Source organism: Sphingobacterium spiritivorum, from assembly GCF_016725325.1.
Classification (GTDB): Bacteria; Bacteroidota; Bacteroidia; order Sphingobacteriales; family Sphingobacteriaceae; genus Sphingobacterium.
This window is the reverse complement of the sequence record NZ_CP068083.1, coordinates 115343-230685: the sequence shown is the minus strand read 5'-3', so window position 1 is coordinate 230685 and position 115343 is coordinate 115343. Positions and strand designations below refer to the sequence as shown.

Annotated in this window: 61 protein-coding genes (2 of these 61 running past the window's edge); 41 read left to right on the top strand and 20 right to left on the bottom strand. The window is 41.2% G+C overall.

Annotation, left to right across the window (positions count from 1 at the left end; all coding sequences use genetic code 11):
* The 4 genes in view from I6J02_RS00805 to I6J02_RS00790 are tightly spaced (at most 27 nt apart) and all read left to right on the top strand, a layout consistent with a single transcriptional unit that may run on beyond the window.
* A protein-coding gene (locus tag I6J02_RS00805) for a RagB/SusD family nutrient uptake outer membrane protein (RefSeq protein WP_201679961.1) crosses the window boundary here: on the top strand, positions 1–634 show its final stretch. 950 nt of this gene lie to the left of the window's left edge; the window shows 634 of its 1584 coding nt (coding positions 951–1584); its start codon lies beyond the left edge, outside the window; its stop codon occupies positions 632–634.
* Between the two features lie 12 nt (positions 635–646).
* The gene (locus I6J02_RS00800; protein WP_201679960.1) at positions 647–1702 is read left to right on the top strand and encodes a glycoside hydrolase family 18; all 1056 of its coding nucleotides are present in this window, start codon (positions 647–649) and stop codon (positions 1700–1702) included.
* Positions 1703–1709: 7 nt separating this feature from the next.
* Positions 1710–2861, top strand: a complete 1152-nt coding sequence (locus tag I6J02_RS00795; protein WP_201679959.1) for a DUF1735 and LamG domain-containing protein — start codon at positions 1710–1712, stop codon at positions 2859–2861.
* A 27-nt stretch (positions 2862–2888) separates the two neighbouring features.
* Complete coding sequence (locus tag I6J02_RS00790; RefSeq protein WP_201679958.1) at positions 2889–4298, top strand: BT_3987 domain-containing protein; 1410 nt, start codon at positions 2889–2891, stop codon at positions 4296–4298.
* A gap of 108 nt (positions 4299–4406) precedes the next feature.
* Here the strand turns inward: I6J02_RS00790 and I6J02_RS00785 are convergent, their stop codons facing one another.
* The 8 genes from I6J02_RS00785 to I6J02_RS00750 form a co-directional block, all read right to left on the bottom strand.
* Positions 4407–5219, bottom strand: a complete 813-nt coding sequence (locus tag I6J02_RS00785; RefSeq protein ID WP_201679957.1) for a hypothetical protein — start codon at positions 5217–5219, stop codon at positions 4407–4409.
* Positions 5220–5434: 215 nt separating this feature from the next.
* Positions 5435–6448 (bottom strand): DUF4302 domain-containing protein, encoded by a 1014-nt coding sequence (locus I6J02_RS00780; RefSeq protein ID WP_201679956.1) that lies wholly within the window; start codon positions 6446–6448, stop codon positions 5435–5437.
* Positions 6449–6458: 10 nt separating this feature from the next.
* Positions 6459–7328 (bottom strand): putative zinc-binding metallopeptidase, encoded by an 870-nt coding sequence (locus I6J02_RS00775; RefSeq protein WP_003010877.1) that lies wholly within the window; start codon positions 7326–7328, stop codon positions 6459–6461.
* Between the two features lie 2 nt (positions 7329–7330).
* Positions 7331–8779: a RagB/SusD family nutrient uptake outer membrane protein gene (locus I6J02_RS00770; RefSeq protein WP_201679955.1), complete on the bottom strand. Its 1449-nt coding sequence runs from the start codon at positions 8777–8779 to the stop codon at positions 7331–7333.
* Positions 8780–8790: 11 nt separating this feature from the next.
* Positions 8791–12345, bottom strand: coding sequence for a SusC/RagA family TonB-linked outer membrane protein (locus I6J02_RS00765; protein ID WP_236582240.1), 3555 nt, complete (start codon positions 12343–12345; stop codon positions 8791–8793).
* 276 nt (positions 12346–12621) lie between these two features.
* Positions 12622–13827 carry a FecR family protein gene (locus I6J02_RS00760; RefSeq protein ID WP_201679953.1) on the bottom strand — a complete coding sequence of 402 codons (1206 nt, stop codon included), beginning with the start codon at positions 13825–13827 and terminating at the stop codon, positions 12622–12624.
* 89 nt (positions 13828–13916) lie between these two features.
* Entirely contained in the window at positions 13917–14510 is a 594-nt protein-coding gene (locus I6J02_RS00755; protein WP_201679952.1) for an RNA polymerase sigma factor, read from the bottom strand.
* 346 nt (positions 14511–14856) lie between these two features.
* The gene (locus I6J02_RS00750; RefSeq protein ID WP_201679951.1) at positions 14857–15903 is read right to left on the bottom strand and encodes an NAD(P)-dependent alcohol dehydrogenase; all 1047 of its coding nucleotides are present in this window, start codon (positions 15901–15903) and stop codon (positions 14857–14859) included.
* A 231-nt stretch (positions 15904–16134) separates the two neighbouring features.
* On the opposite strand from I6J02_RS00750, the gene I6J02_RS00745 reads away from it, so the two are divergent.
* The 9 genes from I6J02_RS00745 (at position 16135) to I6J02_RS00705 (ending at position 28090) form a co-directional block, all read left to right on the top strand.
* A complete protein-coding gene (locus I6J02_RS00745; protein ID WP_201679950.1) occupies positions 16135–17628 on the top strand; it encodes a hypothetical protein in 1494 nt (497 codons plus the stop codon).
* Between the two features lie 258 nt (positions 17629–17886).
* Complete coding sequence (locus I6J02_RS00740) at positions 17887–18444, top strand: RNA polymerase sigma factor (RefSeq protein ID WP_201679949.1); 558 nt, start codon at positions 17887–17889, stop codon at positions 18442–18444.
* A 238-nt stretch (positions 18445–18682) separates the two neighbouring features.
* A complete protein-coding gene (locus I6J02_RS00735) occupies positions 18683–19711 on the top strand; it encodes a Fic family protein (protein ID WP_201679948.1) in 1029 nt (342 codons plus the stop codon).
* Positions 19712–19837: 126 nt separating this feature from the next.
* Complete coding sequence (locus I6J02_RS00730; protein ID WP_201679947.1) at positions 19838–20887, top strand: FecR family protein; 1050 nt, start codon at positions 19838–19840, stop codon at positions 20885–20887.
* Between the two features lie 74 nt (positions 20888–20961).
* A complete protein-coding gene (locus tag I6J02_RS00725) occupies positions 20962–24231 on the top strand; it encodes a TonB-dependent receptor (protein ID WP_201679946.1) in 3270 nt (1089 codons plus the stop codon).
* A gap of 14 nt (positions 24232–24245) precedes the next feature.
* A complete protein-coding gene (locus I6J02_RS00720; protein WP_201679945.1) occupies positions 24246–25838 on the top strand; it encodes a RagB/SusD family nutrient uptake outer membrane protein in 1593 nt (530 codons plus the stop codon).
* Between the two features lies 1 nt (position 25839).
* A complete protein-coding gene (locus I6J02_RS00715) occupies positions 25840–26709 on the top strand; it encodes an endonuclease/exonuclease/phosphatase family protein (protein ID WP_201679944.1) in 870 nt (289 codons plus the stop codon).
* 2 nt (positions 26710–26711) lie between these two features.
* Entirely contained in the window at positions 26712–27521 is an 810-nt protein-coding gene (locus I6J02_RS00710; RefSeq protein WP_201679943.1) for an endonuclease/exonuclease/phosphatase family protein, read from the top strand.
* A gap of 110 nt (positions 27522–27631) precedes the next feature.
* Positions 27632–28090, top strand: a complete 459-nt coding sequence (locus I6J02_RS00705; protein ID WP_201679942.1) for a hypothetical protein — start codon at positions 27632–27634, stop codon at positions 28088–28090.
* Between the two features lie 8 nt (positions 28091–28098).
* On the opposite strand, the gene I6J02_RS00700 is transcribed toward I6J02_RS00705, so the two are convergent.
* From I6J02_RS00700 to I6J02_RS00685, 4 genes are all read right to left on the bottom strand, one after another.
* Positions 28099–28644 (bottom strand): DinB family protein, encoded by a 546-nt coding sequence (locus tag I6J02_RS00700; protein WP_201679941.1) that lies wholly within the window; start codon positions 28642–28644, stop codon positions 28099–28101.
* A 48-nt stretch (positions 28645–28692) separates the two neighbouring features.
* Positions 28693–29226 carry a Crp/Fnr family transcriptional regulator gene (locus I6J02_RS00695; protein WP_201679940.1) on the bottom strand — a complete coding sequence of 178 codons (534 nt, stop codon included), beginning with the start codon at positions 29224–29226 and terminating at the stop codon, positions 28693–28695.
* A 772-nt stretch (positions 29227–29998) separates the two neighbouring features.
* Entirely contained in the window at positions 29999–31180 is a 1182-nt protein-coding gene (locus I6J02_RS00690) for a PepSY-associated TM helix domain-containing protein (RefSeq protein ID WP_201679939.1), read from the bottom strand.
* A gap of 2 nt (positions 31181–31182) precedes the next feature.
* Positions 31183–33531, bottom strand: coding sequence for a TonB-dependent receptor (locus I6J02_RS00685; protein WP_201679938.1), 2349 nt, complete (start codon positions 33529–33531; stop codon positions 31183–31185).
* Between the two features lie 678 nt (positions 33532–34209).
* Here I6J02_RS00685 and I6J02_RS00680 point away from each other — a divergent pair.
* Genes I6J02_RS00680 through I6J02_RS00650 form a run of 7 tightly spaced genes read left to right on the top strand, consistent with a single transcriptional unit; the run spans position 34210 to position 44822 of the window.
* The gene (locus I6J02_RS00680; protein WP_236582239.1) at positions 34210–37275 is read left to right on the top strand and encodes a SusC/RagA family TonB-linked outer membrane protein; all 3066 of its coding nucleotides are present in this window, start codon (positions 34210–34212) and stop codon (positions 37273–37275) included.
* Positions 37276–37316: 41 nt separating this feature from the next.
* Positions 37317–38681, top strand: coding sequence for a RagB/SusD family nutrient uptake outer membrane protein (locus I6J02_RS00675; protein WP_201679937.1), 1365 nt, complete (start codon positions 37317–37319; stop codon positions 38679–38681).
* A gap of 11 nt (positions 38682–38692) precedes the next feature.
* Positions 38693–40024, top strand: coding sequence for a beta-carotene 15,15'-monooxygenase (locus tag I6J02_RS00670; protein WP_201679936.1), 1332 nt, complete (start codon positions 38693–38695; stop codon positions 40022–40024).
* 5 nt (positions 40025–40029) lie between these two features.
* Positions 40030–41508 carry a hypothetical protein gene (locus I6J02_RS00665; RefSeq protein WP_201679935.1) on the top strand — a complete coding sequence of 493 codons (1479 nt, stop codon included), beginning with the start codon at positions 40030–40032 and terminating at the stop codon, positions 41506–41508.
* Positions 41489–41932: a rhodanese-like domain-containing protein gene (locus I6J02_RS00660; RefSeq protein WP_201679934.1), complete on the top strand. Its 444-nt coding sequence runs from the start codon at positions 41489–41491 to the stop codon at positions 41930–41932. The genes I6J02_RS00665 and I6J02_RS00660 overlap by 20 nt, the downstream gene beginning before the upstream one ends.
* Positions 41863–43371, top strand: a complete 1509-nt coding sequence (locus I6J02_RS00655; RefSeq protein WP_236582238.1) for an MBL fold metallo-hydrolase — start codon at positions 41863–41865, stop codon at positions 43369–43371. Before I6J02_RS00660 ends, I6J02_RS00655 begins: the two co-directional genes overlap by 70 nt.
* Positions 43372–43379: 8 nt before the next feature.
* A complete protein-coding gene (locus I6J02_RS00650; RefSeq protein ID WP_201679933.1) occupies positions 43380–44822 on the top strand; it encodes a phytoene desaturase family protein in 1443 nt (480 codons plus the stop codon).
* 76 nt (positions 44823–44898) lie between these two features.
* Here I6J02_RS00650 and I6J02_RS00645 read toward each other — a convergent pair whose 3' ends face one another.
* The 7 genes from I6J02_RS00645 to I6J02_RS00615 form a co-directional block, all read right to left on the bottom strand.
* Positions 44899–45852, bottom strand: a complete 954-nt coding sequence (locus tag I6J02_RS00645; protein ID WP_201679932.1) for a metallophosphoesterase family protein — start codon at positions 45850–45852, stop codon at positions 44899–44901.
* Positions 45853–45878: 26 nt separating this feature from the next.
* Positions 45879–47369: a SusD/RagB family nutrient-binding outer membrane lipoprotein gene (locus I6J02_RS00640; RefSeq protein ID WP_201679931.1), complete on the bottom strand. Its 1491-nt coding sequence runs from the start codon at positions 47367–47369 to the stop codon at positions 45879–45881.
* 28 nt (positions 47370–47397) lie between these two features.
* Positions 47398–50565 (bottom strand): SusC/RagA family TonB-linked outer membrane protein, encoded by a 3168-nt coding sequence (locus tag I6J02_RS00635; protein WP_201679930.1) that lies wholly within the window; start codon positions 50563–50565, stop codon positions 47398–47400.
* Between the two features lie 340 nt (positions 50566–50905).
* Entirely contained in the window at positions 50906–53191 is a 2286-nt protein-coding gene (locus I6J02_RS00630) for a family 20 glycosylhydrolase (RefSeq protein ID WP_201679929.1), read from the bottom strand.
* 220 nt (positions 53192–53411) lie between these two features.
* Positions 53412–54884: an efflux transporter outer membrane subunit gene (locus tag I6J02_RS00625; protein WP_201679928.1), complete on the bottom strand. Its 1473-nt coding sequence runs from the start codon at positions 54882–54884 to the stop codon at positions 53412–53414.
* Between the two features lies 1 nt (position 54885).
* Positions 54886–58038 (bottom strand): efflux RND transporter permease subunit, encoded by a 3153-nt coding sequence (locus I6J02_RS00620; RefSeq protein ID WP_201679927.1) that lies wholly within the window; start codon positions 58036–58038, stop codon positions 54886–54888.
* A 79-nt stretch (positions 58039–58117) separates the two neighbouring features.
* Entirely contained in the window at positions 58118–59293 is a 1176-nt protein-coding gene (locus I6J02_RS00615; protein ID WP_201679926.1) for an efflux RND transporter periplasmic adaptor subunit, read from the bottom strand.
* A 706-nt stretch (positions 59294–59999) separates the two neighbouring features.
* Between I6J02_RS00615 and I6J02_RS00610 the strand changes: the two genes are divergently transcribed.
* From I6J02_RS00610 to I6J02_RS00560, 11 genes are all read left to right on the top strand, one after another.
* A complete protein-coding gene (locus I6J02_RS00610; protein ID WP_201679925.1) occupies positions 60000–74486 on the top strand; it encodes an Ig-like domain-containing protein in 14487 nt (4828 codons plus the stop codon).
* A gap of 47 nt (positions 74487–74533) precedes the next feature.
* Positions 74534–75547, top strand: coding sequence for a type IX secretion system membrane protein PorP/SprF (locus I6J02_RS00605; protein ID WP_201679924.1), 1014 nt, complete (start codon positions 74534–74536; stop codon positions 75545–75547).
* Between the two features lie 13 nt (positions 75548–75560).
* Positions 75561–77513: an OmpA family protein gene (locus tag I6J02_RS00600; protein WP_201679923.1), complete on the top strand. Its 1953-nt coding sequence runs from the start codon at positions 75561–75563 to the stop codon at positions 77511–77513.
* A gap of 183 nt (positions 77514–77696) precedes the next feature.
* Positions 77697–78290 carry an NAD(P)H-dependent oxidoreductase gene (locus tag I6J02_RS00595; RefSeq protein WP_201679922.1) on the top strand — a complete coding sequence of 198 codons (594 nt, stop codon included), beginning with the start codon at positions 77697–77699 and terminating at the stop codon, positions 78288–78290.
* Entirely contained in the window at positions 78290–80173 is a 1884-nt protein-coding gene (locus I6J02_RS00590) for a monovalent cation:proton antiporter-2 (CPA2) family protein (protein ID WP_201679921.1), read from the top strand. The genes I6J02_RS00595 and I6J02_RS00590 overlap by 1 nt, the downstream gene beginning before the upstream one ends.
* Before the next feature lie 382 nt (positions 80174–80555).
* Complete coding sequence (locus tag I6J02_RS00585) at positions 80556–81542, top strand: helix-turn-helix domain-containing protein (RefSeq protein WP_201679920.1); 987 nt, start codon at positions 80556–80558, stop codon at positions 81540–81542.
* A complete protein-coding gene (locus tag I6J02_RS00580; RefSeq protein WP_201679919.1) occupies positions 81539–82615 on the top strand; it encodes a helix-turn-helix domain-containing protein in 1077 nt (358 codons plus the stop codon). Before I6J02_RS00585 ends, I6J02_RS00580 begins: the two co-directional genes overlap by 4 nt.
* A 59-nt stretch (positions 82616–82674) precedes the next feature.
* Positions 82675–84222: a helix-turn-helix domain-containing protein gene (locus I6J02_RS00575; protein ID WP_201679918.1), complete on the top strand. Its 1548-nt coding sequence runs from the start codon at positions 82675–82677 to the stop codon at positions 84220–84222.
* A gap of 593 nt (positions 84223–84815) precedes the next feature.
* The gene (locus I6J02_RS00570) at positions 84816–94652 is read left to right on the top strand and encodes a gliding motility-associated C-terminal domain-containing protein (RefSeq protein ID WP_201679917.1); all 9837 of its coding nucleotides are present in this window, start codon (positions 84816–84818) and stop codon (positions 94650–94652) included.
* Positions 94653–94681: 29 nt separating this feature from the next.
* The gene (locus I6J02_RS00565; protein ID WP_201679916.1) at positions 94682–95695 is read left to right on the top strand and encodes a type IX secretion system membrane protein PorP/SprF; all 1014 of its coding nucleotides are present in this window, start codon (positions 94682–94684) and stop codon (positions 95693–95695) included.
* Positions 95696–95722: 27 nt separating this feature from the next.
* The gene (locus tag I6J02_RS00560; protein ID WP_201679915.1) at positions 95723–97690 is read left to right on the top strand and encodes an OmpA family protein; all 1968 of its coding nucleotides are present in this window, start codon (positions 95723–95725) and stop codon (positions 97688–97690) included.
* Positions 97691–97952: 262 nt separating this feature from the next.
* Here I6J02_RS00560 and I6J02_RS00555 read toward each other — a convergent pair whose 3' ends face one another.
* Positions 97953–98576 (bottom strand): 7-carboxy-7-deazaguanine synthase QueE, encoded by a 624-nt coding sequence (locus I6J02_RS00555; protein WP_201679914.1) that lies wholly within the window; start codon positions 98574–98576, stop codon positions 97953–97955.
* A 208-nt stretch (positions 98577–98784) separates the two neighbouring features.
* Here I6J02_RS00555 and I6J02_RS00550 point away from each other — a divergent pair, with 208 nt between their 5' ends.
* The 10 genes from I6J02_RS00550 to I6J02_RS00505 all read left to right on the top strand — a co-directional run.
* Positions 98785–102405, top strand: coding sequence for an Ig-like domain-containing protein (locus tag I6J02_RS00550; protein WP_201679913.1), 3621 nt, complete (start codon positions 98785–98787; stop codon positions 102403–102405).
* A 381-nt stretch (positions 102406–102786) separates the two neighbouring features.
* Positions 102787–104535, top strand: coding sequence for a glycosyl hydrolase family 28-related protein (locus I6J02_RS00545; RefSeq protein WP_201679912.1), 1749 nt, complete (start codon positions 102787–102789; stop codon positions 104533–104535).
* A 703-nt stretch (positions 104536–105238) separates the two neighbouring features.
* Positions 105239–108400 carry a SusC/RagA family TonB-linked outer membrane protein gene (locus tag I6J02_RS00540; RefSeq protein WP_201679911.1) on the top strand — a complete coding sequence of 1054 codons (3162 nt, stop codon included), beginning with the start codon at positions 105239–105241 and terminating at the stop codon, positions 108398–108400.
* Positions 108401–108425: 25 nt separating this feature from the next.
* A complete protein-coding gene (locus I6J02_RS00535; RefSeq protein WP_201679910.1) occupies positions 108426–110132 on the top strand; it encodes a RagB/SusD family nutrient uptake outer membrane protein in 1707 nt (568 codons plus the stop codon).
* Positions 110133–110411: 279 nt separating this feature from the next.
* Positions 110412–112337 (top strand): threonine--tRNA ligase, encoded by a 1926-nt coding sequence (gene thrS / locus I6J02_RS00530; RefSeq protein ID WP_201679909.1) that lies wholly within the window; start codon positions 110412–110414, stop codon positions 112335–112337.
* A 47-nt stretch (positions 112338–112384) separates the two neighbouring features.
* Positions 112385–112918 (top strand): translation initiation factor IF-3, encoded by a 534-nt coding sequence (gene infC, locus I6J02_RS00525; protein WP_002993963.1) that lies wholly within the window; start codon positions 112385–112387, stop codon positions 112916–112918.
* A gap of 43 nt (positions 112919–112961) precedes the next feature.
* Positions 112962–113162, top strand: coding sequence for a 50S ribosomal protein L35 (gene rpmI / locus I6J02_RS00520; RefSeq protein ID WP_002993964.1), 201 nt, complete (start codon positions 112962–112964; stop codon positions 113160–113162).
* 99 nt (positions 113163–113261) lie between these two features.
* Positions 113262–113606 (top strand): 50S ribosomal protein L20, encoded by a 345-nt coding sequence (rplT, locus tag I6J02_RS00515; protein ID WP_002993965.1) that lies wholly within the window; start codon positions 113262–113264, stop codon positions 113604–113606.
* Between the two features lie 203 nt (positions 113607–113809).
* Entirely contained in the window at positions 113810–115048 is a 1239-nt protein-coding gene (locus tag I6J02_RS00510; RefSeq protein ID WP_201679908.1) for a hypothetical protein, read from the top strand.
* Between the two features lie 265 nt (positions 115049–115313).
* Positions 115314–115343: the beginning of a DUF3857 domain-containing protein gene (locus I6J02_RS00505; protein ID WP_236582237.1), read on the top strand. 2406 nt of this gene lie beyond the right edge of the window; the window shows 30 of its 2436 coding nt (coding positions 1–30); the start codon lies at positions 115314–115316; its stop codon lies beyond the right edge, outside the window.

The following is a 115343-nucleotide window of genomic DNA, read 5'->3' as shown; positions in this document are numbered from 1 at the left end:
TTCTGGAATTTCTATTCCCAGTGGTGAAAACGTGAAGAGATATACCAATATGAATGTAGGTAATACAGATAAGGTACTCTGGATGAATGCTGCAGAGGTAGCATTTTTAAGAGCTGAGGGAGCACTGCGAGGCTGGAACATGGGTACAGCAGCTATGACAGGATCTACTCCGGCAGAAGGGTTCTATAAAACGGGTATTAATCTGTCCTTTAATCAATGGGGTGCTGCGGGAGCAACTGCATATATAGATGACAGCAGAAGCGTTCCAGTATCTTATATAGATCCTTTAGGAGCATCTTCGAATACCGGTTCTACCAGTATGATTACCATTAAATGGAATTCAGCATCTGATATGGAACAGAATCTCGAACGTATTATTACCCAAAAATGGATTGCAAACTTCCCATTAGGTATTGAAGCATGGACGGAATACCGTCGTACGGGATATCCTAAACTGATGAGTGTCTTACAGAATAACAGTGGCGGACGCGTAAACTCTCAACGTATGGCACGCAGACTTCCTTATCCACAAGACGAATACACCGAAAATGCTGCTAATGTGCAAAATGCCGTGAGTTCGTATCTGAAAGGATTGGATGAAATGGGAACTGATTTATGGTGGGCAAAAAAGTAATATAAGAGGATTATGAAAAGAAAAATTAATTTGAAAAGACTGGTCTTCGCCACATGTTGTCTGTGGGCACTGACCCTTATATTGGTTTCCTGTGAAAAATGGACGGAAACAGAGACTGTCAAAATAGAAGATCCGGACATCAGGACGCAAAACCCTGAGCTCTATGCTGCTTATCTTGCTAATTTGAAAGCATACAAGAATTCAAAGCATAAGGTTATTTATGGTTGGTTTGATAATCATGTGAAAACACCGATTAACAGAGGGCAACATATTGAAAATGTACCGGATAGTGTAGATTTTGTGGTGTTGAAATCACCCGATAAACTGATAGATCGCGAATTGCAGCAGATGGATGCTCTTAGAAATGAAAAGGGTACAAAAGTGATCTTCGGATTCGATTATGACGGTACTAAACTGGCTTATGATCTCCGAATGGACGAACTCAAAAAGGCTGGTAAATTAACCGGTTCTGAAAAGGATTTTGAAACCTATCTATCGGATACTTTACAGTATACTCTGCAATTAATCGACAAGTATAAATATGACGGAATTATAGCAGGCTACAGAGGAAAAAGTACCGCACATATGACAGACAGTGATAAGGAGGTTTACAGTAAACGGGAAAAGATCTATATGGATCTTGTTAGCAAGTGGTATAATGCCAATAAAGGTAAAGTCCTTGTATTTGAAGGATATCCGCAGAATCTGACAGATAAAACTATTCTTGCTTCCTGCTTACATATAATACTTCCTGATCTGGATGTAAAGGGTAAGGATAGGTTGTCATATAATATCCTTATGACAAATGTGGAAGGTGTACCTACAGATCGTTTTATTGTTACAGCTTCTACTGTTTCTCTGGATAAAACGGATACCAAGACCGGAATATTTTCGGATGGTTCTCGTGCGCTGGGTGTAACTGCCGGTTGGGCTGCAGCGACACATAGCGGATATACGGTTTCGGGACTGGGTATATACAATATGAACAATGATTATTTTAATACCTATAAAGTATATCAGTACACCCGTGAGGCTATTTATACTCTAAATCCGTCTATAATTAAATGATTAAAATATGAAAAGTTTATATATATACATCCAGATAGCGCTTTTTTCAATCCTGACTTTCGCTGTCAGTTGTAAAAATGAAGAAATCTTCTCAAACAATGTATTTAATGCTGTTCCTAAGGTTGAAAATCTTCTTATCAAATCAACGTTGATTTCAGATGAGCGTAAATTGCAGGCATCTATAGCCAGACCGGAGACCAGAGATGTTAACATTGCCTATAATGTAGATGCATCATTGGTTGAGAAATATAATGCCGCCTACTACGATAAAGCGATCATGTTGCCAAAAGAGAATTACCGGTTACCTCAGGCATCTGCACAGATTCCAGCCGGAAGTGTAAAATCTAATGATGTGACCGTTTACTTTGATAAAATAAATATGTTGGATCGCGAACAGATCTATGTATTGCCTGTGACTATTTCCAATGCAGATATCGATATTTTACAAAGTGCCCGCACCACTTACTATGTGTTGAAAGGTGCTGCACTTATCAATGTGGTGGCAGATCTGGAAGAAAACTATCTGCATATTAACCAGTGGGCTAATCCCGGAGTGGTCAATAATCTGTCAGAGATTACAATAGAAACACTGGTCAGAGCCCGTAATTACGACAGGATGATCAGTTCTGTAATGGGTATTGAGGGTCGTTTTTTAATTCGTCTTGGAGATGCCGGTTTTCCATCTAATCAGATTCAGGTAGCTACCAGTTCAGGGAATTTTCCGGGAGGAGATTCCAATAAAGGATTGCCTTCAAATGAATGGGTACATATAGCAGTTACATACAGCCGGACGAGCAGAGCTATCAAAATATACGTAAATGGCAAAGTCCAGTCTGAAGGAACATTATCACTGGCACCTATCTCGCTGGGTGTGAATGGACAGGATGGATTCTATATAGGCCGGTCTTATGCTGATGACCGGTTCTTTGCAGGTGAATTTGCAGAATGCAGAATATGGAATGTTGTCCGCACTGAAGAGGAAATTGCCGGTAGTCCATATGAGGTAGATCCCAAAAGTAATGGTTTGGTAGCCTATTGGAAATGTAATGAAGGAGCCGGAAATACAGTACAGGATTATACAGGAAATGGTAATAACCTGACGTCAAAATTAGGTAAGGATATCAAATGGACTCCCGTATCCCTGCCGGCAAAAAAATAAAATTGTTAATCTAAAAATTATAAGGTAATGAAAAATCACAGCTATAATAAAATCTGTCTGTTTGTGATCTTATCTCTGATCACGATAGGAGGGATGACTTCCTGTAAACAGGAGCTGGTCAAAGTGGCAACAGTTGATGAAGCGGGCTTCCAGAGTAGTAAAGATGCGTTAGCATTTATTACTAATGGAGAAGGCAAAATAAATACAGGCAGTCTCGAATTCCGAAACAGCGGGACGACAACACTTCAACTCAATCTTTCCAAAGCTGCTTCTGATGCTGTCACCGCATCTATTGCATATAATGAAGCTGTATTGGATAACTATAATAAGCAAAATGGGACAACTCATGCCTTGTTTCCAAAAGAGTTACTGACATTGGGTAATAATGGAGTATTACAAATCGCAAAGGGTGAAAATAAGTCCACACAAATAGAAGTTCAGGTGAAAACCGGAGCTTCTCTAAGCAGTGATGAATCCTATGTTATTCCGGTAAGAACCACTATAAATAGCGGGAATGCATTACTGTCAGCACAGGAATCAGACTACCTTGTCTTCGTTAAGGATCTTTCGAAGATTCCAAGTGCAGCCAAATCTACAGGTATTGAAATTATCAGTTGTATGGAGGTAAATGATACTAATCCATTGAATAACTTGAGTTTTACATTAAAAGACAGTGGTAAGCCCTTGATTGATATGGTCATCCTTTTTTCTTCCAATATTAACTACAATGAGGAAACAGGTAAGGTGTATGTATATCACAACCCGAATGTGCAGCACCTGTTGGATAATCGTATGAAATACCTAAAACCACTGAAAGATCGTGGTATTAAAGTTGTGCTCAGCATATTGGGGAATCATGACCGTGCAGGTGTCGCTAATTTATCTGATGATACTGCGCGTGAATTCGCAAAAGAGCTTAAAGCAGTATGTGATGCTTATGATCTGGATGGTGTATTTTTTGATGATGAATATTCTAAAGAAATATATCCTCCACCTCCCGGTTTTGTGTATCCATCTTCTGATGCAGCAGCCAGACTTTTTTATGAAACAAAAAAGGTAATGCCGAATAAACTTACGCTGGCTTATGTATACAGTTCAACCCGTTCTTTTAATGCTGTGGACGGGGTACAGCCTGGACAGTTTGTAGATTATGGCCTTCATGATTACGGAGGATCATACGATCTTTCCGGAAATTATCCCGGAATGTCTAAAAAAGGAATGGCGCTGTATTCACAAGAATTTGCGAGAGGTTATTATACAACTGCAGCTAATCTGAAAAGATTGCGCGACGGAGGATATGGCGCACATATGATCTTTGCGATGGATCCGAATCGGAGTAATTTTCAAAGACAGCAAAGACAAATGAGTGATATTGCAAAAACATTGTTTGATGAAGAACTTGTCTTCGATGGTAAGATATATAAAAAGGATTGGTAAAGAATTATAAATTCTTTATTCCGGTCAGATTTAATTGCTTTCTTGGATATATTGTTTTATTGTTTAGTTAGTTAGGCTCAACCCGAAAGGGTTGGGCTTTTTTGATATTTACAGTTTTTCATACTGTTTACGTATCATGTTGTAATATTTACTATTCTTCGCATTTGCTGCAAGGTTATCAAAGCTTGACTTGTATGCTGGAAAATCTCTGTAAAGGTATAACTCATGGAAAACAAAGAATGTTGTTACAGGGCTTTCGTTATTTTGCTGTACCATCTGCTTCAGACTTTGCTCCATAATCGAACTGTTACTGCGGGATTGGCTCTTTTCCTGTATCTGTTTGTTGAGCTCTCCGGCATATGTATAGTCTGCATTATTTACAGCCTCAGACATTTTATTCTGCAAGGAATCTACGTGGTTTTTTCTAGCCTGCTTATCGTTTTCATACAGCTGCCAATACTTCTCTGACAAGACACAATCTTTACAATTATTAGGTAGGATCAGCATGGTTGGCTGTTGTGTCAGTTCTATCTTTTCTCTGTCGAGCGAAGGTTGAAGGCTTACTTTGTAAGTAGTCTCCTGCTCCGGATTCAGATATAGATTTTTAGTCAGTATAAATTGTTCATTCAGATCTTGTTTATTACGGCTCGATCTGTACATATGGTGAGGTATATACCTTCTTTGCCAGGAAATACTTAATACATACATATCCGTAGGTAACGAGTCGAGTACCCATTCGCCACTCAAATTGGTAAAAGAAGTGCTGTGCAGTTTTTCTCCGCTGATATAGTGATAGATGTCTACTGTGCAGGAATCTATGAGCGGGTTGTCAAATACTAAAGTTACTTTCTGACGATCCTGTTTACAACTCAGGAATATACATAACAACAGGATTATGCCGGTTAATGCTAATTTCTTCATGTTGGAGAGACGGTCTTTTTTCTACAAGTTTTTAAAAAAAAGAGGGTGTTTGAAAAACATGTACTGATCTGTCTGGTCTGAAAAAAGGAATTTGCAATCTTACTTGTACTACTTTTAGACTGGTTTAATTCTGTTTTTCAGATTTTCAGAGACCGTGACATATATCTTCAAGACACCCTCCCGGAGGTTAATAATCTGAGGTTACAATATTTTTATTACCGAAGTGTATATGTTGCGGTTACAGCTTCATTACCTTTCTGATCATATGCAACAAAATCAATGTCTACATTGTTTCCGTTTTTTCTGACTTCTTTGGCAATCAGATAATGCGTCTTGATTTTATCTTTGAAGGCTATAACATTCTGGTTTGTATTTGTATTATATGTGAACGGATAAAACGAAAATGCGTTTTGTCCAAACATACAGGTGAATCTCAGTAAAGTTGTATTCGTTGATCCCGGTATCTTCTCATAATAATCAACTAAAGGAGTATACATTGGTAAAAATCCTTTCGCTGAAATATTTGTTACAAAAGGATCCCTTGCCTGATACGCAACAACCTGCGCATCTGACCACACGCCTATACGGAATAAAAACGTTTTGCTTGGCGAGCCGTCTGCATATTTGACTACCAGATCACCATCTCTGTTGACCAATCCGGTACGGCCTGTGGCAGTTGTAAGATCAAAATAACGATCAGCATCCGCCCAGGTCCAGTTGTCAGGTCTTTTAAACATTTTGTAAATCACACCACCTTCTTTGGTATAGACACGGCCGCTGCGGTATCCCCGGATCTCCAGTGTATCGGCCGATACTTTCACGACATTGTATACATGATCCGTAATATCGGAAGCCATTGCTCCGATTCGGAAGAATGAAGTCATTACCGATCCGGTCGTAAACGTAATCTGCGGACTACCGATACCTGCAGAAATATTGAAGTATGAATCAGCAGGATCTGTATATCCGTATACCGTAGTGATATTCACTTTATTAGTTACCGTATCAAACTTGAGGACAACCGGTGAATAGACATTGTTACTCAGGCTTGACTTGACCATCATAACCCACCCGTTTTTGGAATTCTGGATGGACTGTTTAAATTCTTGTGTCAGTCTGGCTGTTCTTTCCGGATTATCATCAAAGTAGGAATTTGTAATCGTATCCTTCTCACAAGAGGAAAGCAACCCGATAACCGCCAGACCCATTATATATAATTTCTTAATCATAACGTACTTATTAATAGTTAACTTGATATACGAGTGAGTCTAATATAGGTTGCAGTTCATGCAGATCTATTCCCATATCCAGATACTTCTGATATACCATTTTATATTTGGTTTCCAGCTTAGGATTTTTACTTACAATAGTCTGAATCTCACTCTTAGGTTTCAGTGTAAGATTTTCTACAGTGGTTGCAAAATCTTCTTCCGGAGCATATCCGCCATATGGGGTGAAGAAACCATCCAGATTAGCTTGTGCTGTACTACGGCTTCCGTAAGTAAGTCCGTAATATTCTCCCTGAGAGATACGGTCATAGATGTAGCCGCGACCTACTTTGTGATCTATCTGGTGTGCATGCTCGTGAAATAAGGTCGATATATGTGATCTTAACCAGCTTTTATTCGTCTTGCTGAAATTGTTGACGCCACCCATACCTAATCTGTAAAACTGTCCGTTAAGTCCGGCTCCTGCAGCTGTACCTGTAGAGGTAATATCATTGAAGTGTACAAAACCTCCCACAATGATAAATTCTATCGGAGTCTCTCCGTTAAAGAACTTTGGAAAACGTTCTTTAAGTGTTTTGAGCCATATTTTGTTCAGCATCACTTTTGTGTATTCCAGTGCCAAATCATATCTGGCCGGCACAAAGAATGTACTTCCTGTGATGGTACGTGGTGAAAATTCATAAATAATTTCTACCCCATAGGCTTTTTGGATCGAATCTGCCAGATAATCCAGTTCATTCCAGGCAGATTTTGGTTTTTTCTCTTTTTTTGTGAAATAATCAGTCGTTTCGTCGATCTGATCTATTTTGGTACTGTCTTTAGCGCAACCTGCAAAGGTGAGCAATGCAAACAGTACCAGCAGTGTTATCGTATTTTTCATAATTATCTCGGATTTAATTGATTCTCTAATGAAGGATTACCTACACGGGCATTGATAGGAATCTGTATAGCTGTTCTTTTGTCATTACGTTCCAATACGACATCCGGTGCAGCCGATGTCCTGACCAGACGGTGTTCGATACGTAATCCAAGACGTTTGATATCGTACCATCTGAAACCCTGGCCGATTAGTTCCATGCGTCTTTCTTTCAATACGGTTGCTAAGGCATTCTCTGTAGTCGACGGAACAGGCAAAGCAGTATAAGGCGTGATTCTTTCCTTACGGATGGCCTCTATGTCCTGCATTGCTTTTGTAATATTAGGACTTGCAATCTTGAGATAAGCTTCAGCTCTGTTTAATAGTACTTCTTCCATCGTAAAGCAATCGTATCTGGAAGCTGCTGCATTCGGGTTATTAGGCTGATTGGCATATTTTACAACAAGAGCCACACTATCAATAACTGTACCTCCTGAACTGAAGGACTGAAATCGAAGATCTGAATTAGGCGTGCTGTAGAAGATTTCATGTGCAAGATAAAATCCGCACAGACGATATCCGATAGGACGACATAAAAACTGACTGCTCTGTGAGGTCAGCAACAAGCTGGGGTGAATGCTGGGATTCATTATCTCCTGTGCCCAGTACTGCTCGCTTGTAGTTCTTTTACGGTTTACGTCATCGCTCATTTTACGGACAATTACACCCTTTTCTGCAACAGCCAGGTCGCTGTATTTGATTACATCATCCCAGTTGCCTTTGTACAGACTGACTCTGGAAAAGAATGCATATATACTGGCCATGGAGAAACGATACGGCGTATTGGGCATAAATTCACGACCTTCTTTTAGTAAAGCGAGTCCCTCATTCATGTCATTTTCGATCTGATCGTATACCTGTTTGACTGTTGCACGATCAAACAAAGGGCGATTAGCTTTAGGCACTTCCAACACGAGTGGTACACCCAGATCTGTGGCTGAAGTCGTCGTATTGTAATGCATGCCAAAGAGATTCACAAGCGAGAAATATGCATATGACCGGATCATTAAAGCTTCTCCTTTTATAGCTTTCTTCTGTGTCTCGTCTCCGGATGCTTTAGCTACTTCTTCTATTACCGAGTTTGCATCGTATATCTTTTTATAATAATGTGCATATGCAGCTCCTGGTGATGCAATATTCGTTTCCTCATATTCATCCTTCCAGAGGTATAAGGGGATATAACGTGCGCCCATGTTTGCCTGCATAGTATTGGCATAGTGATGGTAATTGTCTGTTAATATTTCTGTGAACATATCCTGACGTTCGGGATATGCATTTACCAGTACATCTTCGAGGATATCGAGCCCTTGAGTCAGGTCGAGCCTGTTGTCGTAAGGCTCATCCAGGAATTTCGAACATGAAGTAGAAAATCCTGCGGAGATTACTGTTAGTAAAAGTATGATATAAGCTTTCATAGTTTGTTCAATTAAAAACCTACGGTTAATCTTAGTGAATATGATCTTGGGTTAGGCAAAGATGTACCGCCTGTCAATAATAATTCAGGATCTACACCTCTCAGCTTGTCACTGGCTTTGTAATACAGATTATTTCCTGAAAGAATGATACGTGCATTTTTTACAAAAGGATATTTCTTGTTGATCAGACGCCCTAATTCGTATGAAACCATTAATTCATTAAGACGGATTACGCTGGCATCTGCAACTCTGAAATTACTTCTGTTATAGGCCACCTCGTCAATATTGGAAACTGTACCAAGGTATGTCCGCTGTATGGTACTCAACAGTCCGGGTACATTGGTGTAGTTTTCATCTCCAATGGTCTGCCAGCGATAATTAAGATCGGCAGATTTGGATCCGCTGTCATCATAAGAACGTGCAGCAATAGGAGACATAAATACTTTGTGACCGTAAGCATAGGTAATGAATATGCGGAACTCAAAACCTTTGTACTGCACGGAGTTAGAAAGCGATCCTGTACCCAGCGGTTGTCTTGTACCCATATATTCAATCAGCGAACGATCTTTTTCACTGGCAATAATACCGGTTACACGCTGATCGCCTTTCCAGAATGTAGGACGTCCGTCTTCATTCAGCCCGGCAAAGCGGAAAGCATACAACCCTTCATAAGGCTTGCCGTTAAGCGGATAGCCATTCGAGCGGGTGATCTGTGTTAATAAGGAAGATTCCAGTTCTCCTCCGATTACATTATTCTTTACATAACCATATATAAAGTTGGCATCCCATTTCAGATGTTCTTTGTTCAGGATATTTTTGATCCCTATAGTCAAATCCACTCCGCGGTTAGTCATGCTGGCGAAGTTGACGGTTTTGGTCTCAAATCCTTCTTCCTGCGCCACATTGATTGTTGCAATCAGATCTTTATTTTTACGGTCATAGTATTCTCCCACAAAGGTCAGTTTATCAAATAAACCAAATTCTAAACCTACGTTTTTGATATAATCTTTCTCCCAGTTGAGGTTATACAATTCAGGAGAAGAGACATTTACACCGATATCACTGTTTTGAGCATCCAGTCTTGTTTTGTTGATAAATGCAGCACTTCTCAGTGGAGAGGATTGGTAAGCATTACCGCGCAATGCATAACTACCCCGTAATTTTAAATAATCCACAGTCTCGCTGATTGCTCCTTTTTTGAAGAAATCTTCACGATCAATATTCCATGAAACACCGACACTGTAGTTGGGTAAAAACTTAGAACGGGTCATACGGCCAAACATATTGCTGGCATCCATACGTCCTCCGGCTTCAATATTATATCTTTCCAGAAATGAATATTGTACATTGGCATAATAGCCCGTCCTGTTTTCGTTTTCGAAAGACTCGATGTAGACCCGGTCATCTGTATTTACAGAATGGATCATTGCTAATTTACTCGGGGATATAATTTTTCCTCCATAGTACAGATAGCCTATTCCTTTGGTATACTGGCGATCTATACGGTCACTGCTGATTTCCATACCTGCCAATGCGTCCACAGCGTGTTTGGACCATTTCTGATTGAAGTTCAACTGATTTCTGATATACAGATTTTTACCCCAGTTAGAGCGTGCATACAGAAAACCTCCACGTGGCAAAATAGTCTCTTTGTATCCGTTCGGATCTGCAGGATCCTGATACAGCAATGTGTTCTGACCACGTAATACATCATTATAATCTACACGGTAGGCATTAGCGACATTAGATCTTTCTGTAACCGTATGGTCATAGCTGTTGTTTGTTTTTCGCAATGATAGTGTAAGGTCATAGCGTAATGCTTTTGTGATTTGATAGGATGGTCTGATATTCAGTTTGATATCCTGAGATTTGACTTGTGTAAAGTTCTCTTTTAACTCTTCAATAATATTGAAGGGGGCCAGATTTTCAGTATAATATTTATATGAGCCATCCTCATTATATGGATACATGGTACGGCTGGTATTCATCGCATACAGGAACGGATTGATCTCAAATTGTCTGGAGATATCCGAATATGTGGTTGTACTATTATATGTTCCGGGTGTAAACTGATCGCGGTATGACCAGTTGAGATTGACATCCAGTTTCAGTTTGCTTGTGATGTTAAATACATTACGTGCATCTACCGTAAAGCGGTCCATATTATAGCCTATAGCCTGTCCGTCATCATGTGCATAACTACCGGACAGGTAATACGTATTCTTATCTGATCCTCCGTTAAATGAAAGAGAGTGTTCCTGAACAACATTGTTGCGGAATAATACATCAAACCAATCTGTATTGGCCATAGTTGATTTATTCAATTCCGCATAAGCCTGATCAAGGTTGATATTTCTAAGTGCAAGTTGTTTGTATGTCTCCGTATAAGCTCCTGTATAGGTAGGCCAGTTGGCATTGGACAGGTATCCCATATCATACATTTGCTTATACAATCCCATTTCTTCCTGTGAATTCATCAGGTTGAAATTTTTGATATTCGGTTTGATACCCAGCGATAAAGCGGTAGAAAAGTTGACATTCCGCTGATTGTACGCACCTGATTTGGTTGTGATAGAGATAACTCCGTTTGCTGCTCTTGTTCCGTACAGGGCTGTTGCAGCTCCGTCTTTCAGGATTACGATATCTTCTATATCCTGAGCATTCAGTCCTGCGATGGCTGATCCTAATACAGAAGCCGGATCTCCGGAATAGAGTTGACTTACAGCGACATTGGAAGGAGAGGTGATCGGAACTCCGTTGATGACGTAGAGTGGTTCCTGATTGGCACTGATGGAGGAGTTACCACGAATCCTGATTTTTGGAGTAGATCCGAAAGTTCCGGAAGTATTCTGTACGCTGACACCCGCTGCCGCCCCCTGCAGCATTCTGGAAACGTCAATTGCTCCTGAGCGATCAATCACATTTTTGTCAACCTGACTCACCGAGCCTGTAAACTTGCGTTTATCCAGTTTCTGGAAACCAGTAACAACGACTTCATCCATACCTATATCCGACGGTGCAAGAGAAACATTGAGCACATTGTCTGCAGCCTTACGGCGTACAGTTCCGAATCCCAATAGATTAAACTGAAGAGTAGCATTGTTATTTCTCAAGGTAAGCCTGTATGCACCATCGTTATTTGTTGCGGTAGAATTATTGGTCTCCAGTTCGGTTACAGTCACTCCGGAGAGAGGCTGTCCTTTCTGGTCTACAACTCTTCCTGTGACCACCTTTTGCTGAACCATTGCAGCCGATCCGGCAATTGCTACAGATTCTTTAGCCTTTACGGTTATGATTTTGTCTGTAATCACAAAATCAAAAGGTTGATTCTGAAAAATCAGTGCCAGGGCATCGTTGATGTTCTCATTGGCGACAGCCACCGATACGGGTTTGGAGATCTTGACGAAATGAGAGTTAAACAAGAAGTTATACCCACTTTGACGCTGGATCTCTTTCAGTACATTAATAAGTTGCTCATTCCTTACTTTTAGATTGATGTTTTGCCCGAAAGTATGAGCATTTACATGAAACATGAAGGCGAACAATAGCAATGGGATTAGTTTCATGGCTAGAATAACGCTTTTGGAAATTCTGCATTCATGTATCCGGTTTTTCACAACTATGCAAAACCTGGATATAAATGCATAGACTTTTTCTTTCATAAGATTTGGTTGCGTACAGATACAGCGCACTACAGCAGTTTTGGTCAACTCGCTGATTTACGTATATTTGTACAGGTTGGTTTAAAAAATAGTTTGTTACTTTCTTAGGCCAATTAGGTATATATGACCGCTTATGACTGGGGATGGTGCGAACATCTCCAGTTTTTTATTTCTTTAGGTCTAGTGTTTAACCATTATCCTCCTTTCGTCGATTTTAAATTTGTAACTTGTATTCATCTGTATAACATCCAGCAGATCGGATAACATAACATCTCTGGAAATAGAACCGGATAACGGTTCGTCTTTAAAATTCTTGTCTGTAAATATAAACTCTACATTGTACCAACGTTCTATTTCTGCAATTACCGACAGGAGAGAGGTGTTGTTAAACACAAATTTGCCTTCTTTCCAGGCAGTGATCTCTTCGACATTGACATGACGGACGGTAATCATGTCCTTTGCCAATGCCTGCTCACCCGGATGCAGGATCATACTGGTCTTGTTGGGTAGTGTAATACTTACTTTTCCTTCTACCAATGTTGTTTTAACTCCTTTTTTTGCATCGTATGTGTTGATGTTGAATGTCGTTCCCAACACTTCCACATCTTGTCCTTCTGTATGAACAATAAAAGGTTTGGCGGAATTCTTAACTACTTCAAAAAAACCTTCTCCGACTAAGGTTACTTCCCTTTTATCGCCCTGGAATGTCACCGGATAACGGATGGAAGACATCGCATTCAGGTGTACTTTGGATCCGTCGGGGAGAACTACCATGGTATAGGCAGCTTTAGGTGTTTCAATAATATTGGTTTTGGTTTCTATTTCATGTTTGTTATCATATTCATAGGAGATCAGTCCATCTTTGCTTTTTATAATCCGGAACCCCTTTTCTTCATAGATCACACCTGTTATGGCAGTGTCGAGATTTATTTTTCTGCCATTTTCAAAAGTCAGGGTAGCTGCAGATATGGCCGGATGTACATCGTCGGATTTGTGTGCAATAGCCGGATTGTTCTCTAAAGTTTCAGGCCTGTTAAATAAGAACAGTCCGCAAACAATAAGAATACTGGCCGCTGCAGCAATCCAGCCCCATGTACGAAATATCCCTGATGAGGGTTTATTGGAATAGGAGGAAATGCTGTAGGCTGATTTGCTGGCAATAGTAGAATTAATCTTTCCGTAAATACTGAGCAGTCTTTGATCGATCAGTTCATCGGCTAAGTCTGTGTCAGCATCAACCGAACCAAGCTCTTGCTGTACAATTTTTTTTAGTTCATCATCACTGAGCTCAGAAAGTTTAAGGAATAAGATGTCGTATTCATCTTTATCTATCTTTTTTGTAAGATATTTTTTTAGTAATAGGTTCAGCTCAGTTGTATTTTTCATGAATTGTCGGCTTTTGGACGCGGTTCTGATATGAATACGTTCAAAAACAAAAAACTCACTATTCAAAAAGGAGAAAAAAATAAAAAAAATTAAAAATCTTTGAAAATCATTAAAATAAGAGCTGATTTTAATGTGTTCTCGTGTTCTATGGCATATTTTTTAAGGAATTTCATAGCCATTACCAGTTGATTGCTGATTGTTGAATACGAAATGTTTAACTCTTCACTCACTTCTTTATATGATTTTCCTTCCATCTTACACAATCTGAAGATCAATTTTCGCTGCGGAGGCATTTGTTCGATAGCTTGTTCAAGTATATTCAGATTTTCTTTATAGATATAATCTTCATCTGGTGAAGTACTGTACTCTATAAAATTGTCCCAAATTTCCTTTTGTAACTTCTTGTCCCGTGTCAGTTTTCTGAATACATCTATTGCCATATGATCTGCCATACGTAGAATATAGGATGAAAAAGGCTTATCTGCATCAATAGTCTCGCGCATATCCCAGATTTTGATAAACAGACTCTGAAGAATTTCATCTGCCGTTTCAGGATCTTTGAGGAGGAAAAGAAGTCGCTTATAAATGATTTTCGAATATCGTTTATAGATATGTTCAAATGCTTGCGCACTTCCTCCTGAAAACTGAAGAATGATTTCTTTATTTAAATCTGTTGCAGTCATCTGACGAAAACAAGTATAGTGTTTTTAGTGTAAGGTTAGTTATCGGATGTAAGCCTTTTATAAGATTGCTATCATATAGTCATTCGTCATGATATCTGATATACAAGCATTGGTAAAAGTCATAACAGGCCAGTAAATTCTTGTTATAGTGTAAATATAAACCTTTTTGAGCATATCTGTATATTCCCGGGTTTAATGATGTATAAAAAATAAGTAAAGCAGCTGGTTTTCTGTAGCTAAATAGAAGAATATGAGTAAGTTTTGTTACTCAAAAACCGAAATTTATCTTTCGATAAGCAGTAAAACAGCTATCCGGGCGGATAGCTGTTTAAAATTTTACCAGAGATTATAATGTCGCCATGTCAATAACAAAACGATACCTTACATCTCCTTTGATCATCCGATCATAAGCCGTCTGAATATCTTTGATATCAATAAGTTCGATTTCCGAAACAATCTGATGTTCCGCACAGAAATCTAACATTTCCTGAGTCTCGGCAATGCCTCCGATTCCTGATCCTGCCACACTTTTGCGTCTGTCAATAAATGCGAAAGCCGGTATTTTATGCGCTTCAGGAGGTACACCTACAATGATATGTACACCATTTGTCCTCAAAAGAGACATATACATAGTCATATCATGCTCAGCACTAACGGTATCCAGGATAAAATCAAATGAATTTTTAGCTTTTGCTACTTGTTCCGGATCCGTAGTAACTACGAAATGATGTGCTCCTAATTTACGTGCATCAGCCTCTTTATTGGGTGAAGTACTGAGTACCGTTACTTCTGCACCGAATGCGACACCAAATTTAACGGCCATATGTCCCAGTCCACCCAGTCCCAATACCGCCAGTTTATGCCCTTTACCTACTTTCCAATGTCTCAACGGAGAATAAGTGGTAATGCCGGCACACAATAAAGGTGCTGTAGCAGCTAGAGAAAGAGAAGAAGGGACATGCAATACGAAATCTTCATTGACAACTATTGTATTGGAATATCCTCCATAAGTAGGGGCTCCGTCCGTATACTTGTTGATTCCGTTGTACGTCTGGATATTTCCATTATCGCAATATTGCTCCAGTCCTTCCTGGCAGTTGGGGCAGGTTCTGCAGGAATCCACCATACATCCTGTTCCAGCTAGGTCACCTACTTTGAAACGGGTTACGTGTTCACCTACTTTGATGACTTTACCTACAATTTCGTGTCCCGGAACCATTGGGAATATGCCCGGAAACCAATCGTTGCGTATCTGATGAAGATCTGAGTGACAGACACCACAGTACTGAATGTCAAATTGTACATCATGTGGACCTACTTCACGACGCTCAAATTCCCATTCGGCCAAATCCGAAGTTGGAGTTTGTGCTGCGTATCCTTTTGTTGTAATCATAGTATATTGTTTGTTTTTTTAAAGCTAACATGAATGTACAGCTTTTGTTTTATGCAGGAAGAGATGTTTGTGTTTATTTTTTGTAATAAAATTGTGCATCAGATCCGGAATGTTTTCTGATGTATTTCAAGCAATTGTAGGTATTAGGCTACGGTTTAAATTTTTGCCAGATAAACAGTTTGTTATTGTGTTTTCTGATTTATATTTTCGTTTAAAATATATTAATCTATAATGAATAGTAAAAGAATTTCAGTTTTATTTAGTTTAGGCTTTATGCTCTATGCAACTTTCGCTTTCGGACAGGACATTCCAAAAGAATATCAAAAGAAATATGAAGGAAAGAAAGTGCAGAATTTTCTTTTGCTTACTTCTAAAAAAGATAGTAAGGATAAGATTATACTAAATGCTGCAGGGGATAAAATTGCGTCTTTCAATGAGAAGAAACCTTTAATTTTTATAGCAGATAAAGGAGCGGCTTATGTTGCTAATAACGTGAAAGGAGCAAATGACGGAGGAGGATTTGTATCCGATGAATATCAGGATATTGATATACTGGATTTGAGTACGAATGCTATTAAAAAGGCAGATTTTACCATTCCTGCATTTCCTTATGAAGATAAAGAACTGGTTTTATTCAAAAAGGGGGGACGCTACGGTGCGATGAACAAATCTGAAGTTGTCGTTGTAGAACCTGTTCTTAAAAATATTATTCCTTTATCTTCTTTCGGAGCTTCTTATCTTATGGTAGCGGATAATGAGTACTATCTGGCAGACAATTACGGTAAGAATATTTTAGATAAAAATTTTGTGTACAGTACGCAGCATGTTAATACGGACTGGATTAAAGGGGATAAAATATTAGCCTCTGCAGACGGTCAGGGATTCGGGCTTTACGATTATGTTACTAAACAGCAGGTGGTACCCTATGCATATACTGCTGTGAATCATATGAAGGATAATCTGTATTTGGTAAAGAAAAATGAACTGGCGGGTGTATATGATACCGATGCGAAAGCTTTGGTTTTGCCTTTTGAAGCAGGTGTAAATTATGTACAGTCTGTCATAAAGGATCCAAAAAGCTCTTCTTTGTATTTTGTGGTGTCTGTGAATCGTAATGGTAAGAATCTGACGAATATCATACATAATGGAAAACTTCTGGTTGATGAAAAATATCAGCTGGAAAATATGAGCAGTAATCCCGAATTTCCATTTGTAGACGGAAAAAATACGAAAGGTGAACACTATATCTTTGACTTGAGTCAGCCTAAAATGTTGATGAATGGATTGCCGTCTATCAAGCGTATGACACGTATTGAATATCTGGATCAAAAACCTGGATTCGTTCGTGTGGCTTCAGCGGTCGATCCTAATGTATCCGGCGGCGATAACCGTGACTGGGTAATGCTGCTGGACGTAAATGGTAAAGTATTGTCCGGATACCGTCCGGCACAGGATCTTCGGCGCTTTGATCTCGACGGAGGCAAGCCGATTCTGATGGCTGCATACTCCAAAGCAAATGTATATATTGTCAATGTGATGTTTGGCGCTGATCAATCGATCCTGGAAGAGTTAAAGTTGAATATCATCAATGTCAAAGTCGTGGATAATAAAATAAGGATACAGCTGCCGGGAGATATCAGCAATGTATTGCCATCCGGTCAATCGGTACTCGGTGGTGCGATTCTGATAGATAGCTCCGGCAAGGTAGAATATGTCAGACCTTAGCCGTCTTCGCAACACAGCGGGTATACCTATCCGCTGACATTTGATTAGTCTCTTACTTTATTTACGGATTCATTTGGGATATTATAAGAGATAGTACTATCTTTAGTACAGCATTTTATAAACCTGGCTGATTTTGATCGAATACATTAGGCTTTATCCTTATTTTACACATATTTAAAATAAAAGATATACAGGCTTAACATCATTTGTTCAAATTAGCGACTTAATTCAACCCGTGAAAATCCCAACAGCGAAGTAATGTCCTGGTCTAATTTTATACATGGTGATGCAAAGGCATTTGAATCTATCTATCAGCAATATATAGAGGATCTGTTTGCTTTTGGTCTCAAGTTTCATGCAGACCGCGAGACTGTCCTTGACTGTATACATGATTTGTTTCTGGATCTCTATGATAATCCGCGTATTGCAAAGGATGTGGATGTTAAGTATTACCTGTTCTCGGCTTTGAGAAGAAGAATTCTGAAACGGAAGAAAGCAGATGTATATGAACCTCTGGAGAGTCTGCCGGAAAATGTATGGGCTATCGGTTCACATGAACTGGATCTTATTCTGAAGGAAAATCAGGATATCAATGTGCAGAAGGTCAAGCAGGAAATAGATAAGCTACCCAAGCGTCAGAAAGAAGTATTGTATCTTAAGTACTATATGGAATTTTCCTACGAAGAGATTGCCAGCATAATGAATGTCAGTGTGGAGTCCTGTCGAACCTTATCCTACCGGGCATTTCGTGTGCTCAAATCTCATATGGGGCCACTGGAATATATGTCAGCCCTGATTTATATTTTTTTAAAATAAATTTTTAGTTTGTTTTGTTTTTTATAATTCGATAATCAAATTATTTTGCTTCTCATTTTTTATATAATACTTATTTTTCTTCTCGAAAATAACAAAATATTATAGTCAAATATGATTGATTATTGTTTTATTATATTTGTAATAAACAAATGATATATGGACTTTAGATAATGCTGTAGCATATCATTACGATCAATTTCCACCGGATAATATCCAATATGAGTTTTTTATACAGGAATTGATCGGAGCAACAGAAACTTTGGCTCGTTATGATCAAATGATTAAAAATCTACATAATAGCGAGCTGCTATTGGCACCACTTCGAAATCAGGAGGCGGTTTTATCATCCAGAATTGAAGGGACTATAAGTACTATAGATGAAATATTGCAATATGAAGCAGACACTGATAGTGGACTTTCAGAATATGCACGTGCAGATGTGATAGAGACTATTTTATATCAAAGAGCGTTGAAAAATGCTCAGTTAGCCTTAGAAGAGGGTTATAATTTTTCGCTCAGTTTCATCAAACAAATACATCAGCAATTGCTGTCTTCAGGCAGAGGAGCCGCTAAATCTCCTGGAGAATTTAAAAAGGAGCAAAACTTTTTGGCTGATCGTGTAGCTAAAAAGGTTCAATTTATCCCTATAAGTCCTGAAAAATTAAATGATGGTCTAAACGAATTGATCAATTATATCGAAAATAATCCTGTTCCAGCATTGATAAAAACCGGTGTAGCGCACGTGGAGTTTGAAGCATTACACCCATTCCAAGATGGTAATGGTAGAATTGGAAGAATGATCATCACACTTTTGTTATGGAAATCCGGAGTTTTATCTCAGCCGCATTTTTATATCAGTGGCTATTTTGAAGAACACAAAGATGAATACATCGAAGCTATGAGAAATGTGTCTAAAAACAATGACTGGAATGGATGGATTAAATTTTTCCTCACCGCGGTACAGCATCAGGCTACTAAAAATTTGGAAATAGCAGAACGTATCCGAAATCTATATGAAGAAATGAAAACTGAGTTTGCTGATTTACTCTCCTCCAAATGGAGTTTAATTGCTCTTGATTTTATTTTTACCAACCCTGTTTTTAGAAACAATAGATTTGTGAGTAGTACGAAAATCCCAGTGCCAACAGGCGCTGTGATGATAAAAAAATTAGTAGAAAACGGCTATCTGGTTCAAAAAGAAGAAGCTGCTGGAAGAAGACCTGCACTTTATTCTTTTGAACCCTTAATGCGATTGGTAAGGGTGTAGAACACTGGAGTCTCGTTAAAAAGTATAAGAGAATTGATTGAAAAATTTATTCAGAAAAATTTAAAATAAAATGTCTATGCGGCTGTACTTTTTTGCTCTTTGTATATAAAGGGGGAAATACAGCATTTGGAAAAGCATAGAAATCAGTTAAAGAAAATATTTGATCTGCCGGAAAGCGAACAGCTGACAGATCCGGAAAGAGCAGAATTAATGGCATCTGTAATCCGTCGTGGACGGCAAAAGAGACATCGTTCGGTATACCTGATGCTCACTGCAGCCTGTGTCTTATTAATCGGATCACTTTTTATTTTCTATCCCCGGGCTGAGGACAGCTCGTTCGACCTCTCTAAGGTTGCAGAATTTAATCAGAAGCAATTTGAGTCTGCAGATCAGATTCAGATTGTCAAATCTAAAATTTTTATTTCACCCATTACCAATGATCCCGGTCTGCTGTCCGGAGATGTTTCCTATGCAGCGGATAGTATGCTGGATTTGTCTGATGAGTCAGCAGCTTCTTACACTACGATTTATGTTCCGAACGGACACCGGCAGGAAGTAACATTGACAGATGGTACCAGAGTCTGGCTGAATGCCGGGTCTTACCTCACAATGGATAAGAATATGAGCGGTAAAGAACGTCGGGTTTACCTTAACGGGGAAGCCTATTTTGATGTGACACATACAGGAAAACCATTTTTTGTGCAGATGAAAGGACATACGGTAGAAGTCGTCGGTACTTCATTTAACATCAATAGTTATGAGCGAGATCAGCAGACTACTGTGGAGCTGATCACCGGAAAGGTCTTGTTTCACAGTAATAACAAAGGTTTTGAAAAAATAGCTATGAGTCCGGGACAGCGGATTGCTGCATATGAAAATCCAAGCCGTGTGGTGATTGATAAGTCAGGTGTGGCGCAGGATATTCTTTGGACCAAAAAACAAATATCACTGAACAAGATCAGACTGCAGGATCTCTTCCGGAAAATAGAACGTCTGTATAATGTATCTATAGATGCTGATCCTGTACTGGACAATATAGATCTTTCATACTCCGGGCGTCTGGATTTACGGGAAGATGTGGTTGCTGTATTGAAGAATATTTACGAACTCAGAGATTATCAGATAATATTAAAAGAAAAGGAGGTGACTATAAGAAAACCTAAATCTACTAAATAAGAAGAATAAGGAGGAGCTGCTACTCCCCCTTATCACATTTATTGATCTTAAACAGTTAAAATCGTACTAAAATTATGAAAAAAAAGCAATCCTGGCAACAAATGGCCGGGTGGGGGCATTTTGATGTCAAATTCTACTATTATATGAAAGTTACCTCCCTCTTGACTACTTTACTTTTTATGACATTTGCTGCCAATGCCTATTCACAGCGGGTGTCTTTAAAACTGAGTAATGTTACCTTTAAAGTCTTTCTGCAATCTATTCAGGATCAGACTAATGTGGCTTTACTCTACAACGATCACCTTATCGAAAATAAGCGGATATCTGTACAGGCGAATCAGGTAGATCTGCGGGAGCTCCTGAAACGGGAACTACCCAAGTACGGCCTGGATTATACAATCAGTGGCAATCAGATTACACTGGTTCCGTCTGCTGTAAGCCGCACCGTAGCAACCGAAACCCGATCGCAGGAAATGATCCGCATCAAAGGCCGCGTATTTAACAGCGGAGAACCTCCGCAGGCACTGTCATCCGTCTCTGTCGCTGTACTGGGCGGAAGTCAAGGTGTGCATACCGATGAAGGTGGATACTACGAACTGGAAGTGCCTAAAGGTGCGACCTTAGTCTTCAGTATGGTGGGATACCATAGCAAACAGGTTCCTGTCAACAAGACTGAAAATAACCTGACCATTTCTCTATCGGAGAATGTCTCAGATCTGGAAGAAGTAGTGGTGGTGGGAATGACAGAAATGCAGCGCAAGCATATTGCAAGTTCTGTAGCCAGCCTGGATATCAAGTCCAGTATTGAAGGTAAGCCTATTACCAATCTTTCTCAGTCATTACAAGGTGGTGTGACAGGACTGCAGGTACAACAAGGATCCGGTCTTCCGGGAGGAGATGCAGCCAGTATAAAGATCAGAGGTATCTCTACTTTGAATAACTCCGATCCGCTGGTGCTGGTCGATGGGGTGCCTATGGATATGAATCATATCGATCCGGTAACTATTGAAAGTGTAACTATTCTGAAAGATGCTGCGGCAGCAGCTATATATGGCGCAAGAGCAGCCAACGGTGTTATTCTGGTAACGACCAAACGGGGTAAGGCTGGTCAGATCAATATTTTATATGACGGATACCTGGGGATGCAGACACCAACAGTATTGCCTGAATTTGTCGATGCTCCGACCTATATGCGCATGTATAACTACGCACAGGTGGCCTCTGGCGGACAGGTATTTTATTCTGACGATCAGATTGCCAAGACAGAAGCCGGAGATGATCCGGTCAATTATCCGAATACCAACTGGACAAAGGAGCTGATAGATGAATACTCACCGCTGACGTCACATTCACTGTCCGTGAGTGGGGGAAATGATGTAGCAAGATTTGCGGTGACAGGTAATTATATGAATCAGCAGGGGATGATCCCGCAGAATAAGATGGACCGTTTTAATATACGTGCGAATACGTCGGTATCCTTGTCCAAAAGATTTCTTATTAATCTGGATGTGTTGGGGATCCGTCGGAATACGATGTATCCTAACCGGCCCATTTCGAACGGGGGCAGCCGTTTGCTGGATGATCTGTACAGACTTCCGCCTACAGTCTTGCCTAAATATCCTCAGGAAGAAGGCTGGCCAACTATTTATGGACGCTATGCAGATATTGTCAATCCGATTGCTTATTCGGAAGTTGGGGGAAGTATAGGTTATCAGTATGATCAGGCTACGATCAACCTTCAGCCAAAATGGTCTATTACTAATGATCTGAATATCAGGGGACAATTCAGCTACCGGCTCAACAGTGATGTATATAAACAAAACAGGGATAATTATTATTTCTTTGATTACTATACCAAGCAACTTGTACAGACCTGGGCTGTTCAGCGTGATGCGTATTCTGAAGTACGGGACACCTATTATTACCTCAGTGGTGCTGTAGATTACAGTAAGAATTTTGGCAAACACAATCTTTTTGCGATGGGTGGTTTTTCTATGGAAAAATTCAACAACGGATACTGGAATTCTTCAGCTTTGGTATCTTCTTATGCTAAAGTCAACTATGCTTATGCAGATCGCTATCTGCTGGAAGCCTCTTTCCGTGCAGACGGCTCATCCAAATTCGGTCCTAAAAATAAATACGGTTATTTCCCTTCTGTTGCATTCGGCTGGAATGTGCATAATGAATCGTTCTTCAATGTAGAGGCGATCAGCAATTTTAAAATCCGAGCTTCTTATGGTCAGCTTGGGAACGAGAATATAGGACTGTACCGCTATCAGAATCTGATCAATACCAGCAACGGAACGGAAAGTGTATGGGGTAATCCGGATATTTCATGGGAGAAAGTAAATATTCTGGATATCGGTCTGGATATGGCTTTGTTTCAGAATAAACTAAGCCTGACTTTTGATTACTACGACAAGAAAACTTCAGATGTTATCCTGTATCCTTCCGTAGCACCTTCAGGAGCTATAGGCTCTGCTCCGCTGAATGCCGGTGAGGTAACGAATAAGGGGTTAGAACTTTCATTGAATTATAACGGTAAGCTAAGTCAGGATTTTGACTTTTCAGTCCGCCCCGGTATTACGTATAATAAAAATAAGATCACTGATCTGCTTGGAGGACCTTATATCAGCGGTATAGAGATCAATGAAAAAGGATCCAGTATCAAAAGTTATTACGGCTATGCTTCCAATGGAATTCTGCAGTATTCAGACTTTGAAGCAGACAAGACAACAGCCAAAGTGCCTGTTGTTGCCGGGCAGGGGCCTGGAGATATCAAGTATATTGATCTTAACGGTGATGGTATCATCGATGAGAATGATCAGCAGATTATAGGTGATCCGACACCGCGTATCAATTATTTTGCAAATTTTAATTTCCGGTATAAAAATCTGGATCTGGAATTTCTGCTACAGGGTACCGGTGATCATGATTATTCCGGCAATCTGGGAGGGAAGTCTGCCGGATATTTATGGCATCCTCTTAATATGAGTGCTTCCGGAGGGGTTCCTACAACGTACAGAGCAGCCAATACCTGGCGCGAAAATAATCAGGATGCCATCTTTCCGCGTTTGTTAGCCAATCCGGCTACGAATGTGTTACGCAGTGATTTCTGGTTATTCAATGCGCGGTATATGCGTGTCAAATTCATTCAGCTAGGTTACAGACTGAATCCTGCTTTTATGAATAAATATGGTATCAAATCGAGCCGTATCTATATGAACGTGCAGAACCCGTTTATTTTTACAGATGTAAAAATGGCGGATCCCGAATCTCAGGGAGGTTCTTATACCTATGCTATTATGAAAACATTTTCTCTGGGTCTAACTGTTAATTTTTAATCTGAAAACCTGAAATGAAAAATAATATTAAATATTTAGTTTACAGTATGTTGTCTCTGTCTTTGATGCAGACTTCATGCGAAAGTTTTCTGACCATTGATAGCCCTACGGGTGTGACGGATGAGCAATGGTGGAATACAGAAACCGATGCGTACAATGCTATAGCTTCCGTATATGTCGGTATTCCGGGAGGATCATCCGGGCGTAATATTATGTACTATGCCGGTCTGACGGATGAAGCCGTGCATCGGGGTGATTTTAAAGGAGATTACGACAGTTTTACCCGTGGACTGGCAACCAGCAGATGGGGAGTGGCCAATTCTATCTGGCAGGATGACTACATCTGTGTGAGAAGAGCAAACCGGTTTCTTGAAAATGTAGACCGTGTATATATGGACGCTACACTGAAAGATAGAATGAAACTGGAAGCAAGAGCGCTGAGAGCTTATTATCATATGGAACTGATGCTGCTTTTCGGAGATATTCCGTTACTGGAGCGTTCGCTTACTCCCGAAGAAAATACCCAACCCCGTACAGCAGAACAAAAGGTTTATGAATTTGTCGTCAGTGAATTGAAATACTGTGCCGAAAATTTGCCTTCCTCTTATGTCAATGCCGACCGCTGGCGTATGACAAGCGGTGTCTGCTGGTCTCTGCTCTCCCGATTGGGGTTGATCAAAAAGGATTTTGAACTGGCAAAGACAGCATCCAAAAAAGTAATTGAATCGGGCGTTTATAAGCTCTGGATTAATAACACAAACAGATCGGCAAGCTATAGTGAATTATTTAGCTATGCGGGTGAACTTAATGATGAACGTATATTCTTTAAGGAGAACGGATGCAGCAATGCATGGACTACATTTGCTCCTTTTGGTATAGGGGGTGAGACCTATCTTTCACCTACAAATAAAGTGATAGATAACTACGAAACCAGACAAGGAAAGACTATTCAGGAATTGGGTCGTGATTCTATGCTGGTCTATCAGAAGAATCCGAATTTTAATAACAACAGAGATCCGAGGTTGCGTGCTTCGGTATTTGTGCCGTATGAAAGTTTTCAGGGGCAGTATACGTTAGATCCGTTTTATAACCCGAGTGATAAGATAGGAGAGACCAAGTCTACGGCTACAGGATACTGGATTAAGAAATATGTGGACGCCCGCGACAGACAGTCTAAGAGTGGCAGTCTGGATTTTATGATCATTCGCTATGCTGAAATTTTATTGAATTATTCCGAAGCGCTTATTGAATCTGGCGAGTGGAATCATGCTGATGTTACCAAATACATCAATGAAGTGCGCTCCAGAGCAGCTATGCCTGCGATCAATACGGGACTTTATAATTCGCAGGCCAGAATGAGAGAGCTTATCCGAAGAGAGAGACAGTCGGAACTTGCATTTGAAGGGGGACGCTATTTTGATATACGAAGGTGGGATATTGATACAGAAGTATTGAATGGTGAGGTGTACGGAGCGACCAACCCTACAACCGGGGAGCTGGTAAAAGTACAGACCCGCAAGTATAACAGATCCCGTGAAGGACTGTGGCCGATCCCGGAAAATGAAATTATTGCTAATCCTAATATAGTTCAAAATCCAAATTATTAATATGAAAAGCAACACGATATTATATGGCTTACTTAGCCTTTTTATATTAGTTTCTCTTTCTTCCTGTCGTAAGTCCTACAGTGCAGGAGACTGGGATATTCTGCCGGAAAAAGAAACCCCTAATCCTATAGATTCGGGAAGTAATGCTCCGACAAAAACATTGAAAGTGATGTCTGTCAATATGCGTCTCAGTACGATTCCTGACTTTGCGAACATGATCACCTATATCAAAGAGTATAATCCGGACCTGTTGTTTCTGAGGCAGATAGATAGTGCGACAACACGGGTAGAGAAGGTCAACAGACCTCAGGTTATGGCAGATTCATTGGGTATGGAAGTGTTTTTTAAAAAGAACTTTGATTACCAGACCGGAGGGTTCGGGAATGCAGTTCTTTCCAAATTTCCGATCAAAGAAAAGGTTGCACAAATCCTGAGACGTGAAGATGGTAATACGGCGGAACTGCGTAGTGCGGTGATGATCCGTGTAGAAGTAGAGAAAGGTCATGATGTTTATTTTGCAGGCACAGAGCTGGATCCTTCTGTCGTGAACAACCGAAATCTGCAGGTAGTAGATCTCCTGAATATGACAGAAAAGATTACTGAACCTGTGATCCTGGTGGGTAATTTTAATGAGCAGGAGAGTGCGAACGGGCAAGTGCTTAGCTACTTAAAAGGCTCATTCACTTTTGCCTGTCTGGGTGCAGGCTGTCCGATGAATTCACCGAAAGCCAGTCCTACTGGTATATATGATTATATCACTTTCAAAGGTGCAGGCGGGAAACTGGCTTTGTCCAACTATCTGGCCTTTCCGAAATCTGCAAATACTTTCCTGCCGATGACCGCTTCTTTTAAACTAAAAATCGAACAATAATTATGAATAAACTTAAAATTTTGATGCTTACCTGCTTTGTCAGTATTGCATCACTGGCCTGTTCCAGCGATCAGAAGGAAATCCCAGAGCCGAAAACAGAAAAAAGTAAACTGACGGTTATCACGTATAACATCCATCACGGAGCACCGGAAAACTCGGAGGTTGTCAATCTGGAAAATATCGCAAACACCATCAAACAGAAAAATCCGGATCTCGTTGCTTTGCAGGAGGTGGATGTCAATGTGCCTCGTTCAGGTAAAGTAGATCAGGCAAAGAAATTAGCGGAGCTATTGAATATGAACTATTATTTTTCTAAATCATTAGATTATAACGGAGGTGAATATGGAGTTGCTATATTGAGTAAATTTCCGATCTCAAACACAAGGAGACTAGAACTTCCTATGCCAACTGCCGGAGAGAAAAGAACCGTGGCAATGGCAACAATAGATCTGGGAAATGGAAAAACGCTGGAGTTTGCGTCTACTCATCTGGATCTGAATGTTCCTAACCGTACAGCACAGGCAACTTTTCTCAATGAACTGAGTGTGCAGCTCAATAAACCGATTATGATTGGCGGAGATTATAACGCTGAAAGTAATTCGGTAGAATTGACCGAATTGCGTAAACAATATACCTTGTCCTGTGTCAATGGTTGTCCCAATTCTTTTCCTGTACGTAATCCGACAAAGGCAATAGATTTTGTTGCTTCTAATAAGCTTGCTGTTCAGCAGTATAGTTTGTTATCAGCAGTTGCACTTACAGGGAGTTATGCTTCAGATCACCTTCCTGTAGTGGCGATATATAATTACTAAGAAAAGGGTAAAGATTATTCTTTATTATATTAAAAAAGCAGAGTCTGTTGAAGAACAGACTCTGTTTTTTTATCTTTATTACAATAGGCAACTTATATATTTTAATAAAAATGAAGAAGGTACAATTAGGCAATGTTTACAGCTTAACCACGGATAAAGGAGTTGCGCTTTTTCAATTAGTGAATCTGCCGGAAGATAAACGAAATGATGTGGAGATGATAAAAGTTACTTATACCTTATTTGATAAGTTACCACCTTTGTCAAATGCTATTTATGAAGATGGATTTTTCTATATCCGGTTTCCGGTAAAGGCTGCACTCAGACGAAAAATTATCAATTTGATTGGATACATTTCACTTCCTTATTGTTTTGAATTACCTCTTTATGAAAGAGCTGGACATTATTTTAAAAAGAATTATTGGATTATTTCAAATAGGAAAGACAATAGTTTTATTGAAGTAAAAGACTTGGATGAAGAGCATGTGAAATTGTCCCCAAGCGGAGTTTGGAACGATACTTATTTAAAAGAACGACTGGAGGAAGGGTGGAGATTAGAAAACTGGAAATAGTTTGTTAATTACAATATCCCTATTCTTTTGATCTGTTGCATATGTCTTTCATTGTGGTAGATCAGTATCCTGAAGGTGTCTCCAAGTCTGATCTTAATCCATCGGGAAATGCTGATGCTTGTTTTTATTTTTTGAAGATCAGCTTGTCTTGCGGTGTTCAGAATCTGGATGAGACGCTGCTGTTGCAGGATAAATATACGGATCACATCTGCAGTAAGCTGACTTCCGATAGGATTCATTTTTTTAAAAGTCTTCATCTTATTGAGTTTACTTTTGGGCAGCATAGTATTTGCGAAATAATTACCAAGCAGGCCGCTTTGAAAAATTTTTCGGGAAGGGGCAGTGCTGGATTTTATGCGTAGTTCAATTTCCGGAAGATAAAAGTCTGCATACCTGTTGAGATGTTCAATGCATTCCAGCGTACTCCAGGATCCCTCATAGGGTCGTTTGTTGAGTTTCTCAGGAGAATTATGTTGCAGCTGTTGCGCCAATGCTATATGTTGAGTGGTCAACTCAATCAGATCATTAATCAATGTGGAGGATTCTATTTTCATATCTTGTTCAAAGCTCCTCTTTTCGGATTAAAAAAATCTTGACTGAAATCAAGATTTCTGAAGTCTGGATAATGTTTCCGGACTCATGCGCAGGTAGTTGGCAATGTACTTGTTCGGAATCTCCTGAAATAAACGGGGACTTCTTTTTAATATACGCTCGTATCGCTCCCGCGGAGAACTGATCAGAATATCCTTTTCCCGTTCTACCTGTTGTAATATCAAATCTTCCAATATCTGATTCCACAGGATGAAGTTATCCGGGGCAGATTGTATAAACTGTTGTAAAGATGATTTGTTTGCTATTCTGACTGTGGTTTTTCGGATGGCCTGAATATAGAAATCGGTCGGATTTCCCGATAAAAATGAATCTAATGAAACAATTAAATTATCGGAATATCCAAATCTGATATTTCGCTCTTCTTCGCCATCCATCATAAAAATACGCAGACCGCCACTGTCTATCCAGTATATATGCTGGTCAATAGCGTCTTTTAAGCAGAGAAATTCATGACGCCGGAGAATAACAGTCTTATCAAACAGATTAGCATTCTTTAGTTTATTTGCTATGTTATCTACTTTCATGTGTCAAAGTGCTGGAAATAGTAAGTATTTATAACGTAAAAGTATCCAATTAGATTAAAAAATGAGATTTTGATTTAGTTTTTGTTTTAAATGAATGTGTGTTGGATATATTCTATTTCTTTTTTTAGTGTTTTAGTGTTTTTTAAACTGGATATGCTATTTTATTTCGAAAATAAAAAGGTTTTCAAACGGGGGAGAATGAAAACCTTTTAATAACCAATTATAAATTGTAATATGAGGAGCTGTAAAGGTAGTAATTATATTTTAAATTGCAAATTTTACATCAAAAAAATAATGATATTTTGAATTTTTTATTGATTTTAATAAAAATTGATGTGTTTTTAAATTTAAAATCCTTTGTTTTTTATTTTTTGATGATTTTTTATTCTGTTTTTAATATATTTTTTGTGTTTATTGTGTAGTTTATAGTTTTTTTTGGTGTGTTTGTCTCTAAATTTTTGGATTTTTTCAATTTATGGTCAATAATTTGGGGAATGAGCAATTAAAAGTTGTGATATAGGTCACATGTTGATTTGAAAAGCTATTCGGAATTTTGTAGAAAGAATAACGATACGAGACTTTTTTTAAATCCGTTATTCTGTTTACAGTTCTCTTAACCACAGTAAACATTTGCTGCTGAAAAGTATGATCTCTTACTGTCTGAATATCCTAAATTATTCCAACGGGTCTCCAAAACATTATTTGCTTAGTACCTGGGTGTATCACGGGAAACATTGAGCCGGCTCAACCGCACGCGTACCTTAGCTAACTGTCAGGCAGGTAGTCTGTGTCTCGTTGTTTTGCGTTTGGATTTTTTGTTGGATTTGGAAGATTTCTGCCACCAAAGAATATATCCTGTAACAGGTAAAGTGGCGCAGAACAGAGAAATAAAGAAGGCCAGAATTTTAGTTGGTAAACCACCTATGCTTCCCACATGAAGATCATAATTCATGGAGCGCAGTTTCTCTCCTCCCGAGAGATTGTCATCACTCTTTATATTGACGATCTGTGCTGTCACAGCATCAAAATAATACCATTTGAACCTGCTTGTTTTATCTTTTTGTAATCGGATCTGTATGTCCACAGGTTTGTCTGCCTCATTACGAAGACGCAAAGACATTATATCCGCGGTTGGATATGTTTTGATTGCAAAGTGGAGTGCTTTATCCATTGCTGAGGCTTGTGGTCCGGACACAAGGGGATAAGTTGGCTTATTCTGTTTAATTTCATTCTTCCCCAGATGATTGAAAAAGTTTACATAGGATTTCTCAAACGCCGGAAATGCAAATACCAATCCTGTTATACCTATTATGAGTCCGATAAAAAGACTGTAAAACCCAAGTACATTATGGAGATCATAGTTCAGTCTTTTCCATTTGGCCTTCCGATCTATCCATATGCTGCGTTTTAATGTTTTTCCTTTCCATCTTTTCGGCCACCACAGGATGAGTCCGCTGATCAGCAACAGTACAAATACTGCGGTAGAATAGCCAACTATCGGATGTCCATATTTTTTTCCCAGTAAGAGATTCATGTGCATTTGGAGAACCAGCTGAAAGAATTCATTCTTCGAATCTTCTACTGCTGTGACTGCTCCGGTATAGGGATTCACAAATACACGGTCATAGTAACTGTAATAATTCCAGTGCCCAAATGCATTTTCATTTGTTTTGGATGCTCTGAATACCCAGGTACGGGACGGATCAGGATAGAGATCTGCACGCGTGATACGGTGTGACGGCGGTAATGCCGCCTGAGCATGGGCAATAAGCGTGCTCAGTGGCATAGGTGCATCATTATGTTTCTTTTCTAAGAAATATTTCTGTGGATAGAAAAGCAGTTTCAATTCTTCCTGAAAGACATAGAGGCATCCGGTAATACCCAAAGACAGTACCACTATGCCACTAAGAATTCCCATCCATTTATGTATCCACAGAACTGCTGAACGCAACATAATTAAAATTTGTAATGGACATTAATATTTGCCTGCATACCATTCCCTCTGGCATATTCGGCGTCTATGGCGCGATATTGGCTGACTGTCGGGTAATAAGTCGTGTTGAAAAGATTTTCTACACCCATACCCAAACTCCATTTGGTATTGATCGTGTATGCTGCGGACAGATTGAATAAGTCTACAGGTTTGATCGGGCCTTCACTGTTGTTATATTTTCCTTTGTCATTGAGAGGAAAGCGGTCTCTTGAACCAGTGTGTACCCAAAATAGTTGGAGATTCCATTGTGAAGCCGGTCTGTAATATACATAAGCTGTGGCTTTGGGAGGAGCTATACGAGATCCGTTGAGATATACTTTGCGTCCGTCGTCAAATTTGGCTTTCCCTTCTACAAAAGCATAGTTTGCTCCCAGTGTCCATTGCGGTGAAAGCCTTGCTTCTGCAGCAAGTTCATATCCTTTTACATTTTCAGGTTCACGTTGTGCCATCAGAAAACCACCCACATCTACCAGATTGACTCCAAGTTTGGATGTACTGATGTAGTAGGCCGCTGATAAATGAAGCCAGTTATACTGACTTGAAAATCCTACCTCATAGTTATTGGTAATAATAGGGTCTGTCTCCAGCTGATCTAATGTATTTGCTTTTGCACGACGGAGTATACGCCCGAGTTCATTGATAGCAAAACCCTGAGAGAAACTCACAAAAGGATTAAAAATGTCATATTTCGTATAGCGCAGGCCGGCATTAAACATAGTCGCTTTGTAGGGAATCTTTCCTCCTGATACAGCTATGCTTCCCTGACCATCAGGCCCGGTTGCAATAGTACTGAAATCTTTTATCTTGACAGTTGCATTTTCGTAGCGTACCCCACCTTTAAAAATCAGGTTTTCCAGTACATCCATTTTCAATTGCGCGTATGGTGCAAAGTTAACCATATTCATATCCGGAATATAAATTCTGCCATCTGTCAGGTTTTGATTTGTGACATCATTCAGTAAATCCAGTCCATATGTTACTTCTGTCGGGATATTTCCGATACGGAAAGGAGTGTTGAGATTAATTCGGACTCCTTTTTTCTCGGAGTTGATCTTTGTCTGTCCTGGTCCGTACCATGCTGTTCCCGAAGGTACATATCTGTTCATGGAGCTGAATGAATTGTAATATCCGCTGAGATCCAGTTGTGTGTGCCCGAAAATATTACGCTTTGTCAGGTTTACCATAATATTGTGGTTGTATGGAGTGCCGGCATTTTCACCGGGTTCTTCTCCACGCACACCGATGGCAGGAGATTCTCCGTATACACCAGCCTGATTGATATAGCGTGTATGTTGTGTACTGTTGTACAGATTGTAGAACGCACTTATGGAAGTATTACTGTCCAGGTCGTATCCCAGTTTGATAAAAGCATTGTACTGATAAGAATTAGACATACCATCCTGCTGTCCGATAGGAAGGCCTTTTCCATCCCGTTGCAGGCCTGTATAATCTGCAGATCCGCTTACCGTATAACTGAATTTGTTGCTCCTGCCTGAAAACATTTGTGCAAAGCGATAGCCCATCGTCTGACCCGGATGTACCGGATTGAAGGACGTTCCTGCGAATGTCTGTCCGGAGAAAGGTACATTATCAGTGTTCTTCTTGGTGATGTAATTAATGATACCTCCACCGGATCCGTTACCATATATAGAGGTTGCCCCCTTGATTACTTCAATACGCTCGATTACACTGGGATCTATGGTTCGGAGATCGCGACTGCCATTCATCAATGGAGTAGACTGAGGGATCCCGTCAATCAGCACCAATACTGCGCGTCCCCGCAGAGTCTGTCCCGAATTAGTTGATTTGTTGTTGGATGTTCCCAATCCCGGTATCGTATTGCCAAGTATAGAAGCTAAATTGGACGTGATATTGATCTGTGTCTCTATTTCCTTACGGGTCAGAATAGATACAGAAGATGGTATTTCATCTATGCTTTCTGCTTTTCTACCTGCAGTGACAACTACCTCATCGAGTGATCTGCTGTCTTTCAATACGACAATAAAAGGATTCGAAAGTGTATCTGTGCGTAAAATACCTGTATAAGTTTGATATCCGAGCGAAGAGATGGTCAGCTGAAGTGTATTGGAAGATTGTACAGGAATGTTAAATGAGCCGTCCCGGGCAGTAGATCCTGTGGCTTTTTTGTTGAGGTATACTGTGGCATGCGGAAGCGGACGATTACTTTCATCCCGGACAAGAAGTTGTATGGATTGTGCTTGAGCAAAAGTGTGATTTAGTTGAAAGATCACCAAGCAAAGCAGACTGTATCTGAAAAATCTGACTTGTAGTTTGGATAGGGGAAGGGACATTTTTAAATATGTTCTTATTTGGACTTAATTTAAATAAAGCTGTAAAAGTATGATATTAAGGAGTATGTTGCAACATTAATTTTGAAATAATTAGGAATGGAAAGTCAGCTATTTCTGTGAAAAGCTCTTTAACAGCGGATTTTTATCTGAAAGGAATATAGGTCGGATATAGCTTATTCCAAGAAAATTTCAAATCCCTAAAAGTCCTCAAAAGACCGCTGAAAACAGGGTTAATTAAAAATAATTAATAAAGTCTATTGATTTAGTAGATTTTATTGTATGTTTGTACTTGTATTATGACTATTTAAATATTGAACAGTGTTTCTGACCTCCTGTAGTTCAAGCCTGCAGTGTTCAGTAACATTTCAAGACACAGCAAAATGAATTAAAATTTACCTTTATCTAAGAACATGAAAACACAAACCTTTACCTCATTCTCTACGTTATTCCTTAACCCTGTATTGCGAATGTGCAGCCCGATGTGCATGTGTTAATGCACTAATTTTTTCCATCGTTTACTGGCATGATCTAAGGTGTCTTCAGAGGCATCATTGGATAGCTATATTCAAAAAAACAGGGAAGTATTGACTACCTCCCTGATGGTCTCCTATCAACAACAAGTGTTCAATTGGCGTTGTGGCTTGTTATTGAAATTTTATATTAAAACCAATCAAAAATATGAAAAATAATACTAGAAACCGTGTTTTTAGTACACTTCTTTGCATGGTTTTCCTTTGTGGAATCCATGTCACTGCATATGGTCAATCTACTCCATTGATCAATGCTTCGATCGCCGGCAAGGTGATTGATTCGCTGACACGCAATCCTATACCGGGAGCTACAGTACAGCTTGAGGCTGTAACGCATCAGGTACAGACGGATGAACTTGGAAATTTTAAACTGGTCACAGGTCAGAAACTTCCTGCAACTGTGATTGTCAGTGTAGTCGGATATACTAAGCGTACAGTAGTGATTCGGTCTTCACCCGCAGTTATTGTCTTATCTCAAAATCAGGATCAACTGGATGAGGTCGTTGTTGTCGGGTATGCGCAAAAGCGTCGTTCTTCCGAAACAGGTGCAATCACCGAGGTTAAAGGCAAGGCTCTGGAATTTCAGGGAGGCGTTAGTCTAAGTGAAAAGATACAGGGGCTTGCTCCGGGTTTGCAGATTGCTTCTGCTTCCGGTGTGGAGGGCGGTTCGGCATTAGTGAGGCTGCGCGGAGCAACTTCTATCAATGCAAATAATGATCCGCTGTACGTTATTGACGGTGTATTTATCAATAGCAGATCCCTGCAGAATGTAAATGCAGGAGGGCAGAATATCAATCCTCTGGCCGATATCAATCCTGCAGATATCGAATCTATTGAAGTATTCAAAGATGCGAATGCTACGGCTATGTATGGCTCCCGTGGTGCAAACGGAGTTATTATTGTCACTACAAAAAGAGGAAAACGCAATGCAGCTACCCGTATCAATCTTAACTCTGTAATCGGCAAGGCCACTACGCCTAAGGTGTGGAGCCTGGTAACAGGACCGGAGCATGCTTCCATTCTGAATCAGCAGTGGATCAATGATGGGAAGAGTTATGAAACACGCCCTTACCGCCCGCTGAGTGAAGGCGGAGCCGGTAATCCGGAGGATCAGGGTACTTTTGACAGGTTGAGTCTTATTTTTCGTGATCCGGTACAGACTACGCACAACCTATCTGTAGCTGGTGGAGGAGAGAAGACTTCTTTCTTTCTGAGCGGAGAATTTACTAAACAGCCATCTATCCTCAAGTTGCAGGATTTTAACCGTCTTTCCTTCCGTACCAACCTGGATCATCAGATCAGTTCGGCTCTTTCTATAGGAACAAGTATAGCCTACAGCAGTACTGAACGTGAGACTGTACCGACAGGGGATACCGGAGGTATTACTAACACCGGTTTGCATACACCCACTTTGACACCATTATTTAATGCTGACGGAACTTACAACAGAGGAGAACGATTCAATAATCCGTACGTATTGCTGGAAAATAGCAATAGTCATGCGTATGGCAAACACCTGATCGGTAATGTATTTGCAAAATGGAATATTCTTAAAAACCTGAGTTTTAAATCGTCTTTCAGTCTGGATGATAATTCTTACAATGAAGTCATCTATTACAATGCGAATCTTAATCAGGGGCTGGCTACTAACGGAAGCGGACGCGATGTGCTTTCGACTGAAACAACATGGGTAGCAGAACAGTTGCTGAATTATATTCCGTTATCCGATAAAGAACACTTTCTTTCTGTTTTCCTGGGAAATACATTACAACGTGGGTTTATAAGCCGTGCCTCGCTGACAGGAACCAATTATCCAAGTACGCAGTTTACAACTATATCTTCAGCAGCGGTGACTACGGCTTCTGCCACAGGAAGATTATATAACGGGCTGATCTCCTATTTTGGAGGTGTCAACTATACATTCAAAGATCGGTATAGCTTAGATGCGAATGTACGTACAGATGCATCTTCCAGATTCGGAGCTAATAATCGCTGGGCGACATTTCCTTCTGTGGGTGCAGCATGGAATATAGCGAAAGAGGATTTTTTACGTCAGAATCTTTCATTTGTCAATACGTTACAGTTGAAAGGTAGTATCGGATGGACCGGTAATCAGGGTATTCCGGACTTCTCCTCTCAGCTGCTCTGGACTGGCGGTAACAACTATCTGGATAAACCAGGAGTAGCGCCTACACAGCTTGGTAATGAAAATCTGAAATGGGAAACTACCCGGCAGTGGAATGTAGGACTGGAAACTTCTTTGTTTGACAGACGTGTAAGTCTGAATGTGGATCTTTATAATAAATATACCAAAGATCTGCTGCTGGAAGTGCCGACTCCGGCAAAGACAGGGTTCAGCTCTTCTTACCAGAATTTCGGAGAAATCAGTAATAAGGGATTTGAAATTGAACTGAAGACCCTGAATATTACCAATGATCATTTTCAATGGAATACTACATTCAATATCTCACACAACAAAAATAAGGTTGAGAAATTATCCAAATCTTTTACCCAATATAACAGAGACTGGGTACGGATAGAAGAGGGATATCCATTGTATTCATTCTGGCTGTATAAACAATTGTATGTAGATACACAGACTGGAAATGCGGTATACGATGACTCCCGTACCGGTGACGGAAAAATTACGGTAGATGACCGTCAGATCGTAGGGGACGCCTGGCCAGCCTTTTACGGAAGCCTGACCAATCAGCTGAGCTATAAGAATTTTTCATTTGCATTTAACTTCTACTTTTCTCAGGGAAATAAGGTGTTTAACATGAACCGTTATTTTCAGGAACACGCAGGGAGCAGAGGGACTTCCTGGTCCATGTTGTCAAGCATGCTTCGCAGTTGGCAGGAACCGGGTGATGTGACGGATATTCCGCGTATTACAACGTTGCAAAATCCAGACGGAAGTTACAATCATAATTATGAAAGCAGCCGCTTTCTGGAAGATGCTTCCTTTATCCGGTTGAAATATATCAATATAGGCTATACTTTTCCGACTGCTCTGCTTGGAAAGCAAACTGTTATCAAAAAGCTGGGATTATATTTCAATGCTACGAATCTCCTGACGTTTACAGGTTACAGCGGACCTGATCCGGAGGTAAATGTAGCACAAAGTCAGGCTGGAGCGACTGTACAAGGACTGGATTTCTCTATGCCTCCACATGCCCGTGTATATCAGTTTGGCGTCAATCTTACTTTATAATCAACGGATTTTTCTACGATTTGATCATAAATATTTTTAAAATGAAAACACAATATCAATATATAATATACCTGCTTCTGGGAACGACATTGTTATCCGGATTTAGTAGCTGCTCTGATTATTTTCTGAATGTTGATCCCACACAATCTATTTCCGGCAATGCTATTGTGGTCGATCAAAATACGGCAGAAACGGCTGTTTTGGGAGTTTACAGTGCCTTGCAATCGCGCCTGTATTATGGTGGTGACGGTTATGCAGCTATGGCCTATCTCTCCGGTGGTGATCATATCTGGGTAGGAACACTCAATTATTACAATGCTTTTCCGGTACACGAATACCGTCCAGATAATACCTTGATTAATAATGTATGGTACGATATATATAAGGTCGTGAATGGTGCCAATAATGTGATTGAGAAAGTAGCTGCCCTGAGTGGTGAATCTATTACTGCAGATGCAAGAAATAAATTTACAGGAGAGGCATATTTCCTGCGTGCGTTAGCCTTCTTTGATCTGGCAAAAGCATGGGGTAATATCCCGGTCGTATTGCAGGCGACCAAATCTCCGTCTGATTTCAGCGGTGTGAAACAAAGTGATCAAAAAACGGTATATGCACAGGTATTGAAAGATCTGGATCAGGCAGAAACTCTTTTGCCTGCCACTGTAGACCGGAATCGCGTCACTAAGAATACCGTCTATGCGCTGAAAGCAAAGGTGTATCTGTATCAGGAAAATTGGGATAAGGCAATTGAATATGCAACAAAAGTAATTGATAATACGAATTATGAACTGGTGCCCTGGCAGACTATTCTGAGCGGACTTAATACAAAGGAATCGGTCTTTGAACTGGCTTTTTCAGCGGCTGATCAAAGTGCACATTTCGGCTCCTGGTCGAGTCTCAGTTACCGCAACCAGTATGGTCCAGGACCTGAGGTGTATCAGTTTTTACAGCAGGCAAATGTAGGAGGAGACCGTAAAGCATTGATTACAGACAATTCTACGGCTACCATACGCAATTATTTTATTCAGAAGCTATACTGGCGCTCCTCGGGAGATAATCCGACTTATATACTTCGGTTAGCGGAACAATATCTGATACGGGCAGAAGCACGTGCAAAAAGTACAACTCCTAATCTGGAAGGCGCACTTTCAGATCTGAATGCTGTACGCCGGCGTGCGAATGTCAGTGTCAAAGTACTTTCAAACAAGGAAACGCTGCTGACTGATATTGAACAGGAGCGGAGAGCAGAGTTTGTACTCGAACCTCAGCGTTGGTTTGACCTGGTTCGGACAGGTCGTGCATCGACGGTATTAGGTGTTACGGATCAGCGGAAGTGGATATTTCCTATCCCATACAATGATGTGGAAGTCGATGCAGATCTTGTACAGAATCCCGGATATGAATAGTCGTTGTCAGGATGAGTAAATCACAACATGATTCATGGAGCAAAGGCCAGGTCTTTGCTCTGTTTGCAGCCTTTATATTTTTTGGCCTGTTGAGTATTCCCTTCAATCCGGTACTCTTTGCGGACATAAGCCGTAAGTTACTGAGCATTGAGAGTTTTTATCAACTCGCTACATATCATACTTCGTTCTTCTCGGAAGATCAGCATGTCGGACTTCAACTGGAGGGCTATCTTAACTGGATAATTGCGCTTGCGGTTGCGTTGGCTGGTGCGGTATTCGTGCAGATTCTGTATAAACGGGAAGTAGCTTCAGATCGCTTGTATTATATATTAAGGGTCTTGTTACGGTATCGGTTGGCCATAGCTTTATTGGCTACGGGTATTGTTAAGTTGTTTCCGGTTTTGCTGCCACTGCCCACTCTGAGTGATCTGCATACAGATTATGGTGACTTTTTACCCTGGAAAATATATTTTCTGAGTACATCTGTCAGCTCTGCGGGATATGTACCTGCACTGGGTCTGGTGGAAATTGTTGCGGCAGTTTTGTTATTGTTCAGAAAAACGACCGCTATAGGTGCTGCAATAGCGCTTTGTCTGTTGCTTAATATTGTATTGGCAAATTACGCATACGGAATAGGGGAGCAAGTCTATAGCTCTTTTTTACTGTTGTTGTCCTTTGCTATTTTATGGTACGATCTTCCCAGACTTTACACCTTGCTTTTTCAGGAAAAATATACAGTTGCAGATACTTTTGAACCCGTATACAGTGCCCGGGTTCAGAAGTATAGGAGCGGGTTGAAAATAGCTGTGCTTGTGTTTGCTCTGGTATTGACAGGAGGTATATACCGGATATGGTCTTATGAGCGCTATCCTTATCCCGAAGAGACAGGACTGGCAGATGCTGCAGGCTATTATAATGTCAGTCATTTTGTTCTGAACGGAGATACAATAGTCTATTCTTTAGATAATGATAAGCGATGGAGAAATGTGGTGTTTGAAAACTGGAATACGCTGAGTGTCCGCAACAATAATCCGGCAGTCATAGATAGTCTGCGTCCCAAAATTGTTTATCAGCCTGATAGTTTACGCAATTTCGAACACCTGGGTAACGGTGGACGTCATTTTTACCGATACGAAATCAGAGATGGGGGGCGTCGTATTGAATTACAGAATAAGATTGTGAAAGATGATCGGTATGTCTTTCAGGTGGAGCGACACGGAAAGGATCAGCTCATTCTGTCCGGTGTGTCTGCTTCTCAGGATTCTCTCCGAATTACCTTGCAACGCACTCCAAAAGAATATTTACTCTATAAGGGTCGTCGTCATCCTATAAAAATCTATTAACAGCTATGACACAAAGCGCTATTATCGAACAGGGATATGTGAAAACGTCCATAGACCGATGGGATTCGGGTAGAAATATTATCTTCCGATTCTTCTTTATATTTATTCTGCTCTTTATTATTCCTGTAAAATATGAATGGTATGCCCACTTGTTCAAAAGCAAATCTTTCTATGAGGTTCTGTCATCTGTAGCCGGATTTCGTCCGGGGCTGATCGAGATATCTGGAGAGAGCGGCAAATGGGGACTCCTCTCTTTTACTTCATGGGGACTTACGGCTTTGATTGCAATTGCGGGGGCTTACCTTTGGGCCTGGTTAACCCGTAAGTCTGCACCTTTTCCTATTTCGAAAGGATACTACTGGCTGCGCGTGCTGGCCCGTTACCGTATTGCAATCGGAATTATAGCTTTTGGATATCTGAAATTATATCCGATGCAGATGCCCTTTCCTTCGGAAGCCAATCTGCATACTGCATTTGGCGATTATGCTCCATTCAAATTATACTGGCAGGCAGTAGGACTTTCGCTGTGGTATCAGATATTTCTGGGCTTTCTGGAGATTGGAGCCGGAGTATTAATGTTTTTCAGAAGAACGACTGCATTGGGTGCCATTATTAATGCCGGTGTGCTGTATAATATAGCACACGCAAATCTGGCTTATGACGGAGCTGTGCATCTGTACAGCGGGTATTTTGTTGTTCTTTCGCTGTTTGTGTTGTTGCAATATATTCCGGGCATATGGCAGGTGTTTATCAAAAGGCAGGATTTTCAGCCCCATTATTATACGCCTCAATGGGATACTGCCGGACGCAGGTTATTTTATACAGGAAGTAAGTATCTGTTTATTCTGTTGTTTCTTTTTTACTACGGATATAAGCGTTATGAAATGCATTACAATGAGGGCAAACTAAAGGAACCGATAGTGCCGGGACTGGCAGATGCTGCAGGATATTATCACATTTCAAGTTTTGATCTTAATGGAAAAATACTGCCTTATGATCCGTTGGATTCTGTACGCTGGCATGATGCTGTTTTCGAGCGGTATTCTACTTTGGTCTATACGGTCAATAAGGCATATCCTATTAATCTGGATAACGGTACTCCTAAAGCTACAGATCTCTTTAAGGATTATGAATTTACCGGCAGGGCAGGAGGTAAGCGGTATCTCTATTATGAAATAGACAGCACGGCCAATTACTTGTATCTGGTAGACAAAAACCAAAAGTTCGCAAAAGAACTGGTGCGGGAACGCAGTGATATACGTATGGATTTGAAAGCAAAATATCAGACCGCATGGAGGGACAGTCTGCATATTCTACGCTGGCAGTATGACAGATTACCGGACGGAGGTATCAGATTAGCCGGTAAGATTAATGATAAAGATTCTCTACGTGTGGTTTTGACCAGACAAAAGGAACAGCATCCCATAGGAAAAGGATGGTATACGCATAATAATGTTTACAGCTATGGACAACATGATAATTAGACGGATATATGCTGCCGGGTTATTCTTTCTCTGGCTGCTTATCCCATATTCAGTACATGCACAGCAAAATGGAAACCGGGATGCGGAACATTTTAAAGCGGCATTACTTGCCGACAGTGCAATTCAGCTTATTGATGTACGCACTCCTGCTGAATATAAAGAAGGCGCTATTGCGGGATCAATTTTGTTAAACTGGAAAGATAGCACTGCTTTTGAACAAGGGATACAAAAGCTGGAGAAAGACCGGCCTGTATACCTGTACTGCAGAAGCGGAAACAGAAGCCGTCAGGCTGCGGACCGGTTGATCAGTCTGGGATTTAAGGAAGTCATCAATCTCAGCGGAGGAATAAAGGAATGGGAAGAAAAGGGATATCATCTGAAGAAGGATACACCGGAAAGTACGAAAGGGAAAGGAGATCACTGATGCATAGAAGACGTTTTGTAAAAGCAGGCATTCTTGGAGTTGGGCTGTTCTGCTTCCCGGCAAGAAGTATAGCTGCGGGAATACGTAAAGCAAATAAGAACTACCATGTGCATCAGTTTACGGATGAAGGACTGGCTCAATTTTCTTATGCCGTATATGACGATACATCTATTTTGCTGATAGATCCTGCGAGAGATATACAACCTTATGTGGATTTTGCAGAAGCAAATAACCTGCATATCATTGCTGTTATAGAAACACACCCGCATGCAGATTTCGTGAGTGGACATGCTGAGTTGCAGCGTCGCCTTCGGATTCCGGTATATGTAGGTGACGGATGTAAGGCACAGTTTGCGCATAAGCCTTTGCGGGAAGGTGATCGTATCGCTTTAAACAGCCAGGTATATCTGTGTGTGCTGGATACTCCCGGACATTCTCCTGAGAGTATCTCTTTGGTTCTGGTCGATCAAAAAAAAGATAGGGCGCTGTTCTCTGGTGACACGTTGCTTTTCGGAAATGTGGGGCGGCCGGATTTGCGGGATACAGACGGAGATCCGCACAGTGCCCGGGAGCAACTTGCACGGGATATGTATCATACGGTTCAAAACAAACTGATTCCTTTGGATGATCAGCTTGATCTGTATCCGGCACATGGAGCCGGATCGTTGTGCGCATCGGGCATCAGTGATGCTACATCCGGTACAATCGGTCATGAACGCCTCCACAATCCGGCTTTTAAAATTCGTAGCGAAGAAGAATTTGTCTCCTGGATATTGGCAGATCTTGGGTTTGTCCCTGCATACTTTACATTTGATGTGCATCTTAATCTGAAGGGGGCTTCGAATCTGGAGGAACGTTTGTCAGCTATAAAAATACTGTCTGCTAATGCTGCACTTCCGGAGGATACGTTGATTCTGGATACAAGGCCTCAGAAATATACGGCCTCATCTTATGTTAAAAATGCTATCCTGATACCGGGGGAAGGTAAGTTTGAAACCTGGCTGGGTACAGTTATACTACCTGGTGAACAGTTTTATCTGTTGGCTGAAAATGAAGATCGTTTGCAGCAAAGACTTCGGCAGATCGCCAAGATCGGGTATGAGGGACAGGTTTCAGGGGCATTGCGGTATGACCGTCAGCTGGAAGGTCCTCCATCCATCGTGGTAAACGATGTAACCGCACATCCGGAAAATTATTACATTATTGATGTCCGAAACGAAAATGAAGTCCGTAAAAACCGTATTTTTAAGCATGCGATCAATATCCCTTTGCCTGATTTGCGGAAGCGTATCGCTGAAATTCAAACGGATAAACCTATTGTAGTTCATTGTGCTTCCGGATACCGGTCTGCTATAGGTTCAAGTTTGTTGCGGAAAGCCTGGCAAAATACAGTTGTCTACGATTTTGGACCGGCTATTAAGAATACAAAACCTCAATAACTGTTGAAATGAAGAAAACCCAGTATGATGCTGTAATAGTAGGGGCTGGACCTAATGGTCTCGCAGCTGCCATTACGCTTCAGCAGCAAGGATTATCAGTATTATTGATAGAAGGTAAAGATACAGTAGGGGGTGGAATGCGTACACTGGAGCTAACATTGCCTGGATATGCGCATGATGTATGTTCTGCCATTCATCCTATGGCTTTGGGTTCTCCGTTTTTTGCGACTTTACCTTTGGCAGATTTCGGTCTGGAATTCATTCATGCTCCTTTAGCTGCAGCACATCCTTTTGATGATGGCAGTGCAGCCTTTTTATCCCGGTCACTGACCGATACAGCAGAAGCGCTGGGTCATGATGCTGAACGTTACCGTTCTCTGATCGGGCCTTTTGCCGATCATTGGGAAGCACTGGCCAGTGATAGTATGGGACCCTTGCGTTTTCCCAAGAATCCCTTGCTGATGGCCAAGTTCGGACGTTATGCATTACAACCGGCAGACCTTCTGGTCAGTAGATTTCAGAATCCCAAGACCAGAGCCTTGTGGGCCGGAATGGCAGCTCATGCCATCCAGCCTTTAAATAATTTGGCATCTTCTGCTGTTGGGTTAATGTTGTTAGCTGTCGGACACCGCAAAGGCTGGCCTATACCACGGGGAGGATCACAAGCTATAGCGGATGCACTGGCTGCCTGTTTTGTTGCGCTGGGTGGTGAAATCCAGACAGGTGTGTGGATAGAAGATCTGGATGATTTACCTCCTCATAAAGTGGCTCTGTTCGATGTTACTCCCCGTCAACTGGACAAGATAGCCGGAAACAGACTGAAAAAATCATACAGCAATCAATTGAAAAAATACCGGTATGGAATGGGAGTATTCAAAATGGACTGGGCTCTGGATGGTCCTGTTCCTTTTCGGTCTGCAGATGCCAGATCTGCGGGTACCGTACATCTGGGGAATACATTCGAAGAAATCGCAGAAGGAGAATGGAAAACATCCAAAGGGCAACATGTCGAAACTCCCTTTGTACTGCTTGCTCAGCAAAGCCGCTTTGATACAGGTCGGGTGCCGGAAGGTAAGCAGGCGGTATGGGCTTACTGCCATGTGCCAAATGGTTCGACACAGGATATGAGCCGACAAATGGAGAATCAGATCGAACGCTTTGCTCCCGGATTCAAAGACCGGATTTTAGCCAGAAATATCATGGATACACAAGCTATGGAAACATACAATCCTAATTATATAGGAGGGGACATCAACGGAGGTATTATTGATATCCGCCAGCTGTATACCCGTCCAGTATTAAGTCTTTCTCCTTACAGAACGTCTTTAAAACAGGTCTATATCTGTTCCTCTTCTACGCCTCCCGGCGGAGGTGTACACGGGATGTGCGGTTACCATGCCGCCAGACTGGCGTTGCGGGATATTTTTGGTATCCGGATTCCCAGGCTGTAATCGCCTGAAGAATGTCATTAAAAAAAACAGAACAGCTGTATAAATCCTTCTGGAAATCAGCTGTTCTGTTTTTTGATTAATAATAAATAGTTTCGTAGTGGCTGCTTCCGTCTTCATACAGATCAAGGATGGAATATGCCGGAGCAAAATCGTCCAGTACACCATTCCACCAGTTGCCCGAAACAGCACCGCCACAATAGTAATTTACACCAAGATAGGAGACCTGATCTACATAATGTACATGACCGCTTAATGCCACACGCACATTAGGATGTAGTTTCAGAATAGACTTTACATCTATTACATCTACATGCTGATCTCCTCCCGGAAAACCCATTTTGAGAACAGGTGTACGTTGTGCCGCATATAAGAGAGGTGTGACTGAAATGATCGGAACATGAGAGAATAGTAATACCGGTGTCTTTTCCGGAGTCCGGGCTAATTCTTCTTTAAGCCAATCCAATTGTTCCTGACCAAAAGTATATCCACCCTGTTCCGGATTATAATGTATGCTGTCCAGTGCGATAAATTTCCAGCCTTTCTGTTCAAAAGAATAATACGGTTGCGGTAATCCTAATTTAGTCATTGCCCATTTTTTACCATACAACGGGTCTTTTGAAGACTGTTCATATGCTGCATGATCCTTTGGTAAATGCCAGACATCGTGGTTACCCAGACAACTTTTTACGTTGAAAGAATGCGTAGCTGCAGCCTGATCCCAGGCTTTCCATAATATGTCTATCCGTTCTTTGGTCTGGTTATTCATGTCCATAAGGCTATCTCCTGTGTTGATAATAAAATCAGGTTTATCCTTCATGGACTGCAGCTGAGCAAAAACACCCGAAACAGCTTTATTAACTTCCGGTTTATCGAGTATATGAATATCCGTCAGGTGAGCAATACGTAAGGAGCGTTTAATGTTCCGCTTCTGCTTGTCATGAGCATAAGCGGTCAGATTTGAAAATGCGAGAACGGAGGATGCAGAAAGAATACCTGCTCCTTTTAAAAACTTTCTTCTTGGAATGTCCATTTTTTTTGTCTTTTAAAAGCTATTTATTATTTGATGATCCACATGATATCATTCTGTGTATCTGATCCTTTGAACTGTCGTTGTAATGATTCTTTGAGATTTGCTTCGTTTGTGCTGTATTCTGTGGTCGGGTAGGCCCAGCGTTTTGGGATTTCGTTATTATTTGCATTCGCAGGTCCTACACTGAATACCGGGATTCCTGTACGTCGCTGTTCGAAATAGGCTTGTTTTCCTGAATTCTCAAAGAAGGCAACGTATTTTTGTGTGAGGATCTGATCAAGTCCCGTAGTTGTATTTCCGGCATAGGGATATGCTTTTAAGAATGCTTCTGTTTTGTCGGAAGTAACCCCGTAAAAGGACATGGATGTGCGGATGCCGGCTTGAAAATGTGCTGCGGCATCGCCCGTAGCCCAACCTCTGTTGATCCCTTCTGCTAATGCAAAGTGTACTTCTGACGCACCTAATTGTACAGACGGAATACCCGAAGGCGAACTTAACCAGTAATCAAAATTTATCATCGAAAGTTTGCCGTCACCTGCCTGCCGGAGAAGCGTACTCTGCAGATCACCGGTTGATCCACCCTGATATACGTTGAAAGGATTTGCCGGATCAGCAGTGATGCCTGAGGCCGGAAGCGCCTGAATCATCAGTCTCGGATCTTTAGAATTCCGGAGGATATTGACATATGTCGCACCTAACGTATTCCGAATATCACGTTTTATAATAATACCATCTGCCGGCCATAGCGGATACGGATTGATACTGTTATAAAGCAACTGAAAATTATCTTCGTTTGTCAGGATCAACGGATATTTGGAAGGATTATTCAACAGTTCCGCAAAACGCTCTTTTACACGCAATGCAGGAGCATCATTAGCACGTTTACTGAGACTTACCAATACACGCAACTTGAAAGAATTTACCGTTTTTTGCCATTTATTCAGATTGCCATTAAAGAAAAAATCGCCTTCCAGACTGTTTCCGGCTAAAGTACTGTTCGCCAGTTCTGTATTGGCTTCGTCCAACCATGTCAGGATTTGGGCAAAGATTTCTTCCTGTGTATTATACTTCGGAGAGAAATTGTTGTTGCTTTCTCCCTGCATAGCCTCACTCATGGGGATTTCTCCAAACATAGATGTCGCACGGTAATAAAAGTATGCCTTGAAGAATTTGGCCATAGTCAGATATATTCCTCCCCGGTCCCCGTTCTGTACCGCCTCCTTTTCCATACGATAGACATCGCGAAGGATATTGTAGTGATTGTCATACGAGCCTGTTGTCCATCCATAGGTTTGGCCGGTGTAGTAAGCTTCGTTTTGGGTCATGTACTGATTGTGACGATGGTCTTCACTCCAGGGAGCATCATGAGCCCGCATCAGGATAGAAGTCATAATAAGTTTTGGAGCAGGTGTGTATACTGCTGCCGGATCTTTCTGCAAATCCTCAAATTTCTGACAGGAATTAAGTGATATGCATCCCATAAGAAGGAGAAATGTATATATGCTGTATGTTTTCATAACAAAAATCTTTTAATCTTTTATTCAGTTAAAATGTAGCATTGATGTTCAAACCAAAACTTTTGACAGAAGGTGTCTGATAATCCGAGCTTGCACTTGTGAATTGATCCAGATCCATATTCTTTGTGCCTTTACCTGTAAAATAAAGCAGGTTACGTCCTACAAGAGATACAGAGGCCGAACGGAAAAATTTACTTCTTTGAAGGAAGGATGCCGGCAGGTTGTAACTCAGGACGACCTCACGTAATTTGACAAAGGTTCTGTCCTTGGCTGCCACTGGTCCCGACTGGTAGTAGTTCGTTGCCCAGCTCTGCCACAATACCGGGATGTCATTAGGTGCAAATATGCGGCTGTCCGAAATCACGTTACCATCCTGATCGGTACTCAACTGGCCACTGACTATCTTTTGTCCGTTGGTCATGACGCTGCCTTTGTAGCTATCCACATCTCTGTTTTGCCAGTCTTTATAGCGGTATTCGTTTGCAGACTCCGGATGTGTGCCCGATCCCCATTGTTTTGCATCCTGTACGTTATTTATCAACCCTCCGAATCGTCCGTCTACCAGAAAACTTAGTCCAAAGGTTTTGTATCGGAAGCTGTTGTTGAGACTGAGCGCAAAGTTGTTGTCGCTGTAACCGATTTTACTCTGGTAGGGGTTGTAAGCCGGCAGACCATTGGTGCCGACAATCAGATTTCCCTGATTGTCTTTTTGAAAATCACGAACATAATAGCTGTCCCAGCGTTCTCCAACACGTATGTTGCCATAGCGGGTCTGTACACCATCTATATTATGTAGCCAGGCATGATTAGTCGATGCATTCAGGATGAGATCCCAGGAAAAATGTTCTTTTTTGACTGGTGTTCCGTTGATACTTACTTCCAGTCCTTTGCGAAGCAGGGTCAGACCATTGGTCTGACGGGCACGGACACCGCTGCTGATGGAAGTAGAAAGCTCAATAATACGCGGACCTTCCAGATTGCGGAATACAGCAGCATCCAGGCCAAGGCGGCCATTGAAAAAGCGGGCTTCCAGACCTAATTCAAATGTACGTACACGCTCTGCAACCAAATCAGGATTGGGAAGAACATCCGTATAGGTTACTCCTGTGTATGAATTAGCCCATCGTCCGTAGTTGCTGTAAAAGGGGAGTAGTTTATAGATATTATATTGATCAGTTTCATTGACAAAATCACTTGCCACATCAGCATAAGCACCTCTCACTTTCAAAGATGAAATAACAGCAGGAAGATCAACCATTTCTGATACTATAGCACTCAGAGATGCGGACGGATAAAAATAAGTATTGTTTTTAAGCGGCATAGTCGAAGACTTATCTACTCGCCCCGTCAGACTCAGATACAACATATTTCTGTAATCAATATCAGCAAATCCATATACACTGGCTACCTGTCTGGAGGCTCTGTCATTTTTTGCGATGGTAGGCATGACCGAGTTGTTCAGATCGTATACACCCGGCACAGTCAGACCTCTGTCTGTCCTTGCAAATAAGGATTTTACACCTACGGTACGCAGATTTCCGAATAAAGAGGCATTGAATCCTATATCTTCATGGAAGCGATCCTGATATTTTAGAGACACCTCCGTATTATTTTCCCAAAAGGTATCATATGTCTCGTGATATCCGCCAACGCGGCTACCTCCGATATCATACCCGTATAAGTTTGCTGAAATAGGAATTTTGATGGTTCGGTTGCGGTTCCATGTGCTGACACTTGTACGGGCACCGGCAGACAATTTATTGCTCAGTTTGTAGTTCATGGTCAGATGCCCGTATATGTCGTCTTTGTCGTAGGTACGCAGATTTTCATAAGCTGTCATCCATGGATTATCATAGATTGTATATTCCCGGTTGTACTGTTGTACCTGTTCTTTACCTGGCTGCCAGTAGTTTTTAAGATCATTGATGTCGTAATCGGCACCTCCCCAAAGTGTCAGGATATAGATAGGATTATGCGGGCCATAACTTAAATTTGGATAGTTTGGAGAGTACTGTTTGTTATAGTTGATACTGGCATCAAAACGTAATTTTTCACCAGCATTTATCCCTCCGGATACGCTGACATTTGTTCCGCCCAGTTTGGTATTTGGCGTGGTTCCTTTCTGATACATTTGAGAAATGGAAATCCGGATATCTCCATTTTCCCCTTTGGTAGAAAGGGCAAGATTATTTGTACTTAAAATACCGTTTTCAAGAAAATTTGTCAGATTATTTTTTCCTCTGGCTGTCCATGGAAGGGGAATCAGTTCCCCCGTTGCCGGATCTACCGGACTATTATACTGTGTGATAGGCTGTCCTTCAAAGCGCGGACCCCAGATATTGTAATCATTATCATTTACACCACCTCCGCGACCATCTTTAAAAGCGTATTCGTAATTACTTCCCGGGCCGTATTCTGTCTGAATTTTTGGAATAGCGTTATATCCGGTCTGTACCTGTGTACTGGAATTAAATTCCACCTGAAAACCTTTGTCATTTGATTTCGCTCTTTTGGTGGTAATGACAATTGCTCCGTTCTGACCTCTGCTGCCATAGAGTGCGGCTGCATTTGCGCCTTTTAGTACAGAATAGGACTCAATATCATCGGGACTCAGATTCCAGGAGTCTGTATTTACAGGCATACCATCTACTACGATAAGTACATTACTCCGGCCACGAAGTGTGATGCCCGGATCTCCAAACAGATTGGTGCTGGCTGTGATGGTCAATCCTGATACCCGGCCTGCAAGATTTGCGATAGCATTGGGTTCGCGGGCTTTGACCATATCCTGGCCTTTGACTTCCTGTACAGAATAACCGATAGCCTGCTTTTCCTTTTTTATTCCCAAAGCAGTCACGACTACTTCTCCCAGAGATTCCTGATTAGCAGATAGATTTACCAGAAGGTCTTCCTGGGATGAAGCTTCGACTTTTGTACTTAGGTACCCGATAAAAGCTATCTGAAGCGTATCTTTTCCAGTGGTTGGAATACTGAAACTCCCATTTGAACCGGATGATGTTATCCTGCCGTTACTGAGGTTGCGAATGCTTGCTCCTTCTATTGCTTCCTGTGTCCGGGAGTCTACAATTTTCCCTTTTGTTACTTTTGTCTGCCCGAAACTTTTTATAGAAATTATACACATGACACAAAGGAGCCAGAGTGATTTCTTTAAAGCGGAATTAGGTCTGAATTTCATAATACTTCGTTTAGTATGATTAAATATATTGACAGCAATATTAAACTTTGTATATTAATACTAAACAAACTTCATATTAAGTTTTTGTGAGCTAATTGCTTTTAAAAATGTTGTAGTTGGTTAATTATAAGTGTTTAATAAATTTTATTAGCCTGTTTAATTATTGAATCTGAATAATAAGATAGAGAAATGAATATTTTTGTTGTATAGCTGAAGTATACAACTGTGGAAAGGGGTACCCGGATTTTTTTATAAAACAGGCAGGGTATAAATACAAACAACCTCCCCTGAATTACAGGAGAGGTTGTTTTGTAAAGTTATACTATAAAAGAGTTACGTATTAATGGGAGAACCATTCATCAGGTACGGGTTTTACTTCTCCGCCATCTTCACTGTAATCCAGTTTTAATGTAAATCCGCCTCCGGCTTCAATAAAATCTATTGCAAAGGCATGATAACCTTCGTTTAAAGCTATCTGTCCACTTTTGACAACTGCCGAGTGCTGCCCGTCATTATCGATGACAAGCTGATTATCTATTTTTAATATTCCGCCATCGTCGCAAGTCAGATAGAAGTTATAAATAGCTTGTTTTGGTACGCGGATATATCCCCGGATTTTTGTTCCGAAAGAAGCCATTTTTACTGTATCACTGATATGTACATTTGCCAATACTTCAGTATGTACTATGTTACCTGTCATTTTCTGAGAATTAGGGAATGTACCGGCAAAGAAATCAGCCGATAAACCTTGTTTCAATGTTTCCGGTTTTACTTCGGCAGCTTGTTTCCAATCATCCTTTTTAAAATTCACAGTATAGATCTCACTTTTTGCTCCGTTAGAAGCTACTGTCGCAAACCTGACTTTCCCCGGAGTAGTGACCTTCAATTCATTATTCAAGACAGGGCTCTCTTTTGCAGGGACAGATCCATCCAGCGTATAATGAACCTGAGCTCCAGGTAACGGATTGTCTACACGCAAGACAGAGGTGCCGTCTACAATAACCTGTTCTTCTGAAAATCCTGTCAGATCAGGCAATCTGTAATTCAACTGCATACCGTTCCATATACCATAGTGATTGATCAGTCTTTTTTCATAACTCTCAAATAAGGTCGTGTCCGTCCATACCCGTTCGGCCAAAGCACTCAACCGTGGCAGGATCATAAATTCCAGACGTTCTTTAGATGGAATCATTTCTGTCCATATATTAGCCTGAGCACCTTGAATATAAGATCTTTTTTCAGCTGGAATATCTGCCGGAACCACATTTAGCTTGTAAACGCTTTCCAGAGAACTTTTATTAGGCAGATAATCAAAGTACAGGGGATTGGTCGGAGTCATGATGACGGGATGATTACGTTCAATTGCCTTTTGAGGAGCATCTTTGACCCATCCCCGCCAGTACATCACGGTCATGCTCGGATCCGATTTACCTTCCAGTATCTCATCCCAGCCTATTGCGACTTTGTTATTCTTCTGTATAAAGGTATTGATCCGGCCAACAAAATAACTTTGTAAATCTTCGAGGTGCGCTATACCTTCTTCTTTCATAAGTTGCTGACACAGCGGAGACTCTTTCCAACTGGTTTTTTCTACTTCATCAGCTCCGATATGGATGTATTTACTTGGGAATAAATCTATTACTTCCTGTAGTACATGTTGTGTAAACGTATACGCACTCTCTTTACAAGGGCATATGGGTACGGAGAACTGTGTCCCCCAACCTGAAGAAGCTCCATCAAGTAAGAGTTCGGGATAAGCTTTGGTCGCAATCATCATATGTCCGGGCATATCGATTTCAGGGACGATTTCTACACTGCGCATTGCAGCATATTTTATGATTTCCCGGATGTCGTCTTGTGTGTAGTATCCTCCGTATTCTTCTTTTCCGTCTTTGATACGTATATGTTCTTTGGGCAGATTAAAGTCCGGATTGTCTTTTGCTTTTACAAAACATGCAGAGTCTTGATTATTGTATGACCGCCAAGCGCCTTCCTGAGTCAGTTTGGGATAACGCTTGATCTCTATCCGCCAGCCCTGATCATCGGTTAAATGAAGATGTAACTTATTAAATTTATAAAGAGCCAGTAGGTCTATGAACTTAAACAGATATTCTTTAGAAAAAAAGTGACGTGCAACATCGAGTTCAACACCTCTCCATTGATACGTGGGCGCATCTTTGATTTTTACATAAGGAAATGACTTGTTAATGCTGCTCTCCGACAGTGCAGACATTTGTTTTAAGGTCTGCAAGGCATAAAATGCTCCTGCCTGTGTAGATGCTTTTATTTGAATTCCTTTCTCATCGATATTCAGATGATACCCTTCAGGAGCAATATTATTATCCCTGATCAGCTGTATGTTTGCATTTTTTTGAGCGGATTTGCTCCATTGGTTTCCGGTAAAAATATGTTGCTTTAAATACTGCTCAGCATCTCCGAAAAGTTTGCTGTCTGTGGTATAATACAACAGCTTCTGCGCATTAAAAGCAGAGGAGCTTTGCTGTACATCCATTTGTTTAGGATAGGGGATAAGGTTCAGCTGACCGGATGACGATTGCCCGATAGCAGTAGTGCCACTATATAAGAAAAATAGTAAACCTAATAAGGACGGAATAGCCTTTTTCATAATTCTTTAAATTGTTTTGCACAGCAAGATAAAGAACTTTTATGATAAATCAATTTAGCATCTCTTTTATAGGCGAATTTCAAACTTTTAAAAGATTATTTTTTTAGACGAGATATGTGCTATACTGTTCCGCCAGAGGAGATTCTGCTTAGCTATTTTGCCTGACTTTTTCGGTCAGGCAAAATAATGTATCCTATATTTTACATGCAGCATAAGAGGTCTATTCTTTCCATCCGCCACCTAAGGAGCGGTAGAGATCCACATATGATTCAAGATGTTTTTGTCTTAATTCGACAAGATCCAGTTCGCTTGTGAGCGCATTGCTTTGCGCTGTGATCACTTCGAGATAGGTCGCATATCCACTCCGGAATAAGAGTCCTGCATTTCGAACAGCCAGCTCAGAATTCGAAACTCTCTTTTTTGCAAAATCCAGTTGCTCCCGTTGTTTTTCTACTGTGATGATGGAGTTGGAAACTTCACTTACAGCTTCCACTACCGTTTGCTGTAGAGCCAGTTCTGCCTTTTCCCGTTCCAGTTTTGCCACTTCATAATTTGTCTTTAACGTCCTGTTCTTAAAGATCGGGGCTGTCAGATCTCCGCTTATACCGCCAAGCAAGGCACCCGGTATATTGAACCAGTTTTTTGGTAACATTGAATTTACACCCAGTGATCCGCCGATGGATAAGGCCGGATATCGCATGGCCTGTTGGACATTGGTATGTGCATTTGCAGAGATCAGTTGAAATTCTGCACTTCGTATATCCGGTCGGTTCCGGACAATTTCCAATGGTGATCCCAGGGATATTTCCTGATTTTCAGCAATCAGATGTTCAAAACTCTGACCTCTTTGAATCCGGTCAGGCATCTGCCCTGTAAGCGTGCGCAAGGCGTTTTCCTGAACAGCGATCTCTTTTTCCAGTTCAGGTACCAGTGATGCTGCCACCAGACGCTGGGATTCTGTCTGTTGTATCGCTAAAGCGGTGATTTCTCCGGCTTCGTATTGCAATCTGATCATACGTAGCGTACTGTCATTGAGCTGTACATTACGTTTGGCAACTCTGATCTTATCATCCAGCATCAACAGATTGAAATAGCCTTTGGCTATACTGGAAATCAGATTGGTCTGTATGGCATTTTTGGCTTCATAAGTGTCCAGATACTGAGCCAGCAGCTGATCTTGCTGACTGGATATTTTGCCCCAGATATCGAGTTCCCAGCTGAACCGTACTTCTGTTCCAAACTGAGATAAATAGACAAACATGTCATCCGGTGCATCCTTTTGTTTTCTGTCATACCATCGGGAGGAGGGGCCGCTTCCAAAATCAGAAGAACGCCATTGCCTGTTTGCATTTGCCAGCGTTGCCTCTACTGAGGGTAAATAATTTGCCTTGTTCTGAATCATCTGACGGTTGGCAATCCGGGTATTGATCAGTGCGGTTTTCATATCAAAATTATTGATCAGTGCGCTGTCAATCAGCGCCAGTAAAGTCGAATCATGAAAAAACTCCCGCCACGGAATGCGGCTTATGGTCGTCGTATCACCAAAATAATCTAAGGTATCACTGCGGTACTGCTCCGGCAGATTCAAGTCGGGCCGTGCGTATTTTTCTCCTATTTTACAGCTTTGTACAACAAATAAAGTTGTGAATAGCAACAGGATCAACGTAAGGCTATATCTGTTTTTATTTATCATATCAGTCTTGAGATTTTAATTTATTGCGGACTTTTTCATCCAGTGTCTTGAACACAATAAAGAGTACAGGTATTATAAAAATGCCAAGCAATACACCGAAAAGCATACCACCGGCAGCACTGAAACTAATGGAGTGATTACCTATGGCGGACGGGCCTACGGTCCACATCAGCGGAACAAGACCCGCTACAAAAGCAAGTGAAGTCATCAGAATAGGACGTAGTCTCATCTGTGCACCAGTCAGCGCTGCTTCGACAATGCTCAATCCGCGGTCACGCTGCTGAACCGCAAATTCGATAATCAGAATTGCATTTTTTGCCAGCAATCCGATCAGCATAATAAGTCCGACCTGCACATATATATTGTTTTCCAGCCCCACCATCAGAATCGTACCGTATACACCTACAAGTCCGACAGGGACAGACAAAAGTACAGCCCAAGGAAGGATATAACTTTCGTATTGCGCTGCAAGCAGAAAATAGACAAATAGTATACTCAGTGCAAAGATCAGTATGGTCTGCGAGCCGGATTGACTCTCTTCAAAACTCATACCCGTCCACTCAAATCCATAGTTGACCGGCAGTTTGTCATCAGCCAGTTTCTGTATTGCTTTCATCGCATCACCTGTACTGTATCCCTTTGCAGGAGTAGCATTCACTGCGATTGCATTATAGAGATTATATCGGGTAATGGTTTCCGGACCGACTACTTTTTCCAGGGTAAGGATGGTACTTACAGGTACCATCTCTCCGTTTTTATTGCGAACGAAAATGGAATTGAACGATTCCGGATCTTTACGATAGTCCATATCTGCCTGTACATATACCCGGTATTGTCTTCCGAACCGGCTGAAATCTCCAGCCTGTACTCGTGCAAAATAAGCCCGGATAGTCGTCATCAGTTCTTTGATATCCACACCCAAAGTCTTCGCTTTCACTGCATCAATATTCACTTCGTATTGAGGGAAATTGGCTTTGAAAGCGGTATAGGCATTTTCGATTTCCGGCAGTTCATTAATCTGATTGATAAAGGTATCTGCGATAGTATTGAAGTCGCGGATATCACCTCCCAGACGATCCTGAAGGACTAATTCTATTCCTGCAAAATCACCAAACCCCTGTACCGTTGGTCGTGGAAAGACGGTGAATTTCGCTTCATTGATCTGCGATAAATCCTTGCGTATGGTGTCCATGAAAGCTTCGATATTATGTATCTTTTTACGTTCGGCATGAGGTAACATATTGATATAACCGGCAGCGAATGCAGGGCTCGAACTTCCGTCCAGCACATTAAAACCCGAGACAGTGGTCATTCCTTTAATATCTTCTCTCTTTTTTAGAATGCTGTCGGCCTTACGCAATACTTCTGTCGTACGGGTGAGCGATGCTCCCGGAGGCATAGCCAGAGAGTAAGTAATGAAACTATCATCTTCTGTAGGAATAAAACTTTTAGGAGCACGAACCATCAAGAATATTCCGGCAGCAGTGAAGAGAATTAATCCTCCCCATGCCAGCGGCTTGTGTTTGATCAGTTTTTTTACTCCGGAAATATACCGTTCTGTCAAGCGGTCAAAAGAAGTGTTGAAGGCATGGAAAAACCGTTTTTTGTATTTTGTAAATTTGCTGTCTCCTTCTTTGATTCCTGTTTCTACAGCAGAATGTTTGAGCAGTAAAGCACATAGTGCCGGACTGAGGGTCAGGGCGTTGAGTGCGGAAATAAGAATGGCCGTCGCCAAGGTATAAGCAAACTGCCTGTAAAATATTCCGGCAGGTCCTTCCATAAAACCTACAGGCAGAAATACAGCGGCCATCACCATCGTAATAGATAAGATAGCGCCAGTGATTTCCGACATTGTTGATAGAGTCGCTTCTCTGGCTTTGAGCCCTGTCGCATGCATTTTCTGATGAATAGCTTCCACGACTACAATGGCATCATCGACCACAATACCGATTGCCAGTACCAGCGCAAACATGGTCAGTACATTGAGTGAAAAACCAAAAAGCTGCAGAAAGAAGAAAGTACCTACCAAGGATACCGGGATAGCAATAGCTGGAATCAAAGTAGATCTGAAATCCTGTAAGAAGATAAAAACGATCAGGAAAACCAGAATGAAGGCTTCAAATAAAGTATGTTTCACCTGATTAATCGATTCATCAATCTGGTCCCTTACCGCATAGGTAATTTCATATTTAATGCCTTCCGGAAAAGATTTGGCCATACCTTCCAGTGTCTTACGTACGGCTATATCAATGTCGTGTGCATTAGATCCACTGGTCTGTGTCAGATTAAGTGTCAGTCCCGGATGTCCGTTTACCTTATTGTCACTTCCGAGATTGGTTGCTCCAAACTCTATACGGGCTACATCTTTGAGGTAAAGGACTGATCCGTCTTTATTCGTTTTAATGACAATGTTTTCAAACTCTTCGGGTTGCGTAAGCCGTCCTTTATGACGGATCACTGTTTCGAAAGCCTCATCTGAAGTCTCTCCGAATTTGCCGGGAGCAATTTCAAAATTCTGATCCTTAATGGCATTCATTACATCCTGAGGTACAAGTGTATAGAGAGCTAGTTTTTCGGGATTGAGCCAGAGGCGCATAGAATAATCTCTAGCACCGACTCTGGATACCTGTGCCACACCATCCACCCGAAGCAATGGCCGCATCATGTTGATTTGTGCATAGGCCTGCAGAAAGGTTTCATCATATACACTATCCCGATGATCGGAATAGAGATTGATGGTCATAATGACACCGCTCTGTCTGGGCATAACCGTAATACCGGCTTCGTTAACTTCCGAAGGGATAGAACTGATGGCTTTGGAAATACGGGTCTGCACATTCACAGAAGCGACATCGGGATTAGTACCTGTTTTGAAAAATACCTGTACCGATCCGGATCCCGAATTAGAGGCGGAAGACTTGATGTAAGTCATATCTTCGACACCATTGATGGCTTCTTCAATGGGAAGCAATACACTCTTGGCGACTGTTTCTGAGTTGGCACCGGGATAACTCAGCGATACGACCACACTGGGGGGAGCAATTTCCGGAAAACGGGATACCGGTAATAGTTTTAATCCTACCAATCCCAGAATGACCAGCAAAATGGAAACCACAGTGGCGAGTACTGGTCTGTTGACAAATGTTTTCAGCATAAATGATAAGGGTATGGCAAATAATGTCCGTTCCCCTGATATTCACTATCGGGAGAAGCAGACATTTGATAAATAATATTTAGTTATGTTGCGCTATGGGCATAATAGCAGATCCATCGGTGATTTTGTCAAAACCACTTAAAATCACACGATCACCTTCTTCAAGACCATCGGATACGATGTAGTTGTCTTTACTTTTTCCGGCAATTTTGATGGTTTTTCTTTGCGCCTTATTTTGTTTGTCGATGACGTATACAAAAGTTTTGTCCTGTAATTCCTGAGTGGCTACCTGAGGTATCTGCAGTACATTTTTCTTTATTTCTGCTATTTTCAGTGTTCCGGTACTTCCGGTACGCAGGATGTTATCATGGTTGGAGAAGGTTGCACGCAGAGAAATAGCTCCTGTAGTACGATCTACCTGACCATTGACTGCATCTACTTTTCCTTTTTTGGGATAAGCCTCACCATCTGCAAGTACAAGTGTGACATCCGGAAAAGTAAGTCTGTTATTGTTGTTGTATTTGACTCCGGCAATACTATCTTCTCTGGCTTTGGCTTTAGAAAAATATAGAAAATCCGATTCGCTCATAGCAAAATAGACATACACTTCCTGTACATCTGATAGTACCGTCAGCGGATCGCTGTCTCCTTTTGAAACAAGGTTTCCTATACGTTTGGGGATACGTCCGATATAGCCACTTACCGGAGCTTCTATGATGGTGAAATTTTTACTGATTTCTGCGCTTCTTACCGCAGCAGACGCCTGATCCAAAGACGCTTTGGCAACATCATAGTCTGATTTGGCAGCATGTAACCGCACATCTGAAATAACATCATTCTGTACAAGGGGACGGAGGCGGTCAATTTCAAGTTGAGCATTTTCCAGTTTTGCCTTAGCTACATTGGCTGTGGCTATCATATTATTGAGCTGTTCCTGGTAAGTCGAGGCATCGATTTTGAAAAGTTTTTGTCCTTTCTGAACAAAAGATCCTTCATCTGCATAAATTTCCTGAAGCAGGCCTTCTACCTGCGGCCGGATTTCTACATTGACTTTTCCTTCAATGGTTCCCAGGTAATCTTTTACTGTGCTTGCATTGCTTCTTGTCACGTTATAGACGGGAAGAGCCGTAGGCTTGTTTTTGTTCTCTTTTTCTTCTGATTTACCTGATATACAGTGTGTTAAAATGGTGGCTAATGCGAGTAAACCTAAACTAAATGTGGTAAATTTTAAATTAAACTTTCTTGATTTCTTCATTAATACTTTCGCTCTTATTTACGTAACTTTTCTATTACAGCATTGCTTTATGAACGCTGGAATGGAGCTTTTGATTTGCATTTAACAAAAATTAACATTTTAACTAGTAACGGGTGCAGGAAAATAAAACGATAAAGTAGTTTATATATTGTGAAATAGTTAATAAAAAAGCAAAAAAGCCTTTTAGCGGCTGTTTAAATTCGCATATACGCGCCCTGAATGCCGAATTTGTCTCTCCAATGTGAAAAATATTTTTTTTGAGGAATAACCTTGCTTTTACGGCCTGTTTGGCCGAAGGAGATAAACAGACAAATTGTGTAATAAGTCTAAAAAATGCTTCTGTGATTTTGAGCGTTAGATTTTGATAAACTTAGTTGTACCTGCAACTTGAAAAGCAAGTGTTTTGTGCCTCTCGGGCTTAGTATGTATTTTACTAATCAAAAAGTATTATCCAAAAAGTTAAATTAACCACATGTATTCTAGATGTTATTTTTAAGTAACTAAAAGGTAAAATATTATTTTTTAAAAAATATTTAAGTTTAATTATTTTATTAGATAACTTTGTGAGGAACAAAAAATGATATTAGTCACTTTTTCTAGTTGAATAGTTTCAAATTTTGTTTAATTGCTGATATCTATTTAAAACATTTATTACCTAAGAGTTTACAGCTTTCGACTGCTGTTTTAAATGAAAAGGAAATTGCTTATGAAACCGCAAACTAATTCTTTAGCCTTGCCAAAGAGGATTTGGCACCTGTGTATTCTATTGGCTTTGATTCTGATGAACGTCCCCGGTACGGGACATGCACAGACCCGGCAATATGCTACTGTGGCTCCCTCTTCCGGGAAAAATCAGGCAACAATTCTGTTAGGTGCTATAAGTGGGGGGTACATACCAACGACTTCCGGTGCGGCTAGTGTAACAGGTCCGGGATTGGCAGCTGACGGAAACCCAGGTACTCATGCTGTCTTGACAGCATCGAATTTATCTGTTGCTATTATTGATGTTTCAGGAGAAGCCTGGCTGCAGATGAAATTTCCTTCAGCCTTGACAGCAGGTACAACCACCTATGTCAAAATAGATAAACCGACACCGGGGGGAGGGCTCAATCTGGATCTGGTAACAGGACTTGGAGGACTTCTCGGTCTTCTGCAGCAAAACGTAATTATTCCTGAGGTATATAGCGGAGCGTCAAGTTCCAGTGACGGCACTATGATCAATAGTGCTTCTGTGGTTTCATCAATAGTACAGGATGCCGCCGGAAATATTTACATAGCTGTAAAATCTTCTCAATCATACAATTCGGTTCGCATCAAATTAAGAAGTCAGAGTGCACTTTTAGGTCTTTCGTTGGGCGCTTCACTTACGCTGAATGTGTATGATGCGTTTGCGGTACCTTCGGCTACAGCCTGTGATCCTGCAACCTACACAGATGAGGGGAAGGTAACAGGAATAAGTGTTCAGTTAGCGAATACAGTAAAAAATCCAACATATGCAATCGATGCAAATACTTCTAACTACTCCGAAATCAGTCTGGGAACATTAGCGGTAGGGGGATCAGCTTCTCAGTCTATTTATTTTCCAACACTATCTGAGCCTAATTCCAAACTGAAAGTACGTATGCAGATAAATCCTACAGCACTGAATGTGAATCTGATAGGTGCATATGGAGTACGTGCATACAACGGAAATACGCAGGTATTTGAGCAAGTAATCGGAAGCGGTTTGATCGGGGGCCTCGATGTACTGGGTCTGCTGAACAGTGGCGGAATTGTAACGGTCCCTTTTGATATTGCAGCGCAATATGACAGGGTAGAACTGGTGCTGTTCTCAACGGTGAATCTGACCACCGGATCCGGAGTCAGATTGTATGGGGTATCCCGTACAAGTGCTGCATGTCCGGAGCCTCCTCCGACTGCAAGTCCTCTTTTCCAGCCTGTATGTGCTAACTCGACTATCGTGTCGATGTCAAATGTGGATGATGCACAAAATGCAGTGGACGCTAATTTTGACAGCTATGCAACTATTCGCTCTGATGCTGGTATTCTGGTCGGATTGGGGAGCAGACAGGGGCAGCTGGAAGTAAGTTTTCCTTCTGCGGTACCGGTGGGTAAAACGGCTTATGTCCGTATAGACTATGATCAGGATGTGTTGAAATCTTTACTTGCAGGCAGTATCGGAGAGCTGGTCGGTGGATTGGTAAACGGGCTGGTCTTAGGTAATCATTATTTTGAAGTACAAATCAACAATGGTGGCGGAGCTCCGTTGCTATCCGCTTCCAGTGCCAATAGTTTCAGTGCTGCTGCCGGAAAAATACGAATCGTACAAGACAAGGCCGGAAGATATTATATCGCTATAAAATCTGACGTACCTTACACCAATATTAAATTAATTGATCATACTGCGTCAGCATTAGGTGTTCTTGCTCCTAACAAATATCTGAATGTATACAGCGTATGCTATGATAACAGTTCCGCAATTTGTGACCCTGCATTTTCTACTTCTTACGAAGGAACAGGTATTACTTTGGGATTGTTGCAAATCGGAAATACCGGAGTTTTAGCTCCTGAATATGCTATCGATGATAATGTCAATACTTCTTCAAAAATTAACCTTGGGGCACTTGCGGTAGCAGGTTCTATGTCTCAGTATATTAATTTCAATTCATTAAGTGATCCTAACTCGGTATTCAAGATTAAACTGGCGATCAAGGCTAGTCAGACTTTGAATGTTGATCTGTTAGGAGCTTATGAGGTTATCGCTTACAATGGCAGTACGGAAGTATACCGCAGGTCATTAGGAGGCGGATTGCTGAACGGAACAAATGTATTGGGAATTCTGGGTGGCGGTCAGCCGGGGACGTTAACCTTTGCACCTGGTAAAGCGTTTGACCGGGTGGAAATCCGTGTCAACAGTGTGGTGAATGTAAGCGCATTCCAGTCTTCATTGGAAGTCTATGATGTAAAACGATTTGGCCCTCCGGGTTCTGCCTGTCCGGATCCAGACTTTACATTGCCTGCTGCAACGGCTACACCTTTTGAAACTCCGGCTTGTGATGCTGCTGTGGTAGCGTGGGAACATGCTGATTATCCGAATCTTGCTGCTGATGGAAATAACGAATCATTTGCAACACTGACTGCAAGTAACGGACAGTTGCTGGGAATAGGAGCCTACAACGGTTTCCTTGAATATGAATTCCCTACAGCTCTTCCTGCAAATAAGACGACATATGTCCGTATAGATATGGATGGTGATCTGCTGGGTCGTTTACTGAGTGGGACATTAGGAACACTTGTCAACAATGTAGGTGGACTGCTGCTTGGACAGCACTATTTTTCAGTGGATGCCAAAACAGCTCAAACCGGAGGTACAACAGTACTCACAGGTTCCAGTCAGGCGGGATTCACAGATGTAAACGGTGGAGATCTCCGCATTGTACAGGATAATGCCGGTCGTTACTACATCGCCATTACACCAAATGCAGCTTACAAAAATATCCGAATTACGGAACATTTCCCTGCATTAGCCGGATTGACACAAAATGTCGCTTCGATGAAAATCTTTGAAGCATGTCATGAAATCGGTGTAAATAACTGCCTTCCTGCTCAATTCACATCCTTTGACCAGTCCGGACTTTCCTTAGGATTGCTGAATGGTGCCGGAGTCAACAATGCAGACCATGCGATTAGTCCAAGTTCATCTGATTATTCTGAAATCTCAACCGGGACGGCTGCTGTAGCTGCACAGGTAGCACAGCGTATATATTTCAATAAATTATCTACTGCAGGTGATACGTTAAAAGTTCGTTTGCAGCTAGATCCTTCAAGTCTGGCATCCGTAGATTTACTGGGCAGATATCAGATCCGTACATATAACGGCAGTACCGTTGCAGAGACATTTACATTGCAACAGGGACTTATCAATAACCTGAACCTGTTAAATCTCTTCCGTTCAGGCGGTATACAGACACTTACATACAGAACGACACTACCTTACGACAGGGTAGATATCATCGTGGGATCTACTCTCAATGTAGCGTTGACACCTTCTGTACGCCTTTATGAAGTAAAACGTATCGGTCAGGGATGTCCGACAACGACTACTCCTTCACCATTTGAAAATCCGGTATGTATCTCTTCTGTAATCGATGCCGGCAATGCAGATGACATCAATAATTTATTTGATAACGATTTTGACAGTTATGCTACATTGAAATCTGGTGCAGGTCTGTTGTTAGGTCTGGGCAATAAATATGAAGGTTTTGTCGAATTAGGTTTCGGTCAAAAAATTGCAGCCAACAAGACAGCGTATATACGCATTGATTTTGATCAGGCTTTACTGAATAATTTACTGGGCGGAAGTATCGGCGGCACATTGGCCAGTGTGGTGAATAATCTGGTATTAGGAAACCACTATTTCTCTGTACAGGTGAAAGACGCTGGGTCGGTAATACTTCAGGGAGGAAGTAATAATAATTTCAATAATAACAACGACAGAATTCGGATTGTACAGGATAAATTAGGTCGCTACTATATCGCTGTCACACCATCTGCACAATACGATGCTATCCGTATCACGGATCATACCAACTCGGCATTAGGTCTGTTGGCACAACCGAATTCAATGAATGTATATGGTGCATGTGTCGATAATCCATTAACAGATTGTCAGCCTGTGTTTACCACATCCTATGATGCAAGAGGGCTGGCATTGACAGCTCTTGGTCTGGCCGGATCCGGTGTGACAAATCCTGACCATGCAATCAATATCAATACAACCGATTATTCAGAAGTAAGTCTGGGCAATGTTGCTGTAGGAACTTCTGTGAAACAATACTTTGATTTCCGTAAGCTGGCCTTACCAAGTGAAGTCATTAATCTGACTTTACAATATGGAAGCGGTGCATTAGATGCAAATCTTATAGGAGGTATAGAAATTATCGCTTACAATGGGGTAACTCCGGTTGCGACATTAGATGTACAGAGTCAACTTATCAACGGACTAAATGTACTGGGTATTTTAAATAACGGAGCTAAAGGGGTTATTCCTTTTGCACCTGGAGTAGCTTACGACAGGATTAGTGTCGGTCTGAGAGGAGTATTGAACGTAAGTGCACTGCCAGCTCTAAGAGTATACGCAGTAGAAAAGGACTGTAATACTCCAATGTTCAAAACTTGGAAATCATTTAAAGTCAGTAATGATCCGGCTATTACAACTGTAAAAGGCGGAGAGGAAGTGGAATATACTATCCATGTCCGCAATACAGGAAATGTAGCGCTCAATGATTATATCGTTACGGATGCTATCCCTGCAAATACCGTTTACGTTGCAGGGTCTGCTGATGCTTCCGGAGGTTCATTATCTTCAGGAGTAGTGACATTCAGCAATGTAGATATTGCTGCAGGCGCTACTGCTACGCTGAATTTCAAAGTAACCGTAAATCCAGATCTGACAGGTGTAGCAAACATTACTAACGTAGCATTAGTGAAGAAAGATGCTGCTGATCCGGGGAAAGAGACATTCCCGCCTGCAGTTGGTAATCCTAATGAGCCGGATGAAACATCCGGAACAGGAACAAAAATACCTGTTACACCAATAGCATCTGCTGTATCATGGAAAGCATACAAAGTCAATACAGATGCAAGTATCACGGCAGTCAAAGGCAGAGAGCAGGTAGAGTATGCTATCTATGTCCGAAATAACGGTAATCAGGTACTGAATAATGTTCAGATCAGTGATGTATTGCCTGCCGGAGTCACTTATGTATCGGGAGGTTCACAGGCAAGCGGTACCGTTTCGTTTGTGATTCCTACATTAGCAGTAGGAGCGACCAACGGGCCGTTGACATTTACTGTATCTGTAAATCAAAACCTGAGCGGTATCACTAAAATAACCAATATCGCTACAGTAAAAAGTAATGAAAATAATGTGCCGGCAGAGAGTTTCCCTCCGGTAAATAACGCTAATCCTACGGAGCCTAATACGGATGCCGGACCTGGAACTTCTCTGGATGTAACTCCTGTGAACAACCTTGTATCATGGAAAGCGTATAAAGTAAATAATGATGCAACGATCACCAGTGTAAAAGGTGGTGAAGATGTACAGTATACAATCTATGTACGCAATGACGGAAACCAGAATGCCACAGGTGTACTGGTTAGTGATGTATTGCCTGCAGGATTGACACATAAAAACGGGGGTACGCTTACAGGTGGTACTGTCAACTTCGCCCCATTGGATATTCCGGTAGGGCAGGTACGGTCTGTATCCTTTATAGCTACTGTCATTAAAGATCTGACTAACATTACACAGATTAACAATATTGCGTTAGCAAAACTCAACTCTGCTGACCCGGGTGTACAATCACATCCACCAATCAATAACAGTGATCCGTTGACCGGAGGTCCGGACATCACGCAGACAGGAACCGTGATTGCGGTGACTCCTGCACATGATGTTGATTTTGCATTGCTGGGCTTGAGTAATAACACGACCAGTACAAGTAAAGCTGTCGAAGGCGACGTAATTACTTATACATTAACGGTCAAAAATACAGGAAATGCAGCGCTCACAAATGTGACGATTACAGCGCCTATTCCTACGCATACTACATATGAAGCCGGAACAATAACCGGTGGAGGTACAGTAGCTGGAAATGAAGCAACTTTTGTGATTCCTTCATTAGCAGTAGATCAAACACTGACCTTTAGCTATAAAGTGTTGGTAGGTGCCATTCCTCCGGGAGTAGATAAGATCACAAATACTTCGGTCGTGAGCTTTGCAAGTGAAATTTCCGGACAACCAAATAAAACCAAGCAGGCACTGTCTGAACTACAGACAAACTGTACACCGGTAGTTGCTGCTGATATCACGCTGGCTCCGACATCAGGAACCATATGTGTGGGTGATGAAGTGGAAATAACGGCATCAACAGCGTTGAATATTCCAAATGCAGTGTATCTGTGGTACACCAATCCTGCATTGACAGGAACGCCACTTGTCGGACCGGTTCAGAGATTAAGTCCTGCTGTGACAACTACTTATTATGTGGTCTTGTCAGGAGATGGATTCTGTTTCAATACACCGGCAAAAGAAATTGAGATTTCGGTGTTAAATCTGCCACCTATACCTACCATCAGTATTACAGGCTCTGCCACAATATGTGAAGGTACAGGTTCGACTGTGTTGACAGCGACTTCTGCAGGAGCATCTTCATATCAATGGTATAAAAACGGGGTGGTATTCTCAAATACCAATACGAATACATTAACTGTTAATGAAGCCGGATTATATACTGTAAAAGCATTCAATGATGTGAATGCTACAGGATGTAGCAGTGATGTATCCGCAGCAGTAGAGGTGATTGTTACACCAAGACCGGCACAACCGGTGATCACTGCGCCAACTGCGCCAACATGTGAAGGATCAATTATTGAATTGACCTCAAGTGCAACTGCAGGTAATCAGTGGTACAAAGACGGCCTATTACTTACAGAAAATAACAACGGAACCACGGTTCCGGTAACAGGACAGAAAATCTTTGTCTCTACCGGTGGAGTATATACCGTTAAAGTAACAGATCAGCTGACCGGATGTGAAAGTCTGGAATCTGCTGCTGTGACAATAGTAATAAACCCACTTCCGGTAATTACGTTAACCGGAGAAACCAGAATCACAACTGCAGTCAATGTAGCGGTAACCCTTCCGACGGTTACCACTTCACCAGCTACAGGAGTGACTGTAAAATGGTATGATCAGGCGGGTGTGGAAACAACCAACCTGACACCATCATTCGCTGCTCCGGGTGTATACACATACACAGTAGTAGCACAGAATGATGCAACAGGATGTACCTCATCGCAATCTGTTCTTATACAGGTGTATGATGCAAACAGCTGTCCTCCGCAATTGGTACGTGTGTATGCAAATACACAGTCTTCCGGAAGTATTATTACTGGAGGAGTGAGCGATGGTGCTAATGCAGTAGATGGTAATCCTAAAACATATTCAACCATAACTACCGGATTAGGATTGTTAGGAATCGGTACAACATGGCAAAATGTAAACTTTGATCAGGTCGTACCTGCAGGTACTCCTGTTACTATTAAATTAGGTAAAGAGTACAGCTTACTATCTGTTGCAAGCGGTCTGTCTGTTGTCGGACTGGATGCAAATGGTAATGATATCGGAACACTTAAATCCGTACAGGGAGGACTTCTGGATCTTCTTGTTGCAGACAATGTTGTAGAGTACACATTTGTACCTGCAAGTGGATCAGGGCCGAAAGCGTACAAAGGCGTACGTATTGTGCAGGGAGCATTGCTGAGTCTGGCTCAGAATGCAAAAGTATATCATGCATATTATACAAAAACCGGTGCTGTAGATTGTGCACCGATTGATAACCAGACAAACAGTAATATTTTAGACATGCTTTATGGCGTGCAGGATATAGGTCTGGGAGTAGCAAGTGCAACAGCAAGTGTGATAGACCCATGGTTAGCTGTGGATAATGATCTGAATACTGCTGCGCAAATCAACAGAGGTGCTGCGGTATTGAATGTAGCGAGTCTGACACCTGTATTCAAGTCGCAGACTATGCCTACGGATTCATTGCGAATTATTATTGAAGATTCGGGCAATGCACTTCTTAATCTGAGCCTGCTTTCAGGTTTTGAGATCCAACGTTATTTAGGTACAGCGAAAGTAGGTCCTACATTGGATAACAGTGCTGATATCTTGAAACTGAAATTATTGAGTTTCTCTGCGAATAAGAAGAAACTGATGATGACACCATTCGATCAGCCATTTGATCGCGTGCAGATTTCTTACGGTGATGTTGTAAATGTGAATCTGGGCAATCAGATCAAGGTTTATGATGTCAGTATCATACCTACTATAGATTACGGAAATACACCTGGTACTACATTGGAAATCTGTCAGGGAGATAACCTGACGATTAAGAAACAGGATGATTGTACGGTCTATGCTGTGTATGATGAAAATGGTAATCTGCTGGTAACTTCAGATCAGCTGAACTTTACAATTCCTGCAACGACAACCGCAGGCGTACATAAGTATTTTATACAGGCTGTAAGACAAGGTTGTGAGATAGGGCCAAGACAAGAAATTGAAGTCCTGATCAATCCGCTTCCGGTAGTGCAGACACTTAACATCAACGGACAGGTTCGTTCGGGTAATGAAATCAGTCTGTCTCCTGGTAAAACAGCAACATTTGAATTGACTGTAGATGATGCGACAGCAACATTCCAGTGGCAGGAGCTAATCGGAGGAACATGGACTGCTATAGCAGGTCAGGCGACTTCTACATTAGTGAGAACAGTTCCTTTGGTAGCAGCCGGTACACGCTATGAGTTCCGTGCCTTGATTAGCAGCACAAAAGGTTGTGATATTATATCTCCTGTGGCAGCTCTTGTCGTAGCTCCGCAGCAAGTAGATTATACAAAATCAAAATTAGAAATAGTTAAAAACAACGCTATAGCAAACGGCACAGATGTAAATACACTTCGTGCAACTATAGTGGATGAATTTGATAACCCGATCGCGGCTACAGCAGTAGACTTTAGTTACACAAGTCTGGTAACAGGCAGTTTAGTAACTACTCAACTGAATACAGATGCATCAGGTATCGCATTACTGGATATTACCAGTACGAAGATTGGTGATATAGCTGTTGCAGCGACTGTTGCAGGGACCGCGATCAGTGGTAGTCCGCAGACGGTAACCTTCGTAGCCGGACCTGTAGATTATGGTAAATCGAAATTAGTAATTATCAAAGACGGTGCGATTGCGAATGGGGTAGATAAGAATATTCTGGAAGCTACGATCGTGGATGCATTTGATAACCCGATTGCAGGAGCTACAGTAAACTTCGGATATACAGATCTGACAGATGGTCTGGTGAAGTCAGTCAATATAGTAACAGATGCGTTGGGCAAATCTGTACTGGAACTGACCAGCACGAAAATCGGTGCTATCGATGTGAGTGCAGGTGTAGCCGGCACAGCGATCAGCGGAAGTCCGCAGACCGTTACCTTCGTAGCCGGACCTGTAGATTATGGTAAATCTAAACTGGTTATTACTAAAGACGGAGCTATAGCCAATGGCGTAGATAAGAATATCCTGGAAGCTACGATCGTGGATGCATTTGATAATCCGATTGCAGGTGCAGCCGTAGTGTTTGGTTACACTGATCTGGTCGACGGTTTAGCGAAGACAGTCAATGTCGTGACAGGTGCTGACGGTAAATCAGTTTTAGAACTGACCAGTACGAAAATCGGGGCTGTGACTGTCAGTGCAGAAGTATCCGGTACAGCGATTAGTGGAAGTCCGCAGACTGTTACCTTCGTAGCAGGGCCTGTAGATTATGGTAAATCTAAACTGGTTATCATCAAAGACGGAGCTACTGCCAATGGTGTGGATAAGAATATTCTGGAAGCTACTATCGTAGATGCATTCGATAACCCGATTGCAGGAGCTACAGTAGACTTTGGATATACAGATCTGGTAGACGGTCAGGTGAAAGCGGTTAATATAGTAACAGATGCTTCAGGCAAATCTGTACTGGAACTGACCAGTACGAAGATCGGGGCTGTGACTGTCAGTGCAGAAGTATCCGGTACAGCGATTAGTGGAAGTCCGCAGACTGTTACCTTCGTAGCAGGGCCTGTAGATTATGGTAAATCTAAACTGGTTATCATCAAAGACGGCGCTACAGCCAATGGTGTGGATAAGAATATTCTGGAAGCTACTATCGTAGATGCATTCGATAACCCGATTGCAGGAGCTACAGTAGACTTTGGATATACAGATCTGGTAGACGGTCAGGTGAAAGCGGTTAATATAGTAACAGCTGCTAACGGCAAATCTGTACTGGAACTGACCAGTACGAAGATCGGTGCTATTGATGTAAGTGCTTTAGTGGCCGGTACCGCAATCAGTGGTAGTCCGCAGACCGTTACCTTCGTAGCCGGACCTGTAGATTATGGTAAATCGAAATTAGTAATTATCAAAGACGGTGCAATTGCGAATGGGGTAGATAAGAATATTCTGGAAGCTACGATCGTAGATGCATTTGATAACCCGATTGCAGGAGCTACAGTAGACTTCGGATATACAGATCTGACAGATGGTTTAGCGAAGACAGTCAATGTCGTGACAGCTGCTAACGGCAAATCCGTTCTGGAACTGACCAGTACGAAGATCGGTGCTATCGATGTGAGTGCAGGTGTAGCCGGTACCGCAATCAGTGGCAGCCCGCAGACAGTTACCTTCGTAGCCGGACCTGTAGATTATGGTAAATCTAAACTGGTTATTATTAAAGACGGCGCTACAGCCAATGGTGTAGATAAGAATATCCTGGAAGCTACTATCGTAGATGCATTTGATAACCCGATTGCAGGAGCTACAGTAGACTTTGGATATACAGATCTGACAGACGGTTTAGCGAAGACGGTGAATATAGTGACAGATGCTTCAGGTAAATCTGTTCTGGAACTGACCAGTACGAAGATTGGCGCTGTGACTGTCAGTGCAGGTGTAGCCGGCACGGCGATCAGCGGCAGTCCGCAGACCGTTACCTTCGTAGCAGGACCTGTAGATTATGGTAAATCGAAATTAGTTATTATTAAAGATGGCGCTACAGCCAATGGTGTAGATAAGAATATCCTGGAAGCTACGATCGTAGATGCATTTGATAACCCGATTGCAGGAGCTACAGTAGACTTCGGATATACAGATCTGACAGATGGTTTAGCGAAGACTGCAAATATAGTAACAGCTGCTAACGGCAAATCCGTTCTGGAACTGACCAGTACAAAGATTGGCGCTGTGACTGTCAGTGCAGGTGTAGCCGGCACAGCAATCAGTGGCAGTCCGCAGACGGTTACCTTCGTAGCTGGTCCGGTAGATTATGACAAATCTAATCTGGCGGTCACCAAAGATGGAGCCATCGCAAATGGTACAGATTACAATGAATTCACAGCAACGATCGTGGATGCATTTAATAACCCAATTGCAAGTACAACAGTCGTATTCAGCATCACAAATCCTGATGGTACTACGGCGACACAGAGTATCACTACAGATGCAAATGGTAAATCCGTTGTACAGGTGACATCTACTAAAGCAGGAACCGTAACGGTAGATGCACAGGTAGCAAACCGTTCAATTGCCAACAGTCCGGCTAATGCTCAATTTGTAGCCGGTCCGGTAGACTATGGTAAATCGAAATTAGTTATTATTAAAGACGGCGCTACAGCCAATGGCGTAGATAAGAATATTCTGGAAGCTACGATCGTAGATGCATTCGATAATCCGATTGCAGGAGCTACAGTAGACTTCGGATACACCGATCTGGTGGACGGTCAGGCGAAAACTATGAATATAGTAACAGCTGCTAACGGCAAATCTGTGCTGGAATTGACGAGTACGAAGATTGGTGCTGTAACTGTCAGTGCAGGTGTAGCCGGCACCGCAATCAGCGGAAGTCCGCAGACGGTTACGTTCGTTGCTGGTCCGGTAGACTATGACAAATCTAATCTGGCGGTAACCAAAGACGGAGCTATTGCAAATGGTACAGATTACAACGAATTCACAGCGACTATCGTGGATGCATTCGTCAATCCGATAGCCAATACAACGGTCGTATTCAGTATCACAAATCCTGATGGTACTACGGCAACACAGAGTATCACTACAGATGCAAATGGCAAGTCAGTTGTTCAGGTGACTTCTACTAAAGCAGGAACCGTAACGGTAGATGCACAGGTAGCGAGCCGTTCAATTGCAAACAGTCCTGCCAAAGCAACATTCGTAGCTGGTCCGGTAGACTATGACAAATCTAATCTGGCAGTAACCAAAGACGGTGCTATTGCAAATGGTACAGATTACAATGAGTTCACAGCAACGATCGTGGATGCATTTAATAACCCAATTGCAAGTACAACTGTCGTATTTGGTATCACAAATCCTGATGGTACTACGGCAACACAGAATATTACTACAGATGCTAACGGTAAATCAATTGTACAGGTAACATCTACCAAAACAGGAACAGTAACAGTGGATGCTCAGGTAGCTAACCGTTCTATTGCGAATAGCCCGGCAACTGCTCAATTCGTAGCCGGTCCGGTAGATTACAGTAAATCTAATCTGGCAGTAACCAAAGATGGAGCTATTGCAAATGGTACGGATTACAACGAATTCACAGCGACTATCGTGGATGCATTCGTCAATCCGATAGCCAATACAACAGTAGTATTCAGTATCACAAATCCTGATGGTACTACGGCAACACGAAGTATTATTACAGATGCGAATGGCAAATCCGTTGTTCAGGTGACGTCTACTAAAGCCGGAACCGTCACTGTAGATGCGCAGGTGGCGAACCGTTCTATCGCGAACAGCCCTGCAAAAGCAACATTCGTAATTGCAAATCATATCAGTGTATCTAAAGTTGCCGATCAGGCAAGAGTGAAAGCGGGTACGAGCACCAGCTTTACAATCACGCTGACAAATGATGGTCCTGAGACCTTAGCAGCCGGTAAAGTGATCAGTCTGACAGAACGTCCGGGCGCAGGAGTAACTATTACAGGTTACACAGTGGCCAGCGGTAATGCAACAGTGACCGGAACAGGTAATACGGCTAAAGTAACTGCAAACGGAACGATAGCAGTAGGAGGAACAATTGTCGTAAAAGTAACTGCGGATATTGCAGCAGATGCTCCGGAGACTGTTACAAACGGCATCACCGTATGGGGACCTGACAAGGATCCGGGTACAGATCCGGAGGATGATAAAGATGATACGGATCCGATTCCTGTAGACCGTGAATACAAATTGAGTATCACTAAAGTTGCTGATCAGGCAAGAGTGAAAGCAGGTACAAGTACAAGCTTCACACTTACCATCACAAATAATGGTCCGGCAATTATCGGCACAGGAAAAGTGATCAGTCTGATTGAGCGTCCGGGAGCAGGAGTAACCATCACCGGTTACAGTGTGGCCAGTGGTGCTGCAACAGTAGCAGGTACTGCTAATACAGCAAAACTGACAACAACTGCAAATATTGCGGTAGGTGCTACAATAGTGGTCAAAGTAACCGCAAATGTAGCTGCAGATGCTCCGGCAACTATCACCAACGGAATCACCGTTTGGGGTCCTGATAAAGATCCTGGAACGGATCCGGAAGATGATAAAGATGATACAGATCCGATTCCTGTAGATCGTGAAACTAAACTTTCGATTACGAAGGTAGCAGATGAAGCAAGAGTGAAAGCAGGTGAAGCAACAAGCTTTACCCTTACGATCACAAATGATGGTCCTTCTGTAATGGAGACTGGTAAAGTAATCAGTCTGAGAGAGCGTCCGGGAACAGGAGTTACTGTTACAGGTTACAGTATTATCAGCGGAACAGCAACTGTCAGCGGAACGAGCAACAGTGCTTCGGTAACGACGACAGCAGCAATACCGGTAGGAGGTAAGATCCTGGTAAAAGTTGCAGCGACAGTATCTGATGACGCAGCTGCAACCATCACAAATGGTATCACCGTATGGGCTCCGGGCAAAAATCCGGATACAGATCCGGAGGACGATAAGGATGACACAGATCCTATACCTGTAGACTTCCAGACTATACTGGCGGTAGATGATGAGGCTGAAACAAAAGCTGCAAACGAAGTGAAGATAGAAGTACTGGCTAACGATCAGGTGACCAAATGGGCAATTGATCCGGCTACTGTCGAAATCGTCACAAATGCAGCAGAAGGCACGACATCAGTGAATATAGACGGAACTGTCACTTATCTGCCAAATAAAGTATTTGTAGGTGTGGATCAGTTTAGTTACCGTGTGAAAGATGTGAAAGGAAGATGGAGTAATGCGGCAGTGGTTAAAATCAATGTATTGTCAAATCCGTTGATCGTGCCAAATGTCATTACACCGAATGGAGATAATATCAATGATAAGTTTGTCTTGAAAGGTATAGAAACCTACGATCGCGTGAGTCTGACCATCATCAACAGATGGGGTAATGAGGTTTATCGCAATGCAAACTATGACAACAATTGGGAAGGTCTTAATCTGAATGCAGGAACATATTTCTACATCATTGAGACGACCAAGAATGGTGTTAAAGAAGTAGTTAAAGGAGACGTATTAATTAAGAGAAACTAGAATCAGTAATAGACTAAATTGTATTATTTACTAAAAATAATAACAACATGAAATACGGAAAATATGCAGTGATAATAGTAGCAGGATTGCTGGGGCTGACCAAGGTCAGTGCCCAGCAGAGTATCCAGTTTACGCAGTACATGTTCAATTCGATGAGTGTCAATCCTGCCTATGCAGGTTATAAGGAGGAGTGGTTTGCTCAGGTAGGTCTTCGTAGTCAGTGGACTGGTTGGAGCGGAGCGCCTAAGACGGGAACCGTTTCTATAGACGGAGTTCTGGATCCTTATTCAAAACGTCACGGTGTCGGATTCAATGTTACTGCTGATAAACTAGGCGCGCAGGCCGCTACATCTGCGTATGCCAATTATGCGTTTCGTCTCCAGTTGGATGATGAGGATACACAAAGACTGAGTCTTGGAGTGGCAGGGGGTGTAACACAATATAGCCTTGATGGAAATAAACTGGATGCAAACGATCCTAATGATCCCATTATCCCGGATGGCAAAATTTCAGACTGGGTACCGGATATCCGTTTAGGTGTTTATTATTATAATCCGAAATGGTATGCAGGCTTATCTGTACAGGATCTTTTTAATGGGACGAATTCAGGTACAGATTACAGATTTAACCAGAATACTTCTGAAAGCCTGTATCGTACTATAAGTGGATATTTTATTGCGGGAGCTTTATTAGAGTTGAGCAGAGGAGTGCATTTGAGACCAAGTATTTTGCTTAAAGAAGATTTTAAAGGACCGACTTCTCTGGATGTCAATGCCATGTTTGTATTTAATGGCAAATTTTGGATAGGAGCAGGATACCGTACACGAGCCCGTTTATTTAACAGACAGTATCAGGACAGATCGGTTGATAAGTTGAGTTCGATGAATGCCATTACAGGTATAGCGCAGTTTTATGCCACAGACAGACTTCGTATCGGATATTCTTATGATGCCATGATCAACAAATTGAGCGGAGTACAGAATGGCTCACATGAGATTACGCTTGGTATTACATTCGGACGCCGTGGAGCTACACAATACTTGAATCCTAGGTTCTTCTAAGCTAAATGATATTATGATGAAAGCGTTTGGAAAATTAATAGTTACAGCAGCATTAGGTGCTCTACTGATAAACGGAGAGCAGGTGCAGGCGCAAGAACAGCCGTCACTGAGAGACAGAGCCTATCAGTTCTATCTTTCAGGAGATTATGCAAAATCCGCTCAGATCTATAACAGGATTGAAGAGAAGAAAGAATTGTCCGTCAAGGAAGTTTATGCTGTTGCAGACTCCTACTATCAGATCAACGAATACACATTGGCAGAACAATGGCTGAAGCGTGCCACAGATCTGGACAGCAAAAACAAAGATGCATTCTGGAAATATGCTCAGATACTGAAGATAAATGGACAATATGCGGAATCAAAAAAGCAATTTGTAGATTATAAGCAACGGTTTCCGGATGGAAAAAATATTCAGGTAGAGATCGATGGTTGTGATTCAGCCCTGCTTTGGACTGCTAAGCCGACTACCCATGTTCTTAAGAATGAAAAAGAAGTAAATACAAGTTTCTCCGAGTTTGGGGTTTTACCATTGAGTAATGGAGTACTTTATAGCGGAGAACCGTCTGTAGCCACTGTTGATAAAAGTGACATGACAGGAAATGCTTACCTGAGGATCTTTTCAGCAGGAAGAGATGAAGATGGGATTACATTAAAGTATCCTGTATTGTCAGATGGTGTTTATAACGATGCTAAATATTATGTCGGACCCGTGACTACCAATCAGGATCAGGATATATTGTATGTAACACGGACGTATGCAGGAAATAGTGCTGAGAAAGTAAAGAGAGATGGTATGCGTTTCAAAAAACATAATCTTGAACTTATACTGTATAAGAAGAGTGGAGAATCATGGATACCGGAAGCATTTCCCTATAATAATGTAGAAAAATATTCTGTGGGACATGCCAGTCTGAGCACAGATGGAAAAGTATTGTACTTTGCTTCTGATATGCCGGGAGGAAAAGGAGGGGTAGATATCTGGTACAGCCTGGCGAATGCAGACGGTACATGGGGAACGCCGGCTAATGCAGGAAATGAAATCAATTCTCCCGGAGATGAGATGTTTCCATCCACATTTGGAGATACATTATACTATTCGAGTAATGGTTATGCCGGCATGGGAGGACTAGATGTGTTCAAAGCGGTAGGTAGTAAAAGTAATTTCAGAGGCAGAGAGAATCTGAAATCTCCTGTGAACTCTTCAACCGATGATTTTGCATATGTCGTTTCTGCAGATGATGAAGAACGCCAGTATGGGTATTTTTCCTCTAATCGAACAGGGGGAGCAGGGGGAGATGATATCTATTCATTTGTATACACCAAGCCAAAAATAACAATCCGTCTTCAGGGAAAAGTCTTTGATAAGGAAAGTACTGATCCGCTGGGGCAGACTCAGGTCCGCATATTTGATGATAAAGGGAAATTACTGTCTACTTTCTTTGCGAATAGTCCGACTTTCGATACCGAACTTCAGAGTAAGCTGGCACAAAAGATAGTCGTCTCCAAAGATGGGTTTATGTCAGATTCATTATTTGTACCTGCTATCAGAGCAACAAAAGATACCACCCTGTTTGCAAGCTTTAAATTACAACCTGTAAATAAAGAAGGAATTGTTTTTGTGCTGGATAACATATATTATGATTTCAACAAATCAGATATCAGACCGGATGCAGCAAAAGTGCTGGATCAACTGGTGAATACCATGATTGAGAATCCGACTCTTCAGATCGAGCTGTCTAGTCATACGGATAGCCGCGGATCAGACAGTTACAATATGAAACTATCAGACCGAAGAGCAAAATCTGCAGTAGAATATATCATTAGTAAAGGAATTGCCAGGGAACGCCTTGTCTCCAAAGGTTATGGGGAGTCCAAACTGGTAAATGAATGTGCTAATGGCGTGAAATGTACAGAAGAACAGCATCAGGCCAACCGACGTACAGAAGTGAAAGTACTTAAATACTAGGAAAAACAAACAAAAAAAGGGCAGTTCTCTTCGGAGAGCTGCCCTTTTTTTATGGGTATAGCTGATATGCTTTCTTAATGACAGTCATAATGAAAAAACAAAAAAATATAATAAATTTAACATAGATCAAGAGTTGCTAATTTAAATTTGATCAATTTTACACCGGCTTTTAACTGAATCAACATGCTGAAGATACTCGTGCTGTTTGCACATCCTACATTAGAACAATCTGTTGTAAATAAAAAATTAATCAGACGCATGCGGTCATTACCGAATATTTCGGTAAGAGATCTGTATGAGTTATATCCTGATTTTGATATTCCGGTGCGGGTAGAACAGGCTGCTTTGGAACGGCATGATATCATTATATGGATGCATCCTATTTATTGGTATTCGGCTCCGCCTATTATCAAACAATGGATTGATCTGGTCTTACTGCATGACTGGGCTTACGGATCAAAAGGAACCGCCCTCAAAGACAAGTGGATCTTCAATGCGGTTACGACCGGAGCCACTATGGAAGCTTACCAGGAGGGAGGACATCACGGTTATCCGCTTAAAGACTTTTTGCTGCCGTATAAACAGACTGCAGCACTTTGTCATATGCATTATTTACCTCCGTATGTTATAGACGGGACATTCAGTAAAGGCCCCAAAGATATTGAACAGGATATAGAACACTTCATATCTCACTTACAGCTACTGCAGTCCGGCACATTTGAAGCATCTGCTTTACAGCAATTTTCATATTTAAATCAACTTAAAGATCAAGCATAATGGATTCATCATTTTTATTTCAGATCATAGCCTATCTGGGTTCGGCGGTAATTTTTGTACCTATTGCCAAAAAACTTGGTCTTGGTTCTGTGCTTGGATATCTTATTGCCGGAGTAATTATTGGCCCTTCTGTTTTGCAATGGGTAGGTAGTGGTACGCAAGATGTTATGCATGTCGCCGAGTTTGGAGTTGTGATGATGCTTTTCCTTATTGGTTTGGAGTTAGATCCCGGAACATTATGGAAGTTGAGAGGACCCATATTAGGTATGGGTGGATTACAGGTTATTCTTTCAGCGCTGTTGATTGCAACTATCTGTTCGTTAATGGGCTTTTCGTGGAAAGAAGGACTTGTTCTCGGACTCACACTGGCCTTATCTTCCACTGCAATAGTAATGCAGTCATTGGGAGAAAAGGGCTGGTTGGATACCGTTGCCGGCAAGAGCTCTTTTGCTGTATTATTGTTTCAGGATATTGCGGTCATCCCTATATTAGCCCTCTTGCCTTTACTTGCTGATAATGCATCTGCTGTGACGACAGAAGGAGATACCTGGCTGACAGATATCAGTGGTCCGGCTAAAGCTGTATCTCTTCTGGCTGCTGTTGCTATCGTAGTACTGATCGGTAAATATATAGTAGGTCCTATCCTTCGGGTTATTACACGTACAGGTATGCGTGAACTGTTTCTGGTAGGAGCTTTACTTCTTATTGTTCTTATCGCTTTTATCATGCAGAAAGTAGGATTGAGTCCTGCTTTAGGTGCATTTTTGGCTGGTGTGGTCTTAGCAAACAGTGAATTTAAACACGAGCTGGAAAGTGACCTCGAGCCTTTCAAAGGTCTTCTGCTTGGAGTATTTTTTATAGCGGTAGGGGCCTCTATCAATATTTTCTTTGTATGGCAGGAAGCGAGTACCATATCGATGTGGGTAGGACTTTTTATGCTTGTCAAGATTATCGTACTGTATGTGCTGGCCGTAGTTTTTAAATTGAAAATAGATCAACGGATAATTCTGGCTGTTTCTCTGGCGCAAATGGGAGAGTTTGCTTTTGTCTTATTCAGTATCATAGGTCAGCTTCAGTTATTGAGTTCAGAAACCATTAATATTATGGTCGCTGTGGTCGCTGTAAGTATGGCTTTGTCACCTATTCTGTTGCTGGTAGCCGATAAGCTGATTCTTCCACGACTGAATAATCTGGCAAATCCTCCTGAATCTGAAGAAAGAGAATTTGATGAAGTAAATGAAAATAAAAAAGTAATTATTGCCGGATTTGGACAGGTCGGTACGATCGTTGCCCGATTTTTACATCTCAATAGAGTAGAAACAACCATTCTGGATTATAATGGTGATCGAGTAGAAATGCTACGTAAATACGGATTTAAAGTGTATTTCGGAGATCCTACACGTTATGACCTTCTGAAATCTGCCGGAGCATCTACAGCGAGTATTATTGTCAGCGCATTTGACAATGATGAAGATCATATGAAACTGGTACATATGGTCAAAAAACACTTTAGTCATCTCAAAATTGTTGCTATAGCAAACACACGAAATCTAGCCTATGATCTTATAGAAAATGATGTGGATCGTGTATACCGGGTCGGAACAGATATTGCCTTACGAATGGGAGTGGACGTCATGACTGAACTTGGATACAGACGTTATACAGTGTATCGTGCTTCTCAGAAATTCTCAAAACTGGAGGAGAAATCTTTATATAAACTTGCGCGTATCAGAGACAAGGGATCTGAATACATACAAATGGTTCAGGAAACTATCCGTGAACTGGAAAATGAATTATTAGATGATATGTCTGTGGATGATAATTCTTCTGTAAAAAATGCCTGGAGTGATACAGAACGTAAAAAGGGAGAAGAGGAAAATTAAATAAATCTTCCTATTTATTGCTTAATATTCCGGATCATACATATAAATACAAATCTTGCAGCACTTATTGAATGTAATCTGTTGAAGTATAGATAGTTTTCTTAGTATTTTTCAGCTTATCGTAAATTAAAAAAAGTGACCAATGTTATTTTTTTATGCGTTAATATATGTACCTTATAAATAAAATAACATTAAGGTTTAATGTTTTAATTGTAGGTAGTTATTTGAAATTTATTTTGTCTAAAGAAGATTGGTCTCGATATATTTGTCTTTCAATTTGAATACCTAAACCTTTTCCAGTATTCTTTTTGATTTCTTTTTAATAGCTTTCTTAAGATATTATCAAGCAGTTTACATCTTATTTCAATGTTTAAATAAAGTAATGCAAATTGATAGAATTTTACCCGATCGTGTATTTAATTCCCTGATTCTACTGATCGGTTTATTAACGCTATTGCATCTTGCGGCACTGTTTTTAAATATAGGTATTCCGTTTTCGCTGTTGTATGGTCCTATCTTGTACCTGATACAACAGACATTTTATAAGAGATATATGCGGATGCGGCACATGCTGCTCCATTTTTTACCTTTTATACTCTGTACAATATGGATTTATACTGCTGATACTTCACCCATTCTGTTCTATTCCTATTCTTTGATAAATGCCCTTTTGGTATGTTCTTCCAGTATGAGTTATACGGTAATGATACTGCTGAATATGAAAAAATGGACTTCAACTAAAGAGAATGTAAAAGTGTCCTTATTTATTAAGCTTTTTTTTATTTTCTGTGCTATTGAATTCGGTTTCCTGACACTTGTTTTGCATCACAGATTACAGTTTGATTATGATATTGATCCCATGATTATTATCTGTCTGCTGTCCGTTCTTTCTGCATTATTAAGTTTTGATTTTCTGATCCGTCGCCTAAGCTTATCATTTGAACAGACAAATACTGCGGGACGGAAACTGTCTATAGCACAGATTCCATTCCTGGAAGAAGTTCCTATGAAAGAAGCACATTGGGAACTGTACAGACAAGATCTGGTCAGATCAGTAGAAGAACAGCAGTTATATCTGGATACCGGACTTTCTGCAGACCGGCTTGCGGATGAAATCGGAATAAGCAGACAACAGCTATCTGTATTGCTCAATAATTATCTTGGTAAAAATTTTTATGAATGGATTGCCGAATACCGTATTGCACATGCTGTCAAGTTATTCAGAGAAGGAGGATATGTACTCAAGATAGAATCTTTAGCTTTTCAGTGTGGATTTAATTCTAAAACTACTTTTAATAAATACTTTAAACAGTATATGGGGATTACTCCATCAGAATTCAGAGAAAACTTGTCCCTAATCAAGCAATGATCACTACCATACTTTTTACAGCTATTCTGTTGATGGCCGGTGTGACACTAGGCTTTATACTGTTTACAAAGAGTACGGCATTTATTGACCGCGTTACGCAATGTATTTTGGTAATATTTATCTTTTATACATTGTTTACAGTGGTATGCAGTTATATTTATCCTTCCCTTTCATATCTAGATAAGGCTTCCCCCTTATGCTGGATATTTGGTTCTTGTGGTTATATTAGATTTAAAGCGACAGAAAGAACAGGGTGGTCCAAACAGGATATCTGGCACTTATTACCTATGGTGCTGATGCTTCCGTTTTATTTTCTTTTTGTCTCTTCTGCATCCTTTCGTACCGATTATGGATATATTTATTACAGTATTCTGTATACCTGTACTGCTGGTATTTGGTTTGTATACGCACTTGCCATTATTTTTAATCTGGGAAGAAAGACCGAAACATCTGTTGACAGTAATGCATATCTCGATTATATCAGTGTAATATTGTTGTTTATACTGGCTTTCTTTATGATGTTGGTGGCATACAACTATATTGTTTATAAGCAGGATGCAGTATCCTCATTATCCGGCCTCTTGTTGTTCTTTGCTATGTTTATTGCTGTATCAGCAGCCTATCTGCACTATTTTTACTTGTTGATGCATCAACAAAGAGGTGTATCCGAAATAGTCAGGCGGGCAGACAAAGGGATGCAGGATATATATCCTGATGAGCAGGAAAGAAAATTATGGATTCAGCGTATAGACGAATATTTAGTGCCGGAAAGGTACCTGGATATGAGGTTTAACATGTTGAAACTGTCCAAAAATCTAAAAATTCCTAAAGAACAGCTATTGCTGATTTTTGAACAACATTACGGACAGAGTTTTATCACCTATGTTAATCAGCTGAGAGTTCGTTATGCCTGCAGTATGCTTGCCGATCAGCGTTTTAACCTTTCGATGGAACAGCTTGCTGCGGATTGCGGATTCAGATCCAAAGCCTCTTTTTACAGATGTTTCCGTGACGAGCAATCTTGTACGCCTTTAATGTTTAGAGAGAGGAAGCTCAAAAGCCAGCTTGTTTAGGGAATACTGTCTGATCTGACGAAATGATTTCAACGCCATTACTATAATAATTGTTTACCGTGAAAAAAATAAGATTTGTCTTACTGCTCCTTATCGGATTGTATATGACAGTCCCGCTTCGGGCTCAGGAAAATGCTGCTTTTGATAGTGTGTACAATAAAGTGTACGGCGCAATGATTGCATCAGATGTGAAGAGAGCAAATGTTCTTGCTGACTCGCTGTTGTCCATTGCGAATAAAGGAGAGGAGCAGATTAAATCGCTGATGCTACTGGCGAATATCAAACATAGCACCGGAGATTTTACCGCAGCTTTGGTCAATGCAATCCGGGCACAAAAAATAGCAAAGGATTTTGATTATCTGGAATGGACAGTCCGGACTTCCGGATTTATAGCGACTACCTTCCGCAATGTAGGTCTGGTAGAAGAGGGACGAAAACACCTTGCAGAAGCCGAAAAGGCAAATAAAAGACTTAAAGGTAAAGAAGGATATGATCTTACCTCAGCCAATATTTATCAGGAGAGAGCTTTCTATTATCTGGAAAACAAAAAGTTTAAAGAGGCCATAAAGGAACTGGAAACCGGGATGCAACATTTGAAACAAATCCCTTCAAGTCCGAGAGCAATAATTGTGCATGCTACAAATGATCAGTTATTGGGGATATGTTATCTGGAAACCAATGATCTGCAAAAGGCCAGACACTATCTGAATTCATCTTTGCAGAAGCTAGGGGAACAGGAAAGCAATCTTCGCCCTTATATTTTCAGAGCAATGGGAGAGGTGGAAATGAAACAAAAGCAATATGCTAAAGCCTATTCCTATTTTAAACAGGCAGAAGTTTACATTGCTTCATCCGACAGAGCGGAACTGAAAAGTCTTTTGTATGAAAGTTTTGCAACATATTACAAATTAACAAATGATCAGACAAAGGCTGTAGAATATAGCGAACGCTATATGGAAGAAATAAGAAAAAAGAATGATCTGACATTAAAAATATCTAATCAACTGATCAAAGAATTTCACGATACACAACATACGGAGTCCCGAAATAAAAAGTATCTGATCTTTCTATCTGTTTTTCTGTTTATTGTTAGTGCTGTAAGCCTCATATTTTACATATGGAATAGAAAGATGCAGAATATGAAATTCAATCATATTATACGTGATGTTGAGAAATTTGGACTTCGGGGTAGTCAATCTGATAGACTACAATCGACAAAAGTAGAAAGCAGAGATCTTAGAATTACCAGGGAAACAGAAGAACGCATATTGAGTGACTTAACACAGCTTGAAGAGCAGTCTTATTTCATTAACAAAGAAATATCTCTTTCTTCTGTAGCAGCACGTCTTCATACGAATACCAATTATCTTTCGTACATCGTCAATACCTATAGAGGGAAAGACTTTTCTCATTATATAAACGAATACAGAGTACGTCATATCATCCAGAGATTGCAGGACGAACCCAAATTAAGACATTGCAAACTCTCCCATATTGCAGATCTGGCAGGCTTTTCTTCGCACAGCAAATTTTCAGCAGTATTTAAGGCCGTAACCGGAATCTCTCCGTCTGTTCTGATCTCTCGTTTACGGGAAGAATCAAAGTAAAAGATCCGAAATTTTTATCTTTTCCTCTTAACAGGTAAGAATTCTTATCTGTAATTCTTGCATGCGCCCACTTGTTTAAAGTGATCAGGAATTTCCTGTTCTCCTGAAATCAATATCATTTCCCGAAAATCCATTACTCTTTTTGCACTCGCAATATGCAGAATAATGTATGCTTATAATTACAGTATTGATTTATCATCATGTAATTACCGTTTGGCTCTGAAAATCCATATGGAAAATCTTTTTTTTCTATAAATTCTATATGTGCTGCTGTTCATTTCTTAAAAACAGACAGACAAGTGTCTCTCAGTTTTGATTTTTACGAAAAATTTATAAATATCTAATTTTCAATAAATTATAAAATTTATTTCCAAGTCCGTTTGTCTCAATTTATTGTCTTGTACAACAGTTTTAGATAATGAGACCATTGATTTTGGACAGGTTGTCAATATTTGTCCCGCCAAAGTAAAGCGTATAAAAAGGGAGCTTAAACTGCTCAGTTTGTATTAGGAAGATTCCTCTTCCGCATCGTTGCCCTGATGAGTATGCTGCTTAGGAAAGATAATGAAAAGTCAAATAATTGTTAACCGAATATGCAAAATTTTAACAAAAATTGTATTGTTTACATCGTACTCGTATTTATATCTCTTTGCCTGGGATTGAATACGTATGCGGATGGTTCCAGAGATTTATATCCGAGTGGGGTAAGCGGAGGAAGAGCTTCTTTGCGTTCAAGTACAGACGTAAATGCAAATGCTTATCCATTTCCTACGACTGGTACACATTATGTATATGCTAAGTCTGGAGAAACGCTAACGTTGGCATCAAGTGCCCAATCAGGTACTAATGCCAGGATTAAATTGTTCGGACCTAACGGAACGGAACTGGCACTCACTATAGGCAACAATGCTGGAAATATCAGTAACAGAACTGCCGAACTTGAAGGTCCGAGGTTACCCGGACAGACATCTCCGGCGAATGCTTATACTCCAATCTACCATACAGTAACACAGGAAGGAATTTACAGGGTAGAGTTTCTTGCTCATGGTAATGGTACCGGTTCTGGTGGAAGAGAAAATATTTCAGGCAATGGTAACTGGACACAGGCTACAAATGCTGTATATATTCCCGCCTGGGATATTTCTGTAGCCAATGCTGCTAAAACAAACTGGATTAAGGGCCGGGTTTATATGAATGTTCTTAATATGGATATTTATACAATAGGAAACGGTTTTTCTAATATCGGTGGGTTCTATGGTAAATTTAAGATATTAACAAAAGACGGATATGTCTACAATGTGGATAATAACGGAAATAACGGAATCTCTTTTACGTTCTTTGTTAATAATAAAGGCTTCTTCAAATCAGCTACAGATAATACTCCACTATACAAGAGTATGGATTTATCCAGTCTCTCAGGAAGAGTACATGATCCACGTACAGCAGATTCCGGATCTGAAGTCACGCACAAAATATTCTATACTCTTCCGGCAAATGATCTTCCGAATTCAGCTAATGGGGCTGTACCGGGAGGTAATACCTGGTTAAGAAATAACAGAATCGTTCCAAAAGTGGAACAACTGAAAGTTATTGGTGTAGACGGAACTAATGGACAGGTTAGTAATAAGGGTGGTAAAATTTCCTTTGAAACAGGAAATACCGGACAATATAAAATTGTAATTGAATCTAACGGGGGCACGAGTTTTCCTGCACGGACGTTAACGGGCATAGCATTAGCTGGTGTCAATAATATTCTGTGGGATGGAAAAGATGGAGCAGGAAACCCATTACCACAAGGTAATGTCCCTGCTAAAATCAGTGTTCAGCTTCAAGGGGCAGAGGTGCATTTCCCATACTTAGATATGGAGATCAATCCCAATGGTATCATCTTGGAATTGCTTAGTGATGATCTGTCATCAGTAGAGTCAAATATTGTTTATTGGGATGACACAGATATTCCGAATACCAGTTCGGGAACAAATTCATCTCCAAAAAATGCAAGTCATTTTGTCCTGCCTAATGGTACACCAAGTTCTGGGTCGAATGCGAATGGACATAAATGGGGAGCAAATACAACTGCTACCAGCGGAACATTTGGAGATATTAAAGCGATGGATACCTGGACTTTTATTTTGGGTCCGGTAGAGACGTTACAAACACAAATAGCGGTTAAGGTAGCCGATCTCAAAATAGAAAGTATCAGCACTTCCAACGGAGTCGTCAAAGTAGGAGATGAGATTGTATACAATGTAGTTGTAAAAAATGACGGACCAAGTGATGTAGAAGGTGCTCCCTTTTCATTCAATGCACCCACAGGTTATGAGGTCGTTAGTGCGACACCAAAAACCGTATGTGCAGGAGGCGGAGAAATAAGTCCATCCATAACATCAAATAAATTTAATTCGGCACTTAATATGCCGAATGGCTGTTCTATTACCTACGAAATTAAGGTAAAACCGACCAGTACTGCACCTTTCGGTCCTATAACAGTAGACGCAACTATTATGCGTCCCAATGACGTAACAGATCCGGACGCCACAAACCCGGATATCAATACACCTCCTACAGATCCATATTTTGAATGTGGTAACGGAGTAGCCGGAGCCGGATGTAATAATATTAAAAATAATACAACAGTTACGTTGATTGACCTGTTGACCGCTACAAAATCTATAGTAGGTAATCCTGTAACCCTAAAACCCGGACAAGCTATTACCTATCAGATTAAAATCAAAAACAGTAATACGGTAGCAAAAACTCCGGTACAGGTGTCTGATGTTATACCTGCCGGGTTATCACAGATTTCAGCAATTACCAATGGCGGGACTTATAATCCAGCTAACAGGACAATAACCTGGTCTAATCTTTCTATAGCAGGTAATTCAGAACTGACCTTAAGCTTTAATGCCGTTGTAGATGCCAACCTTGCAGCAGGAACAACAGCTATTAAAAATACAGCTATTGTTACAGATCCTATCGATCCTACGGTTCCGGTGACTCCAGAAGTGGAAGTGCCGACAGAAGGAAAGATTACGTCTGTAAAAAGCATCGTTGGTAATCCGACCAGTGTAAAATCCGGTGATGAACTGGAATACCGTATCGTGCTGACCAACAGTTACGGTACTGCGAAGACTGGTGTGACCGTAAGTGATGCCCTTGCAGCCGAACTGAATGCACCTACAGCTATTTCAAACGGCGGATCCCTAAGTGGTAACACGATCAACTGGACCAACCTGACTGTTCCTGCAAACGGCACATTGACCCTAAGCTTCAAGGCTGTTGTCAAAGCTAACCTTGCAGCGGGTACAGTTTCCATTAAGAATACAGCTATTGTTACAGATCCTATCGATCCTACGGTTCCGGTGACTCCAGAAGTGGAAGTACCGACAGAAGGAAAGATTACGTCTGTAAAAAGCATCGTTGGTAATCCAACAAAAGTAAAATCCGGTGATGAACTGGAATACCGTATTGTGCTGACCAACAGTTACGGTACTGCGAAGACTGGTGTGACCGTAAGTGACGCTCTTGCAGCGGAGCTCAATACACCTACAGCTATTTCAAACGGCGGATCCCTAAGTGGTAACACGATCAACTGGACAAACCTGACTGTTCCTGCAAACGGCACATTGACCCTAAGCTTCAAGGCTGTTGTCAAAGCTAACCTTGCAGCGGGTACAGTTTCTATTAAGAATACAGCTATTGTTACAGACCCTATCGATCCTACAGTTCCGGTTACTCCAGAAGTGGAAGTACCGACAGAAGGAAAGATTACTTCTGTAAAAAGCATCGTTGGTAATCCAACAAAAGTAAAATCGGGTGATGAACTGGAATACCGTATCGTACTGACCAACAGTTATGGTACTGTGAAGACTGGCGTGACCGTAAGTGATGACCTTGCAGCGGAGCTGAATGCACCTACAGCTATTTCAAATGGCGGATCCCTAAGTGGTAACACCATTAACTGGACAAACCTGACTGTTCCTGCAAACGGCACATTGACCTTAAGCTTCAAGGCTGTTGTCAAAGCTAATCTTCCGACAGGAACAACAGCTATTAAGAATACAGCTATTGTTACAGATCCTATAGATCCTACGGTTCCGGTCACTCCAGAAGTGGAAGTGCCGACAGAAGGAAAGATTACGTCTGTAAAAAGCATCGTTGGTAATCCGACCAGTGTAAAATCCGGTGATGAACTGGAATACCGTATCGTACTGACCAACAGTTATGGTACTGCGAAGACTGGCGTGACCGTAAGTGACGCCCTTGCAGCCGAACTGAATGCACCGACAGCTATTTCAAACGGCGGATCCCTAAGTGGTAACACGATCAACTGGACAAACTTAACTGTTCCTGCAAACGGCACATTGACCTTAAGCTTCAAGGCTGTTGTCAAAGCTAACCTTGCAGCGGGTACAGTTTCTATTAAGAATACAGCTATTGTTACAGATCCTATCGATCCTACAGTTCCGGTTACTCCTGAAGTGGAAGTACCGACAGAAGGAAAGATTACTTCTGTAAAAAGCATCGTTGGTAATCCAACAAAAGTAAAATCGGGTGATGAACTGGAATACCGTATCGTACTGACCAACAGTTATGGTACTGCGAAGACTGGCGTGACCGTAAGTGATGCCCTTGCAGCGGAGCTGAATGCACCTACAGCTATTTCAAACGGCGGATCCCTAAGTGGTAACACGATCAACTGGACAAACTTAACTGTTCCTGCAAACGGCACATTGACCTTAAGCTTCAAGGCTGTTGTCAAAGCTAACCTTGCAGCGGGTACAGTTTCTATTAAGAATACAGCTATTGTTACAGACCCTATCGATCCTACGGTTCCGGTCACTCCAGAAGTGGAAGTACCGACAGAAGGAAAGATTACTTCTGTAAAAAGCATCGTTGGTAATCCGACCAGTGTAAAATCGGGTGATGAACTGGAATACCGTATCGTACTGACCAACAGTTACGGTACTGCGAAGACTGGCGTGACCGTAAGTGATGCCCTTGCAGCGGAGCTGAATGCACCTACAGCTATTTCAAACGGCGGATCCCTAAGTGGTAACACGATCAACTGGACAAACTTAACTGTTCCTGCAAACGGCACATTGACCTTAAGCTTCAAGGCTGTTGTCAAAGCTAACCTTGCAGCGGGTACAGTTTCTATTAAGAATACAGCTATTGTTACAGACCCTATCGATCCTACAGTTCCGGTTACTCCTGAAGTGGAAGTACCGACAGAAGGAAAGATTACTTCTGTAAAAAGCATCGTTGGTAATCCAACAAAAGTAAAATCGGGTGATGAACTGGAATACCGTATCGTACTGACCAACAGTTACGGTACTGCGAAGACTGGCGTGACCGTAAGTGATGCCCTTGCAGCGGAGCTGAATGCACCTACAGCTATTTCAAACGGCGGATCCCTAAGTGGTAACACGATCAACTGGACAAACTTAACTGTTCCTGCAAACGGCACATTGACCTTAAGCTTCAAGGCTGTTGTCAAAGCTAACCTTGCAGCGGGTACAGTTTCTATTAAGAATACAGCTATTGTTACAGACCCTATCGATCCTACAGTTCCGGTTACTCCTGAAGTGGAAGTACCGACAGAAGGAAAGATTACTTCTGTAAAAAGCATCGTTGGTAATCCAACAAAAGTAAAATCGGGTGATGAACTGGAATACCGTATCGTACTGACCAACAGTTACGGTACTGCGAAGACTGGCGTGACCGTAAGTGATGCCCTTGCAGCAGAACTGAATGCACCTACAGCTATTTCAAACAATGGTCAGTTGACAGGTAACACGATCAACTGGACAAACCTGACTGTTCCTGCAAACGGTACATTGACCTTAAGCTTCAAAGCTGTTGTCAAAGCTAACCTTGCAGCGGGTACAGTTTCCATTAAAAATACAGCTATTGTTACAGATCCTATCGATCCTACGGTTCCGGTCACTCCAGAAGTGGAAGTACCGACAGAAGGAAAGATTACTTCTGTGAAAAGTATCGTTGGTAATCCGACCAGTGTAAAATCCGGTGATGAACTGGAATACCGTATCGTACTGACCAACAGTTACGGTACTGCGAAGACTGGCGTGACCGTAAGTGATGCGCTTGCAGCGGAGCTGAATGCACCTACAGCTATTTCAAACGGCGGATCCCTAAGTGGTAACACGATCAACTGGACAAACTTAACTGTTCCTGCAAACGGCACATTGACCTTAAGCTTCAAAGCTGTTGTCAAAGCTAATCTTCCGACAGGAACAACAGCTATTAAGAATACAGCTATTGTTACAGATCCTATCGATCCTACAGTTCCGGTCACTCCAGAAGTGGAAGTAAAAGTTCCTTCTATTGCATTGGTTAAGGAATCTGTTTTAAATGATGAAAACGGAGATCAGACTGTTCAGAAGGGAGAGACGATTACATACACCTTTAAAGTTTTCAATAACGGAGGAACAATTGTAAATAATCTTGTAGTAAATGACACTAAATTAAATATTGTCAACTTAACGGTTATTCCGTCACTGTTAAATCCTGGCGAAACGGGCACAGCAACAGCTTCATACACATTGACACAGGCGGACATAGATGCTGGAAATGTAACGAATACAGCGTTAGCTAAAGGAACCGACCCAAGAGGTAGAGATGTAACAGATATTTCGGGAACAGCAGTTGATAATAACACGCCAACCGTTACCGTTTTACCAAAACAACCCTCACTGATATTACATAAAACGGGTACTTATGTAGATAAGGATAATAATGGTTCAACAAATGTGGGCGATGTGATTAAGTATCACTTTGAAGTTATTAACAACGGAAACGTAACCGTTAAAGAGATCAGAATTAATGATCCGAAAGTAACAGTAACAGGAGGGCCTGTTGATCTGGCTCCCGGAAGCTCGGATGCAACTACATTCTCTGCAGAATATGTGATTAAACAAGAAGATATTGATAGAGGTGGAGTTTACAATCTGGCCACAGCCGAAGGAAAAGATCCTGACGGAGATAAAGTAACTGTTACTTCAAAAGATCCAAATCCGATAAGTACAGATCCTGGAGTTGATCCGGGTTGTTTAACCTGTACCATTACACCTCTTGACAGAAAAGGTGAAATTACAGTAATGAAGACGGCTAATCTTTCTCAACAATTCAGATATGCCGGTGAGAAAATAGAATATGATATAGTCGTAAGTAATACGGGTAATGTAACATTGAAAGATGTTAAGGTTACAGATGCTAACGCAGACAATAAGAACATTGGTACGATTGCAGAATTAAAGGTAGGACAATCCGAAACATTTAAAGCATATCATACTATAACAGCAGCGGATATGTTGCAGGGTTATGTATCAAATATCGCGGTAGCTGTAGGGAATGATCCTAAGAATAATCCTGTAACAGGAGAATCGAAGAGCGGGAATCCGACACAGCCGAAGGATCCCGTAGATCCGAACTGTAAGACGTGTACTATTACACCTCTTCCATGGAAAGAGATCAAAGCGAATAACGATACGCCACCGGCTATCAACGGAAAAGATGGCGGAAGCACAACCAGTGTATTGGATAACGATCAGTTGAACGGTCAACCAGTTGTACCGGCTGAAGTTAAACTGACTCCGGGTACTTCACCAAACAAAGGAATCACGATGAATCCTGACGGAACAATCACGGTTTCACCGGAAACACCTGGAGGCATCTACGAATATCCGTACACAATTTGTGAGCTATTAAATCCTGCAAACTGCAGCGATGCGAAAGCAACTGTAGTTGTAGAAGCAGCGCCAATCAAAGCGAATAACGATACACCACCGGCTATCAACGGAAAAGATGGCGGAAGTACAACCAGCGTATTGGATAACGATCAGTTGAACGGTCAACCAGTTGTACCGGCTGAAGTTAAACTGACTCCGGGTACTTCACCAAACACAGGAATCACGATGAATCCTAACGGAACAATCACGGTATCACCGGAAACACCGGCAGGCATCTACGAATATCCGTACACAATTTGTGAGCTATTGAATCCTGCAAACTGCAGCGATGCGAAAGCAACTGTAGTTGTAGAAGCAGCGCCAATCAAAGCGAATAACGATACACCACCGGCTATCAACGGAAAAGATGGCGGAAGTACAACCAGCGTATTGGATAACGATCAGCTAAACGGCAAACCAGTTGTTCCGGCTGAAGTTAAACTGACTCCGGGTACTTCACCAAACAAAGGAATCACGATGAATCCTGATGGAACGGTCACAGTTTCACCGGAAACACCTGCAGGCATCTACGAGTATCCGTACACGATCTGTGAGCTATTAAATCCTGCAAACTGCAGCGATGCGAAAGTAACAGTAGTTGTAGAAGCAGCCGTGATCAAAGCGAATAACGATACGCCACCGGCTATCAACGGAAAAGATGGCGGAAGTACAACCAGCGTATTGGATAACGATCAGCTGAATGGCAAACCAGTTGTTCCGGCTGAAGTTAAACTGACTCCGGATACTTCACCAAACACAGGAATCACGATGAATCCTGATGGAACGGTCACAGTTTCACCGGAAACACCTGCAGGCATCTACGAGTATCCGTACACGATCTGTGAGCTATTAAATCCTGCAAACTGCAGCGATGCGAAAGTAACAGTAGTTGTAGAAGCAGCCGTGATCAAAGCGAATAACGATACGCCACCGGCTATCAACGGAAAAGATGGCGGAAGTACAACCAGCGTATTGGATAACGATCAGCTAAACGGCAAACCAGTTGTTCCGGCTGAAGTTAAACTGACTCCGGGTACTTCACCAAACAAAGGAATCACGATGAATCCTGATGGAACGGTCACAGTTTCACCGGAAACACCTGCAGGCATCTACGAGTATCCGTACACGATCTGTGAGCTATTAAATCCTGCAAACTGCAGCGATGCGAAAGTAACAGTAGTTGTAGAAGCAGCCGTGATCAAAGCGAATAACGATACGCCACCGGCTATCAACGGAAAAGATGGCGGAAGCACAACCAGTGTATTGGATAACGATCAGCTGAATGGTAAACCAGTTGTTCCGGCTGAAGTTAAACTGACTCCGGGTACTTCACCGAACAAAGGAATCACGATGAATCCTGACGGAACGGTCACAATATCACCGGAAACACCGGCAGGCGTCTACGAGTATCCGTACACAATTTGTGAGCTATTGAATCCTGCAAACTGCAGCGATGCGAAAGTAACAGTAGTTGTAGAAGCTGCGCCAATCAAAGCTAACAGCGATACGCCAGTTCCTGTAAACGGTAAGAATGGAAAAACAATTCCGAGTGTATTGGATAACGATCAGCTGAACGGCAAACCAGTTGTACCGGCTGAAGTTAAACTGACTCCGGGTACTTCGCCAAACAAAGGAATCACGATGAATCCTGACGGAACAATCACGGTATCACCGGAAACACCGGCAGGCAATTACGAATATCCGTACACGATCTGTGAAGTATTGAATCCTGCAAACTGTAGCAATACGGTAGTCAGAATCACAGTAGTAGAGCCTAAGCTTGAGATTGTGAAAGTTGCAGACAGATCAAGAGTAAAAGTAGCTGGTGAAGAGATTACCTATACGATTACAGTTAAAAATACGGGTGGTGTAGAATTTAATAATCTGGTATTGACAGATGTTATGTTCCCTGCCTGGAATGAGAAAATAGCTGTTCTTGCTGTAGGAGCAACCAGAAGTTTCAGTCTGACACATAAGGTGACACAGGACGAAATCGAAAACGGTGTTCTTGTTAATATTGCTAAAGTAAATGCACAGGATCCGGATGGAAAACCTTATCAGCCTGAGGCGAAGATAGAAACTCCGGTAGATAATCTGGCAGGTGTGACTGTTGTCAAAACAGGAGACCGTAAAGAAGTCAAAGAGAGAGGGGATAAGATTGTGTATACCATTACTGTTGAAAACACAGGAAATAAGATTCTGTATAGTGTTGAAGTAACAGATCCGCTGACCAAATTGTCTAAAACAATTAATCAGCTGACACCAGGGCAGAAAGAAGTATTTACTACAGAATATGTCGTTATACAATCCGATTTCGATTTGGCTGAAATTGAAAATACAGCCTTTGTGAAAGCGAAAGACGGAAAAGGAAATGCAGTAGATGCCAGCGGGCAATACAATGTAACCGTATCACCATTGCCATTGCATATTCCGAATGTCTTTACACCAAACGGAGATGGTCAGAATGATAAATTTGAGATTGAAGGAATAGAACGATTTGATCGTGTCGAGATGACCATTATCAACAGATGGGGGAATGAAGTCTATAGAAATAGTAGATACGACAACAACTGGGTAGGAGAAGGTCTTAACGAAGGGACTTACTACTATATCATTGAGACACATAAAGGCAGTACGAAACAATTGCATAAAGGTTGGGTACTGATCAAACGTAATTAATCGAATCATTCATTATACAGCAATAAAAAATGAAATACGGAAAATATGCAGTGATAACTATAATAAGCCTGTTGGGACTGACAAAAGTCAGTGCCCAGCAGAGCATACAGTTCACGCAATATATATTTAACTCAATGAGTGTCAACCCTGCTTATGCAGGATATAAAGAAGAATGGTTTGCTCAGGTAGGACTGAGAAGTCAGTGGACAGGCTGGGAAGGAGCTCCAAAGACAGGAACTGTTTCTATAGACGGGATTTTGGATGCACAATCCAAGCGTCACGGAGTCGGATTGAATGTAACCTCAGATAAACTTGGGGCACAATCAGCAACGGCAATATATGCAAATTATGCCTTCAGACTGCAGTTGGATGATGAAGATACACAACGCCTTAGTCTTGGTGTGGCGGGAGGTGTGACACAGTATAGTCTGGATGGAAATAAGCTGGATCCGAATGATTACAATGATCAGGTGATTCCTCGCGGAAAAATATCAGACTGGGCACCCGATATTCGTTTAGGTGTATATTATTATAATTCCAGATGGTATGCCGGAGTATCTGTTCAGGATCTTTTTAATGGTACAAATTCCGGATCAGACTATCGTTTTAACAGTACAACATCCGAAAACCTATACCGTACAGTGAGTGGGTATTTCATTGCAGGAGCACTCTTTGAATTAGACAGAGGTGTTCACCTGCGCCCTAGTATTCTGGTTAAAGAAGATTTTAAAGGACCTACTTCATTGGATATCAATGCTATGTTTGTATTCAATAGTAAATTCTGGGTAGGAGCAGGATATCGTACAAGAGCGAAAATCTTTAACCGGACCTATCAGGATAAGACAATAGATAAACTCAGTGCTACGAATGCCATAACAGGAATTGCTCAGTTTTATGCAACGGAAAAATTGCGTATAGGCTATTCGTATGATATGATGATCAACCGGATGAGCGGCCTGCAAAACGGTTCACATGAGATTACGCTTGGACTCACCTTCGGACGCAAGTCAGCAAGTCAGTACTTAAGCCCTAGATTCTTCTAATTAATCAGTATTAACAGATCATAAAGAATGAAACGGAATATCATGATAAAATCAACTTACCTGAACAAACTGTTAATCGCTCTGGTCGTGTGCGCTGTCGGAATTTCTGAAGTAAAGGCACAGGAACAAATAAGTAAGAGAACAACAGCAGAAAAACTCTATTATCAATATGAGTACTATTCAGCAGCGCGTATATATGAGAAACTGGTAGACACCAAACGCCCGAAAGCAGAAGATATGGAGCGTCTGGCGACCTGTTACTTTAATATAAATGAATACAATCTTGCCCGTAACTGGTATGCAAGGGTTGCTGAAGAAGGCAAAATATCCGATCAGTCCCAGCTTAATTATGCTGATGTACTAAAAAAGCTGGGAGATTATGCGGCCGCAAAGAATCAATATAAAGCCTACGGAACAAAAACAGGAAAAGAAAGTGAAGTAGAACTTGCAATACAGGGATGCGATTCGGCAATTGTGTGGATGCAGAAACCAACTGTACATAAAATCAAAAATGAACAACAGATAAATACACGTTTTTCTGACTTCGGAACTACACCGGTCGGGCAGCAGGTACTCTATGTAGGAGAACCTATGGGATCAGATCAGGTTTCTGGACGAACCGGAAGAGCATTCCTCAGAGTATATTCTGCCACAAGAGATAAGGATGGAATAGCATTGATCTATCCGAATATGTTGCCCGATATCTTCAATAATACCCCTTATCACGTAGGCCCTGTGGCTGTAAATAAGGAGGAGAATGTGCTGTATGTAACACGTACCTATCCGGGGAAGGATACTGAACAACAAAAGTCAGGACCATACAGTTTCAAAAAACATAATCTGGAAATTAAGATTTATACAAAAAATGGGGATAGCTGGAAAGAAACGGACTTTCCTTATAACGATACCAAAAAGTATGCAGTCGGGCATGCCGCACTCAGTAAGGACGAACAGACATTATATTTCGCATCCAATATGCCAGGCGGACATGGCGGTGTAGATATCTGGTATTGTATACTGCAATCTGATGGTACATGGGGTCAACCTGTAAATGCCGGAACTGAAATCAATTCAGCAGGCGATGAAATGTTTCCTTCCGTATTTGAAGACCGGTTATACTATTCAAGCAATGGATTCCCGGGCATGGGTGGTCTCGATATATTCACTGCGACAGGTAGCCGGTCTTCATTTACAAATCGTCAGAATCTTCGCTTTCCGGTAAACTCGGCTTCAGACGATTTCAGCTATGTACTTTTAGGAGACAGCCCTGAAGCGCGCTACGGATATTTATCTTCGGATAGATTAGGAGGTCTGGGCTTGGATGATATCTATTCCTTTTCAGCTGTCAAACCCAAAATCACTATCTTACTAAAAGGTATTGCTCAGCATCGTACAACCGCAGAACCACTTGAAGATGTACAATTATCCTTGTTGAGTGATGGAGGTAAGGTGGTGTCCCGTAAACTTACTGCAGCTGCAGGTATCTTCGAGTTTCAGTTAGAACCGGGAACAGCTTACCAGTTAATGGGAGAAAAGTTGAAATTCCACGGAGACTCTGTTAATATTGCTGCATTATTTCCCCAAAAGGATACCACCATTCAGGTGACGCTACGGTTACAACCTGTCATAGAAAAAGGAACAACATTTATCCTGGAAAATATCTATTATGATCTGGATAAATATAACATCAGAGCCGATGCCAGGCCAATCCTGAACCAACTGGTTAATACTCTCCGGGATAATCCTACACTCAAAATCGAACTATCCAGTCATACGGATAGCCGTGCCACACATAAGTATAATATGAAGTTATCTCAAAATCGTGCACAGGCAGCTGTAGATTATATTATCAGCAGAGGTATTGCAAGAGATCGGATTGTCGCAAAAGGCTATGGCGAAACCAGATTGGTCAACAAATGTGCTGATGGAGTCAAATGTTCGGAAGAAGAGCATCAGGCAAACAGAAGAACTGAAATCACAGTATTAGAATATTAAGAAATATGAAGAGCATTTTCCGCGATTCCCTCTCCTTAATTAAAGACAGGGAATCGGGGAGAGGTTCTGTGTCCTGAGATTGATCAAAAATGGACCTCAATTAAAGAAACACGGTTAAATACAATAAAACAAACTGTTTTCATCGCCCGTCTGTCCTGTATCAGGAGACGGGCGATTTTTTATAGGATGATCGTTAAATAAAAAATGTTCCGCACCTCTGAATAAAAGACCGGAACATGCTTATTTCTGTATATTTTTCCTCTTAAGGGATATTAAGATATTTGTGTGTCTGAAGAGAAATTTCCCATTTAGGATTTGCCATCACATAGTCAATGATCAAGGGCGTCATTTCGGCAGCTTTGGACCATTCCGGTTGAAGATACAGCTTACAGGTATCACTTACCTGTTTAGCATGTTCCTCCGCCCATTGGAAATCACTTTTGTTAAATACAATCACTTTTAATTCACCTGCATTTGCCAGCACATCGGGTCTAGGTGCTTTAAATTTTTTTGGAGAAAGACAGATCCAGTCCCAGTTTCCGCTCAACGGATAGGCACCTGAAGTCTCCAGAAAAGTCTGTATTCCGGCATTTTGTAATTGACTTGTCAGGTAATCCAGATTATAGATCAGTGGCTCTCCGCCTGTTACTACAACCGTTTTAGAGGGATGTATGTTCGCATGTTCCACAATAGTATCAGCCGCAGTCAGCGGATGTAGCTCGGCATCCCAGCTTTCTTTAACATCACACCAGTGACATCCCACATCGCATCCGCCTAAGCGTATAAAGTAAGCTGCTTTGCCGGTATGATAGCCTTCTCCCTGTATTGTATAGAATTCTTCCATCAAAGGGAGTTGCCGGCCGTTTTCTGGAACTTGTAGTGACATCTTTTGAAATTAAGACTGCAAAGGTAGGCTTTTTTTCTTAAGATCCGAGCCTGTGTTTTTTGGAGAAGTACGCTTCGTAAAATTATGACATATGATAGACAGGTAATTAACTTTTTTTAATAAAAATTTTTCTTTTTTCTTGAACATATTAATTGGCAGATTGTTATATTTAACATAGTTAGTACCCATTACTAAAACTCTACCTACAATGAAAAGCAAAGGATATTTTCCATTGTTTTTATTCCTGTTTATGATCCTTTGTCCGCTATTGCTGTGGGCTGACGGATCAAAGGATCTTTACCCCACAGGGGTGAAAGGGAATCGTGCGTACCTGATTTCACGTAGTGAGAGCGAGCAGGGAACAACGAGTTTTCCTTTTTTTACACTTGGAGCACATTATGTATATGTACAATCAGGGGAGACAATTGCGACAGCTTCAAGTGCACAGAATATAGGTGAAGGCAGGATTCGTCTGACCAGTCCTTCCGGAAAAATATATCTTTCAGGAAAAAATAATATCGGCAAGATCGTTAATACCGGCAGAGGGACACGACAGGCAGAGATGTCCGGTCCAAGAGTCGGATATGCTCCTTATGAAGTCAAAGCCACAGAAGAAGGTGTTTGGAAAATAGAGTTTATATCACCGGTAGGAGAATTTACAGAAAATTTTGGCGATCCTAATATTCCTGTCGTAGCAGCAGATGGAGACTGGTCGCAGACCTGGGATACCAGTATTGCAGCCTGGGATATTTCAGTAAGAGATGGAGATGACCACGACTGGATTTCCGGAAGGGTATATACCAATGTATTGAATCTGCATCTGAATAGCGGGCAGATGGCTAATAAACATGGTGCTTTCTTTGGTAAATATCTGGTTCTTACACATGATGGATTTGTATACAAGGTAGATGGAAACGGAAGCAATGGTATAGCTTTTACATCGTTTGTCAATAATATGGGCTTTGTGGATGATGAAGGAAAATCTCTGTACAAAAGTCTGGACTATATCCCTCAGGTGGGGTCGGGAGATGTACACGATCCGAGACAGGCTGATGTGAATGGAAGTATAACCCATAAGATATTATATACAAAGCCTGATCTCAGCATGCCTGCACAAGCTGTAGGTGCAGTTCCTGAGTTAAAGACATGGCTTATCAACAACCGGCCAGAGCCCGTGGTATCTGATATCAACCTTACAGGTTACGAAGGCACGGCGGGGCAGATGGGAGCAAAAGGAGCCCATATTCGGTTTACCAGCAGCGAGGAAGCTAAATATAAAATTGTGCTTGAAAGGAATACGGATCAGACACAGCTACTGACTGAATTTGTACATAAGGCATCCGCAGGATTAAATGAAATCTATTGGAACGGATTGGATAAGAATGGACAGTTTGCGCCTAACGGCGAAAAATATCCGTTAACCATTCGTGTCGAACATATACTGGCAGAAGTTCATTTCCCATATATGGATATGGAGATCAATCCCAATGGTATTCTGCTTGAACGATTAGATAAAGAGATGAATGAGGTGGAATCCGATGTAGTGTATTGGGATGATAGTGATATTCATGACGGACTTCCTTCCGAAAACAGCAATCCTCGGATAAATCTGCAGGGTATAAGCAGTCTGGAGAACGGACATCGCTGGGGAACATATACGAATCAGACCGTACAGCGGAATACAAATACGAACTACGGAAATTACAGTTTTGGCAATGAAAAAGCTATCGATACCTGGTCTTATGCCATGATACCTAATCAACAAGTCACTATTGCACTAACAGTCAAAACATCAGATCTCGAAATTTTATCACTAAATAGTCCTGACCGTCAGGTCCGGAAAGGAGAGGAGATCACATATACCCTCCATCTGAAAAATAACGGACCTTCAGATGCTCCGCATGTCCGTTTTAATTTTGATCTTCCGTTAGGCTTCAGCATCAATCATGTCGATATGGGGAAGGTCCTGACAACTATTACTCACGAGGAAGTAAATCAATATAGCAGCTTATTGGATCTGTCAAATCACGAAGAAAGGATAGTAACGGTGAAAGCTACTGCATTGTATGATCCCGGGTCAACTATTGCCATTCAGGCAATAGCATCTCTCGTACGTAGTGCAGATATGATAGATCCGGATGCTACATCTAAAGATATGACCATTAAAAAACCTTTAGATGCAGAGGCAGAATGTTCAGGGCAGGGTTGTAATAATATTCGTGTTCATCAGGAAGTGCTATGGACAGTAACACAAGTTTCAAATGTAAAAGTAGCCTTAATAAAAAGAGCACAGTTCATAGATGGAAATGCAGATGGCTATATGCAGGCCGGGGAAAGAATCCGCTATTATTTTGATGTTGTAAATAAGGGTGATGAGGTATTAAAGGATATCCGTGTTTACGATCCTATGATTACATCAGCAACATTAAGATTAAGCCTTAATAATCTTCAACCCGGACAAGCGGGACAAATATTTCTGGATTATGTAATAACTGTCAAAGATTATGAAGCGCGCTCAATTGTCAATTCTGCCTGGGTAGAAGCCGTTTCAGAGAGCGGTATTGCTGTAAAAGATATCTCCGGAACAACCTATGACAATGATGATCCTACAATCACAATAATTATACATAAGCAGGCTATTTATCTCAAAAAAGAAGTGATCAATACGGGCTCCAAAAGAGATGGCCTGTTCGGTGTGGGAGATCGTATGGAATATAGTTTTACCGTTTGGAATGAAACAGATACCACTATCACCGACATATCCCTGCAGGATGATATGCTTTGGGAAAAACCTCAGCTCCTTGCTGTAGAAAGTCTGGAAAGAGGACAACAGTACAAGTGGAGTGCATTCTATACCGTCAGAGATGAAGATGTAGACAGAGGTCGCATTATGAATTCGGCGACTGTAAGGGCCAACCTGATTCATACAGGCCAGGAGATTACTGATATTTCGGGAACATCATTTGATAATGATCTGCCAACGGTCACAAATGTCAGCAAAAGGCCAGTAGGAGTAGAGGATATTGTGTTATTAAAACAAAATCAATCTATTCGCTTCCATGTTCTGCAAAATGATACAGAAGGCAGTTATCCTTTGCTGCCTCATACACTGGAATTAGTTAAGGAAGCTATGCATGGAGAGGTTTCTTTAAATAGTGACGGACAGGTTGAATACAGACCTTTTGAAAACTATGTAGGTAAGGACGAATTTCTGTATACTGTGCAGGATGCAAATGAACTGAAGATGTATCCTACTGCAGTGAAAATAATTGTAAATCCGACCACACCAATTGCTGTAGATGATTATGTAATCGGAGAATACAATAAGGATGTTAAAATTTCTGTTCTTGAAAATGATAAGACAGACGGCGTAGAATTAGATATACATAGCATCCGGATCGTTAAAGAATCACAGCAAGGTACCCTGATGATTAGTCTCGGACACATCATCTACCGGGCAAAAGAAGGATATACAGGTACCGATTCATTTACCTATCAGGTGAAGGATCTCAATGGTAACTGGACAAATGAAGCCCGGGTAAACATAGAGGTGTCAGGGTTTTCAGTACCTAACGTCTTTACACCAAACGGAGACGGAGTTAATGATATATTTTATGTTTTGGGTACAGGGTATTATGACCGCATTTCATTATCTGTGTGGTCCCGAGCGGGTAAAGAAGTGTATTCCAGCAATGATTACCGTAACGACTGGAATGGTGACGGAGCAGAAGATATGACCTATTTTTATGTAGTACAGGCTTACAGAAACGGAGTTAAGCAAACGAAAAAGACAGGATATATTTTGATTACCAGAAAACCCGTAAAATAACTCTTGATTATAAAAAGTCCTCTTTTCAAAATGATAAACCGTTATATGATTGACTATACGATATTGTAATTTGTTTTCAATGCAACTCGAAAACGTTTTCGTTAAAATTATTTTTACTGAAAATAATTTTATTATACTTTAGTCTTATCAATTATAAGCACACTATTATTTTTTTTCTGAGTTTGCCATTTGTTACGCAGTATTGATTGTGGAGTTAACAGGGTTAAGTTTTACTTCCCATTTGTTACTGCATGATTCTGCTTGTAAACTCATAAGAGTATTATACACTAACTGAAAATTTATAAACACACACAACTATTAGTGCAGTAGCCTTCTCCAAAGTATTGAAGAGGTTGTAGTCTGTACCCTAAAACAAAAATTATGAAAGATTTAAAATTTATTTATTTGTTATTGGCTGTGCTTTTAACAATATCATGTAAAAATGATTTACTGGTAGACGATGAAGCTGATTCTGATATGAAATTATCACCTAAAGAGATGGCAATTACTCCCGGTTATTTACCATTGCCTAATGGTTCTTTTGAAGAAGGAACAGGCAATACTTTTACAGACTGGACTGCATTTAACGGAGCTTCCACGCTTTCAGCCACAACAGTACCCGCAGAAGTGTATGAGGGTAACCGTGCGCTAAAAGTGGTAAATACCGTCAGTAATGGGATAGATAATTCATGGAAAATACAATTTGGCTCAGCTTATCTTCCCACTGTATCTGGCAGGGATTACCGTATTCGCGTATGGGCAAAAGCAACAGCAACAGGTACCAACGGATTTCGATTCCAGATAAGGGGAGGTACTACACAATTTTTGCCACATAAGAAGATTGGGACTTCCTGGGCATTATATGAGTGGGGCTTTACAGCAACTGCAGATTCTACGATGATCTTATTTAATCTGGGAGCTGATGCAAATACCTATTATATAGATAACGTATCAGTCAGCGAGGTACCGGCTACTGTCGCATATTCTGCCATATGGGGAGAAAATGGCGAGTTGTGGGATAAATCCCGTATTCCGGATTTCACAAACGCCGGATATAAGAGTGGAAATCAGGCTATTCCTGATTATCCCCAAAGCATAAATGTCACCACTTTAGGAGCCGTTGGAGATGGTGTTACAGATAATACCGCTGTGTTCAAGACCGCTATTAAGCAGTGTGCTGAGAATGGTACCATTTATATTCCTGCCGGAAAATATGTATTAAAAGACACATTGATGATTAAGCGCAGTGGTATTAATATCAAGGGAGCCGGAGATGCGACTATACTTTATTTTACCAAAGGACTGGAAGAGCTTTATCCCCGATATAATGCTACCTCCAAACAATCCCCCTGGTCATGGGAAGGTGGTATGATCACCTTCTCAGAAAATATCAGCGGATCCGGTATTCAGTCTTTAAAAATAGAATTTCCGGACAATGCCTGGGCCGGACACAATTTTCATGAACGGGCTTACAACGCTATTGGTTATACAAAAAATGCACATGACGGATGGATCAAAAATGTAAAAATGAAAGGTTGCGACATCGGAATCTGGATCGGACCAACCTCACATCATATTACTGCAGAAGGATGGACACTGGAATCCGGTCCTGTACGCGCTGCAGGTACAAAAGGTGTAGGACATCATGGCGTGAATATTTATGGCGGATATAATTTGTTTCAGAATTTTGAAGTTAAAGGCAAGTTCCATCATGATCTGTCTGTGGAATCTGCTTCCAGCATATTCAATGTATTCAGAAATGGAAAAGGAACAGATATATGTCTGGATCATCATAATCATCAGGTACGCAATAATCTGTTTACGAATCTGAATGTAGGAACAGGCTCCCGTCTTTACACTTCAGGTGGAAATGATACCCCTGCGGGCATTAATATTAATGAGACATACTGGAATATTACAGCGATCAATAATCTTTCCTACAATAATATGGGATCCGGTTCCGGAGCGAAGTCTAAGAATAATGTCGCTGTGGGGATAAAGACAACTTCAGGTTCAGCTCTTCCCAATGTGAACAACAACTGGTATGAGACCATCAGCCCTGCATCTTTATATCCGAAAGATTTATATGTATCACAGATGAAACTGGTGAAAAATATAACGGTGAATTAAGAAGGTAATTTTTGATATGTAAATCAGGCGTGAATTCCCATATTGGAATTCACGCTTTTTATTTCAACTCCGTTAGCGCACGTCTGTGTTCTGCCCTCCTCGTTGGCGCACGCGTATCGCGTGTGTCCTCCCGACCTTTACTAAAAAACGTATCGCGTGTGCCTCTACTGTCTCTATTAATAACTTGCCGCTTGTGTATCAACTGGTATACTGGCTTTAAATCCTCATGTAATTCATTCAAGTAATACTTAAAGATATTGTCCGAAATACACGATAACGTTTTCGTGAATATAGTTTGCCGTTTCTTTTTATATAACAACCTCAAAATGTAGCTTTAAACTATATAAAAAACCAATTGTATATTAAATCACTAACTAAAAGATATACCAATTCAGTTTTTACGGGTAATAATGTTTAAGAGATCTTAAAAAAATCTGTTAAGCCAGCTTTTGATAACAGGAAATTATCTCAATTTAAGAGATTTTGCAACCGGTTGCAATATATATGTGTGTGTGGTAGATATTCCTGAATCTGGCCATATTCTGGTAAAAACAGGTAATGAAAGACCATAAGGAAGTATTAATGCGCTAAACATAGTAACCTTACCAGGTAAGTGTACTATATCTGATATTTATTTCAATAGTATCAAATAGATATTTATCATCTGATACTGGTAAATAATTAATTCCACCCAATTATGAATATGCAAAGTAAACCTAAAATCAGTGAATGTGATGACTTCTTCCTGATTAAAGCTAAACTATCGGACATGAAAATTTTTTACAAAATCAAAAAAGAACTGATGCTGCTCTGTTTAATGATAAGTATCACTCTGACTTCTACGGCACAGACAACCGTAAGGGGAATTGTCAAAGATGAGAATGGCAATGCGCTTTCCGGTGTCAGTGTAAAAATCAAAAACACGAATAACGGAACATCTTCTGATGAAAACGGAAATTATTCAATAACAGTATCCGATAAAGATGCCGTTCTTGTTTTTTCTATAATCAGTTTTTCCCCTCAGGAGATTCGTCCGAACGGGCGGACAACGCTTAATGTAACACTTACTTCAACAGAAACACAACTTGAGGATGTTGTCATCGTCGGATATGGTGTCAGAAAACGTCAGGATGTTACAGGAGCTGTGGCAAAGGCTAATCTTTCCCTGCAAAAGCAATCCCCAAACGGAAATGTCATGTCCTCCCTGAGAGGAACTGTTCCGGGGCTGACAGTAGGACAGGTAACCACAGCAGGGAGCGATCCTTCGATTATGATCCGAGGACGAAATTCTATCTCCGGTACCACATCCCCGTTAATAGTGCTGGACGGATTAATCTACAGGGGATCTATCACCTCGATCAATTCATCAGATATCGCAAGTATAGATCTTCTGAAAGATGCGAGTGCCGCTGCAGTATACGGTTCGCAGGCGTCCAATGGGGTAATATTGATTACCACTAAAAGTGGCTCAGGGACTCAGGATAAAGTTATCATAGACTATAGCGGATCTGTATCATTTCAGGAAATGACAAAAAAAGACATGCGCCCTGTGTCGGGAGCCGGATTTATCCAGAAACTTGGAGACTGGTATCTTTCAGAAAGCCGTGACCCGAATGATATGACACAGATGAATCCGAAATGGGATCCAACGACCAAACTTTCAGTCATCGAAGCCGATAACTATAAAAATGGCTATGAAGCAGACTGGTGGAAATTGCTGACAAATCCTTCTCCTAAAATCCAGAATCACAATATAGGAATCAGCGGACGGTCACAAAAAATAAACTTCTATTTGGGATACGGATATTTTGATCAGAAAAATCTGGTTAAGAACGATAATTATAACAGAAACAGTATCCGGCTCAACATGGAAGCTAAAGCACTGGACTGGCTTACTATAGGCGCGCAAACAGGATTAACCATTAATAATTATAGTGGTGTGTCGCCTTCCTTCACAGATCTGATATATTCAAGACCTTATAACCTGCCGTTTGATCCGGTTACAGGACAGCAACTCGAGTTTTATCCGAATAGTACAAGTCCGACACAATTGGAGGTCTTAAGAAGATCCCGCGATTCGGACAAAAACTTAAATCTGATTGGTAATTTTTATGTCAGCGCAGATATCCCTTATATCAAAGGGTTGAATTACAGAGTCAACCTCGGAAATAATTACATTTATGCAAACCGCTTTAATTACAATGCACCCAATGTGGAAGCTACCGCATACAAAAGGTATATGACAGATTACTTCCTGACACTGGATAATATCCTGACCTACAAAAGAGACTTCGGCAAGCATGGTATAGATGCGACTTTGCTCTATGGTGCGGAGATAAATAAACACGACGGAACGCAAACAGTAGCCGGAGGCATATTAAACGGTGCATTAGGCTATGACAGGCTGGATGTAGGAGATCCGTTAAGACTGTCTGCATCTAATGATCTGAGCATTTTACCCTGGAAAGAACAGGCTCTTTACCAGATGGCCAGACTATCTTATTCCTATAATAAGAAATATATACTTACCGGTACAGTGAGGAGAGACGGATTTTCCGGTTTTTCAGCTAAGAATAAGACAGCTGTATTTCCTTCAGTTGCATTTGCATGGCGTATGATTGATGAAAATTTTATCAAATCAGTTTCCCAGATTAACGATCTGAAACTGCGTGTTTCGTACGGAGCGACTGGGAACAGAACGGTAGGTAGGTATCAGACACTTTCGCAAATGAATGTAGGTTTGGGAAGTGGCTATCTATATGGCAGTGGTGCCGGAGCGCAGGCAGGTTCATTCTTAGGTCAGCTTCCGAATCCGGATCTCAAATGGGAAACTACTACTTCATTTAATACCGGTGTTGATTTTGCCCTGTTTAACAACCGTCTTTACGGGGCATTGGATCTGTACTTTTCAAATTCTAAAAATCTCCTCAATTCCAAAGGAACGCCTACCATTACCGGATTTTCCAGCTATCTGATTAATATAGGGAAAATCCAAAACAGAGGGCAGGAATTAAATATAAACGGAGTACCGATCGCTAAAAAAGATTTCAGATGGGAAGTCGGTGTTAATTTCTTTAGAAACAGAAATAAGGTACTGGATATAGACGGAACAAAAAAAGATCTCATAAATGGATCTGATCCTATTTTAAGTTTCTTTATAGGTCAACCCTATGGCGTAGTCTATAACTATAAAATAACGGGTATGTACCAGCTTGGTGAAGAAATCCCTGCACCGCTGGCAGCACAGGGGTTTAAATCCGGTCAGTACAAGATAGAAGATACCAACGGAGATGGTATTATTACCACTGCAGATAAGCAGATATTAGGTAAGTTAGATCCATCCTACAGCCTGAGTATATCCAACAGTTTCCGATATAAAAATGTACAGTTAAAATTCTTTATCAATAGTATACAGGGGGGTGAAAACGGTTACTTAGGTGCTCCGGGCATCATGCTGCAAAATCCGGACAATATCCGGAATAATAATGCATTTGCATTTGATTACTGGACACCTAATAATCCGGATGCTCGTTATAGAAGTATAGCGGCCTATGTACCTACTCTGGGAGAAAATTTTGGCCCGTATATATCCCGAAGTTTTATCCGGCTACAGGATCTGACATTGACCTACAGCTTGTCCGATAAACTTATCGAACGTATAAAAGTCGTGAAAGCTCTGAGCATATACGCTAATGTGCAGAATCTCTTTACGATCACCAACTGGGACGGATGGGATCCGGAAGCAAATCCTCCGGGTTCGCAACGGTCATCACTTGGTCTGCGTATGCCCGGGGGTATGGGATTGGATGCTAACGGATATCCGGTTATGAAAAATTATTCATTAGGTGTGAACATCACATTTTAAGGTCTTACAATTAAATTGTTTAGTAATGAAAAAAATTAGACTGTTAATCTTTCTTTTTGCGGGAATGGGAGTATTCTCTTGTAAAAGTGATTTTTTGGACGAAAAGCCACTGTCCATATATACACCTGATAATTCACTCCAAAATCAGGCTCAATTTCAGCTGGCTGTCAATAATCTCTATAATAATGTACGAAATATCTATATGGGTAATATGGATCTGGATACTTATTTCGGACTTTATTATGCGACAGATTTTGCATATAATGCGACAGATTATGAACCAGCCGCAAAATTAAATGCTTACAAGGCCACTATGGTACCCAGTTATTTTATTCCTCAGAATATATGGACGAGCCTTTACAGGATCATTACCAATTGCAATCTGATCATCAGCAGGATACAGAATGCCTCACAAGTACCTGAAAATGCCCGAAATAGTATTTTGGGACAAGCCTTGTTTTTCAGAGCCTATTCGTACAATATGCTGGCCAATTTATATGGTGGAGTGCCTTTGGAGCTAAATGAGCTTAGCAAACCCCGTTATGATTATGTAAGAGCTACCAGAGAACAGGTGTACACACAATGTAAAACGGATCTGGTGACGGCCGTAGGATTGCTGGGGAATATCAATCAGGTACCGGACGGAACGGTCAACAAACAGATTGCACAACATGTACTGACCGAAGTCCTTATATCCTTAAAAGATTATGACGGAGCGATAGCTAGTGCGTCAGAAGTAATCAAGTATTCCGGGGTCTCACTGATGCAAAACAGGTTCGGCCGAAGAGCAGACAAACCCGGAGATGTGTACCGGGATTTGTTTGAATACGATAATCAGAACTACAGCAAAGGCAATCGGGAAGGGTTACTGGTGATGCAGTCTACATTAAATAATGCAGCCTCTGTAGGTGATGTAACAGCCTGGGCGGTCGTTCCATCTTATCCCGGCGTACGAATCACTGAGGCGAATTCAGGAACCCGTATGCCCATCAAATCCAATGGCAGATTCGGTAGCAATGTATCCTCAAATGGTATTGGCTGGATAAGGCCAACATCCCATTTCTTATATGAAATCTGGACACCAAATGATATTCGTAATTCCGGATATAATATTGTACGGGATATCAGAATTACAGGTGTTCCCACTACTTCTCCGGATTACGGAAAATGGTATGTAAAAGATGGTTATAAGGCTAAAGTGGCACCGCAGGATTTCAGAGATACGATTCGTGGATTTTATCCGATAATCCGGAAAACCTCTCCTTCATCAGAAGATTTTGTAGCGGCAGCCGGACCGGCTATGATTACAAATGTAATGGATGCTTTTGATGGCTTTTATCTGAACGGATCACAGCGGGTATCCATGCAAAAATATATGGCGCGTCTTTCCGAAACGTATCTTTTAAGGGCAGAGGCTTATCTGGGGAAAGGAATTACCAATCTGGCGGCAGACGATATTAATGTCATCAGAAAAAGAGCAAATGCTCCGGAAGTTTCACCGGGAGATGTAAATATCGACTATATTCTGGATGAAAGACTGAGAGAACTCTATCTGGAAGAATTCAGGGCGGTTACGCTTGCTCGTCTCGGAAAGTTGTATGACAGAGACAAACTTTATAATCCAAAATCCGGTCTTAGTATAGAACAATATCACAATCTCTGGCCAATACCATCTAATGAAATTACGCAAAATACAGAAGCGAAGTTAGAACAAAATCCAGGCTATAATTAATACCGGATACATTGTCCATAGCAAAGTGTCAGCCTGTGGACAATGTATTCAAATTCTCCTGAAAAAAGTTGCTGATGACAAAGTGGAATAGGTGCAAACGGGACTTTTTTCGCAGGGTAACATGATCAGAAAGGCTGTTTATACAGCCTTTTTTTGTTGGTTGATTTTGTGTATATTTGTGATCTAGTTAACAAAGGAGCAGCAGGGGTCAAACTACATAATCGTATATGTTGTCCTGCAGGTTTCTATATTTTTTTAAACATATAATCATACTTGTAAATGATTAAAATTACATTACCTGATGGTTCCGTTAGAGAATATGAAAAAGGAACATCAGCCGCTCAAGTAGCGTTGTCCATTTCTGAAGGATTAGCCAGAAATGTATTAGCAGCCGAAGTAAATGGCGAAATCTGGGACTCTTCACGTCCGATCGAACAGGATTCCTCCCTTAAATTACTTACCTGGAATGATGACAAAGGTAAATCTACCTTCTGGCATTCTTCTGCACACTTAATGGCAGAAGCATTAGAAGCCTTGTATCCGGGAGTGAAATTTGGTATCGGTCCTGCTATTGAAACCGGGTTTTACTACGATGTGGATTTCGGAGACCGTGAATTTTCATCAGACGAGTTTAAGCAGATCGAAGATAAAATGCTGGAACTGGCAAAACGTAAAGAAGTATTCGAGCGCAGAGCCGTTTCCAAAGCAGAAGCACTGGATTACTTTACTGAAAAAGGAGATGAATACAAACTTGATCTGATCAAAGATCTGGAAGACGGAAAGATTACATTCTATTCACAGGGAGATTTTACCGATCTGTGTCGTGGTCCTCATATTCCGAATACCGGATTTATCAAAGCTATCAAGCTGACAAACGTAGCCGGTGCATACTGGCGCGGAGATGAGTCTCGTAAACAATTGACTCGTATATACGGTGTTACCTTTCCAAAGGCTTCTGAACTGACAGATTACCTGAAGTTTATCGAAGAAGCGAAGAAACGTGATCACCGTAAATTGGGTAAGGAACTTGAACTTTTTGCTTTCTCTGAGAAAGTCGGAATGGGATTGCCGTTATGGTTACCTAAAGGAGCTGCACTTCGTCAGAAGTTGATTGACTTTTTGCAACGTGCGCAACTTAAAGCTGGGTATGAGCCTGTTGTGACACCACATATCGGACACAAGCAGTTGTATGTGACTTCGGGCCACTATGAAAAGTATGGTGAAGATGCATTTCAGCCGATCAAAACTCCGGTAGAAGGGGAGGAATTCTTCCTTAAACCGATGAACTGTCCGCACCACTGTGAGATATACAAGACAAAACCACGGTCTTACAAAGACCTTCCGGTTCGTTTTGCTGAGTTCGGAACAGTATACAGATACGAGCAGTCCGGAGAATTGCATGGATTGACCCGTGTTCGTGGGTTTACTCAGGATGATGCGCATTTATTCTGCCGTCCGGATCAGGTGAAAGAAGAATTTAAAAAAGTTATTGATCTGGTACTTTATGTATTCGGGGCATTGGGCTTTGAAGATTATATCGCACAGGTATCGCTGCGTGATCCTGAAAACAGAACTAAGTATATCGGTTCGGATGAAAACTGGGCGCTGGCTGAACGTGCGATTATCGAAGCTGCTGACGAAAAAGGATTGCCTACTGTAGTAGAATACGGAGAGGCTGCATTCTATGGTCCAAAACTGGACTTTATGGTCAAAGATGCACTGGGACGTAAATGGCAGTTGGGTACTATTCAGGTCGATTACAATTTGCCTGAGCGCTTCGAGCTGGAATATACAGGTAGTGACAATGCAAAACACAGACCTGTCATGATCCACCGTGCACCATTCGGATCACTTGAACGTTTCATCGCTGTATTGATTGAACACTGTGCCGGACGTTTTCCGTTATGGCTTGCTCCAGAGCAGTTTATCGTCTTGCCAGTGTCAGAAAAATATGAAGAATATGCACAAAAACTTTTAGAATCGTTAAATAATTCCGATATTCGCGGTCTGATTGACCTTCGTGATGAGAAAGTCGGTCGTAAGATTCGTGACGCTGAAGTGAAAAAATTGCCTTATATGTTGATTGTAGGGGAAAAAGAAGCAGAAAGTGGCACAGTTTCTGTTCGTAAGCACGGGGCAGGAGACGTTGGTTCAATGACACCCGAAGAATTTAGAGAAATATTAATTAAAGAAATAACCGTTTAATTTTTAAACATTTGGCATTAAAAAGACCCAGTGGACCTCGTCCACCAATGAGAAAGAAAGAACCAGATCACCGCATTAATGAACTTATCCGTGTGCCTGAGGTACGTTTGGTAGGAGATAATGTGGAGCAGGGAGTTTTTCCTACACGCAAAGCTCTAGAATTAGCTGATGAATTGGAACTTGATTTAGTGGAGATTTCGCCAAATGCTGTTCCTCCGGTTTGTAAGATAATTGACTACAGTAAATTCATTTACGAGCAGAAGAAAAAGCAGAAAGAAATCAAAGCTAATGCAAAACAGACTGTAATCAAGGAAATCCGGTTCGGACCTAACACGAGTGAGCATGATTTTGATTTTAAACTGAAACACGCCATGCGCTTTTTAGAGAGTGGCGAGAAAGTAAGAGCTTATGTACACTTCAAAGGACGTGCAATCGTACACAAAGAAATGGGAGAGATCCTGTTGTTACGTTTTGCGCAGGCACTTGAAGACTATGGTAAAGTAGAGTTACTACCGAAACTGGAAGGTAAGAGAATGTTCCTGACCATAGCGCCAAAAGCGGCAGCAGCACCAAAAAAATAGTATAACAAGAATCTAACAGATTGATATAAAATTTATAAGTATTATGCCAAAAGTAAAAACCAATTCCAGCGCTAAGAAACGTTTCAAGTTGACTGGAACAGGTAAAATTGCAAGAAAAAACGCTTTCAAAAGCCACATCTTGACAAAAAAGAGCACAAAACGTAAACGTAACCTGACACAAACAAGTTATGTATCTGATGGCGATATGGGCAACGTAAAACGTATGCTTGCTATCGGAAAATAAGTTTTATTCGATTTTAATTAACAATAATTTTTTAACCGGGTACAGGGTCGTAAGTACATTGAAAAACATGTCGCCTTTTACCAAACTAATTTTAAAAATATGCCACGTTCGGTTAACGCAGTAGCTTCGAGAAGAAGACGTAAAAAAATCCTTAAATTAGCCAAAGGCTATTATGGATCACGTAGCAAAGTATATACTATTGCTAAAAATACAGTAGAAAAAGGTTTACAGTACGCTTACCGCGACCGTAAAACCAAAAAACGCGAGTTTAGAGCTTTATGGATACAACGTATTAACGCTGGATCCCGTCAACACGGAATTTCGTATTCTCAATTGATCGGAAAATTGAATGCTAAAAACATTGGTTTGAACCGTAAGGTTTTAGCTGACTTAGCTTTAAATAATCCAGACGCTTTCAAAGCAGTTGTAGACGCAGTTAAATAGAGTTTTAAACCGTTATCAATTTGTTAGATATTAAAAGGGACCTTCAGGTCCCTTTTCTTGTATATAAATTTTATTTATCTTGCGTCCGTTACCAATTATTATGAATACAGAAATAAATCTGCAATTTTGCCGGCAAGGATATGCTGTCCACGCCGGTCGGACAAATGGAATCAACGAATTAAGTATATTCAGTTTTTCCGGATATGAGGCTTAAAGGGTACGTAAAGGGGATTGTCTTTTCCTTTGTTGTCTTTATTTTAGGTAGTGTAACTAGTTGTAAGCGCGATGAAGAACCGCTCAAACTCCCTCTTGAGGAAAGTGAAAATCCTAATGAGCAGATTTTAAGCATACAACCTTATCGTGAAGTTATTATAAATGCCGATGTAGATGGTAATTACGAAGGCCAGCTGGATCCTGAGCGTGTATTTTCCTTGTCACAGGATAAAAGGGCATACTGTCATCCTGATGTTCAGTATTTTCCGGAAGGATTCAGAGGATACAGGTACTGGATGGTATTCACACCGTATTTCGGTGCTGTTTCGGGATTTTCCAAATATTCTGCATTTGAAAATCCGACAGTAGTAACATCCAATGACGGCATTAACTGGGATGCACCCGCAGGTGTCAAAAACCCTCTGATAAAATGCCCGTCTCCGGAGGAAAGTTTTAGCGGTAAACCGGATGATGAGGATGCGAGGGGCTATTGGTCAGATGTGGATTGGGAATTTTATAATAATAAATTTTATCTCTATTACAGATCAAGCTGGGTCTCAGCCAGAGCACTTCAATCCCGCGGTAGCAAAAGCGCAAATAATGCAGCAAAACTCAGTAAAAGCAGTCCTCAGCGTGCAGTCCTCAGACAGACATCTGATGACGGAGCCCACTGGTCTCCACTGGAAGTGTGCTATACCAGTGACGAACCTGCAACGCCGCAGAACAACTTCTTGTTGTCTCCTACAATATTGCACAGTGGTCGTGAATTTGTAAGCTATGAAGTCCTGAATAACAATATTCCGGATAAATTTCCCGGTAATAAGGCATCCTACATTCTGAGAAGAACCTCTGCAGACGGAATTGATTTCACAAATTATAAACAAGGACAATGGGTACGATTTGTGAATGAACCCTGGCTCAAATTGAGTGATCAGTATTCACCATGGCATGTACAGGCTTGTCTGTATGATGACTATTATTTTCTGATTATCAATGTCGGTAATGTCAAAAAATCAATTGGTGATGCACTTTATCTGGCCTATTCCAGAGATGGTGTGAATTTCAGGGTGTGTAAAAAGGCAATAGAAGAGCATAATGCCTACAGATCCTGTATTTTTCCTGTTTCAGCTGATAAAAATACCATATTTCTTGGGGCTATGATAGCCAATACACAGGGACACTTTAAATATACCGAATTGAAGATGCGTAAGGATAAAATGATAAATTGATAATCTCCTTTACCTTATCTCAGGAAAAAATTATTACTTTTGAGTAAATCAATTTTTAGCCATGTTGCCAATTCCAGTAAGACATATTTTTTTGTCTTTTGTATTCATTTGTCTTTTACAAATCTGCGTTTCTGCACAAATACCTGGTATTTATCAGGAAAATAAACCGGTATGGATTCAAAAAAATACAAAATCTCCACAGAAGATAAATCAACGGGATATAGAATCCGGATTTGTATACGAGAGCCTAGATTATCAGGTTCATATGGAGCAGAAGACCGTATATTCAAGACAA

Excerpts from the sequence above, each read along its gene's own strand:
- I6J02_RS00695 (WP_201679940.1), bottom strand. The coding sequence starts at position 29,226 with ATGAAAGTAGATAACATAGCAAATAAACTAAAGAATGCTAATCTGTTT.
- I6J02_RS00665 (WP_201679935.1), top strand. The coding sequence starts at position 40,030 with ATGACACAAAGCGCTATTATCGAACAGGGATATGTGAAAACGTCCATA.
- I6J02_RS00675 (WP_201679937.1), top strand. The coding sequence starts at position 37,317 with ATGAAAACACAATATCAATATATAATATACCTGCTTCTGGGAACGACA.
- I6J02_RS00720 (WP_201679945.1), top strand. The coding sequence starts at position 24,246 with ATGAAAAATAATATTAAATATTTAGTTTACAGTATGTTGTCTCTGTCT.
- I6J02_RS00640 (WP_201679931.1), bottom strand. The coding sequence starts at position 47,369 with ATGAAAACATACAGCATATATACATTTCTCCTTCTTATGGGATGCATA.
- I6J02_RS00715 (WP_201679944.1), top strand. The coding sequence starts at position 25,840 with ATGAAAAGCAACACGATATTATATGGCTTACTTAGCCTTTTTATATTA.
- I6J02_RS00755 (WP_201679952.1), bottom strand. The coding sequence starts at position 14,510 with ATGACTGCAACAGATTTAAATAAAGAAATCATTCTTCAGTTTTCAGGA.
- I6J02_RS00550 (WP_201679913.1), top strand. The coding sequence starts at position 98,785 with ATGAAAAGCAAAGGATATTTTCCATTGTTTTTATTCCTGTTTATGATC.
- thrS (WP_201679909.1), top strand. The coding sequence starts at position 110,412 with ATGATTAAAATTACATTACCTGATGGTTCCGTTAGAGAATATGAAAAA.
- I6J02_RS00690 (WP_201679939.1), bottom strand. The coding sequence starts at position 31,180 with ATGTTGCGTTCAGCAGTTCTGTGGATACATAAATGGATGGGAATTCTT.
- I6J02_RS00645 (WP_201679932.1), bottom strand. The coding sequence starts at position 45,852 with ATGGACATTCCAAGAAGAAAGTTTTTAAAAGGAGCAGGTATTCTTTCT.
- I6J02_RS00535 (WP_201679910.1), top strand. The coding sequence starts at position 108,426 with ATGAAAAAAATTAGACTGTTAATCTTTCTTTTTGCGGGAATGGGAGTA.
- I6J02_RS00740 (WP_201679949.1), top strand. The coding sequence starts at position 17,887 with ATGTCCTGGTCTAATTTTATACATGGTGATGCAAAGGCATTTGAATCT.
- I6J02_RS00650 (WP_201679933.1), top strand. The coding sequence starts at position 43,380 with ATGAAGAAAACCCAGTATGATGCTGTAATAGTAGGGGCTGGACCTAAT.
- I6J02_RS00510 (WP_201679908.1), top strand. The coding sequence starts at position 113,810 with ATGAGGCTTAAAGGGTACGTAAAGGGGATTGTCTTTTCCTTTGTTGTC.
- I6J02_RS00590 (WP_201679921.1), top strand. The coding sequence starts at position 78,290 with ATGGATTCATCATTTTTATTTCAGATCATAGCCTATCTGGGTTCGGCG.
- I6J02_RS00660 (WP_201679934.1), top strand. The coding sequence starts at position 41,489 with ATGGACAACATGATAATTAGACGGATATATGCTGCCGGGTTATTCTTT.
- I6J02_RS00780 (WP_201679956.1), bottom strand. The coding sequence starts at position 6,448 with ATGATTAAGAAATTATATATAATGGGTCTGGCGGTTATCGGGTTGCTT.
- I6J02_RS00615 (WP_201679926.1), bottom strand. The coding sequence starts at position 59,293 with ATGAAGAAATCAAGAAAGTTTAATTTAAAATTTACCACATTTAGTTTA.
- I6J02_RS00745 (WP_201679950.1), top strand. The coding sequence starts at position 16,135 with ATGAATAGTAAAAGAATTTCAGTTTTATTTAGTTTAGGCTTTATGCTC.
- I6J02_RS00605 (WP_201679924.1), top strand. The coding sequence starts at position 74,534 with ATGAAATACGGAAAATATGCAGTGATAATAGTAGCAGGATTGCTGGGG.
- I6J02_RS00545 (WP_201679912.1), top strand. The coding sequence starts at position 102,787 with ATGAAAGATTTAAAATTTATTTATTTGTTATTGGCTGTGCTTTTAACA.
- I6J02_RS00655 (WP_236582238.1), top strand. The coding sequence starts at position 41,863 with ATGGGAAGAAAAGGGATATCATCTGAAGAAGGATACACCGGAAAGTAC.
- I6J02_RS00620 (WP_201679927.1), bottom strand. The coding sequence starts at position 58,038 with ATGCTGAAAACATTTGTCAACAGACCAGTACTCGCCACTGTGGTTTCC.
- I6J02_RS00725 (WP_201679946.1), top strand. The coding sequence starts at position 20,962 with ATGAAAAAAAAGCAATCCTGGCAACAAATGGCCGGGTGGGGGCATTTT.
- I6J02_RS00685 (WP_201679938.1), bottom strand. The coding sequence starts at position 33,531 with ATGTCCCTTCCCCTATCCAAACTACAAGTCAGATTTTTCAGATACAGT.
- infC (WP_002993963.1), top strand. The coding sequence starts at position 112,385 with ATGAGAAAGAAAGAACCAGATCACCGCATTAATGAACTTATCCGTGTG.
- I6J02_RS00555 (WP_201679914.1), bottom strand. The coding sequence starts at position 98,576 with ATGTCACTACAAGTTCCAGAAAACGGCCGGCAACTCCCTTTGATGGAA.
- rpmI (WP_002993964.1), top strand. The coding sequence starts at position 112,962 with ATGCCAAAAGTAAAAACCAATTCCAGCGCTAAGAAACGTTTCAAGTTG.
- I6J02_RS00750 (WP_201679951.1), bottom strand. The coding sequence starts at position 15,903 with ATGATTACAACAAAAGGATACGCAGCACAAACTCCAACTTCGGATTTG.
- I6J02_RS00800 (WP_201679960.1), top strand. The coding sequence starts at position 647 with ATGAAAAGAAAAATTAATTTGAAAAGACTGGTCTTCGCCACATGTTGT.
- I6J02_RS00600 (WP_201679923.1), top strand. The coding sequence starts at position 75,561 with ATGATGAAAGCGTTTGGAAAATTAATAGTTACAGCAGCATTAGGTGCT.
- I6J02_RS00560 (WP_201679915.1), top strand. The coding sequence starts at position 95,723 with ATGAAACGGAATATCATGATAAAATCAACTTACCTGAACAAACTGTTA.
- I6J02_RS00595 (WP_201679922.1), top strand. The coding sequence starts at position 77,697 with ATGCTGAAGATACTCGTGCTGTTTGCACATCCTACATTAGAACAATCT.
- I6J02_RS00790 (WP_201679958.1), top strand. The coding sequence starts at position 2,889 with ATGAAAAATCACAGCTATAATAAAATCTGTCTGTTTGTGATCTTATCT.
- I6J02_RS00635 (WP_201679930.1), bottom strand. The coding sequence starts at position 50,565 with ATGAAATTCAGACCTAATTCCGCTTTAAAGAAATCACTCTGGCTCCTT.
- I6J02_RS00765 (WP_236582240.1), bottom strand. The coding sequence starts at position 12,345 with ATGAAACTAATCCCATTGCTATTGTTCGCCTTCATGTTTCATGTAAAT.
- I6J02_RS00700 (WP_201679941.1), bottom strand. The coding sequence starts at position 28,644 with ATGAAAATAGAATCCTCCACATTGATTAATGATCTGATTGAGTTGACC.
- I6J02_RS00625 (WP_201679928.1), bottom strand. The coding sequence starts at position 54,884 with ATGATAAATAAAAACAGATATAGCCTTACGTTGATCCTGTTGCTATTC.
- I6J02_RS00770 (WP_201679955.1), bottom strand. The coding sequence starts at position 8,779 with ATGAAAGCTTATATCATACTTTTACTAACAGTAATCTCCGCAGGATTT.
- I6J02_RS00540 (WP_201679911.1), top strand. The coding sequence starts at position 105,239 with ATGCAAAGTAAACCTAAAATCAGTGAATGTGATGACTTCTTCCTGATT.
- I6J02_RS00710 (WP_201679943.1), top strand. The coding sequence starts at position 26,712 with ATGAATAAACTTAAAATTTTGATGCTTACCTGCTTTGTCAGTATTGCA.
- I6J02_RS00680 (WP_236582239.1), top strand. The coding sequence starts at position 34,210 with ATGAAAAATAATACTAGAAACCGTGTTTTTAGTACACTTCTTTGCATG.
- I6J02_RS00585 (WP_201679920.1), top strand. The coding sequence starts at position 80,556 with ATGCAAATTGATAGAATTTTACCCGATCGTGTATTTAATTCCCTGATT.
- I6J02_RS00760 (WP_201679953.1), bottom strand. The coding sequence starts at position 13,827 with ATGAAAAATACAACTGAGCTGAACCTATTACTAAAAAAATATCTTACA.
- I6J02_RS00785 (WP_201679957.1), bottom strand. The coding sequence starts at position 5,219 with ATGAAGAAATTAGCATTAACCGGCATAATCCTGTTGTTATGTATATTC.
- I6J02_RS00570 (WP_201679917.1), top strand. The coding sequence starts at position 84,816 with ATGCAAAATTTTAACAAAAATTGTATTGTTTACATCGTACTCGTATTT.
- I6J02_RS00610 (WP_201679925.1), top strand. The coding sequence starts at position 60,000 with ATGAAACCGCAAACTAATTCTTTAGCCTTGCCAAAGAGGATTTGGCAC.
- I6J02_RS00705 (WP_201679942.1), top strand. The coding sequence starts at position 27,632 with ATGAAGAAGGTACAATTAGGCAATGTTTACAGCTTAACCACGGATAAA.
- I6J02_RS00630 (WP_201679929.1), bottom strand. The coding sequence starts at position 53,191 with ATGAAAAAGGCTATTCCGTCCTTATTAGGTTTACTATTTTTCTTATAT.
- I6J02_RS00565 (WP_201679916.1), top strand. The coding sequence starts at position 94,682 with ATGAAATACGGAAAATATGCAGTGATAACTATAATAAGCCTGTTGGGA.
- I6J02_RS00670 (WP_201679936.1), top strand. The coding sequence starts at position 38,693 with ATGAGTAAATCACAACATGATTCATGGAGCAAAGGCCAGGTCTTTGCT.
- I6J02_RS00580 (WP_201679919.1), top strand. The coding sequence starts at position 81,539 with ATGATCACTACCATACTTTTTACAGCTATTCTGTTGATGGCCGGTGTG.
- I6J02_RS00795 (WP_201679959.1), top strand. The coding sequence starts at position 1,710 with ATGAAAAGTTTATATATATACATCCAGATAGCGCTTTTTTCAATCCTG.
- rplT (WP_002993965.1), top strand. The coding sequence starts at position 113,262 with ATGCCACGTTCGGTTAACGCAGTAGCTTCGAGAAGAAGACGTAAAAAA.
- I6J02_RS00775 (WP_003010877.1), bottom strand. The coding sequence starts at position 7,328 with ATGAAAAATACGATAACACTGCTGGTACTGTTTGCATTGCTCACCTTT.